This is a genomic window from Promicromonospora sp. NPDC023805, from assembly GCF_040639635.1.
Classification (GTDB): Bacteria; Actinomycetota; Actinomycetes; order Actinomycetales; family Cellulomonadaceae; genus Promicromonospora.
The window spans coordinates 1-115343 of sequence record NZ_JBFAAH010000003.1 but is presented as its reverse complement, the minus strand read 5'-3'; the positions used below and the strand labels follow the sequence as shown (position 1 = coordinate 115343).

Annotated in this window: 100 protein-coding genes (1 of these 100 running past the window's edge); 53 read left to right on the top strand and 47 right to left on the bottom strand. The window is 70.6% G+C overall.

All coding sequences use genetic code 11. The annotated features are described in order from the left end of the window. The 6 genes from AB0F70_RS05380 to AB0F70_RS05355 form a co-directional block, all read left to right on the top strand. Positions 1-575, top strand: the end of a protein-coding gene (locus AB0F70_RS05380) for an FAD-dependent oxidoreductase (RefSeq protein ID WP_357444294.1). Its footprint begins 829 nt before the window's first position; 575 of the gene's 1404 nt are visible here — the last part of the coding sequence; the start codon falls outside the window, past its left edge; its stop codon occupies positions 573-575. Positions 576-648: 73 nt separating this feature from the next. Next, positions 649-1719: a hydroxymethylbilane synthase gene (gene hemC, locus AB0F70_RS05375; RefSeq protein WP_357444291.1), complete on the top strand. Its 1071-nt coding sequence runs from the start codon at positions 649-651 to the stop codon at positions 1717-1719. Continuing rightward, positions 1716-2636: a uroporphyrinogen-III synthase gene (locus AB0F70_RS05370; RefSeq protein ID WP_357444288.1), complete on the top strand. Its 921-nt coding sequence runs from the start codon at positions 1716-1718 to the stop codon at positions 2634-2636. Before hemC ends, AB0F70_RS05370 begins: the two co-directional genes overlap by 4 nt. Positions 2637-2694: 58 nt before the next feature. Further along, positions 2695-3693 (top strand): porphobilinogen synthase, encoded by a 999-nt coding sequence (gene hemB, locus AB0F70_RS05365; RefSeq protein ID WP_357444285.1) that lies wholly within the window; start codon positions 2695-2697, stop codon positions 3691-3693. 23 nt (positions 3694-3716) lie between these two features. Next, positions 3717-5060, top strand: coding sequence for a glutamate-1-semialdehyde 2,1-aminomutase (gene hemL / locus AB0F70_RS05360; RefSeq protein ID WP_357444729.1), 1344 nt, complete (start codon positions 3717-3719; stop codon positions 5058-5060). Between the two features lie 115 nt (positions 5061-5175). After that, entirely contained in the window at positions 5176-5490 is a 315-nt protein-coding gene (locus tag AB0F70_RS05355; protein ID WP_357444282.1) for a hypothetical protein, read from the top strand. Between the two features lie 132 nt (positions 5491-5622). Here the strand turns inward: AB0F70_RS05355 and AB0F70_RS05350 are convergent, their stop codons facing one another. Genes AB0F70_RS05350 through AB0F70_RS05340 form a run of 3 tightly spaced genes read right to left on the bottom strand, consistent with a single transcriptional unit; the run spans position 5623 to position 6658 of the window. Further along, on the bottom strand, positions 5623-5970 hold the full coding sequence (locus AB0F70_RS05350) for a DUF6507 family protein (RefSeq protein WP_357444279.1): 348 nt from the start codon (positions 5968-5970) through the stop codon (positions 5623-5625). A gap of 4 nt (positions 5971-5974) precedes the next feature. After that, the gene (locus AB0F70_RS05345; RefSeq protein WP_357444276.1) at positions 5975-6274 is read right to left on the bottom strand and encodes a pore-forming ESAT-6 family protein; all 300 of its coding nucleotides are present in this window, start codon (positions 6272-6274) and stop codon (positions 5975-5977) included. 48 nt (positions 6275-6322) lie between these two features. Further along, a complete protein-coding gene (locus AB0F70_RS05340; RefSeq protein ID WP_357444273.1) occupies positions 6323-6658 on the bottom strand; it encodes a hypothetical protein in 336 nt (111 codons plus the stop codon). A gap of 299 nt (positions 6659-6957) precedes the next feature. On the opposite strand from AB0F70_RS05340, the gene AB0F70_RS05335 reads away from it, so the two are divergent. The 16 genes from AB0F70_RS05335 (at position 6958) to AB0F70_RS05260 (ending at position 24967) form a co-directional block, all read left to right on the top strand. After that, positions 6958-8070 carry a DUF6177 family protein gene (locus AB0F70_RS05335; protein ID WP_357444270.1) on the top strand — a complete coding sequence of 371 codons (1113 nt, stop codon included), beginning with the start codon at positions 6958-6960 and terminating at the stop codon, positions 8068-8070. Between the two features lie 18 nt (positions 8071-8088). Then, positions 8089-10857, top strand: a complete 2769-nt coding sequence (locus AB0F70_RS05330; RefSeq protein WP_357444267.1) for a hypothetical protein — start codon at positions 8089-8091, stop codon at positions 10855-10857. Then, the gene (locus AB0F70_RS05325; protein WP_357444264.1) at positions 10857-11453 is read left to right on the top strand and encodes a hypothetical protein; all 597 of its coding nucleotides are present in this window, start codon (positions 10857-10859) and stop codon (positions 11451-11453) included. Before AB0F70_RS05330 ends, AB0F70_RS05325 begins: the two co-directional genes overlap by 1 nt. Positions 11454-11470: 17 nt before the next feature. After that, on the top strand, positions 11471-12232 hold the full coding sequence (locus AB0F70_RS05320) for a hypothetical protein (protein WP_357444261.1): 762 nt from the start codon (positions 11471-11473) through the stop codon (positions 12230-12232). Positions 12233-12363: 131 nt separating this feature from the next. Next, positions 12364-12918, top strand: coding sequence for a YrhB domain-containing protein (locus tag AB0F70_RS05315; RefSeq protein WP_357444258.1), 555 nt, complete (start codon positions 12364-12366; stop codon positions 12916-12918). 18 nt (positions 12919-12936) lie between these two features. Next, positions 12937-13326, top strand: a complete 390-nt coding sequence (locus tag AB0F70_RS05310) for a hypothetical protein (protein WP_357444255.1) — start codon at positions 12937-12939, stop codon at positions 13324-13326. Between the two features lie 136 nt (positions 13327-13462). Then, on the top strand, positions 13463-14074 hold the full coding sequence (locus AB0F70_RS05305) for a hypothetical protein (RefSeq protein WP_357444252.1): 612 nt from the start codon (positions 13463-13465) through the stop codon (positions 14072-14074). Next, positions 14074-14289 (top strand): hypothetical protein, encoded by a 216-nt coding sequence (locus AB0F70_RS05300; RefSeq protein WP_357444249.1) that lies wholly within the window; start codon positions 14074-14076, stop codon positions 14287-14289. Before AB0F70_RS05305 ends, AB0F70_RS05300 begins: the two co-directional genes overlap by 1 nt. Then, a complete protein-coding gene (locus tag AB0F70_RS05295) occupies positions 14286-15644 on the top strand; it encodes an EsaB/YukD family protein (RefSeq protein WP_357444246.1) in 1359 nt (452 codons plus the stop codon). The genes AB0F70_RS05300 and AB0F70_RS05295 overlap by 4 nt, the downstream gene beginning before the upstream one ends. Then, a complete protein-coding gene (locus AB0F70_RS05290) occupies positions 15644-16441 on the top strand; it encodes a hypothetical protein (RefSeq protein ID WP_357444243.1) in 798 nt (265 codons plus the stop codon). Before AB0F70_RS05295 ends, AB0F70_RS05290 begins: the two co-directional genes overlap by 1 nt. Further along, on the top strand, positions 16438-20523 hold the full coding sequence (eccCa, locus tag AB0F70_RS05285) for a type VII secretion protein EccCa (protein ID WP_357444240.1): 4086 nt from the start codon (positions 16438-16440) through the stop codon (positions 20521-20523). The genes AB0F70_RS05290 and eccCa overlap by 4 nt, the downstream gene beginning before the upstream one ends. Further along, a complete protein-coding gene (locus AB0F70_RS05280) occupies positions 20513-21157 on the top strand; it encodes a hypothetical protein (RefSeq protein WP_357444237.1) in 645 nt (214 codons plus the stop codon). Before eccCa ends, AB0F70_RS05280 begins: the two co-directional genes overlap by 11 nt. Then, positions 21154-21675, top strand: a complete 522-nt coding sequence (locus tag AB0F70_RS05275; RefSeq protein ID WP_357444234.1) for a hypothetical protein — start codon at positions 21154-21156, stop codon at positions 21673-21675. The genes AB0F70_RS05280 and AB0F70_RS05275 overlap by 4 nt, the downstream gene beginning before the upstream one ends. 7 nt (positions 21676-21682) lie before the next feature. Then, positions 21683-22063, top strand: a complete 381-nt coding sequence (locus AB0F70_RS05270) for a metal-sensitive transcriptional regulator (protein WP_357444231.1) — start codon at positions 21683-21685, stop codon at positions 22061-22063. Between the two features lie 47 nt (positions 22064-22110). Further along, positions 22111-22419 (top strand): cation transporter, encoded by a 309-nt coding sequence (locus AB0F70_RS05265; protein ID WP_116673181.1) that lies wholly within the window; start codon positions 22111-22113, stop codon positions 22417-22419. A 133-nt stretch (positions 22420-22552) separates the two neighbouring features. Next, entirely contained in the window at positions 22553-24967 is a 2415-nt protein-coding gene (locus AB0F70_RS05260) for a heavy metal translocating P-type ATPase (protein ID WP_357444227.1), read from the top strand. Between the two features lie 13 nt (positions 24968-24980). Here the strand turns inward: AB0F70_RS05260 and AB0F70_RS05255 are convergent, their stop codons facing one another. Genes AB0F70_RS05255 through AB0F70_RS05240 form a run of 4 tightly spaced genes read right to left on the bottom strand, consistent with a single transcriptional unit; the run spans position 24981 to position 27622 of the window. Then, complete coding sequence (locus AB0F70_RS05255) at positions 24981-25772, bottom strand: ABC transporter permease (RefSeq protein ID WP_357444224.1); 792 nt, start codon at positions 25770-25772, stop codon at positions 24981-24983. Continuing rightward, on the bottom strand, positions 25769-26632 hold the full coding sequence (locus AB0F70_RS05250) for an ABC transporter ATP-binding protein (protein WP_357444221.1): 864 nt from the start codon (positions 26630-26632) through the stop codon (positions 25769-25771). The genes AB0F70_RS05255 and AB0F70_RS05250 overlap by 4 nt, the downstream gene beginning before the upstream one ends. Continuing rightward, positions 26629-26940, bottom strand: coding sequence for a transcriptional regulator (locus tag AB0F70_RS05245; RefSeq protein WP_357444218.1), 312 nt, complete (start codon positions 26938-26940; stop codon positions 26629-26631). The genes AB0F70_RS05250 and AB0F70_RS05245 overlap by 4 nt, the downstream gene beginning before the upstream one ends. After that, entirely contained in the window at positions 26924-27622 is a 699-nt protein-coding gene (locus tag AB0F70_RS05240; RefSeq protein WP_357444216.1) for a hypothetical protein, read from the bottom strand. The genes AB0F70_RS05245 and AB0F70_RS05240 overlap by 17 nt, the downstream gene beginning before the upstream one ends. 150 nt (positions 27623-27772) lie before the next feature. Between AB0F70_RS05240 and AB0F70_RS05235 the strand changes: the two genes are divergently transcribed. From AB0F70_RS05235 to AB0F70_RS05225, 3 genes are all read left to right on the top strand, one after another. After that, a complete protein-coding gene (locus tag AB0F70_RS05235; RefSeq protein ID WP_357444214.1) occupies positions 27773-29278 on the top strand; it encodes a peptidase S10 in 1506 nt (501 codons plus the stop codon). A 71-nt stretch (positions 29279-29349) separates the two neighbouring features. After that, the gene (locus AB0F70_RS05230; protein WP_357444212.1) at positions 29350-30129 is read left to right on the top strand and encodes a CPBP family intramembrane glutamic endopeptidase; all 780 of its coding nucleotides are present in this window, start codon (positions 29350-29352) and stop codon (positions 30127-30129) included. A 117-nt stretch (positions 30130-30246) separates the two neighbouring features. Next, positions 30247-32781: a lysylphosphatidylglycerol synthase transmembrane domain-containing protein gene (locus AB0F70_RS05225; RefSeq protein WP_357444210.1), complete on the top strand. Its 2535-nt coding sequence runs from the start codon at positions 30247-30249 to the stop codon at positions 32779-32781. A gap of 112 nt (positions 32782-32893) precedes the next feature. Here AB0F70_RS05225 and AB0F70_RS05220 read toward each other — a convergent pair whose 3' ends face one another. Further along, complete coding sequence (locus AB0F70_RS05220) at positions 32894-33175, bottom strand: HU family DNA-binding protein (protein WP_116673175.1); 282 nt, start codon at positions 33173-33175, stop codon at positions 32894-32896. Between the two features lie 274 nt (positions 33176-33449). On the opposite strand from AB0F70_RS05220, the gene AB0F70_RS05215 reads away from it, so the two are divergent. Continuing rightward, the gene (locus tag AB0F70_RS05215) at positions 33450-34925 is read left to right on the top strand and encodes an MFS transporter (protein ID WP_357444207.1); all 1476 of its coding nucleotides are present in this window, start codon (positions 33450-33452) and stop codon (positions 34923-34925) included. Between the two features lie 171 nt (positions 34926-35096). Next, on the top strand, positions 35097-37202 hold the full coding sequence (locus tag AB0F70_RS05210; protein WP_357444205.1) for a glycosyl hydrolase family 28-related protein: 2106 nt from the start codon (positions 35097-35099) through the stop codon (positions 37200-37202). A gap of 66 nt (positions 37203-37268) precedes the next feature. Here AB0F70_RS05210 and AB0F70_RS05205 read toward each other — a convergent pair whose 3' ends face one another. From AB0F70_RS05205 to AB0F70_RS05195, 3 genes are all read right to left on the bottom strand, one after another. Next, positions 37269-37997 (bottom strand): copper resistance CopC family protein, encoded by a 729-nt coding sequence (locus AB0F70_RS05205; RefSeq protein WP_357444203.1) that lies wholly within the window; start codon positions 37995-37997, stop codon positions 37269-37271. A gap of 91 nt (positions 37998-38088) precedes the next feature. Then, entirely contained in the window at positions 38089-40161 is a 2073-nt protein-coding gene (locus AB0F70_RS05200; RefSeq protein WP_357444201.1) for an NAD(+) synthase, read from the bottom strand. Positions 40162-40170: 9 nt separating this feature from the next. Further along, positions 40171-41256, bottom strand: coding sequence for a hypothetical protein (locus AB0F70_RS05195; protein ID WP_357444199.1), 1086 nt, complete (start codon positions 41254-41256; stop codon positions 40171-40173). A gap of 155 nt (positions 41257-41411) precedes the next feature. Here AB0F70_RS05195 and AB0F70_RS05190 point away from each other — a divergent pair, with 155 nt between their 5' ends. Then, positions 41412-41867 carry a group II truncated hemoglobin gene (locus AB0F70_RS05190; protein ID WP_357444197.1) on the top strand — a complete coding sequence of 152 codons (456 nt, stop codon included), beginning with the start codon at positions 41412-41414 and terminating at the stop codon, positions 41865-41867. A 10-nt stretch (positions 41868-41877) separates the two neighbouring features. On the opposite strand, the gene AB0F70_RS05185 is transcribed toward AB0F70_RS05190, so the two are convergent. From AB0F70_RS05185 to AB0F70_RS05175, 3 genes are read right to left on the bottom strand one after another with little or no spacing between them, the layout of a single operon-like run. Further along, positions 41878-42048, bottom strand: coding sequence for a hypothetical protein (locus AB0F70_RS05185; protein WP_357444195.1), 171 nt, complete (start codon positions 42046-42048; stop codon positions 41878-41880). A 35-nt stretch (positions 42049-42083) separates the two neighbouring features. Beyond that, positions 42084-42401 carry a helix-turn-helix transcriptional regulator gene (locus tag AB0F70_RS05180; protein WP_357444193.1) on the bottom strand — a complete coding sequence of 106 codons (318 nt, stop codon included), beginning with the start codon at positions 42399-42401 and terminating at the stop codon, positions 42084-42086. Continuing rightward, a complete protein-coding gene (locus AB0F70_RS05175) occupies positions 42398-42754 on the bottom strand; it encodes a type II toxin-antitoxin system RelE/ParE family toxin (protein WP_357444191.1) in 357 nt (118 codons plus the stop codon). The genes AB0F70_RS05180 and AB0F70_RS05175 overlap by 4 nt, the downstream gene beginning before the upstream one ends. Positions 42755-42872: 118 nt before the next feature. Between AB0F70_RS05175 and AB0F70_RS05170 the strand changes: the two genes are divergently transcribed. The 6 genes from AB0F70_RS05170 (at position 42873) to AB0F70_RS05145 (ending at position 47881) form a co-directional block, all read left to right on the top strand. Continuing rightward, positions 42873-43169, top strand: a complete 297-nt coding sequence (locus AB0F70_RS05170; RefSeq protein WP_357444189.1) for a DUF4287 domain-containing protein — start codon at positions 42873-42875, stop codon at positions 43167-43169. A 134-nt stretch (positions 43170-43303) separates the two neighbouring features. Continuing rightward, the gene (locus AB0F70_RS05165; protein ID WP_357444187.1) at positions 43304-44539 is read left to right on the top strand and encodes an amidohydrolase; all 1236 of its coding nucleotides are present in this window, start codon (positions 43304-43306) and stop codon (positions 44537-44539) included. An 88-nt stretch (positions 44540-44627) separates the two neighbouring features. Beyond that, a complete protein-coding gene (locus AB0F70_RS05160; protein WP_357444185.1) occupies positions 44628-46010 on the top strand; it encodes a histidine kinase in 1383 nt (460 codons plus the stop codon). Next, the gene (locus AB0F70_RS05155) at positions 46007-46678 is read left to right on the top strand and encodes a response regulator transcription factor (RefSeq protein ID WP_357444183.1); all 672 of its coding nucleotides are present in this window, start codon (positions 46007-46009) and stop codon (positions 46676-46678) included. The genes AB0F70_RS05160 and AB0F70_RS05155 overlap by 4 nt, the downstream gene beginning before the upstream one ends. Positions 46679-46807: 129 nt before the next feature. Beyond that, the gene (locus AB0F70_RS05150; protein ID WP_357444181.1) at positions 46808-47203 is read left to right on the top strand and encodes a hypothetical protein; all 396 of its coding nucleotides are present in this window, start codon (positions 46808-46810) and stop codon (positions 47201-47203) included. Positions 47204-47413: 210 nt separating this feature from the next. After that, on the top strand, positions 47414-47881 hold the full coding sequence (locus AB0F70_RS05145; protein ID WP_357444179.1) for a hypothetical protein: 468 nt from the start codon (positions 47414-47416) through the stop codon (positions 47879-47881). Positions 47882-47953: 72 nt separating this feature from the next. Here the strand turns inward: AB0F70_RS05145 and AB0F70_RS05140 are convergent, their stop codons facing one another. Together AB0F70_RS05140 and AB0F70_RS05135 are read right to left on the bottom strand one after the other, a co-directional pair. Then, positions 47954-49963, bottom strand: coding sequence for a penicillin-binding transpeptidase domain-containing protein (locus AB0F70_RS05140; RefSeq protein WP_357444177.1), 2010 nt, complete (start codon positions 49961-49963; stop codon positions 47954-47956). Positions 49964-50263: 300 nt separating this feature from the next. Further along, the gene (locus tag AB0F70_RS05135) at positions 50264-50881 is read right to left on the bottom strand and encodes a hypothetical protein (RefSeq protein WP_357444175.1); all 618 of its coding nucleotides are present in this window, start codon (positions 50879-50881) and stop codon (positions 50264-50266) included. Between the two features lie 406 nt (positions 50882-51287). Between AB0F70_RS05135 and AB0F70_RS05130 the strand changes: the two genes are divergently transcribed. From AB0F70_RS05130 to AB0F70_RS05100, 7 genes are all read left to right on the top strand, one after another. Then, positions 51288-51506 (top strand): hypothetical protein, encoded by a 219-nt coding sequence (locus AB0F70_RS05130; RefSeq protein ID WP_357444174.1) that lies wholly within the window; start codon positions 51288-51290, stop codon positions 51504-51506. A 65-nt stretch (positions 51507-51571) separates the two neighbouring features. Beyond that, a complete protein-coding gene (locus AB0F70_RS05125; RefSeq protein WP_357444172.1) occupies positions 51572-54601 on the top strand; it encodes an AAA family ATPase in 3030 nt (1009 codons plus the stop codon). Positions 54602-54691: 90 nt separating this feature from the next. Beyond that, positions 54692-56887 carry a SpoIIE family protein phosphatase gene (locus tag AB0F70_RS05120; protein ID WP_357444170.1) on the top strand — a complete coding sequence of 732 codons (2196 nt, stop codon included), beginning with the start codon at positions 54692-54694 and terminating at the stop codon, positions 56885-56887. A 100-nt stretch (positions 56888-56987) separates the two neighbouring features. Next, entirely contained in the window at positions 56988-58010 is a 1023-nt protein-coding gene (locus tag AB0F70_RS05115; RefSeq protein ID WP_357444168.1) for a sigma-70 family RNA polymerase sigma factor, read from the top strand. Between the two features lie 24 nt (positions 58011-58034). Next, complete coding sequence (locus tag AB0F70_RS05110; protein WP_357444166.1) at positions 58035-58496, top strand: universal stress protein; 462 nt, start codon at positions 58035-58037, stop codon at positions 58494-58496. A gap of 50 nt (positions 58497-58546) precedes the next feature. Continuing rightward, entirely contained in the window at positions 58547-59014 is a 468-nt protein-coding gene (locus tag AB0F70_RS05105; protein ID WP_357444164.1) for a CrcB family protein, read from the top strand. Positions 59015-59019: 5 nt separating this feature from the next. After that, positions 59020-59427: a CrcB family protein gene (locus tag AB0F70_RS05100; protein ID WP_357444162.1), complete on the top strand. Its 408-nt coding sequence runs from the start codon at positions 59020-59022 to the stop codon at positions 59425-59427. A 57-nt stretch (positions 59428-59484) separates the two neighbouring features. Here the strand turns inward: AB0F70_RS05100 and AB0F70_RS05095 are convergent, their stop codons facing one another. Beyond that, complete coding sequence (locus AB0F70_RS05095) at positions 59485-59883, bottom strand: hypothetical protein (protein WP_357444160.1); 399 nt, start codon at positions 59881-59883, stop codon at positions 59485-59487. Positions 59884-60021: 138 nt separating this feature from the next. Between AB0F70_RS05095 and AB0F70_RS05090 the strand changes: the two genes are divergently transcribed. Then, positions 60022-60954: a 5'-3' exonuclease gene (locus tag AB0F70_RS05090; protein WP_357444158.1), complete on the top strand. Its 933-nt coding sequence runs from the start codon at positions 60022-60024 to the stop codon at positions 60952-60954. Between the two features lie 6 nt (positions 60955-60960). On the opposite strand, the gene AB0F70_RS05085 is transcribed toward AB0F70_RS05090, so the two are convergent. After that, positions 60961-61701, bottom strand: a complete 741-nt coding sequence (locus AB0F70_RS05085) for a CbiX/SirB N-terminal domain-containing protein (RefSeq protein ID WP_357444156.1) — start codon at positions 61699-61701, stop codon at positions 60961-60963. Positions 61702-61892: 191 nt separating this feature from the next. Continuing rightward, positions 61893-64619 carry a phosphoenolpyruvate carboxylase gene (locus tag AB0F70_RS05080; RefSeq protein WP_357444154.1) on the bottom strand — a complete coding sequence of 909 codons (2727 nt, stop codon included), beginning with the start codon at positions 64617-64619 and terminating at the stop codon, positions 61893-61895. Positions 64620-64675: 56 nt separating this feature from the next. Between AB0F70_RS05080 and AB0F70_RS05075 the strand changes: the two genes are divergently transcribed. From AB0F70_RS05075 to AB0F70_RS05055, 5 genes are all read left to right on the top strand, one after another. Beyond that, positions 64676-65554, top strand: a complete 879-nt coding sequence (locus AB0F70_RS05075; protein WP_357444152.1) for a DNA/RNA non-specific endonuclease — start codon at positions 64676-64678, stop codon at positions 65552-65554. 332 nt (positions 65555-65886) lie between these two features. Next, positions 65887-67695 (top strand): alpha-galactosidase, encoded by a 1809-nt coding sequence (locus AB0F70_RS05070; RefSeq protein ID WP_357444150.1) that lies wholly within the window; start codon positions 65887-65889, stop codon positions 67693-67695. Then, on the top strand, positions 67692-68975 hold the full coding sequence (locus tag AB0F70_RS05065) for a hypothetical protein (RefSeq protein ID WP_357444148.1): 1284 nt from the start codon (positions 67692-67694) through the stop codon (positions 68973-68975). Before AB0F70_RS05070 ends, AB0F70_RS05065 begins: the two co-directional genes overlap by 4 nt. Beyond that, positions 68966-69955: an arginine deiminase family protein gene (locus tag AB0F70_RS05060; RefSeq protein WP_357444146.1), complete on the top strand. Its 990-nt coding sequence runs from the start codon at positions 68966-68968 to the stop codon at positions 69953-69955. Before AB0F70_RS05065 ends, AB0F70_RS05060 begins: the two co-directional genes overlap by 10 nt. After that, positions 69952-70908: a glycosyltransferase gene (locus tag AB0F70_RS05055; protein ID WP_357444144.1), complete on the top strand. Its 957-nt coding sequence runs from the start codon at positions 69952-69954 to the stop codon at positions 70906-70908. Before AB0F70_RS05060 ends, AB0F70_RS05055 begins: the two co-directional genes overlap by 4 nt. 63 nt (positions 70909-70971) lie before the next feature. Here AB0F70_RS05055 and AB0F70_RS05050 read toward each other — a convergent pair whose 3' ends face one another. The 10 genes from AB0F70_RS05050 to AB0F70_RS05005 form a co-directional block, all read right to left on the bottom strand. Then, a complete protein-coding gene (locus AB0F70_RS05050; RefSeq protein ID WP_357444142.1) occupies positions 70972-72258 on the bottom strand; it encodes an MFS transporter in 1287 nt (428 codons plus the stop codon). A gap of 417 nt (positions 72259-72675) precedes the next feature. Further along, entirely contained in the window at positions 72676-73539 is an 864-nt protein-coding gene (locus tag AB0F70_RS05045; protein WP_357444140.1) for an NAD(P)-dependent oxidoreductase, read from the bottom strand. Positions 73540-73608: 69 nt separating this feature from the next. Next, positions 73609-74394: a deoxyribonuclease IV gene (locus tag AB0F70_RS05040; protein ID WP_357444138.1), complete on the bottom strand. Its 786-nt coding sequence runs from the start codon at positions 74392-74394 to the stop codon at positions 73609-73611. Positions 74395-74440: 46 nt separating this feature from the next. Beyond that, positions 74441-76117: a PQQ-binding-like beta-propeller repeat protein gene (locus tag AB0F70_RS05035; RefSeq protein ID WP_357444136.1), complete on the bottom strand. Its 1677-nt coding sequence runs from the start codon at positions 76115-76117 to the stop codon at positions 74441-74443. A gap of 58 nt (positions 76118-76175) precedes the next feature. Beyond that, positions 76176-77852: a PQQ-binding-like beta-propeller repeat protein gene (locus tag AB0F70_RS05030; RefSeq protein ID WP_357444134.1), complete on the bottom strand. Its 1677-nt coding sequence runs from the start codon at positions 77850-77852 to the stop codon at positions 76176-76178. Between the two features lie 41 nt (positions 77853-77893). Next, positions 77894-79588: a PQQ-binding-like beta-propeller repeat protein gene (locus AB0F70_RS05025; RefSeq protein ID WP_357444132.1), complete on the bottom strand. Its 1695-nt coding sequence runs from the start codon at positions 79586-79588 to the stop codon at positions 77894-77896. 52 nt (positions 79589-79640) lie between these two features. Further along, entirely contained in the window at positions 79641-81245 is a 1605-nt protein-coding gene (locus AB0F70_RS05020) for a PQQ-binding-like beta-propeller repeat protein (RefSeq protein WP_357444130.1), read from the bottom strand. 49 nt (positions 81246-81294) lie between these two features. Further along, positions 81295-83064, bottom strand: coding sequence for a PQQ-binding-like beta-propeller repeat protein (locus AB0F70_RS05015; protein ID WP_357444128.1), 1770 nt, complete (start codon positions 83062-83064; stop codon positions 81295-81297). Continuing rightward, positions 83061-84260 carry an ABC transporter permease gene (locus tag AB0F70_RS05010; RefSeq protein WP_357444126.1) on the bottom strand — a complete coding sequence of 400 codons (1200 nt, stop codon included), beginning with the start codon at positions 84258-84260 and terminating at the stop codon, positions 83061-83063. Before AB0F70_RS05010 ends, AB0F70_RS05015 begins: the two co-directional genes overlap by 4 nt. Before the next feature lie 41 nt (positions 84261-84301). Beyond that, positions 84302-85201 carry an ATP-binding cassette domain-containing protein gene (locus AB0F70_RS05005; RefSeq protein WP_357444124.1) on the bottom strand — a complete coding sequence of 300 codons (900 nt, stop codon included), beginning with the start codon at positions 85199-85201 and terminating at the stop codon, positions 84302-84304. A 403-nt stretch (positions 85202-85604) separates the two neighbouring features. Here AB0F70_RS05005 and AB0F70_RS05000 point away from each other — a divergent pair, with 403 nt between their 5' ends. After that, positions 85605-86318, top strand: coding sequence for a hypothetical protein (locus AB0F70_RS05000; protein WP_357444122.1), 714 nt, complete (start codon positions 85605-85607; stop codon positions 86316-86318). Positions 86319-86523: 205 nt separating this feature from the next. Here the strand turns inward: AB0F70_RS05000 and AB0F70_RS04995 are convergent, their stop codons facing one another. From AB0F70_RS04995 to AB0F70_RS04985, 3 genes are all read right to left on the bottom strand, one after another. After that, positions 86524-87222: a response regulator transcription factor gene (locus tag AB0F70_RS04995; RefSeq protein ID WP_357444120.1), complete on the bottom strand. Its 699-nt coding sequence runs from the start codon at positions 87220-87222 to the stop codon at positions 86524-86526. After that, complete coding sequence (locus AB0F70_RS04990) at positions 87219-88781, bottom strand: histidine kinase (protein ID WP_357444118.1); 1563 nt, start codon at positions 88779-88781, stop codon at positions 87219-87221. The genes AB0F70_RS04995 and AB0F70_RS04990 overlap by 4 nt, the downstream gene beginning before the upstream one ends. A gap of 135 nt (positions 88782-88916) precedes the next feature. Continuing rightward, positions 88917-90089 (bottom strand): right-handed parallel beta-helix repeat-containing protein, encoded by a 1173-nt coding sequence (locus tag AB0F70_RS04985; RefSeq protein ID WP_357444116.1) that lies wholly within the window; start codon positions 90087-90089, stop codon positions 88917-88919. 264 nt (positions 90090-90353) lie between these two features. Between AB0F70_RS04985 and AB0F70_RS04980 the strand changes: the two genes are divergently transcribed. Next, on the top strand, positions 90354-91169 hold the full coding sequence (locus AB0F70_RS04980; protein WP_357444114.1) for a hydrolase: 816 nt from the start codon (positions 90354-90356) through the stop codon (positions 91167-91169). A gap of 69 nt (positions 91170-91238) precedes the next feature. Here AB0F70_RS04980 and AB0F70_RS04975 read toward each other — a convergent pair whose 3' ends face one another. Further along, entirely contained in the window at positions 91239-91478 is a 240-nt protein-coding gene (locus tag AB0F70_RS04975) for a YbdD/YjiX family protein (RefSeq protein WP_357444112.1), read from the bottom strand. Next, positions 91475-93736 carry a carbon starvation CstA family protein gene (locus AB0F70_RS04970; protein WP_357444110.1) on the bottom strand — a complete coding sequence of 754 codons (2262 nt, stop codon included), beginning with the start codon at positions 93734-93736 and terminating at the stop codon, positions 91475-91477. Before AB0F70_RS04970 ends, AB0F70_RS04975 begins: the two co-directional genes overlap by 4 nt. Before the next feature lie 148 nt (positions 93737-93884). On the opposite strand from AB0F70_RS04970, the gene AB0F70_RS04965 reads away from it, so the two are divergent. Continuing rightward, the gene (locus AB0F70_RS04965; protein WP_357444108.1) at positions 93885-94703 is read left to right on the top strand and encodes a CPBP family intramembrane glutamic endopeptidase; all 819 of its coding nucleotides are present in this window, start codon (positions 93885-93887) and stop codon (positions 94701-94703) included. 15 nt (positions 94704-94718) lie between these two features. Here the strand turns inward: AB0F70_RS04965 and AB0F70_RS04960 are convergent, their stop codons facing one another. The 3 genes from AB0F70_RS04960 to AB0F70_RS04950 form a co-directional block, all read right to left on the bottom strand. Further along, the gene (locus tag AB0F70_RS04960) at positions 94719-95498 is read right to left on the bottom strand and encodes a DUF305 domain-containing protein (RefSeq protein ID WP_357444106.1); all 780 of its coding nucleotides are present in this window, start codon (positions 95496-95498) and stop codon (positions 94719-94721) included. 193 nt (positions 95499-95691) lie between these two features. After that, a complete protein-coding gene (locus AB0F70_RS04955) occupies positions 95692-97002 on the bottom strand; it encodes a hypothetical protein (protein ID WP_357444104.1) in 1311 nt (436 codons plus the stop codon). A gap of 314 nt (positions 97003-97316) precedes the next feature. Further along, complete coding sequence (locus AB0F70_RS04950) at positions 97317-98777, bottom strand: hypothetical protein (RefSeq protein WP_357444102.1); 1461 nt, start codon at positions 98775-98777, stop codon at positions 97317-97319. A 185-nt stretch (positions 98778-98962) separates the two neighbouring features. Here AB0F70_RS04950 and AB0F70_RS04945 point away from each other — a divergent pair, with 185 nt between their 5' ends. Next, positions 98963-99679: a DUF305 domain-containing protein gene (locus AB0F70_RS04945; RefSeq protein ID WP_357444726.1), complete on the top strand. Its 717-nt coding sequence runs from the start codon at positions 98963-98965 to the stop codon at positions 99677-99679. Positions 99680-99752: 73 nt separating this feature from the next. Here AB0F70_RS04945 and AB0F70_RS04940 read toward each other — a convergent pair whose 3' ends face one another. The 10 genes from AB0F70_RS04940 to AB0F70_RS04895 form a co-directional block, all read right to left on the bottom strand. Beyond that, a complete protein-coding gene (locus AB0F70_RS04940) occupies positions 99753-102086 on the bottom strand; it encodes a hypothetical protein (protein WP_357444100.1) in 2334 nt (777 codons plus the stop codon). A 335-nt stretch (positions 102087-102421) separates the two neighbouring features. Beyond that, on the bottom strand, positions 102422-103288 hold the full coding sequence (locus AB0F70_RS04935; RefSeq protein WP_357444098.1) for a carbohydrate ABC transporter permease: 867 nt from the start codon (positions 103286-103288) through the stop codon (positions 102422-102424). Further along, positions 103285-104181 carry a sugar ABC transporter permease gene (locus tag AB0F70_RS04930; protein WP_357444096.1) on the bottom strand — a complete coding sequence of 299 codons (897 nt, stop codon included), beginning with the start codon at positions 104179-104181 and terminating at the stop codon, positions 103285-103287. The genes AB0F70_RS04935 and AB0F70_RS04930 overlap by 4 nt, the downstream gene beginning before the upstream one ends. A 15-nt stretch (positions 104182-104196) precedes the next feature. Next, entirely contained in the window at positions 104197-105600 is a 1404-nt protein-coding gene (locus AB0F70_RS04925) for an extracellular solute-binding protein (RefSeq protein WP_357444094.1), read from the bottom strand. Between the two features lie 202 nt (positions 105601-105802). Continuing rightward, the gene (gene rplI / locus AB0F70_RS04920; RefSeq protein ID WP_357444092.1) at positions 105803-106252 is read right to left on the bottom strand and encodes a 50S ribosomal protein L9; all 450 of its coding nucleotides are present in this window, start codon (positions 106250-106252) and stop codon (positions 105803-105805) included. 17 nt (positions 106253-106269) lie between these two features. Next, complete coding sequence (gene rpsR, locus AB0F70_RS04915) at positions 106270-106506, bottom strand: 30S ribosomal protein S18 (RefSeq protein WP_116673133.1); 237 nt, start codon at positions 106504-106506, stop codon at positions 106270-106272. Positions 106507-106674: 168 nt separating this feature from the next. Beyond that, on the bottom strand, positions 106675-107220 hold the full coding sequence (locus tag AB0F70_RS04910; RefSeq protein ID WP_357444090.1) for a single-stranded DNA-binding protein: 546 nt from the start codon (positions 107218-107220) through the stop codon (positions 106675-106677). Positions 107221-107330: 110 nt separating this feature from the next. Further along, on the bottom strand, positions 107331-107621 hold the full coding sequence (gene rpsF / locus AB0F70_RS04905; RefSeq protein WP_207775488.1) for a 30S ribosomal protein S6: 291 nt from the start codon (positions 107619-107621) through the stop codon (positions 107331-107333). Positions 107622-107833: 212 nt separating this feature from the next. Beyond that, on the bottom strand, positions 107834-110266 hold the full coding sequence (locus tag AB0F70_RS04900; protein ID WP_357444088.1) for a transglycosylase domain-containing protein: 2433 nt from the start codon (positions 110264-110266) through the stop codon (positions 107834-107836). A 330-nt stretch (positions 110267-110596) separates the two neighbouring features. Then, on the bottom strand, positions 110597-113026 hold the full coding sequence (locus AB0F70_RS04895; RefSeq protein WP_357444086.1) for a transglycosylase domain-containing protein: 2430 nt from the start codon (positions 113024-113026) through the stop codon (positions 110597-110599). A 460-nt stretch (positions 113027-113486) separates the two neighbouring features. Between AB0F70_RS04895 and AB0F70_RS04890 the strand changes: the two genes are divergently transcribed. Both AB0F70_RS04890 and AB0F70_RS04885 read left to right on the top strand, forming a co-directional pair. Continuing rightward, entirely contained in the window at positions 113487-114134 is a 648-nt protein-coding gene (locus tag AB0F70_RS04890) for a PadR family transcriptional regulator (protein ID WP_357444084.1), read from the top strand. Continuing rightward, positions 114131-115222 carry an inositol-3-phosphate synthase gene (locus AB0F70_RS04885; RefSeq protein WP_357444082.1) on the top strand — a complete coding sequence of 364 codons (1092 nt, stop codon included), beginning with the start codon at positions 114131-114133 and terminating at the stop codon, positions 115220-115222. The genes AB0F70_RS04890 and AB0F70_RS04885 overlap by 4 nt, the downstream gene beginning before the upstream one ends. The last annotated feature ends 121 nt before the right edge of the window (positions 115223-115343 follow it).

The following is a 115343-nucleotide window of genomic DNA, read 5'->3' as shown; positions in this document are numbered from 1 at the left end:
CGGACGGCGGGCTCGCCCTGCCGCCCGCACCCGAGCGCGGCGCCGACATCCGGCTGGTCACGCTCCTCCTGGAGGCGCCGGAGCTGGACGCTGCCCCGCGCGGTTCCGGGATGCTCGTCGCCCCCGGCATTGCTCCGGGCGCCGTCCGGGCCAAGGCGCTGACCCACGCGACGGCGAAGTGGCCATGGCTGGCCCGGCGGGTGCGCGACGCCGTCGGGCCGGGCCGGCACGTGGTGCGGCTCAGCTACGGCCGCATGGGCGAGCCGACGCCGGAGACCACCGCCGAGGAGGCCGCCCGCGACGCGTCGGCGCTGCTCGGCGTGGACCTGACCGGTCGGGTGCGGGACAGCCTGCACCAGCGCTGGGACGGGTCGCTGCCCCCGCCGACGCCCGCCTACCGGACCGCGATCAAGGAGTTCGAGCAGGCAGTGCTGGCCGAACCCGGCATCGACGCCACGGGCGGCTGGATCGCGGGCACGGGTCTCGCGGCGATCGTCGGGCATGCGCGGCGCACCGCCGAGCGGCTCGGCCAGCCCGAACGGCGCGGGACAGCGCGTTCTGACAGAACGTTCTGACAGTCCGCCAGCAAGGCTGTGAGATAGGCCGCCGGGTTTCCTCCAGGCGGGGGTTCGGGTGGAGACTGGGATAGTGACCCCGACCCCCCTCGCCGTCAGCACCCCAGGAAGCGTCCCGGGAGACGCCGCGCCGATCCGTCTCGGTACGCGCGCGAGCGCCCTCGCCACCACCCAGAGCGGCCTGGTGGCCAAGCGCCTGGAAGAGCTGACCGGCCGGCGGGTCGAGCTGGTGCACATCCGGACCGAGGGCGACGTGAAGACCGGCAGCCTGGCCAGCCTCGGCGGCACCGGAGTCTTCGTGACGGCCCTGCGGGAGGCTCTGCTCGACGGCCGCTGCGACGTCGCCGTCCACTCCCTCAAGGACCTGCCGACCACGCCCGCGCCCGACCTCACCTACGTGACGCCCGAGCGTGCCGACCCGCGCGACGCCCTGTGCGCCCGCGACGGCCTCACGCTCGCGACGCTCCCGCACGGTGGACGCGTGGGCACCGGCTCACCCCGGCGTGCCGCGCAGATCCGCGCCGCCCGGCCCGACCTCGAGGTCGTCGACATCCGCGGCAACGTCGGTACCCGGCTCAACCGAGCGCTCGGCCCCGACGCCGACCTCGACGCCGTCGTCCTTGCCTACGCGGGCCTGGCCCGGCTGGGCCGCACAGAGACGATCAGCGAGGTGCTCGACGTCGACGTCGTGTCGCCGGCACCCGGCCAGGGCGCGCTCGCCGTCGAGGTGCGCACGGCCGACCTCGTTTCCCCGTCCGACGAGGCCCGTCCCGTAGCCGACTCCTCGACCGGCTCGGGGCACACCCTCGCCGAGGCGATCCACCTGCTCGACCACCGCCCGACCCGCCTCGCCGTCCTCGCCGAGCGTTCGGTGCTGGCGCGGCTGGAGGCCGGCTGCGCCGCGCCCGTCGGGGCCTACGCCACGGTGGCCGGCACGGTGCTCCGGCTGCGGTCCGTGGTCGCTGCCGTGGACGGCACCGAGCAGATGTCCCGCAGCGGGGAGACGCAGCTCTCCCAGGACGTCGCCCCCGAGGACCTCGACGCCGCCGCCCGCGCGCTGGGCATCTCCGTGGCCGAGCACCTGCTGGCCGACGGCGCGGAGCGGCTCGCACCGCTGAGCGCGACCGTCCCGGAGAAGGCGTGACCGAGGCGGTCTTCCCCACCGAGCCGGCTGACTCCGCCGGACGGCCCGTGGTGCTGGTCGCGCGCGCGTCGGAGCGGGCCGCCGGGCTGCTCACGCTACTGCGCGAACGAGGGCTCGACGTGGTGGCGGCGCCCGTGATCGAGCGGGCACCGGTCGAGGACCTGGCGGAGCTCGACGCCGCCCGCGAGCGTCTCGCGCGGGGCGCGTACGACTGGGTGGCGGTCACGAGCGTGAACGCGGTGGACGCGCTGCTCGGGCCCGCGGTGGACGGCGCTGAGGCGGCGGGGGGCGACACCACGTCGGCGGGGTCCGTTGCGGAGAGTAGACAACGTCTACTCAGAGCAACACACTCCGCAGTCACTAGCTCTCCCCCGGACGACACGCCGTCCGCGGCCGGCCGGACCTCTGCCGGCCCCGTCCGGTGGGCCGCCGTCGGGCCGGCCACGCGGCAGGCGCTGACCGCCCACGGGCTGGTCGTCGACCTGGTTCCCGAGGTCGCGACCGGCGCCGGGCTCGCCGCCGTGTTCCCCGCCGCGCTCGCCGGGGACGCCGGGAACGCGGCCCACGCCGGCGGCCAGGAGCCCCGCGTGCTGCTCCCGCTCGGGAACCTCGCCTCCGACACGCTGCGCGCCGGGCTCCAGGCCAAGGGCTGGGCCGTCGACGTCGTGACGGTTTACCGGACGGTCACGCGCGAGCTCCCCCCGGAGCTCCGCCGGCCGTACGACGTCGTCGTGGTCGCCTCGGGCTCGGCCGCCCGCCAGGTCGCGGCCCAGCTGGGCCCGCAGCGCGTGGTCGCGATCGGTGAGCCGTCGGCCGGCACGGCACGAGTCGTCGGGCACACGGTGCTCGCGACCGCCGCCGAGCCCACGGACGAGGCGCTGGCCGACGCCGTGGCCGAGGCACTTGTCAGCACCTGATGCACACGGCCGGCCCCATCGTCATCCGCCTCATCGTCAGAACAGAGAGAAGGACACCTTGAGCTCCACCGGGATCGTGTACCGACCGCGCCGCCTGCGTGCCACACCCGGCATGCGCCGCCTGGTCGCGGAGACTCGGCTGCACCCGGCCGACCTGGTGCTGCCGCTCTTCGTCAAGGAGGGGCTGACCGAGCCCGCGCCGCTGACAAGCATGCCCGGGCAGGTGCAGCACACGGAGGAGTCCCTGGTGGACGCGGTGCGGGCCGCACGGGACGCGGGGCTCGGCGGCGTCATGCTGTTCGGCATCCCGACGGTCAAGGACGCCACCGGCTCTCAGGCCGACGCCGAGGACGGGATCCTGCAGCGGGCGCTGCGGGCGTCGCGCAAGGTGCTGGACGAGGTTCCGGCGGGTGCGGCTACCCCCGTCCTCATGGCAGACACCTGCCTGGACGAGTTCACCGACCACGGCCACTGCGGCGTCCTGACGTCCACAGGGTCTGTGGACAATGACACGACGCTCGCCCGCTACGCCTCGATGGCGGTGGCGCAGGCGAGGGCGGGCGCGGACGTCATCTCGCCGTCGGGCATGATGGACGGCCAGGTCGCGACGATCCGCGACGCCCTGGACGACGCCGACCTCGTCGACACGAGCATCCTGGCCTACAGCGCCAAGTACGCGAGCGCCTACTACGGCCCGTTCCGCGAGGCCGTGGACTCGGAGCTCAAGGGCGACCGCAAGACGTACCAGATGGACTTCGCGAACGCCCGCGAGGGGCTGCGCGAGGCCGACCTGGACCTCGCCGAGGGCGCGGACATCGTCATGGTGAAGCCTGCCGGGTCGTACCTGGACGTGCTGCGCGCCGTCGCCGACCGGAGCGACGTGCCGGTGGCGGCGTACCAGGTGTCGGGCGAGTACGCGATGATCGAGGCGGCCGGCGCGAACGGCTGGATCGACCGGGACCGGGCGGTCATGGAGTCGGTGACGAGCATCAAGCGAGCGGGCGCGGACGTGATCCTCACGTACTGGGCCCTGGAGATTGCGGAGTGGATCAAGTGAGCGAAGCGATCGAGACCCAGTCCTTGCGTCGGGCGCCCGAGGCGAACCACGCGGCGTTCCTGCGTGCGCAGGGCGCGATCCCGGGTGGTGTGAACTCGCCCGTGCGCGCCTACGGCAGCGTGGGCGGCGACCCGCGGTTCCTCGCGTCGGCCAGCGGCCCGTACGTCACGGACGTCGCGGGGCGCGAGTACGTGGACCTGGTCTGCTCGTGGGGTCCGGCGCTGCTGGGGCACGCGCACCCCGAGGTCGTCGCCGCGGTGCAGGACGCCGCCGCGCGCGGCCTGTCGTTCGGTGCGCCCACGGTCGCGGAGGTGGACCTCGCGGAGGAGGTCCGACGGCGGGTACCGCCGGCCGAGCGCGTCCGCCTCGTCTCCACGGGTACGGAGGCGACGATGACGGCGATCCGTCTCGCGCGCGGGTTCACGGGCCGGCCGCTGGTCGTCAAGTTCGCCGGCTGCTACCACGGGCACATGGACGCACTGCTGGCCGAGGCCGGGTCGGGCGTCGCGACGCTCGCGCTGCCGGGTTCGGCGGGCGTCACCGAGGCGACCGCTGCCGAGACGCTGGTGCTGCCCTACAACGACCTCGCTGCCGTCGAGGCGGCGTTCGCGCAGCGCGGCTCGGAGATCGCCGCCGTCATCACCGAGGCGTCGCCCGCGAACATGGGCGTGGTGCCGCCCGCCGAGGGGTTCAACGAGGGCCTACGGCGGATCACGTCCAAGCACGGCGCGCTGTTCATCATGGACGAGGTGCTCACGGGGTTCCGCGTGGGTCCGTCCGGCTGGTGGGGGCTCGAGAACGAGGCGATCCGTGCCGCCGGGGGCGAGGGCTACACGCCCGACCTGTTCACGTTCGGCAAGGTGGTCGGTGGCGGCATGCCGGTGGCCGCGCTGGGCGGGCCGGCGTCGATCATGGACCACCTGGCGCCCCTCGGGCCCGTCTACCAGGCGGGCACGCTGTCGGGTAACCCCGTGGCGGTCGCCTCTGGTCTGACGACCCTGCGGCTGGCCGACGACGCCGTGTACGCCCACGTGAACGAGGTGTCGCGGGTGCTGTCGGACGCCGTCGGTGCGGCCCTGTCCGCCGCGGGCGTTGAGCACCGCGTGCAGCGTGCGGGCTCCCTGTTCTCGGTGTTCTTCGGCCCGCTGGCCGCGGCGTCGGGCGTGCGCGACTACGCGCAGGCCCAGGCTGCCGAGACGTACCGGTACACGCCGTTCTTCCACTCGATGCTGGCGTCCGGGGTCAACCTGCCGCCGTCGGTCTTCGAGGCCTGGTTCGTCTCCGCCGCGCACGACGACGCCGCGGTGTCGCGCATCCTCGATGCCCTGCCGGCGGCCGCCCGCGCGGCGGCTGCGGCGGCTGCCTGACCCTGGTCTCGGGTTCCGCACTGGGCCGGCTGTCCGTGGGGAGGTCTACCCACTGACCGCTATGCCAGGTTCTGTCACAATCTGCGAGCCCTGTGCACCGTGCGCAGGGCTCGAGATGAGGGAACGAAACATGGTCTTCTTCGGCTGGGGCAGCAAGAGCAAGACTGCGCCGCTCGACGCGGGGCGAGCCCTGGTGCTGCGCTACTCGTACTTCCACCTGTTCTGGCTGCTGCGGTTCTCGTGGGGGCTGAAGTACAGCCTGGCGACAGCCACTGAGGCCGGGTGGGCGACGCGGCCGCTCTCGGACGAGGAGGCCATGCAGCTCGACGCACCCAACAAGCTCACGCTGAACCTCTGGTGGCGGTACAGCTTCCTGCTGTTCGCGGCGATTGCCGTTGTCTTCATCGTCATCGGCAACCTGACGCGCTGATCGTCACGTCGCGGCGGGTGCCGTCGCCGGGCAGATGAACGACTCCACCGGGACGTTCTCGTCGAGGCGGCGCACGTCGTGCTCGGCGAGAACCTCGGTGGCGTGCAGCCCGCTCGCCACCATCCGCGCGACTCACCCCTTGGTCGTGCCCGAGAACCCACCCGACGTCGTCGCCCGCGACGCAAGACTCGTCTGCGTCTGGGCCATCTCGTCATCAGCGCGGTCATAGCTGGCGACCGCCTGCACGGCGCCCGTCATACCGGCCTCGATCCGCGTACCGATGGACCTCAATGTCTCGACTCGCCCGTTGAAGAACGTCCCGAGCGCCTCGGCGATGATCGGGCTCTCGCCCGCGCCGGTCACCGCCTTGGTCACATGCCCCTCGAGTCCGCCGAGGGTGGTGGACAACGACTGCGCACGGTCCTGGACCGTGCGCAGCGTCGCCTCCACGCCCTCCGGCGAGACCCGATAACCGGTCACCTGATCAGCCGATCGAGTCGACCGCGGCCCGGGCACGCGTCATCGCATCCTGGGCAGTCGCGTCGTTCTGCTCCAGAGAACCGCGCAGCGTGCGGATGATGCCCCGGACCTCGCCCGCGACGGTGTTCCATCGCACTTCCTTGGCCCGGTAGTCCTCGGAGACACCCGAGGCCTCGTAGTCGGCCATCGCGGCCTTGACGTCCGCGTCGCGCTGATCGATCAGCGCCTCCAGGCGGGATGCGACCCGCTCGAAGTTCTCCTGCGTCTCGGTCGAAGCGCCCAGCTCGTAGTCCCGGCGATCCATTGCATTAGCCATGATTCTTGGCCCCCTGGTCTCTGTGCTGTCTGCCGGTTACTTGCCGGCGCCGAAGCGCGCGGCGTCGAACGAGGCAGAAGCCTGCTTCGCCCGGGTCTCGTCGGCCATCGTGGTGTCGCCCTCGCTGAACGACCGGTCCATGCCCGAGACACCGGTCAGGACCGCGTTGAGCGCCTGGTTCAGCTCGAGGGAGATCTCCTCCGTCCGGCCCTTGAAGGCGTCGAACGCGGCGCGACCCGCGCCGTTGAACTTGCCCTCCAGCGGCTCCGCGGCCGCGCCCAGCTCCCGCACCAGTGACCCCAGATCCTCTGAGGACGCGCCGGTCTTCTTCGTCAAGGTCGAGAGCACTTCCGACCCCATCGCGAACTTCATAGCGAGCTCCCCCACGTCGGAACGCCTCTCCGCCGACTCAGTTGAGCGGGCGAAATCTCTCATAAAAGTACAAGACCCCCAGGTCTGCGTCCACGAAACCGCGAGGCGATCGCCCCGACGCCGCTACCGATGGTCCGGACAGTCGAGCGCCTGAACCCAGAGAGCCCGGGCTGAGAGCCTCGTCCGATATTTCGTCCGGCTTGAGCGTATGGGAAGTTTCATCCACATATGCGTGCTTTCGTGCCAGAATCGTGCCTCCAGCACGGGCCAGTACGTCGTGAATCCAGGAGATGCCCCGCTTGCCCACCGAGCCAGACTCCGCACTGCACCCCCTGATCGACGGTTGGGACGTCGAGGCCGACCTGTTCCTGACCCAGAGCCGTGCCGTCGTGGCCGGGCTCACCGAAGCCCGTTCGGACCTGCTCCGGTCGATCGGCGGATCGCGTCTGGTACTCGGCACCGACGAGCGCTCCTACCTGACCCGCCCCATGCGCGACGCGCTGGTCGGCACGGGCGGCATATGGATGGTCGACCAGGGTGACGGCACCTTTCGTGACGGCGTCACCGGCAGGCAGTTCTCCCGTCTCCAGGATGCCGTGGACGCCCCGTCCGACCCACCAACACTTGAGAGCATGTCGCCCGTCTTCCTCGGCGGGACGCCCGACGGCATCGACGAGCAGGTCGCCGCCGATCTCACGGCGCGGCGCAGCGGGCCGGTCGCGGGGACGGTCCAGCTGTCGCTGTCCGTGCGGCACAAGGCGCGGCCGACCACAACCCTCGGCCGCGCGGCCGAGCTCGCGATCGAACATCTGGCCGGCGCCCCGCCGTTGTCGTGGGGCACGCACGAGCCCGCGCTCGCCGCATGGGACCGCACGGTGCTCACCCGGTACGTTCGTAAGCGGGCACCGCAGCCGGTGCGCCTGGTCGTGGTGGGCGACGGCGTGATCGGAACGATACTGGTGCGCCGCACGCGGGACGGTCTGGAGGAGATCACCACCCTCGACGTCGTCACCGGCAGGCCCGGCAGCGACGCAGCGCGCAACGTCACCGAGAGGGTGCCAGGCCTGTTCGACACGCTCGGCAACGAGCTGCTCCCGCTGTTCTGCCTGGCCACCACTCGCATCGGCCGCGGTGACCTGCGGGTCCCGCCCGAGCTCGAGGCTCCGCCCGCACCGCTTCAGATGCTGCTCGGGGCCCCGGGGATACGCCAGCTCAGGGTCGATGTCGACGCGGCAGTCCGGGAGCACGGCGCCGTCCGCCTCGGAGCCCGGCGGCTCCCGGTTCTCCGCTTCACCCTCGGCACGTTCGACCACGCCGACTGGAACACGGCCACCCGGATCGTGCGCTGGCTCGGAGCAGAAGAGCTCCTGGCCGATCTGCACGGCACGGCATCCAGCGACCCTGCACCATGACCAAGAGGGCGGGCGAGAATGCCGGCGATTGATCCCGAGCTGATCCCTGGCGCGAACCTGGATCCGGACGCGGTGGACGATGCCGCGCGCAGCCTCCGGGCGGATGCGCTGGCGGTCCGGGACGCAGGTGTCGACGTAGTCGGTGCGTGGTACGGGTTGCGGGCTGACTATCAGGCGCCGGAGGCTGATCGGCTCCTGTCCGCGATGGACCCGGTGCGGTCCGAGACTTCCTCGCTCGGCGATGACCTGGAGCAGGTCGCCACGGCGCTGGGCCGGTTCGCCCAGGACCTGCGAGCGATCAAGTCGGCGTTCGACGTCGTGCGTGCTGATGCGTGGGCGTTCCACGCGCTGATCGCTACCAATCCGGAGTGGGAGTTCGACCCGGAGCTGGTAGCGCAGAACACGACGCTGCTCGGGCGGGTCAACAGCGTTCAGGTGCAGCTGTGGGACGCCGAACGGGAGTGCGCCAACGCGATCCGCGCGATCGACTGCCTGGCCCCCTGGAACGCAGGCGTCAGCGACGGCCCTGCCGACCCGAATGCGTTCGGGCTGACCGAGATCCCCACCGAGACGGCGATGCCATGGGGCGCACCGGTGGAGCAGAAGGAGCACTGTCCCGCTTCAGCGGTCACATCGGTGAGGTCGGCTGTGTGGGACGGGTTCGCCAAGGACGTCGTCGGCGAGGGTTTCTTGGGCCTGGGCGGCCTCATCGGCCTGGACGAGCACGGGTTCAGCGCCGAGACGTTCACCGCCACGTGGGGCGGGATGGGCGCGTTGATCGGCCGCGACCCGGCCTCCGGCCAATGGTCTTGGGGAACGGCCGGCGACGCGTGGCTGGAGACGGGCAAGTCGCTCGTGGCGTGGGACATGTGGGAGGAGGACCCTGCGCGTGCGTTCGGCACGGCGGCGGGCAACATCCTGCTGACGGTGGCAACCCTGGGCACCGGGGCCGCGATCAAGGGTGTGGCGACCGCCGGCCGGACCGGGCAGGTCTTGTCGGCCACGATGCAGGGCGCCCGGATCCTGGGTAACGCGATGGACCCGATAGCGGTCCTGCGCGGCGGCACGTCGCTGGTGTCCACGACCCGTGCCGCGGGTGTGACGGCAGGTCTGAGCGCGGGGTTGCGTTCCCTGTCGCAGATCGAGGTGCCGGCCGTCACCCAGCTCTCGAACGTGCCCGAGCCCGCGGCAATGAGGGGCAACGACATCCCGGCCCGGATGGAGACGCCGTCGGTCGAGAAGTACACGACCGACAACGGTCACCTGAGCTCGGTGGACCATGCCCGCGAGCCGGTGACGGTCGGCGCGGCGCAGGGCGCGTACGGACCAGAGGGCTCTTTCGGCACCGGCGGGGACACGGCGATCGACGGCGGGAGCGGCCAGCCGTACGGAGGGTGGCCGGACGGGGATGTGTCCGGCGGCCACGTGCCGGACGGCGGTAGGGCGGACGGCGGTATGCCCGACGGCGATGCACCGGACGGCGATGCACCAGGCGGTGACCGTCCGGACGAAGGAGCCGACTGGGACGGTGGCGACCGGGACGCAGACGACCCGGACCCCGCCGACCCCGGTAACGAGCCGGCGACGGGGAGCCCTGATCATGACGAGTCCGGGTCCGGCAGCGACGGAGGGGACCGTTCCGGGCTCGGCGACGACCCGATCGCATGGGAGAACCCGGACGAGGGCGTGTCCCTCACCGAGAGTCAGAAGGCGGCCGCGGACGAGTACCTGGCCACGAGCAGGCAGATCGAGCCGCGGATCACGCAAGACATGCAGGACCTCGCCGCCGAGCATCCTGGCGCCCGGCTCGAGGGCCTCGACTACCGGCTCAAGAGCGAGGACTCGTTCTACCGCAAGCTTGCGACGGCGATCGACGAGGAGCAGCCATTCGCGAGCGTTGACGACTTGCTCACGAACATGAAGGACTCGGTTCGCTACACATTCCTGATCGAGCCGGGCGACTACGCCCGTTCGACGCAGGCCATTATCGACGATCTCAGCGAGCGCGGATACGACCCCTCTGGGACGCTCAAGAACAGTTGGAACCAACCCGGGTATCAGGGCATCAACAGCAACTGGGTAGACCAGTCCGGACGAATTATCGAGGTCCAGTTCCACACGCCCGACAGCTTCGACGCGAAGATGTCGACCCACTCCGTGTACGAGGAGATCCGGGCGCCAGGAACCGACCCGGCGCGCGTCGTCGAACTCGAACGTCAACAGGACGAGATCTTCGACGCAGTGCCTCGCCCGGAGGACGCCTCCGCAATCCACTGGCCAGACGCAGACGGACAGGGTCCGCTCTCGGAACCAGGTGACCCAGAAGGCATGGGTACCGTCAGTGAGGATCCTGCCGCGGTTCGCGGACCAGATCCCACTTCAAACGGAGGCCCAAGTCCGGCACCCGGCGATGTCACTATCACAGCCCAGGAACCGAGCGCCTCCGAGGTCGCTGGCGCGGAGCACATGGCATCGTTGGGCCACAGCGTCGAGTTGCGCGATCCGGTCGGGACTCGCGCCGAGGGGTACACAAGTGACCTCACGGTCGACGGAGTGCGGTGGGACGTCTACTCGCCGACGAACACCAACGCGAGGTCGATCCTGTCCCGCATCGCGAGCAAGTACAGTCAGGTCCACGGCGGCGGCGTGGTTGTAGACCTTTCGGGGACCGGGTTGGTCCCCGACGACTTCGGCGACGCTCTGGCACGGGTGAACGGCTTGATTCGCAGTTGGGGCAAGGAGCCGCCGATCAGCGGGATCGAGTTCTACGGAAGTGGGGACGGGTAGTGGCGAAGCTTCTGTGCAGGTGCGGCACCATCCTGCGCGACGACGACCCGGACGAGAGTTACGTGATGAACTCGTGGCGGCAGTTCGACGCGGTCGACGAGGAAGTCGAGAGCACTGACAACCCGGACGTCACGGCGTCGTCGCTTCTGTTCGGGACAGGTGTCCCAGTCCGCAGTTGCCCGGTTTGCGGGCGACTGTGGGTCTTCTGGGGCAAGGATGGCTTCGCCACTGAGTATGTCCCACAAGCGCAGGACAAGCCCCACGCCGACGTCAGAGCACCTGAAAAGACTGAGGAGGAGTTCGTGACCAGGTTCTTCCGGTCATATGGATTCCGGCCAGACGGAACCCGGTTCGACGGCGGGCTCTACAGGCGCGAGTCTGAAGACGACACGACACGAGACGCTGTATTCAAGAGCGATCGAAAGTGGCATTTCACCCGCACGATCGAGATGTCGCTGAAGGGATACAACGACACAGACTTGCGAGAGATCTCGGAAGCGGACGCGGCGCACCTTCTCGAGGAAATATTCGGAGATGCCTCGTTGGTCAACGACCCGACGACAATCGACGTCAAGGACGACCCCGCAGCGAAGTGAATACTGGTGAGCGCCACATGCCCGACCATGCACCAGCGAAGCCGCTGGTTCGCCAGGGGCAGCTGATCCAAGAGATTGCACGAGATACTGCGCTCGAAGCGTCGGGTGGAGGCGACTGGGATTCTCTGCTGCTCACAGTGCGAAGCCTTGCCCCGTATCGAGAGACCGAGCTTCGGATCGCTCGTCCCTCCGGCGAGGATCGATCTCTACTTCCTCCACGCGCTACGAGCAAGCTCGTCAAGGAACTTAGGGATGTCATGCACCGGCCGGGTATCGGTACCTGGTTCTCGATGGAATTGACCGTGACGCGACAGGATGGCCGATGGAAAGTTGATGTCTCGTTCAACTACGACGAGATGCCCGCGTGGAGCGACTTTCCGGCGTCGATCATGTTCGTCCAGGACCTGCGCAGGTATCCGCGGGACGAGGGGCACACTCCAGGTTGGCTTCGCGAGCAGGTCGAGCGAGCACAAGTCGAGTACCCGGAGGATTCGGCGAAGGTGGCGACGAAATTCTTCCGCTCGTACAGCATCCGCCCTGACGGCACGACGCTGGACCGCGCGCTCTATCGGCGCGAGCGTGAGGACGATGTAACAGGGGACGCGGTCTTCCAGCGTGACGGGAAGTGGCATTCCACGAGCGACATCTCGATGTCCTTGAAGGGATACATTGATATCGACCTTCGGGAAATCTCGGAGGCGGAAGGCGCGCAGCTTCTCCAGGAAACATTCGGTGACGCCTCACTGGTCCACGCTCCGACAGTGAACGAAACGGGCTGACGCATGCACCAATCGACAGCAAGAAGTTGCACGGGGGGCGCCGTGTCACAGCCGTTCTTTCTTGAGTCCGAACCCTAGTGGTAATTGTGATCACGGAGGAACAAGCCCGGCGGGTCGCCGAGCGAGCACTCATGGAGCTCGAAGCCAAGTCGGGAAAGCGGATGGCGATCTTCGACGGCGAGTTTAGCGTCCCAGGCATCGTCGATCACGACGATGTGTGGATCGTGAACTGGAACACGGCAGAGTACCTGCAGTCCGGAAACGTGTTCGACCAGTTCCTGGCCGGCCCCATTGCCGTCCCGAAGAACGGTGATGAATTTGTCGTTCTTGGAACCGCCGGTACAACCGATGAGGAACTTGATCGCTGGCGAGCGCAACAGTCACGACCTACCGCCAAGTTCTACTTCTCCTATTATGTGCGCCCCGACGGAACCCGCCTCGACACAGGTCTCTTCCGACGTGAGCGCGAGGACGACATGACAGGGGACGCAGTGTTCAAGAGTGACGGAAGATGGCATTTTACGATCACGATTGAGAGGTCGCTGAAGGGGTTCAGTGACACAGACCTGCGAGAGGTCTCGGAGGCCGAAGCTCGTCAACTCCTCGAGGAAAAATTCGGCGCACCGGGTTCCGAGCTTTACGCCCCGATGGTCGTCGATGGCGGTCACCGGCCGCCGCCCACATGAACGAACAAGGGAGCACGTATGCCCCGTGAGATCACCATGCTGATGCCACGCATGGTCACCGAGGACGACCTGATGGACAGTCTGCAAGGCGTCGACCCCGCGCTGCGCGTCCGCTGGACCGTCGACGGCGCGATCATCCAGGTCGTCGACGGCGACCAACAGGTCGCTCTGTCCATGGAGCAGCAGTCCGCCCTCGGATCACCGCACGAGATCTGGCGCCTACTCCCCGGACATCACGTGGCCAGGTCTGTGGCCGACCCTGAGCATCGGGTCTCCCCGGACGCCCAGCCCGTGTGGATCCAGGCGTACGCGCCCTGGGACGAAGCCGGGGCGACCGGCGTGCGGGTGTGCCAAGCGCTGACAGACCTGATCGGCGGTACCTGCGTGCCGCAGGACGGCCGTCGATGAGCACCACCCGACCTGAGCCCCAGCCACCCCGGTGAGAGATTCGTCCAGAAAATTCGCCCGACGTGCCAGAATCTTCCAAGCCAAGACATACCCGGCACATCGGAACCACAGCCGGAACCAGGGGGAAGGCGCCACCGTGACAGGACATGCCGCAATCGGCTCGTGCGGCGCCTGCGGTGCGGTGCTCGCGCCGGGTGCGCCGCGGTGCGACAGGTGCGAGGCCCCGGCCGTCGACTCCCGACCGGTCACGTCCACGCTGCTGGCGAGCCTCGCCCCGGCGAAGAGCAGCGACCGGACGCTGGCCGCCGCCCTCGACGTCGGACTCGTCGTCCTGGCGGCCGTGCCCGTCCTGCTGGGTGCCGTCGGCGTCTGGCCGCCCGCCCTCGCCGTCCCGTTCGGCCTCGTCCTCGTCGCGGGCGTCGCCGTGCTCCTGGTGCGGGCCTTCCGGCAGACCGGCGGGACGCCCGGCGCTCTGCTGACCCGGACCCGTTACGTGGACGGGCTCGTCGGCACACCACCCGGACCGGGCCGCTGGCCGGGCGCCGGGGTCGTGTCGGTCCGCCTCGCGCAGCGCCGTCCGACGCCGCCGGCACCCGTCGCGACGTCGACTCTCCTCGCGACGTCGACGCCCGCCCCGGCAACCCCGGCGACCCCGGCATCACCCCAGCAGGTTCAACAGACCCCGCAAGCCCAGCCGGCCGAACCTGGGCAACACGCCGCAGATCCCGCTCAGAGAGGTGGCCACTGATGGCGCGTGATCCGGACCGGCAGCTGCTCGAATCCGTCGAGACCCGTCGCGCACGCCTCATCTCCGCCTTTCTGCACGGGGAGCTCGCCGGGCGGCGGAACGTCTCCGACAACGTCAAGCGGTTGATCGGCAGCATCGTGCTCGCCGCCGTGGCGTGCGCCGGCTGTGCCGGGTACTCGTTCGTGCAGCACAACCTCGGAGGACTGGGCCAGTGAGCCGCTTCACCCGCGTCACGGTGGTGGGCTCCGCCCGCCGCGGCGACATAGTGCTGCCGTCCGACGAGGAGCTCGCAGTACTGCTCCCGCAGATCCTCGACCTGGTCGCAGAGCCGCCCGGACAGGGAGCGGTCACCCTGGTGCGGCACACCGGCGACCAGCTCGACGTCTCCCGTGACCTCGACGCCCTCGGCCTGCCGGACGGCGAGATCCTCCGGATCGTCCATACCCAGGACGCACCGCCGCCCGCCGAGATCGCCGACGTCACCGAGGCGGCGACCGACGTGCTCGCCGACCTGCCCGGACAGTGGGACGAGCGTGCTCGCCGTGCCACCGGGGCCGTCGGCGTCGGCCTGATCGCCGGCGCGGCCGGGATCGTCCCCGCGTACGACGCCGGGCCGGACAGCGCCGCCGCAGGGCTGCTCGGCATCATCATTCTGGTGCTCCTGGTCCTCAGCGCCTCCGCCCCGCGCGCCCGCAGCCGCCGCGAGCGCGGCGCCTGGCTCCGGCTGGCGGCCGGCTCAGCGGCGGCGGGCCTTGGCCCGGCGCTCGGCCTCGCGGTCGCCGCGCTCCCGCCCGTGGCGGACCTGGTCGGTCCCGTCCCGGACAGGGCGGCGCTCCAGCTCGCCGGGATCGTCACGTTCGCCGTCGCCTGCTGTGCGCTGTGGGCCGCAGGCGTCTCCCACCGCAGCCGGGGGATGCTCGCCGGCGCGGGAACCGGCATCGGCCTGGTCCTCCTGGCCTCGGTCCCGGTCGGGTTCGACCTCGGGTCCGACCGGGCCGCGGCCGTCGTCGCAGCGGTCGCCGCGGTCCTCCTGGGGGTGCTGCCCGCCGTCGCGCTGAACACGTCGGGCGTGCACCGCCTGGACGACGCCACGCTCGAGGGCGACACCCCTGACCGGCAGGTGGTTGTCCCCTCGCTGGAGGAGGCCTACCGTGCCCTGACCTGGACGACCGTCGCCACCGGGATCGCACTCGCCTTCGCCGCGGCAGTCCTGCTCTCCACCCCGACGGGCTGGTCGCGGCTGCTCGGCATCGCCGTGCTCCTCGTCGCGGCCCTCCGCGTGCGTCCGCTACCGCTCACCGCCCAGGTCGCCTCCCTGTGGGGCGCGGTGGCGGCCTCGACGGTCATCGGCACCCTCGCCGCTCTGGGTGGGCGGCCCACGCTCACCGCCGTCGTCCTCGGTGCCCTGGCCCTGCTCGTGACGTTCATGGTGTCTCGCACGCCGAACGCGCAGCAACGTGCGCGCTGGCGCCGGGCCGGGGACGTGCTGGAGCTGTTCGCGATGCTCGTCGTGGTGCCGGCGGTGCTCGGCGTGTTCGATGTCTACGAGCTGCTGCTCAGGGTCTTCTGATGGAGACAGGCACCGCTGACACGATCCGCGCCGTCCTGCGCGGAGCCGGCCGGTTCGCCCAGGACGCCGCCGCCTGGGACACCGCCGTGCGCGCGCCGGTGGGCACCAGCCGGCGCATCACGTTCCTGGCAGCAGACGGCGGCACGGGGACCACCACTCTCGCCTCTGCGGTCGCCCTGACCTTCGCGCGGCGGCGCACCGGGCCCGTCCTGGCACTCGACGCGGCCGGCGGGCCGTCCGCCCTGCGTACGCGCCTGGGGCTCGACGATGCCCCGGCGCTCGACGACGTCGCCTACGGCACCCCCGTCCGGTCCCTCGCCGACGCCCACGCGGCGACACGAGAGGCCCGGCCCGGTCTGCATCTCGCCGGCGCGTCCGGCTGGCCGCCCCACCTCTCGGTCTGGACCGATGCGGCGGCGGCTCTGGGGCGGTTCTTCGAGGTGGTCGTGACCGATGCCGGACGGCGCACCCCCGACGACGCCGCTCGGCTCGCCGCCGAGTCGCACGTGACCGCCGTCGTCGCCCGGACCGACGCCGGGGCGTTCGCCGCCGGACGGACCCTGGCCGACAGCCTCCGGGGCGCGCTTCCCCATGCCCCGGTGGTGCTCGTACTGGTGGGGGTGGCCCCCGGCGAACCGCCTTTCGTGCACACCGCGCGGCCCGGGTCCCTGATGGTGCCGCACGACCTCGCCGCGGCACGGTCGCTCGGCACGCCCCTGCCGCAGCTCGACGCACAGACCCGCGCCGCCGTCGCGAAGACGGCCGCGCACCTGCTCACCGAGGCGAGGTCTGCATGACACAACGGATCGTGCACCGCCCCGCCCGTACCGTGCGCCCGCTCGCGCCGCCGCCGGAGCGCACCCTGGCCACACCACCCGCCGTCGGCAGCGGCAACGTCGCCGGGCTGCCCCTGCAGGCGCTGCTGCCGCTGGTCGGCGCGGTGTCGTCGATGACGATGATGCTGGTGTTGCGCAACAACCCGGTGATGGTGCTGGTCGCGCTCGTCGTGCTGGTCGTGGCCCTGGTCGGCGGGCTGGGCACGGCGCTCAGCCAGCGCGGCAACGCCACCCGTACCCGACACGACCAGCGCGAGCGCTACCTGGACCATCTGGAGACGCTGCGCGCCGACCTGCGCACCGCAGAGCACGCGGCCCGCGCCGAGGCGCACACGGTGCACCCGGCCCCGGCAGCGCTGCTCGACGTCGTCCGCGACCCGGCCCGACTGTGGGAACGGCGGCGCTGGGACCCGGACTTCCTGGAGGTACGCGTGGGTGTCGGCGACGTGCCGCGTCCCGGTCTCACCATGCCGCTCACCGACAGCCCGGCCGAGCCGCCGGACCCCATGCTGCTGGCCGAGGCGCGGAGCGTCGTGGACCGCCACTCGCGTCTGCGCCACGTCCCCGTGGTGGTCCCGCTCGACAGCGTCGGCGACGTCGCGGTCGTGGGCACGCGCGCGGAGACCCTCGACGTCGTGCACGCGATGCTCGCTCAGGTCGCTGCCCTGCACGCCCCCGACGACGTGCGCGTCGCCCTGGTCGCCCCGCCGGACCGGCTGGCCGACTGGCGCGGGGTTGACCTGCTGCCCCACGTCGTGGACGACACGACCTTCGACGGGCCTGCCGCCGTGCGACGCATCGCGCCCGACCTGATCGGCCTGCGCCGTCTGCTGGCCGCGGACCTGGAGGGCCGCGCCGCCCGCGCCGCGGAGGCGCACCGCCGGTCGGGGCCCGGGGCTGCCGATCGTGGTCCGCGGCTGATCGTCGTCGTCGACGGGTGGGGCGAGACCGCCCAGCCCTTCGGCACCCCCGACGTCGCGCTGGGCCTCGCGGACCTCGGCGTCACCGTGATCCATCTCGTGTCCAACCGGCTGCACGAACCCTCGGAGACCGCGCTGCGCATCACGGCGCGCGCGGCAGGCTCGCCGAGCAGGTCGGACGGCGGCGTGGAGCTCGTCGTCGACGACCTGCGGTACGGCCTGGCCGCCCAGGCGCCGCCCACGGTCCGCGCGGCTCCGGACGCCCCGAGCGCCGCGGTGCTACGGGGGATCGCACACGCCCTCGCCCCGGTGCGGCTCAGCGTGTCGTCCGCCGACGGCTCCCCGTCCGCCGAACGCGCTGCGCGCACGGACGAGCTGCTCGGCGTCGACGACGTCACGCACCTGGACGTCCCCGCGCTGTGGGGGTCGCGGTCGCCGCGGGACTTCCTGCGCGTGCCGATCGGCATGGACGACGACGGCGCGCCCGTACTCCTGGACCTCAAGGAGTCCGCCCAGCTCGGCATGGGGCCGCACGGCCTGTGCGTCGGCGCCACGGGTTCCGGCAAGAGCGAGCTGCTGCGCACGCTCGTCGCCTCGCTCGCGGCATCCCACCCGCCCGAGGATCTGGCGATGATCCTCGTGGACTACAAGGGCGGCGCCGCGTTCGCGCCGTTCGAGGGCCTGCCCCATGTGGCCGGGATCCTGGACAACCTGGCCGACGACGCCGGGCTGACCGAGCGGGCCCGCGCGAGCTTCTCCGGCGAGGTGCTGCGCCGCCAGCAGGTGCTGCGCGACGCCGGTTCGCCGTCGATCACCCACTACCGCGAGCTGCGGCGCCAGCGCCCCGACCTGGAACCGCTGCCGCACCTGCTGCTGGTCATCGACGAGTTCGGTGAGCTGCTCACGGCGGAGCCGGAGTTCGTGGACCTGCTGCTCATGATCGGCCGGATCGGGCGGTCGATCGGCGTGCACCTGCTGCTGTCGAGCCAACGGATCGAGGCCGGGCGGCTGCGTGGCCTGGAGACGTACCTGTCGTACCGCATCGGGCTGCGGACCTTCTCGGAGGCGGAGTCGTCGATGGTGCTGGACACCCCCGACGCGTTCCACCTGCCGGCGGTGCCGGGGTTCGGGTACCTCAAGGTCGACACGAGCGTGTACCGGAGGTTCCGCGCGGGCTACGTGTCCGGGCCGGTCGAGGCGGCCGGCTCGGCGCCGGAGCCGGACGACCAGCTGCGCCGTCCGCTGCTGCTGGGGCAGTACAACGACATCCGACGGGCCAACGGGATCGCTGCTGCCGGATCGGGTATCGGCGAGCCGGAGCTGGCCCGGCCGTCGGTCGAGAGGCCGATGGTCGACGTCATCGTGGCGCAGCTCGCGGCCGCCGGCACACGAGCGCGGCCGGTGTGGCTCGCACCGTTGCCCGCCCAGGTCACTCTCGGCGACGTGCTGGGACGGACGCGCGTACCGACGTCGGACGAGCTGGGGAGCGGCGCGGTGCGCGGCCGCCCGTTGGCCGTGCCCGTCGGGCTGCTGGACGATCCGGCCCGCCAGCGGCAGGGGACGTGGGAGCTTGACCTGACCCGGGCGGGCGGGCACGTCGTCGCGCTCGGCGCACCGCAGTCCGGTCGCACGACGTTCCTGTGGTCGGTCGCCGTGGGCCTCGCTCTCACGCACACCCCGCAGCAGGTAGCGGTCTACGGGATGGACCTCGCCGGCGGCGGGCTGGCCCGCATCGAGGGGTTCCCGCACGTGGGCGGGGTCGCCACCCGGTCCCGACGGGACCAGCTGCGGCGGCTCCTCGAGGAGCTGCTCGGCATGCTGGCCGCCCGCGAACGGGCATTCGCCCGGTACGGGATCGACTCGCTGGCGATGCTGCGTGCGCGGCACGCCGCGGGCGGGATCCCGGAGCTGCCCGCGGCCGACGTCGTGCTCCTGGTGGACGGCGTGGGGCTGCTGCGTCAGGACTTCGAGGAGCTGGAGGACGGGTTCGGCGAGCTCCTGCAGCGCGGCGGCGGGTTCGGCATGCACGTGGTCGTGGCGACGGGACGCTGGAACGACCTGAGGTCCGCGCAGCAGAACCTGATCGGCACCAAGGTGGAGCTGCGGCTCAACGACCCGGCGGACTCGACGATCGCGCGCAAGCTCAACGGCACGATCCGGGCCGCGCAGGCGGGCCGGGTGCTGACCGACGACAAGCTGTTCGCGCAGGTGGCGCTCCCGCTGCTGGGGGCGCCCGGCGGGTCGGACGAGGCGGACACACAGGTGGGCGACGGCGTGGAGGCGTTGGCCCGGCTCTCCGCGGAGGCGTGGGCGGGCCCGGCCGCGCCGCCCATCCGGATGCTGCCCGACGACCTGTCGGCCGACGATCTGCCGGACCCGCTGGACGAGCCCGACCGGCTGCCCTTCGGCCTGCGTCAGGACACCATGCAGCCGGCGCTGCTGGACCTCGAGAACAGGGACCAGCACCTGCTCGTGCTGGGCGACTCGGGCAGCGGCCGCTCGACCCTCCTGCGCACCCTGGTCACGGCCCTGACCGACCGGCACACCTCGGACGAGCTCACGCTGGCGCTGTACGACATGCGGGGGTCCGTGGCCGACGTCGTCCCGGACGACGAGTACATCGGCGGGCTCGCGACCAACCCCGTCAAGGCTCTCGAGCTGTCGGCGACCGTGGCCGTCGAGCTGGAGAAGCGGACGCAGTCGCTCGGCAGCGCGCCGCGCGGCACGGGAGTCGAAGGCCCCCGCATAGTGGTGGTCGTGGACGACGAGGACATCCTCTCCTCGGGCGGCACCGATCCCCTGCGGCCCCTGCTCCGGTACCTGCCCGCAGCGCGTGACCTGCGCCTGCACGTGATCATCGCCCGCCCGGTCGCTGGCGCGTCCCGCGCGCTGTACGACCCGGTGCTGCAGGCTCTGCGGGACATCGGGGCCAGCGGGTTCGTCATGTCCGGTGAGCGGTCCGAGGGGCAGCTGTTCCCGGGCGTCCGCGCCGAGCACCTCCCGCCGGGCCGGGGTGTGTGGGCCCGCCGTGGCGAACGTCCCGTGCTGGTCCAGGTGGGGCGTCCGTGGCACGCCACAGCGCCGCCCGCCACCGCGGCAGATGGGAGCAACCGTGCCTCGTGAGATGACGGCCCGGCCGAACGACCTCGCCGCGCAGCAGTGGCTCGCCGCCGACCTGGGTCCGCGTACCGCGCGCATCGTTGTCGCGGGCGTCGCGGGCGGTGTGGGTGCCACCACGCTCGCCGCCCTCGTCGCCCGGGTCGTCGCACGAGCGCGGCCGGGTCGCGTCGCCCTGATCGACCACACCGGTGGCACGCTGGCCGAGCGCGCAGGCAACCCGCCGGACGCTTGGGCGTGGGCAGCACCCAGCACGGCCCAGGTCTCGGTCGAGTGCGTCAGGGCCACCGCGTTGCTGCCGGGCGAGACGCCCACCCGCGCGCCGGGCGCCGTGCCTCTGGTGGTGGCACCGTGGCACCCGGAGGGTCTGCACCTCGCGCAGCGGGCGGCCGCCGGGCTGCCCGGCGCCCTCCTGGTCGGGATCGACACGGCCTGGCTGTACCGCAGGGCTCACCGGGTCCCGGACGATCTGGGGCTGCCGTACGACGCCGCGCTCACCGCGCCGGGTGCCGTGCGCGACGACCTCCTCGGCGCCCCGGTCCGTGACGCCGTGCTCGCCGTCGCCGTCGAGGCGCTCGCACGGGCATACTCCGCCGGTGTGGGGCAGCAGGCAGATCCAGCACGAGCCCGCAGATCGTGATCCCACACATCGTGAACCCGCCGATGGTTCGCCAGGGGCAGCTGGTTCAAGAGATTGCACGAGACACTGCGCTCGAAGCGTCGGGTGGAGGCGACTGGGATTCTCTGCTGCTCACAGTGCGAAGCCTTGCCCCCTACGACGAAATCCAGCTTGGGATCACTCGACCGTCAGGTGAGGATCGATCTCTTCTTCCTCCACGCGACACGAGCAAACTCATCGATGAACTTCGGGATGTCCTGTACCGGCCGGGTACGGGCACCTGGTTCTCGATGGAATTGACCGTGACGCGGCAGGAAGGCCGAGGGAAAGTTGATGTCTCGTTCAACTACGACGAGATGCCCGCGTGGAGCGACTTTCCCGCGTCGATCATGTTCGTCCAAGACCTGCGCAAGTATCCGCGAGACGACGAGAACACGCCAGGGTGGCTTCGTGAGCAGGTCGAGCGTGCACGAGTCGAGTACCCGGAGGAGTCGCCCACAGCCTGGGCACTTGACTCACTACCCCCTCGGGGTATCTGATGGAGGGATGACCGAGGCGACGGAGACCACCGAGGCGGCAGTGGTCGCCGTCGGGCAGCACGATCATCACGACCCGGACCACGGCTCAGCCGGTTCGCACGACGAGCCGCACGGCTACGCGTCCGACAAGCCCGCGTACCTCAAGCGGATGCGTCGTATCGAGGGGCAGGTGCGCGGCATCGCGCGCATGATCGACGAGGACGCGTACTGCATCGACGTGCTCACCCAGGTGAGCGCCGTGACGAAAGCCCTGCAGGCGGTGAGCCTCGCTCTGGTCGAGGATCACCTGGGGCACTGCGTGGTGGACGCGGCCAAGACGTCCGACGACGAAGGTGCCGCCAAGGTCAAGGAAGCCGCCGAGGCGATCGCTCGCCTCGTGCGCATGTGAGTACCAACCAGCCGCGTGCCGATCAGCCCGCCATCCGAGGAGACGATATGACCACCGTGACCAAGCTTGCCGTGACCGGTATGACCTGCGGGCACTGCGTGTCCGCCGTGACCAACGAGCTCAAGGGCGTCCCGGACGTCCAGGACGTCAGCGTCGAGCTGCACGCCGGCGACACCTCGCTGGTGCGCGTGATCTCCAAGCTGCCCCTTGCCGAGGCACCGCTGCGGGACGCAGTCGACGAGGCGGGCTACGACGTGACCGACGTCGAGGTGCTCGAGAACGCGGTAGCCGCCGAGTCGGCGGCGCAGGCCCCGGCCCGCCAGGCGAACCGGTCGCTGCCGATCATCTCGTCCTGACCGTTCCGAAGTTCGGCCGACCGGCCGTCACCCCCTTTCGAGGTCAATGCTTCTCCGCACTGAACCGATTCAAAGCGGAGCGACGTAGGCCTCGAAGACGACCGCGTCCGACACCCCCACTCCCAGGAGAACCGTGACTGTCGCTGAAGCGCCGCATCTCGTCGGCGAGGTCGAGCTCGCCGTGTCCGGGATGACCTGCGCCTCGTGCGTGGCCCGGGTCGAGCGCAAGCTCAACCGGCTCGACGGGGTCGCCGCCACCGTGAACCTGCCCCTGGAGTCGGCGCACGTCGTGCTATCGGAGGCGGTCACCGACCAGGACCTGGTCGACGCCGTCGAATCGGCGGGGTACGGCGCGCAGGTGACACGGCGGCGGGCCGCGAACGGGTCGAGCACGTCCAAGGACACAAGGGCCGACGGCGAGCCGAGCGCGACCACCGCGGTCAGCGCCGAGTACCGCGGCGACGACCTGCTCCGCCGGCTGCGCGTCTCGGCGGCGCTGACAGTCCCGGTGCTGCTGCTCTCGATGGTGCCGGCGCTGGCGTTCCCGGGCAGCGAGTGGGCGGTCGCCGCCCTGGCGCTGCCCGTGGTCGCGTGGGGCGCCTGGCCGTTCCACACGGCCGCCGTGCGAGCCGCCCGGCACGCGAGCTCGACCATGGACACGCTCGTGTCCATCGGCGTGCTCGCGGCGACCCTGTGGTCGCTGTGGGTACTGGTCGCTGAGACGCTCCGGCCCGCGGGCGAAAGTTCGGGCCCCGGCCTGTACTTCGAGGTCGGCGCGGTGGTCACCACGTTCCTCCTGGCCGGGCGGTACGCCGAGCACCGGTCGCGGCGCCGCGCCGGGGACGCCCTGCGCGCCCTGCTGAGCCTGGGCGCCAAGGACGCGGAGCGCATCACGCTCGGCCCGGACGGCACACCCCTGCGCCTCGCGGACGGCGGCTGGCGCACCGCTGCCGTGCCCGTCGCCGCCCTGCAGGTCGGGGACGTGTTCGCGGTCCGCCCCGGCGGAACCGTGGCCACGGACGGGACGGTGGTGGAGGGCACCTCAGCCCTCGACACCTCCCTGGTCACCGGCGAACCGGTGCCTGTCGACGTGACGCCAGGCGACGACGTCGTCGGCGGAACGGTGAGCACCTCGGGACACCTGCTCGTGCGCGCGACCCGCGTGGGCGAGGACACGATGCTGGCCCGCATCGGGCGGCTCGTGGCCCAGGCGCAGACGGGCAAGGCCCCTGTGGCGCGGCTCGCGGACCGCATCTCCGCGGTGTTCGTGCCGGTGGTGCTCGTGCTGGCGGTGCTGACGCTGGCCGGCTGGCTGGCCATGACCGGCGACGTCGAGGCGGCGTTCACCGCGGCCGTCGCGGTGCTGATCATCGCGTGCCCCTGCGCCCTCGGGCTGGCCACGCCGACGGCGATCCTGGTCGGCACCGGCCGCGGTGCCCAGCTCGGCGTGCTGATCCGCGGGCCGGAGATCCTGGAGAGCACGCGTCGCGTGGATACGGTGGTGCTCGACAAGACCGGCACCGTCACCGAGGGCCGCATGCGCGTGGTCGACGTGTGGGGCGCCGGACGGCCCACAGCGGTCGAGCCCCCTGACTTCCCGGTGGTCGAGCCTGCCGAGACCGACGCGAACCACCTCACCGACGCCCCGGACGTGCTGCGCTACGCGGCTGCCGTCGAGTCCCTGAGCGAGCACCCCATCGCGCGGGCGATCACCGCAGCGGGACGCGCCGCCGGCGAGCCGGACACCGAGACGCCGCTCGAGGTCACGGGCTTCATCGCCCACGCGGGCGGCGGTGTCGAGGGCCTCGTCCGGCGGGCGCACTCCGGCCTGGCCCTCGGCGGGGCGCTGAACACCCGCCGTGTCCTGGTGGGCCGCCCCGCCTGGCTCGTCGAGCAGGGGGCGGCCGTCCCGGAGGAGGTGCGTACCGCCGTCCGGCAGCAGGAGGAGGCGGGGGCCACCGCGGTGGCCGTGGCCTGGAACGGGGCCGCCCGCGGCGTGATCGCGCTGCGCGACCCGGCCAAGCCGACGTCGGCGCAGGCGGTGGCCGAGCTCCGCGAGCTGGGTCTGCGACCGTACCTGCTGACCGGCGACTCGGAGGGCGCCGCCCTCGTCGCGGCGCGGGCCGTCGGCATCCCGCACGCGGACGTCATAGCCCGCGTGCTGCCGGCCGACAAGGCCACGGTGGTGGCCCGGCTGCAGGCCGAGGGCCACACGGTGGCGATGGTGGGCGACGGCGTGAACGACGCCGCCGCGCTCGCCACGGCCGACCTCGGTCTCGCGATGGGCACCGGTACGGACGTCGCGATCGAGGCGAGCGACATCACGCTGGTCCGCGGCGACCTGCGGGCCGCCGCGAGCGCCGTACGCCTGTCCCGGAAGACTCTGCGGGTCATCAAGCAGAACCTGTTCTGGGCGTTCGCGTACAACGTCGCGGCGATCCCGCTGGCGGCGGCGGGCCTGCTCAGCCCGATGATCGCGGGCGGAGCGATGGCGGCGAGCTCGGTGCTGGTGGTGCTGAACTCCCTGCGCCTGCGCCGCGCGGAGTAGGTCGATCGCCGGCTCAGCGGAAGCGGCGTCCCTCGTCGTTGCGGTACGCGACGATCGCCAGCACGATGAACAGCAGCGTCCACCCGGCCAGGACGGGGAGCGCCAGGGCGTAGGCCTCCGCCCCTGTGGTGGCCTGCACCAGCAGGTCACGGCCGGCCCGGGTCGGCGTGGCCATCGAGATCGCGTCGAGCCAGCCGGGGAACATCTGCGGCGGCAGGAAAAGCCCGCCCGCGAAGGCCAGCGGGAACAGGATGATCTGCACGACGGGCAGGGCCGCCTTGGCCGAGAGCGCGTACCCGATCGCCATGCCCAGCAGCACGAACGGCACGGACGCGGCGAGGATGGTCCCGATCCCCCCGAGCAGCTGCCCCGGTGTCACGGTGGCCTCCGTGAACAGCCAGCCGATGATGATCAGCGGCAGCACGCCGAACAGCGAGAAGATCCCGCCGTTCAGCACGCGCGCCACCATCTGTGGACCGGGCCCGGCCGGTAGCGACCGCAGGAACGGGTAGAACGGCAGCTGCCGGTCCTCGGCCACCCCGAGGCCGTAGGTGAACAGGCTCGCCGAGCAGACCGCGAACAGCGCAAGGCTGGCGACGGCGGTCGTCGCGAACAGGGGGTTGCCCGCGACCGCCGTCTGCGGCACGACGAAGAAGAACATGGACAGCGACGGGAACAGCACGTTCCCGAGCACCGCGATGGGGATCCGGACGGTCTCCAGGAACTGGTACTTCAGGTGCAGCCAGGACAGCTTCAGGAAGGGCTGGGTCCGGGCCTGGGTCAGGTTCTGCGTGGTCGCGCTCATCGCACTGCTCCTTCCGTGCTCTCGTGGTTGACCAGCTGGCCGAACGCTTCCTCCAGGGAGGCCCCGCGGATCTCCAGGTCGCGGAACTCGACGCCGGAGGCGACCAGGTCCCGCACGAAGGCGTCCGAGTCGGGGACGAGGTGCTCCTGCCGCGTGCCCGTGGCGTCGGTGAGCTGCACCCTGCGGGCGCCCACGCGGCTGAGGACGGTCTCGAGGGAGTCGTCGGCGAGCACCTTGCCGTGGTCGATGACGACCACGCGTTCTGCGAGCGCCTGCACCTCCTCCAGGTAGTGGGAGGTGAGCAGTACCGTGCCGCCCTTGGCGTGGTACTCCCGGATGGCGTCCCACAGCGCGGCACGGCCGGAGACGTCGAGCCCGGTGGTGGGCTCGTCGAGCAGCACGACGCTCGGCCGGCCCACCAGGGACATGGCGACGGCGAGCCGCCGCTTCTGCCCGCCGGACAACGAACCGGTCTGGCGTTTGCCCAGGTCGGCGAGCCCGAACTGCTCCAGCAGCTCGTCCGTCGGCACGGGGTCGGGGTAGTGGCCGCCGACGAAGTCGACGACCTCGCGCACCCGCAGCGTCGCGGGCAGGCCCGTCTCCTGCGGGGTCAGGCCGAGCACCGTGCGTGCCCGGGCGTCGCGCGGGTCGCGGCCGGCCAGGCGCACCACGCCGGCGTCGGGCCGCCGCTGGCCGCTGACCAGCGAGAGCAGCGTGGACTTGCCCGCCCCGTTGGGGCCGAGCATGCCCACCAGCTCGCCGTGCCCCACCTCCAGCGTCACATCGTCGAGGGCGACGACGTCGCCGAAGCGCCGGGTCACCCCACTGACCTCTACGGCGCTGACAGTTACCGCACTCATCCCTGTGCTCCCTTCAGAAGGTCCATCAGCGCCGCCTGGTAGTCCGCGAACGCGGTGCGGCCGGTCGGGGTGAGGGCGAGGTAGGTCGCAGGTGTCCTGCCCTCGTGGGTCTTGGTGACGTGTACGTATCCGGCGTCCTCCAGCTTGCGCAGGTGGGTCGACAGGTTTCCGGCGGTCATGTCGAGCAGCTTCCGCAGCTTCGGGAAGGCCAGCTCGTCGCCGGGGCCGAGGGCCGCGAGCGAGGCGACCACGCGCAGGCGGGCGGGGGCGTGGATGACGGGGTCGAGCTCCTCAGGCACGTCGCCCACCGCCCTCCGTCCGCTCTCCGGTCCCGGATGATCGACGCCGCGCGCGGATCACCTGCTCCACCGCGACCATGACCAGGAACCCGCCGCCGCCCGCGACGGCCATCACGAAGTACGTGTCCGGCATCCCGGCGAACGCGGCGAGCACCGCCGTGACCAGCATCCAGCCGCCGATGGCGTACATCCGGACCTCCTCGAAGAGCATGCCGCCGGCGAGGTACAGGAGGCCGACGATCACGCACGCGAAACCGTTCGCGGCGATCGCCTGGACCTCGGTCGATGCACCCGCGTCACCCATGGCGCCGATCAGGACGCCGAAGGCCATGAACGCGAGGAACCAGGTCCAGCCGTACATCGCGCCGACCCGGGCGCTCGCACCGCGTGTGCCGGACGTCCGGGTGACGCTGTGCACGACGGTGAGCCCCGTCGCGCCGACGATGCACCCGGCGAGCACCCAGCCGGCCCAGACGGCGGGCACGCCCGTATCGCGGGCCGTGGACCACATGGCCAGGTAGCCGATCAGCCACGCGAGCCCCCAGGCAGCGAACAGCACGCGGCCGTCGGGCTCGGTTGCGTCCCGGGCCGCCTCCTGCTGCTGCTGGATCATCCGCAGCATCTCGGCGGGGTCGAGGCCCGCCGCTTCTCCCTGGCCCTCAGGTCTGTCCGACGTCGGGTCGCTCGCCATGGTTATCGCCTTTCCTTCCAAACTGGTTTGTCCTGCAAACCAGTTTGTCAGCTGTTGGCAACGAGGCGCAAGGGGTTTAGCGCGAGCCAGCCGATCAGGCGGAGGCAAATGCGTGTGAGGGCACGCTGATCCGAGCGGTAGGTTCCCCACGTGACCGACGAGAAGAGCACCAGCACCGACAAGCCAGAGGCGACCACGACGGCGTCCACCGGGACCCCACCCAAGAAGCCCGAACCCACCGACGACCTCGTCACCACGCGGCACACCCTGCACACCCCGCAGGGCGACCTCGCCTACAGCGCGACGACCGGCCGGGTAGTGCTGCGCCAGGAGGTCCACAAGGACGAGAAGTACGACGGCCGCAAGCCCAAGGCCGAGGTCTCGATCACGTACTACACGCTTGACGACGCCGACGTGACGCGCCGCCCGGTGACGTTCGCGTTCAACGGCGGCCCCGGCTCGTCGTCGGTCTGGCTGCACCTGGGGCTGCTCGGCCCGCGCCGGGTCGACTCGGGCGACGTCGGCAACCTGACCCCGCCGCCGTACGGGCTGGTCGACAACCTGGAGACCCTGCTGCACGTCTCCGACCTCGTGTTCATCGACCCGGTCTCCACGGGCTACTCGCGCGCGACAGAGGGCGAGCAGGCCAAGCCGTTCCACGGGTTCACGGGCGACCTCGAGTCGGTCGGCGAGATCATCCGCCTGTGGACGAGCCGCAACGACCGGTGGATGAGCCCCAAGTTCCTGATCGGCGAGTCGTACGGCGGCACCCGCGGGGCGGCGCTGGCCGAGTACCTGCAGCAGCGCTTCGGGATGTTCTTCAACGGCGTCATGCTGGTGGCTCCGGCGCTGAACATGGAGGCGCTGTTCGACGGCGAGCACTCCAACCTGCCGCACCCGCTGTTCCTGCCGCTCTACGCCGCGACGGCGCAGTACCACGGCCTGCTCGGCGACCGCGCGCTCGACGACGTCGTCGCCGAGGCGCGGGACTGGGCGGAGACGTACGCCTCGGTCCTGGCCCGCGGGGCGCGTGTGCCCGACGACGAGCGCGCGGCCGCCGTCACGAAGATCGCCTCCCTGACCGGGCTCAGCGAGGACTACGTGGACCGCGCCAACCTGCGGCTCGAGCACACCCGCGTCTACGCGGAGCTGCTGCGCTCGCGCCGCCTGATCACGGGCCGCCTCGACACCCGGTTCACCGGGCCGGCCGACCACTACATCCACGAGCAGATGCCGTACGACCCGTTCATGTCCGCGACGTCCGGGCCCTACACGGCGGCGCTGCACCACTACCTGCGTGGCGAGCTCGAGTACGAGAACGACGCGATCTACGAGGTGCTGTCCCGCCAGGTGCACCCCTGGTCGTACAAGGAGTTCGAGGGTCAGGCCGTCGACGTCGCCGACAAGCTCGCGACGGCGATGATCATCAACCCGCACCTCCAGGTGCACATCGCCATGGGCCGGTACGACGGCGGTGTCCCGGTCGAGGCCATCGAGTACAGCCTCGACCAGATGGCGATCCCGGCGTCCTACCGCGACCGCATCGAGACCCGGGTGTACCCGGCGGGCCACATGATGTACATCCACCCGGAGTCCCGGGTGGCGCAGGCAGCGGACCTCGCGGACTTCGTCAGGCGCGCCTCGAACCGGGCCTGAGCGGATCCGACGGCGACCGCCGCTGGGCGTGGGCACGGCCCGCGCCCAGCGGCGACTGCTATAAACGGGCCGTGTCCTCCAACCGTCGTGTCGCCGCCGAGGTGTGGATAGTGCTCGGGCTCAGCCTGGGCCAGTCGGCGGTCTACGCACTCGTCAACATCGCGGCCCGCATCACCGCCGATACGCCGCTCGGCGAGCAGACCGCCACGCTCAACGCGAGCCAGTCCGAACGCCCGTACCTCGACCTCGTCTACCAGCTGCTGAGCATCGGGTTCGCGCTGGTCCCGGTGGCGCTGGCGCTGTACCTGCTCAGCGGGCCGGGCCGCAGCGCGGTCCGCAGCCTCGGCCTCGACCGGTCCCGTCCGGGCCGCGACCTCGGCTGGGGCGTCGCCCTGGCCGCGGCGATAGGCATCCCGGGGCTCGCGTTCTACGTCCTCGGGCGTGCGCTCGGCATCACCGTCGAGGTGCAGGCCAGCGCCCTGGACACCCACTGGTGGACCGTCCCGGTGCTGCTGCTCAGCGCGTTCCAGAACGGGCTGCTCGAGGAGGTGATCGCCGTCGGCTACCTCTACGAGCGCACGCGGGAGCTCGGCTGGAACCGGATGAAGTTCATCGTGGCCAGCTCGCTCCTGCGCGGGTCGTACCACCTGTACCAGGGCATCGGACCGTTCATCGGGAACGTGGTGATGGGCGTCGTCTTCTCGTGGTTCTACACGTCGCCGAGGTTCCAGCCCGACGGACGACGCCGCGTGATCCCGCTGGTCGTCGCCCATGCGCTGCTCGACGTCGTGGCGTTCGTCGGCTACGCCCTCGTGCCCGCGGAGTGGCGTGAGGCCATGGGGATCCGCTGATCCCGAGCGGGGCAGTACGAGGGACTTCACTGCCCTGACCTGGCATTCTCCGGCAAGAATGGGTGTCGCCACCGCTCCTCCGGTCATGTGCGGCCCAAGGCCCTTAGAATCCGAGACATGTCCAACTCGAGCGCCGGCCGCGTTGGCGCCGGTGCCGATCTGTCCGACGCTCCGCGCACCGCGCCGGCCGGGTCTGACCTGGTCGACGTCGTCGACACGCCTGAAGAGCGTGTCCGGCACCCGCGCGCGCTGGTCTGGATGATCGGGTGCGCAGTGGGCGTCGCGGGCGTCCTGATCCTCTCGGTGGTCGCGCACGGCACCACGGAGGGCGTCACCGAGGACGTCCGGAGCTTCAACGACCTGCTGGCCGACATCCTGTTCGTCCCGGTAGCGGTGCTGCAGGGTCTGGTCAGCATGTTCGCCCCGGTCGCCGTGCTGATCGAGCTGGCGGTCCGCCGACTGGGCAGGCAGATCATCGAGTCGATTGCCGGCGCCGCCCTCGGCCTGGTGCTCGGTGTCCTCACTACCGTCCTGCTCCACCAGCTCGGCTCGGACGAGCTCGTGCGCGGTATGTCGGTATGGGAGAGCGGCACCGGCTACGTGCTGGCCATCCCGGAGTACGCGGTCGCCCTGACGGCGATGCTCACGGTCGCAGGGCCCGCCACGCGACGTCGGACCGTCCGCATCTCATGGAACCTCCTGTTCGCGGCCCTGCTGATCGTGCTGATCACGGGCCAGGTCTCGCTGCCGGGGGTGCTCGTCGCGCTGCTGCTCGGCCGGCTCGCCGGGTCTTCGGTGCAGTACATGTCGGGCACGCGCAGCGAGCGCGCGTACGGACCCGACCTCGTGACCGCCGTGCGCCGCGCCGGCTTCGTGCCGACGTCACTGGCCCGGGTGCAGGCGCAGCCCGTACAGACCGGCGACGAGGCCGCCGGGGCCGGCACGCCCGACGCCACGCCCGACGACCCGGTAGCGCTCGCCCTGAGTCGCGGGGACGGCAACCGCGTGTACGCCCTCTACTGCGACGACGGCGTACGCCGCGACGTGGTGGTGCTCGACGGCGACCGCCAGGTCGTCGGGCTCATCACGCGCCTGTGGCGGGCCCTGCGCCTGCGCGGCATCGAGGGCCGGGCCGCCATCTCGCTCAAGGCCGTCGCCGAGCGCACCGCCCTCCTGTCCTACGCGGCGACCGCCGCCGGTGTCCGCACCCCCCGGCTCCTGGGGATCGGCGAGTTCGGCGACTCGATAGCGCTCGTCCTCGAGCATGCCTCCCCGGCGCTGTCGCTCCGCGACCTGCCCGACGACGACGTGGACGACGACGTCATCGCCGAGGCCTGGGAGCAGCTCGGCCGGGCCCACGCGGCGGGCCTCACGCACCGCGCGCTGACACAGGACGTGCTGCTCACGCACCGCGACGCCGACGGCGACCCGCACGTGTGGATCACCGGCTGGGAGCAGGGCGACATCGCGTCGCCGCCGCTCTCACGACGCCTCGACCTCGTGCAGATGCTCGCGCTCATCGGGCTGCGGGTGGGCCCCCGGCGCGCCGTCGCGTCGGCGGTGCGCGCGTTGCCCGACGCCGACATCGCCGCCATCGGGCCGCTGATCCAGTCGATAGCCCTGCCGCGGACCACCCGCGAGGAGGTGCGGCGGGCAAAGGGCCTCCTGGGCGAGCTGCGCGGCGCCCTGGTGGAGCGCCTGCCCGAGGCGAGCGTCCAGCCGCAGCGCATCTCCCGGTTCAGCGCGCGCACCGTGCTCACCACGACGCTGATGATCATCGCGGTCGCCGTGATCGTGACCACCATCAACTTCAACGAGATCGCGCAGGCCGTGCGCGGAGCCAACCCGTGGTGGATCGCCGTGGCGTTCGCGCTCGCCGTCCTCACCTGGTTCGGCGCGGGCCTCACGCTCGTCGCGTTCTCACCGGTCCGCGTGCCGATCGGGCGAGCCACGTGCACTGCCGCGGCAGGCTCGTTCGTCGCTCTGGCGGCCCCGGCGGGCATCGGCCCGGCGGCGCTGAACCTGCGCCTGCTGACGCAGCGCGGGGTGTCGATGTCGATGGCAGTGGCCACTGTCGCGCTGGTCCAGGTATCGCAGTTCGTCGTCACCGTGCTGCTGCTCGTCGCCCTGTCGATCTTCACCGGGTCCGGCGCCCTCGTGGAGCTGCCGTCGCCCGCTGTGCTGATCACCCTGGCGGGCATAGCGGTGGTAGTCGTCGCGACGCTGCTGGTGCCGCCGGTACGGCGGTGGGGCATGGGGTACATCGGGCCGAGGCTGCGGCAGGTGTGGCCCCGCCTGGCCCAGATGCTGAGCCACCCCGGCCGGCTGGCGCTCGGTGTGGCGGGGAACCTGATCATGACGCTGGGCTACATCATCGCCCTGTGGTGCTGCCTCGCGGCGTTCGGGCAGTCGCTCTCGCTGGTCGACATCGCCCTGGTCAACCTCGTGGGCAACGCACTCGGCGCGCTCATCCCGACCCCAGGCGGCCTGGGTGGTGTCGAGGGCGCCCTGACGGCCGGTCTGACGGCCGCCGGCGTGCCGGCCACCATCGCGTTCTCCGCGACCATCCTGTACCGCCTGTGCACCTACTGGGGCCGCGTGCCGATGGGCTGGGTGGCGATGAAGTACCTGGAGCGCAAGGGCGACCTCTGAGCGTGAGGGCGGCCGGCTGTACCCGGACATACGAAGGCTCGGACATACGAAGGCCCGACCCCCGTACTGGGAGCCGGGCCTTCGCCTCGCTATAAAAATCAGCGGCGAAGCGTCACTTCGCGACGGCCTTCTTCAGCAGCGAGCCGGCGCTGATCTTGACACCGAAGTTCGCCGGGATCTGGATCTCCTCGCCGGTGCGCGGGTTACGACCCGTGCGGGCGGCACGCTCGACGCGCTCGGCCGAGAGGAAGCCAGTCACCTTGACGGCCTCGCCCTTGGCGAGCGACTCGATCAGCACCTCCTGGAAGGCGTTGAGCGCGGCCTCGGCCTCGGTCTTGTTGATCTCGGCCTTGCTGGCGATGGCCGAGACGAGCTCGGACTTGTTGAGCGACATGCGGTTCCCTTCTTCGGTCACGTCGTGCGGCGGTACCCGCCCGACGACGAGGCCCCATACTGCCAGCAGATCGGCAGGAATTCGCGGAGAACGGGTACTTCCACGGCGAGTCGTGGGTAACTTTCTGCTCTCAGAGGACGCGAACCTGTGTACGAGCCTGTGGACGACGACGGTGAAGGGCCTCCTGGAGCAGTGTCACCCCGCACTATCCGATGACTTCCGCAACCCATAGGCGTCTACCGTTCCAGTAGTCCCGCGCCAATGAGAGGAAATCGTGGAGAAACCGCCGTACGAGCTCCCAGCCACCGCCGAAGGCGTCGTGGACACCTCCCAGGACGCCTCCGACGACGTCTCCGAGGACACCGCGAAGTCCGCTGCTCCGGCCCCCGCGGAGGCCCCGCACGCGCGCCGCAACCTGGTCGTGCTCGTGTTCAGCAACCTGCTGGCGGGCGTCGGGGTCGCGTCCGGTGCCGCCGTCGGCGCGCTGCTCGCGGAGAGTCTCGGCGGCACCTCCATGGCCGGCCTCGCGCAGGCCGTCGGTGTGCTCGCCGCGGCAGTCGCGTCGATCCCGCTCGCGACGTTCGCCCAGGTGCGCGGACGCCGCTGGGCGCTGTCGCTCGGCTACGCCATCTCCACGGTGGGTGCGCTGCTCATCGTCACGGCGGCCGTCGTGGGGCAGCTCGTCGTGCTGCTGGTGGGCCTCACGCTCTACGGCGTCGCCAACGCGACCAACCTGCAGTCCCGGTACGCGGCGGCGGACAACGTGGGTTCGGGTACCCGCGCCCGGACGATGTCGGTGGTCCTGTGGTCCACCACCGTCGGCTCCGTCGTGGGGCCCAACCTCGCGGCCCCCGGCGCGGTGGTCGGCGGCGGGTTCGGCGTGCCCGCTCTCGGCGGCCCGTACCTCTTCTCGATAGTCGCGTACCTGCTGGCCGGGCTCGTGCTCGCGGCCCTGTACCGGGACCCGGTGTCGAGCGCGGCGGTGGGCAGCGCGGTCACGGCCGCCACCACCGCCGTCGGGCGGCTCGGCAAGCGGGCCGACGACACCGCAAGCGCCCAGCCCAGGCGGACCGGGGCCCTCGCCGCCCTGCGGTGGGCCTGGGCGCACCCCCGGGCGCGGTTCGCCGTGGTGACCACCGCCGTCGCGCACGGCGTGATGATCATGGTGATGGTGATGACGCCGGTGCACATGCAGCACGGCGGGATGTCGCTGCAGCTCGTGGGCATAGTGATCAGCCTGCACGTGCTGGGGATGTTCGCGTTCAGCCCGGTGTTCGGGTGGCTGTCCGACCGTTTCGGCCCCCTGCGGGTCGCGGTCGGCGGGCTCGTGCTGCAAGGCGCGGCGGTGGTCCTCGGCTTCATGGCCGCGACGATGGTGCCCGACGGCGATGCGAGCCCCGGCGCGCATGCAGGCGCGCACGCAGGGCACAGCGCCGCCGGGCCGGCTCTCGACACCGAGGTGCTCACGGCGGTGGCCCTCGTGCTGCTCGGGCTCGGCTGGTCGGCGTGCGTCATCGCGTCGTCGGCGGTGCTGGCGTCCGTGGCGGAGCCGCACGTCAAGCTGCCGCTGCAGGGTGCGACGGATGCGTTGATGAACTACTTCGGCGCGGGCGCCGCCGCCCTGGCCGGCCCGCTCCTCGCGTGGGGCGGGTTCCAGGCGGTGAACACGGCGGGCGCCATCCTGCTCCTGCCCGCCGTGGTGACGGTGATCCTGGCGGTGCGGCACCGCGACAGCTCGCCGTCGACGTAACAATTTGCGCCATAGTTGCAAGAAACCGATGCTTCGCTGAAGAATTTTGATAGAAGTGGTTGCCCGGGGTCGTTCCCAGTCCTACGCTCGGCATGCGGCAGCGCAGCCGCCCGGCCCTCGGCCGGCGCCAGCCAGTCGGCCCTGGGCCGGCCCTACAGAGTCGAGTCGACGATGACACGCCTTGCTCCCCCACCTCGTCCCGCCCGGCCCCGACGGCCCCTCGACGTGCGGCTGGCCGCGGGCGTGGTGGCCGGCGTCCTCCTCGCGACCGCTGCCACGACGACGGCGTCCGCCACGGCGCAGCCCGACCCCGCGGACGGCCCGGTCGTCACCCGCGCCGGGCTCGACCCCGCGCTCGTCGCCGGCCGCGGGGCGGACGTGCCGTTCCTCGAGCAGGAGGCGGAGCAGGCCGTCACCACCGGCACCGTGCTCGCCCCGAGCCGCGACGCCTACACGCTCGCGGCGGAGGCGTCGGGGCGTTCGGCCGTACAGCTCACCGAGGGCGAGTACGTCGACTTCACGCTCCCCGCCGACGCGGACGCGATCACTGTGCGCTACTCGATCCCCGACGCACCGGAGGGTGGCGGGATCACGTCGCCGCTCGACGTGCGGGTGCTGCGGGCCCACCGCGGCCACCTCGTCCCCGCGGGACCGGCCCGCGCGCTGCGGCTGACCTCCGAGTATTCCTGGCTGTACAACGCGTACCCGTTCAGCAACGATCCGCAGGCCGACCTCGCGCAGCCCGACTGGTGGTACCCGGAGTGCGCCTGCGTACCCGGCACCGCGACGCCCGACTGGCTCGTCAAGCCGTTCCGGCCCAGCCACTTCTACGACGAGCAGCGCCTCCTGCTCGGCAAGACCTACCGGGCGGGCGATGTGGTGCGCCTGTCCGTCCCCCGTGGCGCCAGGGCGGACCGCACGACCATCGACCTGCTCGACTCCGAGCTCGTCGGACGGCCTGAGGCCAGACCGCGCGGCGCGGTGAGCGTGCTGCGGTTCGGCGCGGACCCGACCGGCCGCCGGGACTCCGGTGCCGCGTTCCAGCGCGCCGTCGACTGGGGGTCGGCCCACGACCGCACCCTGTGGATCCCGGCGGGCACCTTCCAGGTCAACCGGCACGTCGTGGTCGACGACGTGACCGTCGAGGGCGCGGGGAGCTGGCACTCGATAGTCCGCGGCCACGAGGTCGAGCTGGCCGAGCAGGCGCCCGACGGTTCGGTGCACACCGGCGTCGGCTTCTACGGGAAGTACGCCGAGTACGGCGGCTCTGCCGACGTGCACCTGTCCGGCTTCACGATCGTCGGGGACGTCCGCGAGCGCATCGACACCGATCAGGTCAACGGCGTCGGCGGGGCGATGAGCGACTCCACGATCTCGGACCTGTACATCCACCGCACCAAGGTGGGCCTGTGGTTCGACGGACCGATGTCGAACACGCACGTCTCCGACGTCGTCGTCACCGACCAGATCGGGGACGGCGTGAACTTCCACCGCGGCGTGACCGGCTCGTCCGTGACGAACAGCTTCTTCCGCAACACGGGCGACGACGCGCTGGCCATGTGGGCGCAGGCCGACCAGAACAGCGGCAACACGTTCGCCCGCAACACCGTCCAGACGCCGGTGCTCGCGAACGGCATCGCGATCTACGGGGGCCGCGACATCACCGTCGAGGGCAACCTCGTCGCCGACCCGGTGCGGGAGGGTTCCGGGCTGCATGCCGGTGCGCGCTTCGGCGCGGAGCCGTTCGAGGGCACGCTCACGTTCCGCGACAACACGACAGTGCGGGCGGGCGGCCTTGACCTGAACTGGCGGATCGGCCTCGGATCGCTCTGGTTCTACGCGCTGGACCGCAGCATCGACGCGGACATCACCGTCACCGGCGACCACTACCTCGACAGCACGTACAACGCGATCATGCTCGTCACGGAGTTCGGCGTGAAGGACGCCCACCGGATCGAGGGCGTGCAGGTCCGCGACGTCCGGGTCGACGGCGCGGGGACGTCGGTGGTCAGCGCCCGGACGGCGGGGTCGGCCTCGTTCGAGAACGTCGACGCGCGCAACGTCGGCTGGGCGGGGGTCAACAACTGCGGGGCGTTCAACTGGGACTTCGAGAACGGCTCGGAGTTCACGCTGGCCGACCTGGGCGGGAACGACGGGCAGACCATCACACCCTGGGGCGACGGACCCGCGAACTGGCTGACCCGGTACCTGCCGAACATCATCAGCTGCAACGACACCCCGACCGTCGTGGCGCCGCCGGCCCCGTCGCCCTGGTGACCGCTTCCCACATGTCAGAACCTCAGGTCACGTGCGTGACCTGAGGTTCTGACATGTGGGAAGCGGTCAGACGCGGGGCTTGCCGTCCGGGTTCGCGTTCGGCCTCTCGCCGTCCGGGCCCTCGGGGTCGTGCTCGTGAGCCTGACGCAGGCGGTCGTTCTCGAGGATCTTGCGCCGCATCATCACGACCAGGCCCAGCACGACGAGAACCGCCGCGACGATCCCGCCGGTGACGGCCAGCCCGCTGGTGCCCGCACCGTTGCCGGCACCGGCCAGCTCTGACGGCGCGCTCGGCTGCGCGGCGTCGGTGGGCTCGGCCTCCTGCGTGGACGGCTCGGCCTCTTCGGTGGCCTCGTCGCTCGGGGTCGCCGTGGGCTCGGCCGCGGCCTTCACCGTGTAGCTGAGCTCGCCGTCGATCGGGTGGCCGTCGGAGGAGACGACGTGCCATGCGACGTCGTACCGGCCGGCGGGCAGGTCGTCGGCGAGCTGGGCGGTCACCACCTTGTCGTCGACCTGGATGTCCTGGCCCTTCGCCGTGACACCGTCCGGACCGACCAGGGCGACCTCGATACCCGTGTCGAGCGGCGCCGCGCTGAACGTGAGCGAGATGCTCGCCGGATGCTCGTCGAGCGTCGCGCCGTCCTTGGGGTCGGACGACAGGAGCTGGTCGTGAGCGCTCGCCGGACCAGCCACCAGCAGGAGGGCCACGAAGGTGAGGACGGCCGCGAACACGGTGATCACGCGGACGAGGCGACGGCTACCGGGCCGAGCCAGGGCAACGGAGACAGCAGGCATACGAGGCACCCTACCCGCCGAGGATGTGGGCGTGATCGTTGCGGCGAGAAGTCCGCTTCGGGCGCAACGATCACGCTCACAGCACAGAGATTCAGGCCTCTGGGATGTTCTTCTCCAGCTCTGCCAGCCAGGCCGTGGGGGCCGCGTCCGAGGGCATCCGCCAGTCGCCGCGGGGCGACATGGTGCCGCCCGGGGACACCTTCGGGCCGTTCGGCAGGGCCGACCGCTTGAACTGCGAGGCGAAGAACCTGCGCACGAACACGTCGAGCCAGCGCCGGATCGTCGCGAGGTCGTAAGCGGTGCGCCGCGCGACGGGGAAGCCGGGCGGCCAGTCGCCGTCGTCCACCGCGTGCCAGGCGTGCCAGGCCAGGAACGCGATCTTCGACGGGCGGTAGCCGTAGCGCAGCACGTGGAAGAGCGTGAAGTCCTGGAGGGCGTACGGGCCGACAGTCGCCTCGGTGGACTGCGGCGTCTCGCCCTCCTCGGTGGGGATCAGCTCTGGGGTGATCTCCTGCTCCAGGATCTCCGTCAGGACGGCGTTGACCGGGCTGTCCGCGTCCGGCGCGAACTGGCCGCTGTCGACGGTCCAGCGGATGAGGTGCTGGATCAGCGTCTTCGGCACGCCCGCGTTCACGCCGTAGTGCGACATCTGGTCGCCCACGCCGTACGTGCACCAGCCGAGTGCCAGCTCGGAGAGGTCGCCCGTGCCGAGCACTATGCCGCCGCGGTGGTTCGCGAGCCGGAACAGGTAGTCGTAGCGCAGGCCCGCCTGGACGTTCTCGAAGGTCACGTCGTACTGCTTGACGCCGTCCGAGTACGGGTGGTCAAGGTCCCGCAGCATCTGCTCGGCGGCGGGCCGGATGTCGAGCTCCTGGAACGTCACGCCGAGCGCCTCGGAGAGCCGGATCGCCCGGTCCTTGGTCTCCTTGCCCGTGGCGAAGCCCGGCATCGTGAACGCGTGGATGTCGGTACGCGGCCTGCCGAGCCGGTCCATCGCCTTGGCAGCGACGATCAGCGCGTGCGTGGAGTCGAGCCCGCCGCTGACGCCGATCACGATCTTCGGCTGCCCGATGGCACGCATGCGCTGCTCGAGCCCGGTGACCTGGATGTTGTAGGCCTCGTAGCAGTCCTGGGCCAGGCGGTCGGCGTCGTCGGGCACGAAGGGGAAGCGGTCGACCTTGCGCCGCAGGCCGATGTCGCCCTGCGGGGGCTGGACGCTGAACGAGATCTCCCGGAACCCTCCGTCGTCGCCGGTCAAGCCGGCCGGGACCATCCCCAGCCCGCGCCGGTTGTCGTCGAACGTGCCCTGCCGGAGCCGTTCCTGGCGCAGGCGGTCCAGGTCGACGTCGACCACGGTGGCGCGGGCGCCGTCGGGAAACCGCTCGGTCTCGCCGAGCAGGTCCCCTGCCTCGTAGACCATGGTCTGGCCGTCCCACGACAGGTCGGTGCTGGACTCGCCCTGGCCGGCGGCCGTGTAGACGTAGGCGGCGCTGCAGCGATAGCTCCCGCTGCGGACGACCAGCCGGCGGTCCTCGGCGCGCGCCACGGTGACAGGGCTCGCCGACAGGTTCAGCAGCACCGTCGCGCCCGCGAGCGCCGCCAGCGCGCTCGGCGGCACGGGCACCCACATGTCCTCGCAGACCTCGACGTGGACGGCGAGGCCGCGCACGTCGTCGGCCCGGAAGATCAGGTCGGCGCCGATCGGCACCTCCTCACCGAGGAGGGTGAGGGTGCCGCGGTGCTCGTCGCCGGACGCGAACTGCCGCTTCTCGTAGAACTCGCGGTAGTTCGGCAGGTAGGACTTGGGCGCGACACCGAGGATCCGGCCCCTGTGCACGACGACGGCGGTGTTCAGCAGGCGGCTGCCGACCAGCAGCGGCGCGCCGACGACGAGCATCGTGCTCAGCTCGAGGCTGGCCTGCCGGATGCCGGCGAGCGCGTCGAGCACCGACTCGAGGAGGACGTCCTGCATGAACAGGTCGTCTATCGCGTAGCCGCTCAGGCAGAGTTCGGGGAACACCGCTACCGCTACGCCGTCGTCGTTCAGCTGTCGTGCCTGGTCCAGGACCATCGCGGCGTTCGCAGCGGGGTCGGCGACGGCGACCGGGATGGTGCAGGCCGCCACCCGGGCGAACCCGTGGGCATAGGCGTTGTAGAAGTCCACGGTTCGAGTCTATGGACGAGGGCTGGGCATGCCTCCCAGGATCAGGCCGGGCGGAAGCTGGCCCAGGCGTTCTCGCTCGCGTTCGCCCCAGCGCCTGGCGGCAAGCGAAGCTAGTAAGCCGCCAACGACGAGCGTGCCAAGAGCGAGAGTCGCGATGGACACGATCAGAGGTGCAGGATCGGCGGCACGTGCGATGTCGGCCTCAGCGATGGCCAGGTCCAGGTTGTCAGGGTCGTATTTGACAGCGAAGTCGTCGTACGGCGCGGGGGGAGCAACGCCGTAGTGCCACCCTGCCCCAGGAGAGTCTCTGAGCGGCTGCCCCGGTGCGACCAGCTCGACAAGCCGGCCACGCTGCTTTGAGTCGGGGTCGATCCAGGCGAGAACCCGGTCGGCGCGCGGAACTCCCTGGTCGTCCGTGACGTGGAACGAGAGGGCGTGCGCCTGCGTCCCCTCGCCGTGCTCTTCGAGGTACTGGGCTGTCAGTACCTCGCGCCCAGCCGTGAGGTACAGGAGTATTCCCAGGCCGGTGACGACCAGGCCCGCCGCCAGGACCAGGTCCGAGCGCCAGCCTCGTATGGCTCGCTTGGCCGGTCCGGACTCAACTCCCGCTCTGAACGCTTCGCGTCGCCTGTGCTCCTCTGGCGCATGCCGAATGAACGGGCGGACCAAAGACAAGGTCCAGATGATCAGAGCTCCCGCAACGATGGACGGCACGAGGTGGTTGCCCTCGGCGCGGCCATAGACGTCGACGATGTCCATGACACGGGAGCCGACCGGCTCGTCCCGGTCGTACAGGACGGTGAACTCGGTGTCGTACGGCCACGGCGCCGGGACCCACTCGTTGGCGGGCAGCCCATCCGCCCGCACGTTGATTTCGGGGAGCTCCACCGTCCGAGGCCCAGCGGTGAAGGCCACCTCGGCACGGAGCTTGTCGTCGCACCCGCGACAGGTCCGGTGGTACGCCTCGGCGTTGCTTGCACTTGCCAGTCGACCGTTGAGCCACAGTTCGTGGGCCAGGTTGTACCTGGCCTGCTCGTCGATTGCGATGAAGGCGAAGACGAAACTCAAGGACGCACCGAGGGCGAACGCCAGCATGATGAGCTGGCCGGACCACGTCCACCAGCGCGTCCTTCTCCTCCCGTCGCTCACGCGAGAACCCTGGCAGGGTGCGCGTCAGGCACACAATGCGCGGGCGGGTGAACTCCGGCGCCTTCGATGCACGCACGGCTCTGGTGGATAGGCTGCCGCATATGGAGCCCCAGCCCACGCTGTACGACGCGCTGGGCGGAATGCCCGCCCTCCGCCGGCTCAGCGATGCGTTCTACGAGCGCGTGCTCGCCGACGAGCTGCTCGCGCCGGTGTTCGCGAACTTCAGCCCGCGCCACGTCGAGCACGTGGCCGTTTGGCTGGCGGAGGTGTTCGGCGGCCCGACGGCGTTCACGACGACGCTCGGCGGCCACCAGTCCCTGCTGCATAGCCACCTCGGTCTGGGGATCCGCGACGAGCACCGGCAGCGCTGGCTCGAGCTGATGTCGGCGGCGGTCGACGACACCTTCCCGGACTTGCCGGACTTGCAGGGCCCGCTCATGTCCTACTTCGAGTGGGGCACCGCCATCGCGCAGGAGGTCTCCCAGGACCCGGTGGGCACCAGCCTTGGCGACCCGGGCCCGACACCGCGCTGGGGCCAGGAGGGCCTGCAGACTTGAGGTAGTGACTTCAGCCTTCGACGATGGCGTCCTGGTCCGAACGGAAAGCAGCCAGCGAGACGTCAGGAGCCGCCTCGGACATACCGGCGAACTCAGCGCGCGTGACGAAACGCGAGTGTCCCATTGGCTGTGGCTCATCGATCGGAAGGCTGTGGAAGCCGGCCTCGGGCTGATCACTCATCAAGGCGCTCCGATTGTGCAAGTAGTGCGTTTACCTCAGGCGATGCCTGCGATGTCGCCGTCGTCGAAGACGATCGCCTGCTGGAGCTCGCCGCCCAGAGCCCTCGCGTAGCGGACAAGTACCTCCTGGCCGGAGATCTTGCCCTTCTCGATCTGCGACACCCGTCCCTTGGTGACGCCCATCCGATCAGCGACCTCCTGCTGTGTCATGCGCCGCTTCTTGCGCAGTTCAGCGAGCCGGTATCCAGTCACCTCCGCCAGAAGCTCCTGCTTGCCGTGCTCGAAGGCCTCCTCGCCGCCAGCCTTCTCGACGAGATCGCCCCGGATCTCTGTCCACCGTACGTAACCAGTCACGATGCACCTTCCCCTTCTTCTTCAGCGCGTCGGCTCAAGTACTTCTGATACCGCTCTTCGGCCAGCGGGATCGCCTCGACGTACCACTCTCTCCACCGTCCGGACTTGTCGCCGGCGACCAAGAAGATCGCCGACCGCCACGGATCGAAGACGAAGAGCAGCCGTGCATCACCTGGTCGAAGTTCCTTGAGGTTGGCAAGCGAGGAGTGCTGGATGGTGTCGACCAACGGCCGCCCCAATCGCGGCCCACGTTCCGCCAAGACATCGATCGCCTGAGCGACTCGGTCGCGCGCAGTCTCTCCATTCCTCGTCCGCCATGCCGCGAGTTTAGTTATCGGTATACATGCTCGCACGGCGAACGGACACCTGTCACGCTCTCTCGCCCACCGATGAGTCCCGACTGCCAGCGGCGTCTGCCCTGTCAGATCGCGGCGCCGACCGGCGCCGCACCCCACGCGAAGGGACCACCCGATGTCATTCCAGGCCTACCTCGACGCCGTCGAGACCAAGACCGGGCACACGCCCCGCGAGCTCATCAGGCTCGCCGAGGAGCGCGGGTTCGACTCGTCCACCAAGGCGACCCCGATCCTCGAGTGGCTCAAGGAGGACTACGACCTGGGCCGCGGGCACGGCATGGCGATCGTCCACGTCATCACCAAGGGGCCGCGGATCAGCACGAAGCATGTGGGCACCTCGGGCTCGCACAGCGACGAGTCCGACACGCTCTGGCTCGACGGGAAGGCGACCAACCCGGCGTCGCTGGGTTGAGCAGACCGAGGGCGTCGACCCCAACACGATGCACGCGACACGCCGAAGATGGCGTGCACGGTGTTGGGATCGCCTCTCGGTTCCACAGCCTGGGCGTGTCCCGGCACGTCATTACTCCGGGTAATGATGTACCCATGACAACCCGCTCCAGCATCGCCATCGTCAACGCCCACGTCGTGCCCGTCGCCTCCGAGCCCATCGAGAACGGCACGGTTCTCATCGAGGACGGCGTCATCACCGCCGTCGGACCGGACGTGGCAGTACCCGAGGGCACCCGGACGATCGACGCCCAGGGCAGGTGGCTGCTGCCCGGGTTCGTCGAGGGGCACGGCCACATCGGCATCCACGAGGAGGGCGAGGGCTGGGCCGGCAACGACACCAACGAGATGACGGACCCGAACGGGTCCGCGTTCCGTGCGCTCGACGCCATCCAGGTGGACGAGGACGGCTTCCGGGACGCGCTCGCCGGCGGCGTGACGACCGCGGTCATCAAGCCGGGTTCGGGCAACCCGATCGGCGGGCAGACCGTCGCGATCAAGACCTGGGGCGGCCGCACCGTGGACGAGCAGGTGATCAGCGACTCCGTGTCGGTCAAGAGCGCGCTCGGCGAGAACCCGAAGCGCGTGTACGGGGACAAGAAGCAGCTCCCGTCCACCCGCCTGGGCGTCGCCAACGTGATCCGCGCGGCCTTCGTCGACGCGCAGAACTACGTCGCCAAGCGGGACGCCGCCGCGGCCGAGGGCAAGCCGTTCGATCGGGACCTGGGCAAGGAGACGCTGGCGCGCGTGCTCGCGGGCGAGCTCGTCTGGGACCAGCACACGCACCGCGCCGACGACATCGCGACGGCGATCCGGCTCTCCGAGGAGTTCGGCTACCGGCTCGTCATCAACCACGGGACGGAGGGCCACCTCATCGCCGATGTTCTCGCCGAGAAGGACATCCCGGTCATCTACGGCCCGATGTTCGTCTCCCGCTCCAAGGTCGAGGTGCGGCAGCGCGCGAACCGCAACATCGCGGTGATGGCGGCGGCCGGCGTGCGCGTCGCGATCACCACCGACCACCCGGTGATCCCGATCAACTTCCTGGTGCACCAGGCGTCGTTCGCGGCGCGCGACGGGCTGCCCCGCGAGACCGCCCTGGCGGCGATCACGACCAACCCAGCACAGTTCCTCGGCCTGGACGAGCGGGTGGGCGCCATCAAGGAGGGGCTCGACGGCGACGTCGTGCTGTGGTCGGGCGACCCGCTCGACACCGACTCCCGCGCCGAGCACGTCTTCATCACCGGCACCGAGGTCTACAGCTGGGACCCGGAGGCCGACGGCGGGCGCGGGGCAGGCCGCGTGGTCGAGCGCTCGGCGCGCTTCGCCTGAGCCGGGCCGCCCTCCCGGCACCGGGGTACGACACGCACCGGTACCGCGGTCGGACGCGTCGGGGCCCGCCCGGGCGTAGCGTGCGAGCATGCTGGGCACCACCCGTCCCACGAGCGACACCCTCCCGGACCCGCACGCCCCCGGACCGTTCGACCGCGCGCGACCACGCGTGTTCGTCGCGGTCGCCGTGGCGTTCGCCGCCAACCTGGGTTCGCTCGGCGCCGCGCGCGGCCAGGCCTGGGCGTCGGAACCCGGCCTCGTCGGGTTCCTCCTGCTGCTGGTCGCGCCGGCGGCGCTGCTGTTCCTGCTGCCCCGGCGCCCCGCGCTGGCCGCCGTGCTGTCGGTCGCGGCGACCGTCACGTTCCTGCTGCTCGGCTACCCGTGGGGGCCTGTCTTCCTCGGGCCGGTCGCCGTGCTCGCGGGCGTCATGCTCAGCGGTGACGTGCGCAGGGCCCGCCTGATCGCGTGGTCGGGCGCCGCGCTGCTCGCCGGGGGCGTGAGCGCCGTCGCCGCGCTCATCGCACCGCGCGTCGAACAAGTCCTGGCCGACGAGCCCCCGCCTCCGCGCGGGGAGTGGGGGCCCGGCTACGGCGGCCACGGCTGGAACGCCGACGACGGCGGCTGGTTCCTGAGCCCGGCGTCGCTCATCGCGGCGGCCGCATGGCTGGCCGTCGTGCTGCTCGTCGCGAGCGGCGCGCGGGACCGGATCACGCGGCGGGTGGCGGCGCGAGCGGCGGCCCGGGCCACCGCCGCGGAGCGGGAGCGCACCGCCGTCGCCTCGGAGCGGCTCCGGATCGCGCGGGAGCTGCACGACGTCCTCGCCCACTCCCTGTCGGCCATCAACGTCCAGGCCGGGGTGGGCCTGCACCTGCTCGAGAAGAATCCAGGGCAGGCCAGGGAGGCGTTGTCCAACATCCGGGACACCAGCAAGGACGCCCTCGCGGAGGTCCGCACGGTGCTGGGCATAGTCCGTGAGGGCGCCTCACCCCCCGCCCAGGGCACGCTGCACGACGGCGCCGCCCCGCTCGCCCCCACCTGGGACCTCACCGGTCTGCACGCCCTGGCCGACCAGGCAAGGGCCGAGGGTCTCGGCGTCACCGTCGAGCTCGCCGACGACGTGCGCGGCCTGCCCGACCACGTCGTCGGCGTCGTGCACCGCGTGGTGCAGGAGTCGCTGACCAACGTACGCAGGCACGCGCCCTCGGCCCGTCGGGTGACCCTGCGGGTCACCAGGCACGACGGCGTCGAGGTAGTCGTGGCCGACGACGGCGTCCCCGCGGCGGGGCCGGCCGAGCCCGGCTACGGGCTCCTCGGGATGCGCGAACGGGTGGAGGGCGCCGGCGGGACGCTCACCGCCGGACCCCGTGGGGACGGCACCGGGTGGGAGGTCCGTGCCAGGCTCCCGGTACCGCAGGGCGCGCCTGCCTCGACCCCGCCGTCAGACGAACCCGAGACCGGAGACACCGCATGATCGACGTCCTGCTCGCCGACGACCAGGCACTGGTGCGCGGCGGGTTCCGCGCGCTCATCGACTCCGAGGACGACATGCGCGTCGTCGCGCAGGCGGCCACCGGCGACGCCGCGGTGGCGCTCACCCTCGAGCACCTGCCCCACGTGGTGCTCATGGACATCCGGATGCCGGGCCTGGACGGGCTGGAGGCGACGCGGCGGATCATCGCCGAGCCACGGGCGGCCGGTGTGCACGTCGTCGTCGTGACGACGTTCGAGCTCGACGAGTACGTCACGGAGGCCATCCGCGCCGGCGCATCGGGATTCCTCGTCAAGGACACCGAGCCGGCCGAGCTGGTGCGGGCGGTGCGGGTGGCGGCGTCGGGCAACGCGCTCCTGTCGCCGACGGTGACGCGGCGGCTGCTGGCCAAGGTCGCGGAGGCGACCCGCAACGTCCGGCCGGTGCCCGCGCTCGGGGAGCTCACGCCGCGCGAGCGCGAGGTGCTCGTCGAGGTGGCCGGCGGGCTGGCGAACGACGAGATCGCCGGCAAGCTGTACCTCTCCGAGTCGACAGTGAAGACGCACGTCTCCCGGGTGCTCATGAAGACCCGCTCGCGCGACCGCGCGCAGCTCGTGGTCCTCGCGTACGAGGCGGGCCTGGTGCGCCCCGGGTGGGCCGGGGCGGGCTGAGCGACCGGGCCTACCCGGCACCACAGGGGTAGACGAGCAGGTACGGGGGGCTGACGACCCCGGCGTCGGACGGCGGCAGCCTGGTGCTGTGGCCGGAACGACCGGCCGAACCGAATGCTGGAGGTCGACATGCTCACCGCGACCACGGAGGTCCTCGCCAACGGGCCGCACGACGGCTGGGGCGGACCCGGCCCGTTCTTCTTCATCTTCCCGCTGCTCTGGTTCCTGCTGTTCGCGACGGTGGTCTTCCTGATCGCCCGGCGCGCACGGCGCGGCCCGCGCGGCGCCTGGGGCGGTCCGTGGGCGGCGCACGCCGCGGCCGGCGCCGACCCGGTGACGCTGCTGGGTACCCGCTTCGCTCGCGGGGAGATCGACGAGGCCGAGTACCGCTCTCGGCTCACCGTGCTCCGCTCGGCGGAGCCGTACCCGACGGCTCCGCCGAGCGCGGGCCCGAACGCCGGACCGACGGCTCCCGACGCGCCTCCCACGCCGCACGATCAGCCGCCTGCCGACGACAACCGCTGACGAACCGCCCCGCGCGACCCTCGGCGCCCAGGCCACTCCGGTGACCTGGGCGTCGGGTGCGTGCCGTGCCGGTCCGCGCGAGGCCTGGTGCCGGAACCCCCCTCGTCACGACGGCAACGATTGACCTTCTGTTGCGGCGGTGCCGCTAGACTCGCGGGCGAGTGCGACCGAACGCACTTTTCTGACCCGATGACGTGAGGGAAGTAGATCGTGAGCACCAGCAAGAACTGGGCGACGGCCGCACTGGTCTCCTGTGCACTACTGCTGTCCGGCTGTGCGGCCCTCGAGAGCATGGCCAGCGACTTCGCGCCCTCTGGCGAAGAGGTGACGCAGATCGTGCCGTCGCCCGTCGCCAAGGCCCCGATCAGCACGGGCGAGTACGACCTCGTCGAGTCGTGCAACGCGTTCTTCAAGACCCGGCTCGTCACCGACGTCACCGCCGCCAAACCAGCCGTCCAGGCGCCGCTCAACGAGGAGCTCACGGGCGCCTTCAGCACCATCAGCAAGACCATCGGCCTGCTGATCGGCAAGGCGGACGCGGTGAGCATCGAGCACCTCGAGGCGGTCCGCGCACCGTTCGACCAGGCGCTCGACGGCTCGATCGCCCGGCCAAAGGCCGTCGATGCAGCGATCAAGAACTACGAGACCGCATGCACCGAAGGCGGCTTCAAGGGCTGACCCGAGCGGCCCGGTGGTCGAGCTCGTCGGTCTCGACAAGCTCGACCACCGGGGACGCGCGGGGACCGCGGGTCAGCTGCCCGTGAGGAACTTGTGCATCACCGGGCCGGCTGTCGTCGAACCCAGCTCGCCCTCCTCGATGAACACGACGGCGGCCAGGTCGTTCGTGATGGCGAGCATCCAGACGTGGGCCTTGCTGCCGTCACCGAACTGAGCGGTTCCCGTCTTCGCGCCGACGATCCCTGGCACGTCCCGCAGCCTTGTCGCGGAGCCTTCCTGCACCACGCCGCCCATCAGGCCGCGCAGGGTGGCCGCCTCCTGCGTGGTCAGATCGCCCGCCGGCGTCTTCTCCGCGGCCTTACCGTCGGACGGCTGCACCAGCCACGGCGACACGGTGTGGCCCGCGGAGACGCTCGCCGCGACGGTCGCCATCGCGAGCGGCGTGCCCAGCACCTTGCCCTGGCCGATCATCGACGCGGCATGCTCCGTGGCCGCCGCCTCCGCCGGGACGTCGCCCATCGCGGCCCCGGCGCCGAAGGCCTTGGCCTCGACGCCCAGGCCGAGCGCCGCCGCGGCGTCGTGCAGCTGCTGCTGCGAGATCTTCTGGTGCTGCGAGATGAAGGCCGTGTTGCACGAGTTGGCGAACACCGTCCGGAACGGCACCGCGTCTCCCGTCGCGGACGCGGGGTAGCCGGGGACGTTCTGGAACGTACGGCCCTCGACGTCGATGCTCTCCGTGCAGGGCAGCGGGCTGTCCGGCGTGATCCCTGAACGAAGCATCGCGAGGGACGTCGCGATCTTGAACGTGGAACCCGGCGGGTACTGACCCAGCGTGGCCGTGCTGTACCCCTCGGAACCGGGGCCCGACGCCGCCGCGAGCACCTCACCGGTCGACGGCTTGATCGCGACGATGGCACTCGCCAGGTCGTCGAAGCCGGCCAGTGCCGCCTCGGCCCGGACCTGGGTAGCGGGGTCGAGCGTGATCGTCAGCGGCTCGCCGTCCTTCTTGTCGATGGTGAACGCCTCGCGGCCCTCACCGCCTTCACCGCCCTCGGCCGGCTCGGCAGGCTCGATGGTCACCGCCAGGCCGGGCACACCGCGCAGCTGTTCGTCGTGGGCGGCCTGCAGACCGGACAGGCCGACCATGTCGCCAGGCTTGATGGCGCCCTTCGACTCCTCGACGATCTCCGCGGTGGCCTCGCCGACGGAACCGAGGAGCGGCCGCGCGAAGTCGCGCTCCCGCGCGAGCGACAGCTCGTCGGGGATCCCGACCACGCCGGGGATCGCCATGGCGCCCTCGAAGTCGTACTCCGAGTCGTTGTCACGGATCGTGATGACCTCGACGAACGCCTTGGCCCCCGCAGCGGCGACCTGCGCGGCGATGCCGTCGGTGGTCTCCTGGTCGAACTTCAGGACCCTTCCGAGCTGCTCGGCGGCCGTCTCCCAACCCGGACGGGTCTTGTCGATGCCCACGCGGTGCACGGGCGTCATACCGACGATCGTCTCGCCCTTCGTCGTGACGATCTCACCGCGCGCCGGTTCGGTGCGCTCGACGGCGAGCCGCTCGCCCGCCTCGAGACCCGGCGCCAGCACGCCGGTGTTCCAGCCGGCCTCCCACTCCCCGGCCTCGCCGTCTGTCGCACCCGGGTAGGTCAGCTGCGCGACGGTCTCGTACTCCCAGGCCTCCTCCGTCGCGACGGGCCAGGACCAGGCGAGCGTCGCGGTGGCGGTAGCGGTGCCGTCGTCGCCCTCCTCGATCGGCGTGACGCTCTTGACCTTCACGGTCCCGGCGTTCTCGCCGACGGTGGCCAGGAGCTGCTCGAACACCTGGGCGTACTGCTCGTCCGGCGCGGCCGACGTCTCCATGGCGAGCGGGACGCCCGCGGGCTTGCCCTCCTGGAGCGCCGCCGCGAGCTGCTCGGCGGCCGGCTCGGGGTCGGGGATCGGCGGATCACGGAAGAGGAACCAGAGGCCGACCCCTATTGCCAGGAGCAGGACGACGACGCCGCCGATGATCAGCGCCAGCCGACCCTTGCGGCGAGGAGCCGGTGCGACGGGCGGCTGGCCGCCGGTCGGCGGCACCTGTGCGTACCCACCTGGAGGGGGCGGAACCTCTGCATACCCACCTGGCGGAGGCGGGACCGGCGCATGACCGTCCGCAGGCAGGTGGGGTGAAGAATATCCGCTCATGCCCAGGAGCCTAAGGGCCGGGCCATGAACCGCACGTGTTATCTCTTGGGAGGAATCGGGCGGGCTTGGGTGAAGGAAATGGGCGGGGCCGCCGAACCCCCTGGATCTGCGGCCCCACCCATCGACGTCACGCGTCGCCGATAGAGAGGTACGGGCTCGCGGCTTGTGACCGCGGCGACAGAGCCCGACAGGTCAGGCGGTCGGTGCCGACTTCACCACCGGACCCCATGCCAGCGGGTCGAGCGTGCGGGCGTCGTCGTCCGTGTTCCCGGCCCAGCGGCGCGCATCGGCGATCGTCGCCTCGAGCAGGCCACGCAGCCGCGCGTCGACGTCGGGCACGAACGCCTCCGAGATGCCCTGCACCGCGGTGGAGACCACGCTCGGTGCGGCGTCCCGCACGAACCGCTTGGGTCGCACGCTGGTGCCCGCGCAGAAGCGCTCGGCCCAGGCCGCGGTCTTCGGTACGGCCGCGAGCGCGTCCTTGCTCTCCGGCGCCAAGGTGCCGGGGGGCCGGTCGTCCAGGACGTCGAGCATGCGCTCGGAGCCGAGGATCGCCACGGCCAGCGTCTGCTGCCGGTCGGCCGGCGAGACAGGTAGCGCCGTCTGCGCGGCGCGCAGCGCGATGCGCACGTCCCAGCGCGGGTCGGTGCTGGTCAGGCCGATGACCGACGGGATGAGCGGCGCGAGCTGCGGACGCGAGTGGTCCGCCGTCAGGTCGTTCACCGCACGGGCAAGCATCGCGATCAGCGGATGCGTGCAGGCGGGGTGATCGCTCCACTTCTCGCCTGCGAGGAAGGATGCGAGCTCCATGAAGCACGCGCCCTTCTTTGGGTTGCGGTGCTTTCCACGGCCGAGCATGGGCAAGATGTCGTACGTTCCAGCTTCGGTTCCGGTCACGATTCCACCCCCGAATTGGGTTCGCTGCTTGCTCCAGTGTGCGTCTGGTGTGACGTAGATCGCAATAGTGAGCCCGTGAACAGCCGGAATCTCGCCCGCCACCGGGGCCGGGCGGGCTTCCCGCGCGGCACCTCAGACCACCTCAGGGGTACCTCAGAGGCACCTCAGGGGTACCTCAGAGGCACCTCAGAGGACCGTCTGAGGTATGCCGCGCGCCAGGACTGCCCGACCGTCCGATCCGCGGGGTCCGACCTCAGGACGAGTGTCTTCCTCATCAGCCGGACGGGCACACGGCCCGCCGGGGACATCCGGAGGAATCATGTCGCTGTGGGGACCCGCCATGGAAGCGGAGATCGAGTACCGGCAGGCCGAGGTCAGGAAGGCCTGGGGCCACCAGGGGAAGAGCGGTGCGGACGGCGCCGACCGGGCCGAGCGCCGGTCGGAGCGCCGGGTGCGGGCCGGCCGCGCCGAGCAGATCAGGGAGGGCATCGCGGGTATGCGCCCGGCGGCGACCACCCGTCGCGGCCTGTTCGCGTGATCACGGTGGGAGCCGGGACGCAAAAGGCTGGGGGGAGTGTCGGTGAGCGGTGGCACGATGTGCAGGTGCGACGCTCCACGACGATCCCCCTGGTCTCCCGGCAGGAGCAGGTTTCCTCCCTCCTGCTGGCGGTGGGGCGCGCCTCGGCGGGCCGTCCCGGCTTCGTGCTCGCGGGCGGTGACGCCGGCGTGGGCAAGACCCGTCTGATCACGCACGTCGCGCAGGCGGCGGAGCAGGCGGGGGCGAGCGCCGTGGTGGTCCACTGCGTGGACCTGGGCCAGGTGGGCATCCCGTACCTGCCGTTCACCGAGGCGCTGACCCAGCTGCAGGCCGGTGCCGCAGGGCCTGAGGCCGCGGCGCGGGTCACGGAGCTGGTGGCCGAGCGGCCGGCGCTGTGGCGCCTCCTGGAGCCCGGCGGGACCGGGGACGCCGACCACGACGAGCGGCTCCAGCTCTTCGAGGGCATCGGGCGCAGCCTTGCCCTCTCCGGCGTGCCCGAGCGTCCGCTCGTGCTGGTGATCGAGGACGCGCACTGGGCGGACGCGTCGACGCGCGACGTGCTGCGGTTCCTCGCGGCCCGCGCCCGCTCCGAGAACGTACTGATAGTGGTGACCTACCGGACGGACGACGTCGACAGGCGTCATCCGCTGCGCCCGCTGCTCGCCGAGCTGTCTCGGCTGGAGCACGTAGAGCGGATGGACCTGCAGCCCTTCAACGAGGACGAGCTGCGCGAGTTCACCACTGCCCTGGCCGGCCGGCCGCTGGCGCCCGCGGGTTTCGCCGAGGTGCTGGAGCGGTCGGAGGGCAATGCATTCTTCGCGGAAGAGCTCCTGGACGCCGGACCGGACTCGGCGAGCCTGCCCTGGACTCTCACCGAGGTACTTCGCACCCGGCTCGAACGGCTGGACCCCGAGGTGCAGCAGGTGCTGCGCATCGCGTCGGTCGCCGGACGCCGCGTGCGGGAGGAGCTGCTCCGGGCCGCCGCCGCGCGCTGGGGGGCGCCGGACATCGACGCCGCGCTGCGCGAGGCAGTGACCCAGCAGGTCCTCGTGGTGTGCGACGCGTGCCTGGAGTTCCGGCACGCGCTGCTGGCCGAGGCTCTGTACGCCGACCTGCTCCCGGGCGAACGCTCGGCGGTGCACCGTGCCTACCTCGCGGTGATCGAGCAGGACGGGCCGGACGGCATGCCGATCGGCAGCGCGGCCGAACGCGCCCACCACGCCTTCGAGGGACACGACCTGCCCGCTGCCCTGAGCGCGTCGCGTGACGCCGCCCTGCGCGCCCGCCGGCTGCTCGCACCCGAGGAAGAGCTCAAGCACTGGGAGCAGGTGCTGGCGCTGTGGGAGTCGGTGCCGGACGCCGAGGAACGGATCGGCGAGGACCGGGTCTCCGTCGCCCTGTCGGCGGGGGAGGCGGCCGCACGAGCGGGCGACCCGATGCGCGCGGTCAAGCTGACCAGGCGCGCGGCCGAAGGCGTCGACGACCCCGTGCGGCGCGCCGGCCTGCAGCACGTGCTCGCGCACCGCAATCTCGACCTGCCCACCTGGGACGAGACACCGGGCCAGGTCGAAGCGGCGATCGCGGACCTGCGGGCCGCCCTGGAGATCCTGCCGAAGCGCAGCCCGGAGCGGATCTGGACCAACGCCCTGCTCGCTCGGATCGCGATGATCGTCGACCAGGACGACGACGCCCGCGTGCACGCCGCCTGCGCCATCGAGGAGGCGCGTGCCACGGGCCAGCCCGGAGCGCTCGCCGCCGCGCTCTCCACGCTCGCCGTGCTCGACGTCGCCGACCCCGACCGGGCGGCGGCGCTGCTCGACGAGGCGCGTTCGGCAGCCGTCGAGGCAGGGGACGTGCTCACCGAGATGCGCACCCTCTACAACGCCACGGCCAACCGCTTCTACGCGGGTGAGCTGGACACCGCGGAGCAGCGGGTGCAGCACGCGCTCGCCCGGGCCGAGGAGCTCGGCCTCGCCTGGAGCACGCCCACCGTCAACCTGCGGATCCTGCAGGAGGTCATGCTCTACTTCCGCGGCGACCTGACGGCCCGCGCCGCCGACGGCGTCCCCGCCACGTCCAAGCACATCATGGACGCGGGCCGGATGTACGCGGCGGTGGCCCGGGGCGACGGCGACGTGCTCGCCCGTGGCGAGGCCCTGCTGGACCACTGGCAGAACGACGGCCAGATCGCCCTGCTCGGTGGTGGCAGCATGGTCGACGCCCTGACGTGGGCGGGCCGGTACGACGACGCGGCGGCCCTGGCCGTACGGATCACCGACCACCTCGGTGAGGTGTGGACGGAGGTGTTCCTCGGCCGGATCTGGCTGTCCGCGCTGGCGATCGCCGCCCTGGCCGACGCGGCCGAGGCCGACCGTTCGGCGGGGCGCGTCGGCGCCCCGGGATCTGCCGCCGCGACCGCCGTGGAGTCCCGGGCTGCCGCTCGGATCGAGAGCGGTGACTCGCTTCTCGCCATCGCACGGGAGACCGCCCAGCGCGGCCGCCCCCGCGGCGGCGTGCTCGGTCCCGAGGGCAGGGCCTGGCTGCAGCGCGCGACAGCGGAGAACGCCCGCCTGCACGCCGTGGTGGGGCACGCCCAGGGACCGGCGGGCGACGAGAGCGACGGATCGGCGTCGGACAGGCTGTGGCGGGAGGCCGCCGACGCGTGGCAGGAGACGGTGAACGCCTTCGACTTCGGTTACCGCTACGAGGTGGCGCGGTCGCGCTACCGCTGGGCCGAGGCACTGCTGGGGACCGGCGAACGAGAGGCCGCGGAGGTAGAGGCGGCCGAGGCTCTCTCGGAGGCGGAGGACATGGGGGCGAAACCCCTGGCGGAAGCCGTCCGCGCGCTGGCCAGGCGGGCGCGGCTCGACCTGCCGGGCGTACGTCGTGCCACCGCGTCGACCCTGACGGACCGCGAGGAAGAGGTGCTCGGCCTGGTCGCGCAGGGCCTCTCGAACCGGCAGATCGGCGAACGACTCTTCATCTCCACCAAGACGGTGAGCGTGCACGTGTCCAACCTGCTGGCCAAGCTCGGCGCCTCAGGACGGGCAGAAGCAGTGAGCCTCGCGCACCAGCGCGGCCTGCTCGAAGTATGACCCGAACGCGGCAGGCTACCTGCCCGGCGCAAAAGGGACACATCCGGTACATCTGTCGCGCACGAGCCCTTCTCTCGCAATACTGAGCAGATGCCGACGGACCTCCAGGCGTTGCGGGACCTTGAGCACGTCGGTCTCGGTGCTCCCACTGCTGATGAGGCCTTTGACCGATTTGCTCGCCTGGTCCGGCGCCACCTGAAGGTGCCGGCGGCCGTCGTGTACTTCGTGGTCCCTCAGGGGCAGGTGCTGGCGGGTTCCTCGGGGATGCCGGAGCCCATGCAGTCGAACCGCATGCTGCAGTACCCAGGGACGCTCACGAACGTGATCGCGACGCGCGGCGAGCCGGTCGTCTCGTCGGACGCCCGCCTCGACCCGCTCCTGCGCGACAACTACCTCGTCCGCGAGATGGGCCTGGTCGCCGTCGCCGGCTACCCGGTGTTCGACCTGCGCGGCCGCGCCGTCGGCGCGCTGTGCGCGGTGGCCGACGAGCCCCGCGAGTGGTCGGAGGACGACCGCGCCTCCCTCGCCGACCTCGCCGCTGCCTGCACCGCTGAGCTGCGGCTGCGGGCCGAGCGGGAACGCGCGCGCCGGATCCAGCAGACGGCGGTCCGCGCCAACCGGCGTAGCCGGTTCCTGCTCTCGCTGAGCGAGGCGTTCGCGAACGCCAACACCATGGACCAGGTCGAGGAGGTGATCGTCGAGGTCAGCACCGCCGGTATCGGCGCGCGGTACTGCGCGTTCGCCCTGATGGACGCCGACGGGCGGGGGATCACCTATCGCTCGCTCGTCCACGCCGAGCCGCAGTTCCCGCAGCGGCTGCGGCAGGCGAAGCTGGACGACCAGCGGCCGCTGGCCGAGGCCGCCCGGACCGGCCGTCCGCTGCTCTTCCGGTCGGGTGACGAGCTCTTCTCTTCCTTCCCGGACCTCAAGGACCTCTGCGACCCGGACATCGGCGCCCGCGCTTTCCTCCCGGTGGTGACGGCCGGCGCCGTGGTCGCCGTCATAGGGCTGGCGTGGGACCGCGACCGCGGGCCGGACAAGGACTCGTACGCCCTCCAGACCGGCCTCGCGCACTACACGGGTCACGCGCTCGAGCGCGCACGGCTCCTGGAAGAACGTCGCGAGTCCGCGAAGACGCTGCAGCGGGCGATGCTCAGCCGGCTGCCCGAGGTACCGCACCTCGACATGGCGGCCACCTACTCCCCCGCCACGCGCTCCGACCAGATAGGCGGCGACTGGTACGACGCCGTAGCGGTGGACGACGACGCGACCATGTTCATGATCGGCGACGTGACGGGCCACGACATGCGCGCCGCGGCCAAGATGGGCCAGCTCAGGTCCCTGCTGCGCGCGTTCGCGTGGAGCCACGACGAGTCGCCGTCGGCCCTGTTGTCCCTGCTCGACAAGGCCAACTCGGGCCTGGGGCTGCTCGCCAGCGGGACCGCGGTGGTCGCCCGCCTGGAGCGGGCCGGCTCGGCCTATCAGCTCACGTGGTCGACCGCCGGCCATCCGCCGCCCCTCGTGCTCAGGGATGACGGGACGGTGGAGCGCCTCTCGGTGCTGCCTGACATGATGCTCGGCGTACGGCCGACGGCGAAACGCACCGACCACGTCACGACGCTGCACCCCGGTGACACGCTCCTGCTCTACACGGACGGCCTCGCCGAGCAGCGCGGCACCACGCCGGACCAGTGGCTGAACCGCCTGCAGAAGACGCTCGGCGTGCTGGGCGACACGGCCACCGCCGCACTGCCCGTCACCCTCGTGCGCCGCCTCGCCTCGGACGACCAGCGGGACGACGTCGCAGTGCTCGCCGTCCGCGTGCGGGCGGCGGCCCCGTCGGGACCGCCGTCGCTGGGGCGTCCCGCCACCGCGGAGCGCAAGCTCGCCCCCTCCCTGAGCGACGTCGGCCCGGCCCGCATCTGGGTCGACGACGTGCTGGAGAGCTGCGCCGTGCCGATGGCGCTGCGCCGGACGGTGATGCTGCTGACGTCCGAGGTGCTGACCAACGCCGTCGACCACGGGCAGGCACCGTTCACCGCCACCGTCGAGGTGGACATGGAGCGCCTGCGCGTAGGGGTGCGGGACTCGTCGACCGCGCAGCCCGAGCTCCGCGACCCGACCGTCACCGACTTCGGCGGGCGCGGCGTGCAGTTCCTCGAGCGGCTCGCGTCCCGCTGGGGTGTGGACCGGCACGGCGAGCCGGCCGACGGACAGCGTCAGGTCGGCCGGCGGGGGAGTCGGCGGACCGGCAAGACCGTCTGGTTCGAGCTCGACCTGCGCTGACGCTCGACCTGCGCTGACACCCGGGTGAACTTCGGCCGGAGGCTTCGGCCAGGATCGAATCCACCGGAGCGTGTCAGTGGTGCCGCGTACCGTGTGATCCATGGCACAGACAGCTTCACATCCTAGGCAAAGCACCGGTGAGGACCTGGCTGCGGACGAGTTCTCCGCACAGCTGGAGGTCTACCGCCGCGAGCTCACCGGGTACTGCTATCGGCTGCTGGGCGGCGCGTTCGACGCCGACGACGCCGTGCAGGAGACCCTCCTGCGCGCGTGGCGGTCCTACGAGCGGTTCGAGGGCCGTTCCTCGCTGCGCACCTGGTTGTACCGGATCGCCACGAACGTCTGCTTCGACCAGCTGGGTTCGAGCCGGGCCAAGCGCGAACGACCCATGGGCCTCGGCGCCGCGGTCGACCCGGTCGAGGAGAGCCTCGCGAACGTACTGCCCGAGTACGCATGGGTCGAACCCGTCCCGACGGAGCACGTGCTCCCCGGCGCGGGTGACCCCGCGGACACGACCATCGCGCGCGAGTCGGTGCGTCTGGCGTTCGTCGCCGCGCTGCAGCACCTGCCGGCCAAGCAGCGCGCGGTACTCATCCTGCGCGAGGTGCTGCGCTGGCCCGCGACCGAGGTCGCCACACTGCTCGACACGTCGGTGGCGTCCGTGAACAGCGCGCTGCAGCGGGCGCGTGCGACGCTCGCCGACAAGGCGCCGGACAGGTCGGGGACCTCGGAGGCGTCCACACCGCCGTCGGCGGGCGAGTCCGAGCTGCTGGAGCGGTACGTCGCGGCGTTCGAGCGGTACGACATGCAGGCGCTGGCCAACCTGCTGCGCGAGGACGCGGTAATGAACATGCCGCCGTACGCGATGTGGCTCGAGGGCATCGAGAACATCCAGGCGTGGATGCTCGGTCCGGGCGGCGGGTGCGAGGGCTCCCGCTGCGTGCCGATCCACGTCAACGGCACCCCGGGGTTCGCCCAGTACCGGCAAGACCCAAAAGGAGGCCACTTCGCGTGGGGCATCGTGGTGCTGGAGAACGACGGTGAGCACATCACCGGCATCACCACCTTCATCGATACGGAGAAGTGGTTTCCCCGATTCGGCCTGCCGAGCCACCTCGACTAGCCATTTGGCCATACCCTCACAAGGGTGACTGTGCGATCCGTGGTGGTCGGCGTTGACCACAAGAATCCGGACCTGGCTCGGCGGGCAGCGTCGCTCGTCCAGTCCCTGGGTGGAAGCCTCATCGAGCTCGTATGTGTGTGGGTCGACGAGACAGCTGTCTCGGACTCGCGGGGATTCACCGTATCGGTGGATCCGGACATCGCCGTGCCCTCGGACGCGTACGGGGCCGACGTCCTGGCGGGCCTGAACAGGGCGATGGCCGACGTCGGCCTGCCGTGGAGCGCCCTGCGCGGCGCCGGTGACCCGGCCGCCGAGCTGGGGCGAGTGGCCGACCAGGTGGAGGCGGCGATGATCGTCGTCGGCGCGCGGCGCTCCGGCCTGCGTGGCTGGACCACCAACATCGTGGGCGGGACGGTCGCCGGCCGGCTCATCCACAACCAGCCGCGACCCGTGGTGGTTCTCCCGGGGGCGGCGCCGACATCGTGAGCGATAGGTTCTTCCACAACCTGTCGAACGTTCACGAAGGAGCACACCGGGTGGCCCGAGCGCCGCATCGCGACTGGCGGTACGTCGGTCTCGTCGCGCTCGGCGGAGCCGCCGGTTCGGTTGCCCGGCACCTGCTGACCATCTGGTCGGGAGTTCTCCTGCTGCCGCTGACCCTCCTGTTCCCCGGCGCGGCCCATACGATCCTTTTCTTCCCGGTCGGGACGCTCGTGGTCAACGTGGTCGGCGCGCTCGCCCTGGGATACCTCCTGGAGGCCCTCGCCCGCCGCGGCCGCGAGACCGTGCGGCGGCGCAAGATCCGCATCGGGATCGGGACCGGCGTGCTCGGTGGGTTCACCACGTACTCCGCCCTGGCGCTGCAGACGCAGCAGCTGCTCGACAACGGGCTCGGCTGGCTCGCGCTGCTCTACGTGGTGCTCACGCTTGCGGGCGGAACCGCTGCGTGCCTGGGCGGGATCGCGATCGCGGCACGCGCCGACCGACGACGAGAGCGCAGGTGACGTAGATGTTGGAGCTGCTCGTGCTGGCCGCCGGCGGGGGCCTGGGCGCCGCCGCCCGGTTCATGGTCGACGGCGAGATCCGAGCCCGCCACAACGGCGGGTTCCCGTGGGGGACGTTCGTGGTGAACGTGACGGGCTCGTTCCTCATCGGCGTGTTCTCGACGCTGTTCTTCCCGCTCGTCCACCTCGGGGTGCCGAGCAGTACCGCCCACCTGGTGCAGCTCGCGCTCGTCACCGGCCTGTGCGGCGGGTACACCACGTTCTCCACGACCACCGTGGAGTCCGTACGCCTCGCCCAGTCCGGCCGGCTGCGACTCGCGCTGGCGAACTCTCTGGGCACGCTGACGGTCACCGTCACGGCGGCCGGGCTGGGCGTATGGCTGGCCATGGCGGTGAGCGGGCCGTACGCCTGACCCGGGTCCGGGACGCCGCTCAGGTCACCGTCGGTGGTGCGCTCCGTGCGGCCGCGTTTACACCGGCACCTCGCCGCGGTTCACCGCGCCGAGGAAGAGCTCGGCCAGCAGCGTCCACTCCTTGAGCGGCCGGTCGCCCACGAAGCGTGCCGCTTCCTCAGGCGTCCGGTTCACCAGCGCGATGTCGACGACGAACTGGCCGCCGCCCTCTCGCCAGACGACAGCGGCGTTCGTCCGTCGGCTCGATCCGCTGATCCCTGCCCGGAGCTCGTTCTCCGGCTTCTGCGCCCGCTCGATCAACGGGTAGTCGCTGGTGTGTTCCCAGCTCGACCACGCGAAGCTCAGCGCACGCTCGAGATCCGCCTTGGCGGACGTGACTCGCGTCTCGCCGATAGCTGCCATGCCAAGGCCGAGTCCCTCGATCACCTCGGTCACCTGCTGTTCTTTGCTTGCCATGTTCGGACACTACGGGCACACCAGACCGGAACCGGCCTTCGACCGCCATTTCACCCAAATTGTTCCCGTACTGCGCCCTACGGGGCCCACAGCGCGCTTAACGTACGCGTGTCGGTGTGCCGTGGCAGGCTTCGCTGCATGAGCCTGATGCTCCTTGACACCGCCTCGCTGTACTTCCGTGCCTTCTTCGGCGTGCCCGACTCGCTGCGGGCACCGAGCGGTGCGCCCGTGAACGCCGTCCGTGGCCTGCTCGACACCATCGCCTGGCTCGCCACGACGCACGGTCCCGACCGCATGGTCGCGTGCTGGGACGACGACTGGCGTCCCGCGTTCCGCGTGGAGGCGATCCCGAGCTACAAGGCGCACCGCGTGGCGCAGGAGGTGCCCGGCACCACCGGCATCGAGGAGGTGCCCGAGGTGCTGCTCGCCCAGGTCCCGATCATCGTGGAGGTGCTTGCCGCGCTCGGTATCGCGCGCGTCGGTGTGCCCGGCTACGAGGCCGACGACGTGATCGGCACCCTGACGGCCCGCGCCGTCGAGCAGAACTCCGGCCCGGTCGACATCGTCACCGGTGACCGCGACCTGTTCCAGCTGGTCGACGACGCCGCGGGGGTGCGCGTGCTCTACCCGGCGCGCGGCATCCGCGACCCCGACGTGGTGAACGAGAAGCGGCTGGCCGAGCGGTACGGCGTCGCGTCCGGGCAGGCCTATGCGGACATGGCGACGCTCCGGGGCGACCCGAGCGACGGCCTGCCCGGCGTTCCGGGAGTCGGCGAGAAGACGGCGGCCAAGCTGCTCGCCCAATACGGCGACCTGGCGGGGATCCTCGCTGCCCGTGACGCCGGCGACAAGGGCCTGACCACTACGCAGCGCCGTCGCCTGCAGGAGGCCGACGCCTACCTGCAGGTCGCGCCCGTCGTCGTCCAGGTCGCGCGGGACGCGCCGCTGCCGGCGTTCGATCCGGCGGTGCCCAAGGCGCCCGCCGACGCCGACGCACTGGCGGCGCTGACCGCCAAGTGGGGCCTGCAGTCCAGCGTGGGGCGGGTGCGCACCGCATTCGGCTGGGCCTGAGGTACGTCAGGGGCTGACAGCGGCGGCGTAGCGCTCCAGCACGACCTGGACCAGGCGCGGGTCGGCCTTCTCCGCCCCGGCCGGACCGGCGACCGGGTCTGTCACGACGTCGGCGCCGGCCTCCAGCACGCGGTCCAGGAAGTATCCGGGCGCCAGCAGGTAGGAAACGACGATCACGCGCGCCGTGGGCTCACCGCCTGCCCGGGCGGCTGCCACGGCGGCGGGCACGCGTGGTTCCGCCCCGGCGCCGTACGACGGCGTCACAGGCCGCCCGAGTCGCTGGGCGAGCGCGCTGGTGACCTCCTCGACGGCGGTCGCCGCGGCCGCCACCGAGGATCCGGCGGCCGCGAGCACCACCGCGTCGTCCGGTCGGAACGGGCCGTGCGCCGCCTCGGCGGCGGCGTACCGGTCCGCCAGGATGTCGACAAGCAGCGGGTGAGGCCCCATCGGTTCCGCGGCGACCGCAACGCCCGCGCCTGAGGCGTTGACAGCGGCGACGGCCTGCGCGATGTCGTGCCGCACGTGATACCCGGTCGACAGCAGCAGCGGCACGACCACGGCGGAACCCGCGTCCCGCACCGCTCCCGCCAGCACCTCGTCGACCTCGGGCTGCTGGACATCCACGAACGCCTCGCGCACGTCGAGCTCGGGCCGTGCGGCGCGCACGCCGTCGAGCAACGCGCGCACCGCCGCCTGACCCGCCGGATCATCCGTCCCGTGGGACGTCCCGACCAGTACCGCACTCATCGTCTCTCTCCCATCGGTCCACCGGATGTTCCCCACAAGGTGCCCGCGAGGTCGGTCAACTGCACTGCTGCATCTTCAGCTTCGGTCGCTTGCACCGAGATCGGTCGTTTGATGGACCGATCTCGAGGCAACCGACCGAACTCACTGGCCGTTGACGTGCAACGGACCGAACTCAGCGGCGACGCGCGCCGTCACCCCGTGTTCTGCAGGCCCGCCGAGACACCGTTCACGGTCAGCAGCAGCAGGTGTTGCAGCCGTCCCGCGTACTCGCCGTCGACAGCGGAGCCGCCGTCGGACCCGGTACGCAGGCCGCGCAACGCGCGGACCTGCAGCAACGAGAGGGCATCGACGTACGGCGACCGCAGCTGCACGGCGCGGCCGAGCACCCGCTTCGAGGCCAGCGGCCACTCGTTCCCGCTGATCTTCAGCACCCACTCGCGCGTGAGGCGGAGCTCGTCGAGCACCATCGCGGCAAGGTCGTCGCGCGAACCCAGCGCGAGGTACTGCGCGGCGATCCGCTCGTCGGTCTTGGCGAGCGACATCTCGACGTTGTCGAGCAGGGTCGCGAACAGCGGCCACTCGGTGCGCGCCGACTTCAGCAGCTCGACGTCGCCGACCGCGGCGAGCGCGGTGCCCAGCCCGTACCAGCCGGCCAGGTTGATGCGGGCCTGCGACCAGGAGAAGACCCAGGGGATCGCACGCAGGTCGTCGAGCGAGTTGACGGAGAGGCCGCGCTTGGCGGGACGCGAACCGATCGGCAGCAGCCCCACCTCCTCCAGCGGCGTGACCTGTGCGAACCACTTCGGGAACCCGTCGGCCTTCACGAGCTCGTGGAACCGCTCGCGGGAGGTCGCGTCGAGCGCCTTGGCGAGCGGGGCGAACTTCGCGGCAGCGTTCTCGTTGACCGCCTCTACCGACGGTGCGGACGCCAGCAGAGTCGCCGCGGCCACCTGCTCGATGTGCCGGGAGGCGATGACGGGGTCGCCGTACCGGGCGAGGATGACCTCGCCCTGCTCGGTCAGCTTGAACCGGCCGTCCACCGAGTGCGGCGGCTGCGCCAGCACCGCGCGGTTGGCGGGGCCGCCACCGCGGCCGAGCGCACCGCCGCGGCCGTGGAACAGCGTGAGCTTGAGGTCGTTGTTGCGGGCCCACTCGGCGATCCGCGACTGGGCGTCGTGCAGCGCGAGCGTCGCGGCCACGGGACCGACGTCCTTGGACGAGTCCGAGTAGCCGAGCATGACCTCGACGCGCCGGCCGTTCTCGGTCAGCCGCTTCTGCACCGCGGGCAGCGTCAGCATCGAGTCCAGGATCGGCACCGAGTTCTGCAGGTCGGCGAAGGTCTCGAACAGCGGGATCGCGTCGATCACCGGTCCGGCCTCCGGATCGTCCGCGAAGGCGTACGAGGCCAGCTCGTAGACGGCGGCGAGGTGCTCCGGCGCCTGCGTGAACGACACGATGTAGCGGCGTGCGGCGCGCTCGCCGAACCGGCGCTGGATGGCGCCGAGCGCACGGTAGGTGTCGAGCACCTCGCGGGTCTTGTCGCTCAGCGCACCGTTGATCCCCAGCTCGCGGATCTCGGCGAGGGCCGCCGCGTGCACCTGCGAGTGCTGCCGCACCTCGAGCTCCGCCAGGTGGAACCCGAAGGTCTGCACCTGCCAGACCAGGCGCTGCAGGTCGCCGTACGCGGCGCGGGCCGCGCCGGCCGCCACCAGCGAGTCCTGCACGATGATCAGGTCCGCCTCGAACTGCTCGGCGTTCGCGTATGCGAGGTCGGCGTCGCGGGTCCGGGTCGCGGAGATCCGCTCCGCGAGCGCCAGCATCACCGCACGGTGGGGCTCGTTCGGCGAGGCGTCCTGGGCCCGCCGGGCGACCTCCTCGGACATCTGGCGGATCCGCTGCCAGAGCGCGTTGAGGTCCGACGACGGGGTGGTGCCCTCGGCGTCGAGCGTCAGCTTGCGTCCGGTCTCCACGGCCAGGCGCTCCAGCGCTGCCAGCGCGTGGTCCGCGGCGAGCGCCGCGGCCTGCCGGGTGATCTCCGCGGTGACGTTGGGGTTGCCGTCGCGGTCGCCGCCGATCCAGGTCCCGAGCTTCACGAACGGCTTCGCGACGGGGGTGGAGCGACCTGCTTCGTCCGCCAGGAGCCAGTCGTCGAGCCGCCGGTACACGTCGCCGAAGACGTCCACGAGGACGGCGTCGAACACGCCCATCACGGTCTTGACCTCGTCGATCACCGAGGGCTTGCTCATCCGCACGGGTGCGGTGCGCCACATGGTGTCGATCTCGCCGAGCATGCGCCGCTCGTTCTCGGCGAGCGTCACGCCGCCGGGGCGGCGGGTGTCCCGCTCGGCCAGGAGGTCCGCGAGGCGGCGGATGGTGCCGCTGATCGCCCGACGGCGCGCCTCGGTCGGGTGCGCCGTGAGCACGGGCCGGAACTCGAGCTCGCCGAGCCTGCGCAGCGCCTCGTCCCGCCCCACCTCTTCGGTGAGCCGGGCGAACGCCGCGGGGATGGTGTCCTCGAGGACCGCCGGACCCGTGGTGGTCTCGGCCTCGCGGGAGCGCAGCACGCGGACGCGGTGGTACTCCTCGGCGAGGTTCGCGAGGTGGAAGTAGCAGGTGAACGCGCGAGCCACCTGTTCGGCGCGCTCGACCGAGAACGACGCGACCAGGTCCGCCGCCTCGTCCAGCGCGTGTGGCGACGGGTCGCCGTAGGCGCGGATGGTCAGCTCGCGGAGACGTTCGACGTCGTCCAGCAGATCCTGGCCCCCGTCCTCGCGGAGGATCCTGCCGAGAAGTCCGCCGAGGAGACGTACATCCTCGCGCAGCGGGTCGGGTACCTCGTGCCGGGCGTTGCCGCGAACGGTCTGAGTTGATTCACTCACGGGTGAGAGCCTAGGACCAGATTGCCATTGCCCGTTCATCGTGTCCGATTGTTGGTCTGGCCATGACCTGCCCGACTCTGGTTGGCTGTCTGTCTGTGACCGGTTATGACGCAGAGTTCCTCGGTTTCACCGTCCCGCTTCCGGTCTCACCCGTCGAGGTACGCGTCCTGCACTACACCCACTTCTCGGTGCTGCTCGATCCGCTGCGGCGGCTCGCCGCGGCCACCGCCTGCATGGTCGACGGCGCGACGCTGCTGGCCCTGCGCCGCAGCGGCCGGTGGCGGCTGGATCACCGGGTGGCTTCAGGGGAGCAGTCGGGCAGCGAGCTGTACTCGGGCAACCCGCTCGACCGCGGCCATCTGGTCCGCCGTCTCGACCCCGTGTGGGGAGACGCCGAGACCGCCGCCCGGGCCAACCACGACACGTTCACGTACACGAACGCCGCGCCGCAGGTGAACAGGTTCAACCAGTCGAAGGAGCTGTGGAACGGGCTCGAGGACCACGTGCTCGAGTACGCCGCTGCCCATGACCACCGCCTGGCGGTGCAGACCGGGCCGGTCTTCGCCGCCGACGACCCGCTCTACCGCGGCGTCCGGATCCCGCGCCTGTTCTGGAAGGTGGTGGCGTGGGTGGGGCCGGGCGACGCGCTGCGGGCAACGGGCTTTGTGCTGGACCAGACGCCACAGCTCGACGACGCGCGCCTGCACGACATCACGGCCCAGGCGCTGGCCCGGGACGACATCCCGCCGCTGGGCCCGTTCCGGACCTACCAGGTGCCGGTGGCCGACGTCGCGGCGCTCACCCGGCTGGGTCTCGGCCCGCTCCCGGAGGCGGACGTTCTCGCGGAACCGCCCCGGACGCCGTCGGGCACCCGGCCGACGGACATCACCATCCACCGCCTCCCGCGCGCCCGCGCCTGGTCCGAGATCCGGACGAGCGACCAGATCGCCCTGCCACTCCACCCGCCGAGGTAGAACTCTGGCGAGATAGAACTGCAGCGAAGTAGTCCTGGCGCATCGCGCTCCGGGACTACTTCGCTGCGTGACTACCTCGCCAGATGACCATGTCGGCGAAACAGGTCAGACCCAAATTCGTGAGTAGTGCGGACTCTTGTGTTTGCGACGGACCTCGCAGGTAGGACACGGGCCTGCGACTTGTCCCATTCTGATCGAAAAGCGAAAGCTCTTCCGTCCCGTATGTCCGGATGTTAACGTTCACAGCGCCACAAGGGACACAGGAGGGCAAAGTGATCGCACACGATCAGTCTCTGGACATCCATGTCCAGCTGAAGTCAGGGCGTACAGTCATGTCCGGCTCGATTCCGCTCGGCGACATGGCCACCATCGACATGGACAGCGTCCGGATCCGTGTCGGCAGCGAGCACCCGTACGCGGTATCGGTCGAGGCACCGCCGGGTGACTCGATCACCGCCACGACCTACACGCTCCGCAGCCCGATGCGGAACTTCACGGGCGTGATCCCGCCGGACAGCGGCCGCTGGTTCATGAACCTCGCCGCCGCCACCAGCTTCTGGAAGTTCGGACGGGACCTCCGATCCCGGGTCCAGGACGTCAAGGTCCCGCTGTACCTGTTCCTGGGCGCCAACCGGCACGTCGAGATCGCGATGGGCGTCGTCGGCGACCTCACCGAGACAGACTGCCGCCTGATCGAGCCGGAGTCGAACCGCGCTCTGAACATCCACACCGGTGGCGTCCAGGTCGCCTTCACGCGCTACCACAGCAGCGGGGCGGAGGACGGCGTGCAGGCCGTTACCGAGCACATGTACGCCCGGCTCCGGGCATCGGGCGACGACGGCGAGACCTGGCTCGACGTCATGCGAGACTTCTCCGAGCAGACCCGTGCCCGGTTCGGACGGCCGGACGTCGTCGTCCCGGCAGCGGTGGAGCCCTACTGGTGCAGCTGGACGGACTGGGACAGCGCCGACGTCGACGAGGAGCTGGTCCTGCAGAACGTCGCGGCAGGAGTCGCTCTCGGTGTGCGCAACTTCATCCTCGACGACGGCTGGTTCGGTCCGGGTCTGGACTCCTCGTACGGCGTGCCGTTGAACATCGGCGACTGGTCGCCAGACCCGGGCCGATTCCCCGACCTTCCTCGCCTGATCACGTCGGTCGGCGAGCTGGGCGGCCGGCTGATCATCTGGTGCGCCCCGCACGCAGTCGGGCCAGCGTCCGACGCGTTCCGGAAGCAGGCAGCGCTGCTCATGGCCGACGCCGACGGACGCCACCTGCGGAGCGAGACGCAGTTCTTCTCCCTGTGCCTCCGGTCGGAGGAGGCCCGGGAGGTGATGGTGGACGTCTGCGTCCGGCTCGCCCAGACCGGGTTCCACGGAGCCAAGTACGACCTGTTCAACTGGCTCCCAGAGGAGGCGTGCGAGAGCCCCGACCACGCGCACGACCTCCGCTCACCGATCGCCGGCCTGCGCGACTTCCTGCGGCGCGCCGACGATGCGGTCCGTGCGTTCGCGCCCGACTACGTCGTCGAGCTGAAGCAGAACTACGGCACGGCGCTCCTGGCGCCCTACGGGACCTCGATGCGCGCGGGCGACGCCCCGTACGACCTGACGACCAACCTGCAGCGCACCCTGCACGTCCAGGGCTACACCGGCCTCGCCATGAACGACTACCAGAGCTTCTCGCCGACGGACGGGCCCGAGTCGAAGGCGGTGATCGTCGGCCAGATGATGGCGGCGGGGATCCCTGCTTATGGAACGGACCTGGCGCACCTCGACGACGCGTCCCGTGCGGTGCTCACCTTCTACCACGACCTGTACCACCGTAATCTGGCGGGGTTCGCCCGGTACCGAGTTCCCGAGGACGCAACCTGTACGACCCTACGGGTGCCGTCGGCCAACGAGGACATCGTCTTCCTTCTCGAGAACGCGCACCGCTGCACCGTCCGTCGCCGGACAACGGTCGTCAACGCTCGCTACGACGAGCACGTCACCCTTGAGACGTACGGCAGCACCGTGGCCGTGCGGGTCTTCGACTGCACTGGGCAGGAGTCGTCGTCGCTACGGCTCTCGCCCGGCATACACCCGGTCCGAGTCCCCGTGGGCGGCATGCTCCACGTGGATGAGGACGGGTCCGACGCATGACGGTCGACCTGCTCGGCCGGGACACCGACGTGCGAACGAGGCTCTCCTCGATCCGCGAGCGACCCTCGTCGGTACGGGCCGACGCCGTCGAACGAGTCGTGCTGGTCGTGGCCTCCTCGCGTGGGGGTAGCAGCTACGTCCACGCCGTCCTGTCGTCCTCGCCGTCCGCCGCGTCGATCGGGGGCGAGCACACCGGTCTCTACCGACTGCATGGTGTCGAGCGTGGTGCCGACGGCTCGGACCGGATCGAGAGCGACTCGGTCCGGGATGACCAAGTGGAGGACGTCGCCGCGGAGATCGCCGATCTGCTCCGGGTCGGCCCGGGTGGCACTGCGCTGCACCCCGAGGTCTACGCGCGGGCGGCGGCGGTCCGGCTGGTGCTGCAGTGGCCATGGGTGCCGTTCGCGGCGGACGACGTCCGTGACGCCTCCTTCCGGGTACATGCCGCGGCGGCGGGAGCAGGGCTGTCCGACAGCGACCTGTTCGTCCGGTTGCTCGCCGAACTCGAGGCGACCTATCCAGATCTGCGGCGCGACGCCTACGACGGCCTTCGCGACGCAGGTCCGGGTCCAGCGTCCGACGGTCCCCACCCGCCCCCCGGACCGGCGATCGTCGAGGAGCCTCCGTTCGTCGTGCCCTTGCGCCGGCGCCGGCCCTCACTCGCCGAGCTCCGTCGCAGCGTCGTCGTGCTGAAGGCCTCCGTGGACGCCTACCGGCTCCCTCTAGTCCGTCGGTTGTTTCCACGGGCCGAGATCGCCGTCGTCCACCTGACGCGTAACCCGGCGGCGAGTGTCAACGGACTGATCGACGGATGGCTCGATCGGGGCTTCTTCTCGTACGACGTCTCGGCGGAGACGACGCTGGACATCGCCGGCTACAGCGAGCGGGCCGCGTTCGCCAGGGCATGGTGGAACTTCGACGTGCCGCCGACGTGGCGATCGGTGGCGGACCGGCCGCTCGCCGAGGTCTGCGCGAACCAGTGGTCACAGGCGCACCGATGGGTCCTCAAGGAGGTAGACGCCGTCGCGGACCGCCTACTGAGGGTGCGGTTCGAGAACCTGACCGGCCCAGGTGCAGACCAGGAATGGGATCGGGTGTTCCGGTTCGCCGGACTGGCTCGAGCCGACCGCAGCCGGATCCCCGTGGTGATGGCGACCGCGTCGCCCCGGGCCGGACGGTGGAGAGGGCGCGAGGCGCTGATCCGGCCCGCGATCGCCCAGGCGCCGGTCCACGAGATCGTCCAGGAGCTCGGCTACACGAAGGAGGAAGGATGGGTCTGAGAGGCTCGTCGGCATATCACGGCCCGGGGTGGCAGCCCCGGCAGGGAACGCTGGTCGACGACGTGCGTGCGGGCGCGCACTGGCGGTCCTACGCCGTCGACGCGGACTGGGCACCGCTGCGGGCGGTGGCCCTGCACAGCCCGAGCGCGGAGCGCCTGGACCAGGCGCCACCCGACGTCCTGCAGCACCTCGACCGGGTAGATGCCGCGGCGCTCGAGATGGAGATCGATGTCCTGGCCGCCGTATACCGCGGTCTGGGCATCGAGGTCCACATGATCCCGCCGCTGCGGGTTTCCTCGCTCGGACGCTCTCTCGCGGGGGCGAACGCCATGTACGCCCGGGACCTGTTCTGGATGACGCCGGGTGGTGCCGTCCTCTCGCGAATGGCCAGCGTCGTTCGCGCCGGTGAGGAGGCTCAGGCCTTCGCGCTGCTCGCCTCCATCGGTGTGCCAGTCGTGCGCTCCGTCTCGGGCACAGGGACCTTCGAGGGCGCCGACGCGCTGTCGCTCCGTCCCGACCTGGTAGCCATCGGCTACGGGCGCCGGACCAACCCGCAGGGACTGGCACAGGCAGCCGCGATCGCTGAGGAGCAGGGACGGCACGTCATCACCGTCGCCGTGCCGGACGGCGTCCAGCACCTGCTGGGCGTCGTCCAAGTCCTCGACGAAGACCTTCTGGCCGTCAGGACCGAGCTGGTGCGTCCGGAGGATGTCGCCGCTCTCCGCAACGAGGGCTTCGACCTCCTCTCCGTGGCCGAGAGCGAGGAGGTCCGCGAGAGGCTCGGCTTCAACTTCGTCGTCGTCGGACCGCGGACGGTGGTCATGATCGCGGGATCCCCGGGGCTCGAACAACTGCTCACGCAGCACGGCGTCGAGGTCGCGGCGTCTATCGCCGTACCCCAGCTCCTCCGTGGGGCCGGCGGGATCGCCTGCGCCACCGCCGTACTCAGCCGTGACCGGGTCGGTGGTGAATTCCGATGAAGCTGCTCAGCGTGGTCGTCCCGATCTATGACGTGGAGCACTACCTCGACGCCTGCCTGGCGTCGCTCCACCGGCAGACGTACCCCGAAGTTGAGGTCGTCCTTGTCGACGACGGGTCGACCGATGCCAGCTCCGCCATTGCCGAGCGGTGGGCGTCGGAGTGCGGCTGGAAACTGGTCGTGCAGGAGAACCTCGGCCTGAGCGCCGCGAGGAACGCAGGCGTCGATCACGCCTCGGGCGACCTCCTCGCCTTCTGCGACGCCGACGACGTCGTCGTCGAGACCGCCTACGAGATGCTGTGCGCGTCCCTCGAGCAGAGCGGGTCCGACGTCGCTTCGGGCGCGGTCATGCGGCTGGACTCGAACGGCACGCGGGAGCACCCCCGGTACAGCGACCTGTTCCGGGCAACGCGACTGCGGACGCACATCCGTCAGGACCACTCGATCGTGCTGGACCGGATGATCTGGAACAAGGTCTTCGTCCGGCGGTTCTGGGACGCGAACGGCCTCGCATTCTCGCTGCCGCAGTACGAGGACGCGCCGGTGACGATCAAGGCACACCTTGCGGCGCGGTCCGTCGATGTCATCGACGACGTCGTCTACCTTTGGCGCATCCGCGAGGCGGGCCAGAGATCGATCACCCAGAAGTTGTACGAGCCGAAGAACATCCTGGCCAGGATGCACATGGTGCTCGGCACGTGGGACCTCCTGGCACCCGAATCGCCCGAACTCCGGGACGCCTATCTACGGGACATGTGCGCTGGAGACGTCCGGATCGCGTGCGAGGCGCTCGTCGCTACCGGCGACCCGGTCATGCCTGCGATCGACGTCGCCCGGGACTTCCTCCTCGCGGCAGGCGATGCGGCGATCTCCCGGCTGGAACCCGACCTGCGAGCACGCGCCGAAGCCGTGCTGGCGATCGACGTCGGTCGGCTCATCGCGTCGGTCGGCTGAGAGACCGGTCGCTACGATGGTCGGCGCTCGCCCAGGGCGAGGACGGGCGCCGTCCAGGTTCCGTCACTTTTGCACGTCGGCACTGGCGCCGGCCGGGTCATCAACGCCGGCCGCCAGTGCGCGGCTGCCGAGCCACCAGACGACGGCGTAGGCCAGCACGATCGCTGCAAGAATCCTTGTGAGGACCGCTTCGTCCACAAACAGCACTGCCGCCGCCACCCCGAGCTGACTCACCGCGATTGCGAGCATCGCCAGCATGTTGTCGATCGCGAAGGTCCGGCCCTGGATCTCGTCGGGGACGATCGCCCCCAGACCGTAGCCCGAGAGCGTGGCGTTCATGCTCCCGCCGACGTGCGCGAGAACGACGAAGCCGATCGCCAGCGGCAATGAGCCGACGAGCGTGAACGCGAGATATCCGAGCCCGTACAGCGCGATCGCCGCCGCGATCGAGCGCCGCAGGTTCCCGGCTGTCGTCATCAGCCGCTGAGCGACGAGCGGGCCGAGCAGCGCCCCCACGCCCCGGGCGGCGAAGAGCAGGCTCGCGCCCACCGAGTCCACGTGGAGGACCAGCGCGGCGACCGCCGGGAACAGCGCGATCGCACCGTTCCCGAGATGGCTGCCGGGCTTGGAAAACATGAGGGTGAGGACCCGTTGGTCCGCACGCCCGAGCTCTGCGACCTGTCGCAGGTCCCGCCGGAGGTTCAGCCGCTCGGCACGTGAGCTCGGCACACCGGGTCGCGTCAGCTTGTCGCGCGGGATCCGGGCAAGCAGGACCGCGGACAGCACGAACGTCAGAGAGTTGATCACGAAGCAGACAGCCGGGCTCGTGACCGCCGCCGCGATCCCGCCGAAGGTCGCACCAAGCGTGAGCATCACTCCCCACAGTGAGGCGATGCCTGCGTTGGCGGTGAGCAGCTCCTGCGGGGCGACGAGCCGCGGGACCGTGGCGCTGACCGTCGGCGAGAAGAACGCCTTCGACGCCGCCAGCGCCGCGTACGTGACGATCGAGATCCACGCGGTCGCGCTCGTCTGCACCAGGAGCAGCAGGAGGACCGCGGCGGCCGAGCCGATCTGGCAGCACAGCAGCACTTTCCGCCGGTCGATCCGGTCGACCAGGGACCCGGCGAGCGGTGACATCGCAGCGATGACCAGGGTCTCGGCGCCCATGAGCAATGCACCGAGCGCACCGTGGCCCGTGATCTGGTGCAGGAGCGTGATCAGCGGAACCATCGCGAACCAGTCACCGCCTTGGCTCACGACCTGGGAGATATACACCCTGCGGTAGTCCGCGTTCCGGCGCAGGAGCGTCGCGATGGAGACAGAGCGCCCGCCGACGTCGGTCGTGGTCACGAGCGCCACCTACGTCGATGCCGAGGCTCGTGATCTGCTGTCATGCGCGCACCAGCAACACGACCACAGCCACTCCCTCATGTTCAGATGGCACCCCTATAGCGGCCGCGCGGCCAGACCGAAACGCATCAGGCGGACAAAAGGTAAGAAGGTGCCGGCCACCGGATTCTCTCCGAACGACCGGCCGTCGAAAAAGTGCCGGGAGCCGGGCGTTCTGTCGAGATCTCAACTTCCCTTTCCTCACACATTGTCGCGAAAGGAGCCTGTTGACGTAAACATCGCGCCGGACGTGGAGCCTATCGCGTGGCTCGGGCGAGCACCAGGGTGCACTTCAACGCGGGACCTGGGCCGGGCCGCCGCCTCGGCCACGGGCCGCCGCGCGCCGTAGGATCTCGTTCTTCTGCTCCAGCACTCGGGTCAGACCTCGTCCTGCCAGCGGTGCTCCGGCGCGTAGCCCAGCACCCGGCGGGCCTTGTCGATGCTCAGGAGCGTCTCCCGGCCCTGGAGCGGGCGCTTGTGCGGCACGTCCGGGAACACCTCGGCCACCAGGTCGGCCGACTCCCGCTCCATCACCGTGTCCTCGTTGGCGATCACGAACGCCTCGAACCCCGTGAAGCCCGCCTCCAACGCGAGGCGCACCGCCTGCGCACCGTCGCGACCGTCGATGTAGCCCCACAGGTTCCAGCGTCGGGCAGCGGCGTCGTCCTGCCAGCTTGGGAACCGGGCGTAGTCCTCGGGACGCATCACGTTCGAGAACCGCAGCGCGGCTACCTTCAGCGCGGGGTCCCAGCGCGTGAAGTGCTTGGCCATCTCCTCCTCGAGCGCCTTGCCGAGCGAGTAGGTGGACTGCGGCAGCACGTCGTACTCCTCGTCCACCGGGAGGTACGGCGGCGGCACGTCGAACGGGAGGCCGAGCACGGTCTCGGACGACGCCGTCACCACGTTCCGGATGCCGACGACCTGGGCGGCGCGCAGCACGTTGTACGTGCTGGGCACGTTGTTGCGGAACGTCGCGGCATTGGTCGCCAGGCCCGGCGCGGGGATCGCGGACAGATGCACGACGGCGTCGGCAGCCCGCCCTTCGTCCACGCCGGACAGGAGCTCGATCACCTGGCCGAGGTCCGTCAGGTCCGCGACCGTGAAGTCGCCCAGGCTGCCGGACGGGGGCGCCACCCGGTCGGTCGAGACCACGTCATACCCCGAGTCCGCCAGGTGCTCGACGACGAACTGGCCGAGCTTTCCGCTCGCGCCGGTGACCACTACCCGCTGCGTCGTTGCCATGCGTCCGATCCTGCCAGGTGGTCTCGCCAAGCTCGACCCGCGGGGGCGAGCTCGAGCAGCAGGGAGCGGTCAGCCCAGGCGCTCGCGCAGCCAGGCGATGTCCGGCGCCATGTCGCCCTTGGTCTCGCAGATGACCGGGGCGCCCGCCGCCGCGACCACCCCGACCAGGAGCTCCTCGGGGATCAGCCCCTTGCCGAAGTTGATGTGCCGGTCCGCACCGGACCCCGCGACGTCGCGCGAGTCGTTGGCGTGCACCAGGTCGATGCGGCCGGTGATCGCGCGGATCTGCTCGACGGCCGTCGCGAGGTCGAACCCACCGGCCCAGGCGTGACAGGTGTCGAGGGTGAACCCGACGTTGTCCCCGCCGTTCGCCGTGGTCACGGCCGCCCACAGCTCCTCGATCCGCTCCAGCCGGCGGGCCATGGAGTAGTCGCCGCCCGCCGTGTTCTCGATGAGCACCGGGACGTCGGTCTCCAGGGCGTCGATCGCCTTGCGCCAGTTGTCGAAGCCCTTGGCCGGCTCGTCGTTCGCGGTGACGTGCCCGCCGTGCACTACGACGCCCTTGGCGCCGATCGCGGAGGCTCCGTCCATGATCTGCTGCAGCAGCTTGCGGCTCGGGATCCGGATCCGGTTGTTCGTGGACGCCACGTTGATCACGTACGGCGCGTGCACGTACAGGTCCACGCCGGCCGCGGCGGCGTCGGCCCGGAGCGCCTCCGCATCACCTTCGTACGGGAGGTCCGGGACCTTCCACGCCTGCGGGTCGCTGAGGAACACCTGCACCGTGTCCGCGCCAAGCGTCCTCGCCGCACCGATCGCGTCGGTCAGGTCCACGTGCGCGCCGATCTTCACCATGGCCCCACCATAGGACGGCTCACCGACACGGCGTCGGCCGACGCCGTCAGCCCAGTCCGCGCACGCCCCCCTGCGTCACCGCGAGCAGACGGCCGCCGACCGCGACCAGGGGCGCGCCCTGAGTCGGGCCGAGAACGTCCGCGATGGGCACGTCCCAGGCGAGCTCGCCCGACACCGTGTCGAGCGACACGAGATCGAAGGTGCCTGCCTCGTCGTGCAGGAGCAGGAGCGCATGGCGGCCGTCGGTGAAAGCCTGGAACAGGAACCGGACGTCGGAGGACTCGCCGTCGGCTCCCTTCGCGATGTCCAGGACCCACCGCCGGTCCCCGGTCGCGACGTCCAGCCCGCGTACCTCACCGCCCGAGGCCACGACGACCGCCGTCTCACCCACCTCGGCGGCGAACTGGAAGGTGTCTGATTCCCGGGCGTCCCAGCGGGGCGTCCCGTCCGGCTCGTAGGCGTGCACGCCCGGCGCGTCCTCGTCCCAGCCGATCAGCAGGCCCGCTCCGTCGACCACTGCCGCCTCGACCGCATAGCCGGCGACCGTCCCGAGAACCTCGCCGTCAGCCGAGTAGACGACGGTGTCCGTCGTCGAGTCGGAGCCCGGCGCGAGGTAGCCACCCGTGCTGAGGCCCACGATGCCGCTGGCTCCGGATGGCGCCGCTCCATGGAGCAGCTCTCCGTCCGACGTGACGGAGGCGTTGGCGCCGCAGCCGCTGAGGGCGACGAGATCGCCGCTGATATGCGCGCCGAACGCGTCGGGCTGCAGCGGGTCGTCGCTCACGGCGTCGGAGACCTCGCCCCATGCGCCGCCGCCCTGCCACGGGTTGCAGTTCGCGGCGAGGGTCGCCACGAACGGCGCGGTGACGCTCCAGCGCTCCGCACCGGTGACGGCGTCCTCGGCGCGTAGCCTGATGTCCCGGCCGGACTCGACGGTCCCCGTGCAGTCGCCGGTCGGCGAGCAGACGGCGTCACCCAGGTCCACCGCTGAGGTGTCACCGACCCGTCGCGCCCGCAGCACCGTGCCGTCCGGCCCGGGCCTCGCGGACCCGTACCGGCGCGTGTCCGCGGCATCGAGGGTGCGCGGCTCGGACGCCACCCCGTCCGGCCCGACCACCATGACCTCGCGTTCCTCGGGCGCACCCTGGAGGCACACCACGGACGCGGTGGTGACGTCCGTCCCGCCTGGGTACCCGGTAGGCCCGCAGTCCGGGCGGTCGCCGAGCGGGATCGACCATGCCTCGCCGCCCGTCGCCGGATCCAGCGCGAGCAGCTCGTCGTCCACCACGAACACCAGCAGGTCGCCGAGCGCGGCCACCTCGACGCTGCCCCAGTACTCGCCGACCCCGCTGGTGGCGACCGCGCCCTCCCATGCCCACCGCTCGACGAGCGGGGACGACAGGTCCGCCACACCGCCGCGCACCGAACGAATCCGGTCCAGCTGTTCGGCGGCACGCACTCCGTCCAGGGCAAAACCCGTCCCCAGCACTACCGCGAGCACCGCGGCGACCGGCGCGAGCGGGCGCAGCCACCGGGTCGCACGGCCAGGCACCACGGGGTCGTCGCCGCTCGCGCCGTCGCGCACCTCCGAGGCGTCGTCAGGACCGCCGTCGGGAAGCGACCGGTCGGGACGCGGGGGAGCGTCGAGCGCATCATCGTCACCCGCATCGTCGTCGATGAGGTCGAAGACGAACGCGTCACCACCTGCCGGATCGCGTCCCATGCGGCTGAGCGTATGCGGAGCGGCCCGCCGATTCACCGGAAGTACCGTTGCGCACCGCTCAGCCGAGCCCGCGGACGCCGTCCGGCATGACCTCCAGGAGGTTGCCGTCGATCGCCAGCAGCCCGCTGCCGCCGATCTGGCCGGCTCCGTCGAGGACGGCTTCCTCGCCGTACTGCTCCCAGGCCACCTCGCCCGAGACCGCGTCGAGCGATACCAGCCCCGCGCTGCCGTACCCGTTCTCGACGACCAGCAGCACGTACTGCCCGTCGGTGAAGCCACGGGCCACGTAGAGCTCCGCCCCGTGTTCGCCGGGGGCCGTGTCCTTCCACGCCCACCGTTCCTCGCCGGACGCGAGGTCCAGCCCGCGCACCGTCCCGCCGCCGGTCAGGATCACCGCCGTCCCGGCGACCTGCGCGAGGAAGCCCTGGGCATCGGTGGTCACCCCGGCGTCCCAGCGGCGGGTACCGTCCGCCCCGTAGGCCGCGGCCCGGGCTCCCGGCTCCCCGACGCCGAGGAGCAGGTCGGGCTCGGACCCGTCCACGGCACCCGCCTCCGTGGCGTACCCGTCGATCTCGCCGACGGCGGTGCCGGCGGAGTCGTAGAGGACGGTCCGCACCTCCTCGCCAAAGGTGTAGCTGGTGTACCCGCCGTTGCGGAGGCTCTCCACGCTGCCGGTCCCGGGCTCGATCTCGGTACCGAGCATGACGCCGTCCGAGGTGATGACGGCCTCGATGCCGCACCCGTACAGCTGCACCAGCCTGTCGCTGATCCGGGCGCCGAACCCGCCGGGATCGAGCATGTCGTTCAGGTCCACGGCGGTGCCAGACCCGTCCCACGAGGTGCCGTACCAGTTGGCGCACTGGTCGGCGGGCGTGGGCCGGAACGGGATCGTCACGCGCCAGCGCTCCTCGCCCGTGACGGCGTCCTCGGCCCGGACCGTGAGGTCCTGACCTGCCCGCACCGTGCCTGTGCACTCCCCCAGCTCGGTGCACCTGCCGTCGCCGCGGCCGGACGTCGGCGCACGGCCGGTCCGCTCGGCGCGCACCACCGTGCCGTCCGGCCCGGGCCGGGGCTCCCCGAACCGGCGGGTGTCCGCAGCGGAGAGGACGCGGGGCGCCGAGACCGCACCGTCCGGTCCGACGACCGTCACCGCCCGGTCCGCATCCGGGCCGGCCAGGCACACGAGGGCCGACGTCGTGACCTGTCCCCAGCCCACCGAGCCGGTCGGCCCGCAGTCGGGGTCGGTGCCGAGCGGGACGGCCCAGGCCTCGGCGCCCGTCGCAGCGGAGAGCGCGACCAGCTCGCCACCCGACTCGAACGCGAGCACGTCACCGAGGACCGCCACCTCCACCCCCAGCCCCTCCTCGACCGCCCTTCGCGGGCCGACGTCGCCCTCCCAGGCCCACGTCTCGGTGAGCGGTGCGGACACGTCGACCACACCCCCGTGGACCTCACGCATCCGCTCCGTCCGTGCGGCGTCCCGTACGCCGTCCATCCCGAGACCCGTGCCGAGCACTATCGCCAGGACCGCGGCGACCGACGCGGCGCCGCGGAGACTCCGGCCCGGGCCGGCCGGGGGCTCACCGGGTGCGGCTCCCTCCGCTTCCGGGTCGTCCCCGTCCGGGTCGTCCCCGGCAGCCGCAACCTGCGGTACGAGAGGGCCTGCGGGGTCGGCCGCACCGTCGTCGACCAGGTCGAAGACGTACGCACCACCCTGCTCCGGATCGCGTGCCATGCGGTCGAGCGTATGCCGGTCGGGTCGCTCCCACCCAAGTCTCATCCCAGGCCACGCACGCCGCGTGGGGTGACCTCCAGCAGGTTGCCGTCCACCGCTATCAGGTCACCGACCACGCCCTGCTCGACGGTGTCGCCGTCCGCCAGGTCGAACGTGGTGATCGGCCCACCACCCGCCCGGTCCCAGAGCACCGCACCGGAGGCCGCGTCGAGCGCCACCAGGCCCTGCGTCCCGCCGCCCGCCTCGCGCTCGGTCAGCAGGAGCACGGACTCGCCGTCGGTGAAGGCCTGGACCACGTGGACGCTCCCGAAATACCCGCCGTCGTCCGCCGACACCGGGGCCGAGCCGTCCCAGACCCACCGCTCCGCGCCCGTGGCGAGATCCAGCCCGCGCACGGTTCCTGCCCCGGACGTGACGACCGCCGTGTCACCCACCTGGGCGAGGAACTCCTGGCCACCCGACTGCAGGACGATGTCCCAGCGGGGTGTCCCGTCCGGTTCGTAGGCCCGCAGCCGGCGCGCGGGCTCGTCGACCGCGAGCAGCGTCACCGGCCCTACCTCGTCGGTGGCCGCCGGGCTGAGCGGATAGCCGGTGACCTCGCCGACCACGTCGCCGTCGGCCGCGTACAGGCTGGCGCGGGCGACACCCTCGAAGCTCACCCCCGCATACCTGGTGGTACCCAGCATGACGACGCCGCCCCTGCCCGGTTCGATCTCCGTGCCGAGCACCACCCCGTCCGACGTGACGGAGGCCTCGATGCCGCACCCGTTCAGGTGGACGAGGCCCGCGGTGACCTGGGCGCCGAAGGTGTCCGGGGTGAGCTGCCCGCTGAGCACCAGCCGGGTGTCAGAGCCGCCCCAGGACCCGCTGAACGTGCGCGCGCACTGCACGGCGTCCGCCGCCCGGAACGGGACGGTCACCGTCCAGCGCGCGACGCCGGTCGCCGCGTCCTCGGCACGGAGCAGCAGGTCCCGGCCCGCCTGGACGCTCCCGGAGCATTCGCCGGCGGCCGTGCACGCGGCGTCGCCGAGGTCTATCACCGAGCGCGGTCCCACCCGCTTCGCGCGCAGCACCGTGCCGTCCGGCCCGACGTGGGGCAGGCCGTACCGGCGGGTGTCGGCGGCGTCGAGGACACGCGGGGCCGCCGTCGCGCCGCCCGGCCCCACGGCGACCACCTCGCGCTCGGCGCCGTTCCCGGTCCCCTGCAGACACACCAGCGCAGCCGACGCCGGATCGGTCCAGGCCGGCGAGACCATCGGACCGCAGTCCGCGTTCCCGCGGAGCCGCACGGTCCAGGCTTCCCGACCCGTGGCCGGGTCCAGCGCGACCAGCCCGTCGTCGGACCTGAACGCCAGCAGATCGCCGAGCACCACGACGTCGGCGGTGGACCTCTCGCCGGAACCCACCGTGCCGTCCCACACCCACGTCTCCTCCAGGGGTGCCGACAGGTCGGCGACGCCCCCTGGGATGTCGCGCATCCGCTCGATCCGCGCGTGGTCGCGGATGCCTTCGACGGCGAGCCCGGTCCCGAGCACTATCGCCAGGACGGCCGCGGTCTGCGCGGTGGCGCGCCGTTTGCGCCCCGGGCTGCCCGACGCCGAAGGGTCGGCCGCCGCGAGCCCGGCATCGGGCGTCCCGCCTGATCCGGCAGGGCCCGTCGGCACGTCGCCAGCGGCCGCGTCGTCGTCGACCAGGTCGAAGACGAACGCATCACCCTCGTCCGGGTCGCGCGCCATGCGGCCGAGCGTAGTGCCGGGCGCCGCACGGACCAGCCGGGTCAGGCGGAGATCACCCGAGGCCGCGCACGCCCTCCGGGGTGAGCTCCACGAGGTGCCCGCCGACAGCGATCGCCGGGCCGGTCATCGGCATGTGCCAGAGCTGCTTGCCGGTGTCCAGGTCGAGCGTGACGAGCAGCCCATCGGAGGAACCGTCCCGCGACAGGTACTCGAGGGCCACCGTCTCGCCATCGGTCAGGGTCCGGAACGGGATCATCTCGGTCAGGTCGTCGTTGCTCCAGCTCCAGAGCTCCGCGCCGGTGATCCGCTCCAGGCCCACCACCCGGTTCCCGCGGTTCACCACCACCACGTCCCGCCCCGCGAGCAGCACGCTCTGCCCGTAGCGCTCCGACCAGGCCACTGACCCGTCCTCGCGCACCGCCTCGAACCCCCACGCCTCGGTGGTCGTCTTGACGAACCACAGGTCGGCGGGCGCGTCGGGCGACGTCGCTTCGGTCCGCATCGAGCCGTCCAGGGTCTGCAGGGTCTTGCCGGTCCCGTCGACGACCGTCGTGCCCAGCCACTCTGCCTCCACCGCGAAGCGGCCGGGACCGATCTCGGTGACCCACGCCGGTGCGGTCAGGCCTCCGCCGCCCGCCAGATCGAGCCGTACTCCCGACGCGGACAACGTCGCCGACACGCCGCACCCGTCGACGACCACCGTCTCGGCCCCCGCACTGACGGTCACCACGTCCCCCTTGCAGTTCATCGAGTTCATCGGGTCGAACTCGACGATGCTCGTCCAGCGTTCCGCGCCGGTCCCGGCGTCCTCCGCGGTCAGACGCACATCCCGGCCGGGGGCCAGGTACCCGGACGAGCAGGTGCCCGACACGTCGCACTCCACCTCCCCTGCCGGATCGCCGGTCCGGACCGCTCGCACCGCCGTCCCATCCGGGCCCGGGAACACGTGCTCGCCCTCGGCAAGCTCCGCGGACCGCGTAGTGGTGCTTCCGTCCGGGGCGATGGCCAGCACCTCACGCGCGTCGGCCCCACCCTGCACGCAGACCAGCACCTCGGTCGACGTCGACGCGTCGTTGCCGGTGGGTCCGCAGGTGGGGCGCTCGCCCAGCGGGACCCGCCAGGCCACCCCGCCCGATGCGGGATCGATGGCCACCACCTCCTCGAAACCCGGCGGGACGGGCCCGCCGGGCCCCGGCGCGGGGTCCACCCAGTAGCTCTGCGCATTGGTCGGGGGCACCACGAGCAGCCCGTCCATGATCACCAGCTGCTGGTCCATGGGCATGCCCTCGTCCTGTTCGACCGGTGTGTCGAACCGCACCGCCCAGGTCTGGGGCGGCGGGTCCGCGAGGGACTCCACACCCACCGGCGAGGTGCGCATCAGCTCCGCACGCCGGTGGTCCCGCACCAGGTCGACCGCCGTGACCGTCACGACGCCGATCGCGACCGCCGCGGCGGTGAGCACCCAGGTCCGGCGCGACAACCGCGAGAGCCTGACCAGCAGCCCGGGACGGGGCTCGGCGGGGACGTGCGGTCCCCCGCCGACCACTCCCGCAGCACGGTCCGCAGCACCGTTCGCGTCGTCGTACGCGTCACCGTCCGACCCGTTCTCCTCGACCAGGTCGAAGACTACGGACTCCTGCTTGGCGGGCCGTGGCATGGCGGGAGCCTACCCGCGTGACCTGCGAGATCAGCTACCCCGTACGTGATCAGCCGAGACCCACCACACCATGCTGCGTGACCTGCGCCAGATGACCGTCGACGCTGATGAGCTGCGTGTACGGGGTCTCCTGCTCGAGCTCCCAGCGCACCGATCCGTCCCGGAGGTCCAGGGCGAGCAGCCGCAGCCCGGAGGCCTCGCCGCTCGGGTCCGCGCTCACCGGGAGCAGCAGGGTGTCGCCGTCCGTGTAGGCCCCGAAGATCGACGACTCCGCAGCCCAGGCCATGTCGTCGAACGAGAGCGTCTCAGGGGCGAGGGTCCAGCGGTCTGCGCCCGTGCCGAGGTCGATGGCACGGACCACCCCCTGCTCGTCCAGGACGACGGCGGTACCGGACACCTCAGCCAGCAGCGTCGTGGCCCTGAGCTGCGGCGCGGACCAGAGCAGCGCCCCGGCATCGTCGTCGGACGTGGACCTGGCCTGCGTGCGCACGCCTACCCGCTCCAGCACGAGTCCCGGATCGCGCCCGTCGGTGGCCCATGGCACGAGGACGTGACCGTCGAGGTTGACGGCGGCTCCGTCCGCCAGGTGCACCACGTCGTTGGCCATCGCGGCGTCGGTGGCCGCCGTATCCGGACCGACCCAGGCGCCGCCAGGCAGGGACAGGAACGAAGCCGTGTCCACGCCGTCGGCGGGCGGGTCCTCCGTGTCCTTCGGGTCGTCGAGCCGGGTGCCGTCGAGCCGGAAGGCCCCCGAGACACCGCAGCCCTGGACCTCCAGCACGTCGCCGTGCAGGTCCCAGCCCAGCGCGCCGGCGACGTCGAGAACCGGCGCGCCGGCCTCGTCATAGGTGATGCAGCTGTCGGGCCGCGGAGACCCGAACGTCAGGGTGTCGCTCCACCGCTCCGTACCCGTCGCGGCGTCCTCGACACCGACCGTCAGATCCGGTCCGACGAAGGCCTTCGGAAGGTGGGGAGCGCCCAGCTTGTCGACCACCACTGGACGCCGCTCCGTCTTGCCGCCCGCGATCTCGAAGTGGAGGAGACCACCGCCGGCGACGGGGACGACGTCGGCCCCGGGGTCGAGCTCCCGGCTCCGCGTGGCGCCGTCCGCCTCGATGACCGTGACGCTCTGCTCGCGTTCGTCGCCCTCACCGGAGGACGTGACGCAGACGAGCGGGTCTGCCGGCTCCTGGGTCGACGGCTCGCCGATGCCGAGGAGCGCCGACGGACCGCAGCTCAGGTCCTCCTCGAGGTCGACGGTCCACAGCACCTCGCCCGACGCCGGGTCCACACCCTGGACCTTCGCGTCACCGGCGATCGCGAGCACCCCCGGCATCTCGACAAGCGTCGAGCCGATCGGGTTCTGGAGGTCTATCGACCACTGCTCGGTGGGCTTCACCTCCAGGTCACGCACCCCCGCCGGGGTCGCGAGGAGCGCCTGCTCACGCAGCCGCGCGTCCACCAGCACCCCGGCCGCCACAGCCAGCACGACGACGGACACCACGCCTCCGACCAGCAGCACCTTGCCGCGCCGGGTGGTGGGCAGCCGCCATCGGACGGCCGACCCACCACGCCGCACGTTCCGCCCGACGGCGGCCCGGGCGCTCGCGAGCGCGAGCGCCGCCCGACCGGGCTCGCGAGGAGCCGGCTCGTCGGCTTCGGCGTCCGGCTCCTGCGCGGCGGAGTCGTCGCCGTCCGGGGCCTCGCTGTCCGGGCCGTCGGAGGCACGGGGGACCTCGTCGATGAGCTCGAAGGTCTGGACCTTCGACGGATCGGGGGTCCCGTTCCCGGTGTCGTCCTGCTGAGTGCGTTCGGTCACGCCCCGAGGGTAGTGCCCCGGTCCGCTGTCATGGCCGCCTTCCAGCTGACCCGGCCACCCGTCTGCATGAGCGCCCCGCGGTAGGCGCGCTCGCTGAGGAGCACCGCGCCGAGCGTGGTCAGCAGGAGGACGAGGAGCGAGACGAGCGGCTCCCACCAGAGCGCGTCGCCGTTGAGCACCCGCACCGGCATCGACACGATGGACGCAGGCGGGATGTAGGACAGGACGCGCTCCAGCATGCCGTCGGCCGAGAAGGTCACCACGTACACGCCAAGGATCAGCATCATCAGCGGGCTGGTCGTGTACTGGAGGTCCTCGGTGCGCGACGCGAGCGAGCCCGCCACCGCGTACAGGGCGGCCACGGCGACGAACCCGACGGTGAAGAAGACGACGAACCAGATCATCGTGGCCGACATCGCGGGCAGGATCGCCGAGAGATCGGTGAACGAGGCGCCGATGAGCCCCACTCCGGCGAGCAGGAGGTTCTGCGCCAGCGCGATCACCGAGCTGCCGATGATCTTGCCCGCGAGCAGCTGCCGCAGCGGCACGGCGGTGGCGATGATCTCGACCAGCCGGGACTGCTTCTCCTCGATCACGCTGCCCGCGATCATCGAGCCCGACCCGACGGCCCCCATGAAGAACAGGAACGCGAGCACGAACCCGGCCACGAACACGATCTGCGGGTCCACCGGGTTGCCGTCGAGGCGTTCCGTCTCGATGTCGCTGCCGGCCGTGAGCGCATCGACGGTGGTCCCGGCGGCGTCCGCCCGGCCGGCCATCACCTGGTCGCGCACCGTGGACCCGACCAGCGCGGCCAGGTCGCTGTCGGGCTCCCGCCACCCGGAGAGGGTCCAGCCGCCGGCCTCGCCGTCGCCGGAGCTGAGCCAGGCGTCGGCGGTCTCGTCCTCGAGCGCCGCCTCCGCCGCTGCGGCGGAGTCCACGCGCACCACGTTCAGCTCGATGTCCTGGTCGTCCGAGGCCGCGGTCCCGGTGGCGGACTCCAGCGCGGTCGCCGCGGGCTCGTCCCCCGCGACCACCGCGACGTCGAACGACTCGGTGCGGCCGTCCATGTAGGACGTGAAGCCGATCAGCCCGCCGATCATGACGACGTTGACCACCAGGCCGATCAGGAACCCCTTGTTGAGCGCCCGCACCACTACCTCGCGGGTCGCCACCAGCATCCATGCGTTCTTCATGCCATCTCCTCTGCCGCGTGAGTCTGCGGCTCCGCTCCGGCTCACGCGGTCACCTCACGGTAGATCTGGGCCAGAGTCGGCCGCACTGGGGAGAACTCCTGGACGGCGCCCCGCTCCAGGGCCGCGGACAGGAGGCGCGTGGCCGCGGCGGCGTCGTCCACCTCGACCAGCGCGGACGCGCCGTCCACATCCACTGCCAGGACGCCCGGCACGCCGCGGACGAAGCCCGCGTCGCCCGACAGGACCAGCCGGTGCCTCGTCACGCCCTGGGCGCGCAGGCCGTCGGGTGTGCCGTCCGCGAGGAGCCTGCCCCCGCCCAGGATGACGAGCCGCTCGCAGAGGCGCTCGACGAGGTCGAGCTGGTGCGAGCTGAACAGCACGGGCACCCCGCGCCGCGTGTGCTCCCGCAGCAGGTCGACCATTGCGTCGACCGCCGCGGGGTCGAGGCCGCTGAACGGCTCGTCCAGGACGAGCGCCTTGGGCTGTCCCATGATCGCCGCGACGATCTGCACGCGCTGCTGGTTGCCGAGCGACAGCTTCTCCACGTGCTCCTTCGCGCGGTCCGCCAGCCCCAGCCGGTCGAGGTGCTCCAACACCTCCCGGCGCGCGACCGGAGCCGCGATGCCCCGCAGACGCGCCAGGTAGACGAGCTGGTCCAGCACGGGCTGCTTCGGGTAGAGGCCGCGTTCCTCCGGCATGTACCCGAACTCGCGGCGGTCGTGCCGCGTGACCGGCTCGTCGCCGAACCGCACCTCACCGCTCGTGATCGCGAGCACTCCCATGATCATCCGCATGGTCGTCGTCTTGCCCGCGCCGTTGGCCCCCACGAACCCCGTGAGCAGGCCCGACCTCGCCGTGAAGCTGACGCCGTCCACCGCTCGCCGGGGCGCGCCGCCCGACACGAACACGCGGGTCAGGTCCCGCACCTCCAGATCGCTCATGGCAGTCACGCTATGGCCGCGACGTGGGAGGGGGATCCACCGCAAGGCGGAACCCCCTCCGCCTCCCGGCGGGTGCCGCCCGCTGACGTGGTCGGCAAAGCGGCAGAAGATCGGCATTTCGAGTTGCCGAGCTTGTGACATTCGGCTGACCGCGGTCTGTGCACCTGCATCCACATACCCATTGACCTGGTATTACACGTACCAGTTGCCGATGGCGTTCTGCCACGTATTGTCCCATCCGGAGCGTTACGAGAACGAGAGTGGCGCTGAATGGTTCGTCAGCCCGTCCACGGAGGAATGAGCATTCCACTCCGGAGGATGTTTTTGCGGTCCGGTACAGAGGGAACGGACCGTCACGACAGAGGGCACAACGCAGTATCTGAACCCGCAGGGGGAGCTGAGCGTGCGCAAGCGTTTGATCGTCACAGGGACAACCGCAGCCTTCGTGCTGACGGCGGGAATCATGGGTGCCGTAGCCGTGCAGCCGCCAGGACCGGACCAGGACCGGGACACGACGGCCGCACCTGCTGTGCCCGATGCGCTGCAGGGCCTGCCGCCGATGATGGTGAAGCGCGAGGCCATGTCCAGCCAGGGGGAGAACGGCACGGTCGACGTGCGTACGCGCACCGGGCAGAACCGGTTCACGTACACGCCGCCGGCCGCGTCGACGTACGTTCCCCGGCACATGGCCGATTCGCCGCCTGACCAGCCGAACAGCGGCTTCACGATGGCGCCGCTGCCCGGGATCGACCTCGGCAACGGTTCTCGGCCGACACCCCCCAGCAACCCCTCGCGCCCACCGACGACGAAGCCGCCGACGCAGTCGCCGACCCCCACGCCGACGCCGACACCTACGCCGACCCCCACGCCGGAGCCCACGCCGACGCCGACTCCCACCCCGGAGCCGACCCCGACGCCGACGCCGACTCCCACGCCGGAGCCGACCGACCCGCCGACGCAGGAGCCCACGGACCCGCCGACGCAGGAGCCGACCGAGCCGCCGACGGAGCCGACTCCGGAGCCGACCGTCGAGCCTTCGCCGGAGCCCTCGACCGATCCTTCTCCGGACCCGTCGACCGAGCCTTCACCTGAGCCTTCCACGGAACCGACCGAATAGTCCGGTTTTCTGAAGTCTCACCGGTGTATCACAACGCAGAGAAGCGAAGCCCTTTCCCCAGGGCCTCGCTTCTCTGACCCCTTTCCCATGCTGCCAGGAAAGGGATATATATCCGATTCACTCAAAGCGGATGTCGGCGGTCGGTGACATCGGCGTAGGTGTCGGCGGTCGATGACATATGGGCGACGGCAGCGACCATTCCCGCTCAGACCAGGCCCACGCGGTGGGCCAGGACGACCGCCTGCACCCGGTCCCGCACATGCAGCTTGGAGAGCACGTTCGAGACGTGCGTCTTCACCGTCGCCTCGCCGAGGTACAGGGTCGAGGCGATCTCCGCGTTCGAGAGCCCGGTACCCACCAGCTCCAGGACCTCGCGCTCGCGCGGTGTCAGGAGAGCGAGGCCGGCCGGGGCCGCCATCTGCTGCCTCGCGGTGTGGGTACCGACGGGCTCGACCAGCGATCTCCGCTCGGACGGCGGCTGCCGCTCCCCCGCGACCATCTGCTCGATCACCCGTCGCGTGATCTGCGGCGCGAGCAGCGCATGACCGGCCGCCACCGTCCGCACGGCCTCGACCAGGTGCTCCGCGTCGGAGTTCTTGAGCAGGAACCCGGAGGCCCCCGCCGCCAGCCCGTCGAAGACGTACTCGTCGTGGTCGAACGTCGTCAGGACCAGCACCTTCGCGAGGTCCTCCGCCACGATCCGACGTGTGGCCTCGATACCGTCCATGACAGGCATCTGGACGTCCATCAGCACGATGTCGGGCCGCAGGGCGCGGGCCAGCTCGATCGCCGCGGCGCCGTCGCCCGCCTCGCCGACCACCTCGAAGTCGTCCTCCACCGAGAGGATGAGCGAGAAGCCGGAACGGACCAGCGCCTGGTCGTCGACCAGCAGCACGCGCGTCATCCGACGACCTCCGTCCGGGCCACGGACAAGGCTTCGGCCGGAGCCGCCGTCTGCCGCGCGGAGGCCGTGGGAGGTACCGGAACCACGCCCGGACCCGGCGCGGGCAGCGGCAGCCGCACCCGGACGCGGTACCCGCCCGTCGCGCGTGGCCCGATCTCGACCATCCCCTGGTGCGTGGCGACCCGCTCCCGGATGCCCAGCAGCCCCAGGCCGGAGCCGGACGTCCCGTGGCGCGGACGGCCGTCGTCCAGCACCTCCACCTCGGCGAAGCCGTGCTCGAACCGCTGCCCCGCCTGCGTCTCCGGGCGGCGGACCACGCGCAGCGTGACCGTCGCGGACCGGGCGGTCGAATGCTTCCGCACGTTCGCCATCGCCTCCTGGGCGGTTCGGTAGAGGCTGAGTCCCATCGGGTCCGGCACGTCAGCTGCGGCGCCCGCGGGCTCCTCGACCTGGCGGAACGTGGTGTCCAGGCCGTCGTGGTCGGCGGCGGTCAGGGCCGGGAGGTCGGCAAGGCCCGGTTCGGGCGCCCGGGAACCTGCGCCGTCCGGCCCGGACGACGAGCCCGTGCCACCGGCGTCCGGCACCGAACGGAGCGTGCCGACCAGGTTCCGCATCTGCGCGACGCCCTCGCGGGACTCACGCTCGATGGTGAGGAGCGCTTCCGCCGCACGGGCCGGGTCGCGGTTCAGGACCCGCCGGGCGGCGGCCGCCTGGATGCCGATCACCGACACGTGGTGCGCGACGACGTCGTGCAGCTCGCGCGCGATCCGCACCCGCTCGGCGACTATCGCCTGGTCGGTGAGGGCCACCGCCTGCTTCTCGATGGTGACCGCCTGGTCGGTGAGCTGCCGCCGACGCAACGCCGCGTTCCACCGCATCTGCCCCGCCACCACCGCGCCGCCGAAGAACGCGATGTTGATGATGAACTGGTAGGCGCTGTTCGCGAGGTACGGGTCGATCAGGCCGGGCCAGTCCGCGCGGGTCGGGAACTCCTCGAGGAGCGTCTCGATGCCCTGCTGCAACGCGAACATCCAGATCAGCCACGTGAACATCACCAGGACGCACGCGCTGACGACAACGAGCATCGCCCGCCGGTCCCGCGCCCAGGCGACCGCCGTGAACAGCGCGACGAAGTACATGACCTGCATCGGCATGAGCACGGTGATCGCAGGGATCGTGAGGCCGATCCCGAGGAAGGACCCGTACACGAGCACGAGCGACACCAGCGGGTAGCGGCGGCGCCACGCCAGCGGCATGGTGCTGACCACCCCGAGAAGGTAGACGAGCCACAGGGGCTCCGTCACCTCCTCGAAGATGCCCATGCTGCGGCCCAGCTCGATCGAGACCGCCGCGAGCACGGCGAACCCCGCACCCAGCAGCAGGTCCCTGCGATACGCGTCACGGCCGGCGGGAACCCGCTCCCAGTCGGAGTCGACGCCGAACCAGTCGAGCGCGCGACCGGCGACGCCCTCGGCGGAACGGGACGTCGCGGCGCGCGACAGGTCGGGCTGCCGGGCGCCGGGCGGCGGGACGTCGGGCGGGGATGGAGCATCGGACATGCCCCCAGCCTAGGAAATGCGAGCCCCGACCGCTTCCACCTGAAGGCGGAGACGACAAGACGAGAACGGGGTTGTGTTCCGTCCGGGCCCTCACCGGAACACAACCCCGTTCTCGTCCCACCGCCCCGGGCGGGGTCAGCAGATGTTGCGGGAGCCGTTCCCGGTGAGGCTCCAGGTCGTGTTCTCGCCGCACGGCGACTCCCGCACCGAGGTGTTGTCGACGCGGAGCGTGATGTGGATGTTCCGGTTGTTGGGGAACTCCGTACGCGCGGCGAGCCGCACCTCGCCGCCTCCGTTGACGGTCCCGCCGGCGATGGTGATGTCCGAGCAGTTCTCGATGAGTATCGAGTTGTTGCCGTTGCTCGCGAGGTCTACCGAGTTGATCCGCGCTCCCCGCGAGTTCGACACGCAGAACACGCCACGGCCGCCGCCGCGCGACTTCACGCGGTTCACCGTGATGTTCGGCCCGTTGGCGTTGGCCATGCGGAAGGTGGCGTAGCCGGTCCCCGTGGCCACGTTGTCGCCGTCGACAGTCCCGATGGTGGCGTTGCTCGTGCCCTGGATCAGCAGCCCCGACTCGCCGACGTTGCGCGCGGTGACGGTGCCGATCGTGAGGCCGTTGATGTGCCAGGTCTCGATCGCGTGCCCCGGCACGCCGGAGGCGTAGACCGAGTCCATGCGCACGTTCGTGCTGCCGGGCAGGTCACGCTCGAAGCGGATGCCGATGCCCCGGGTCGTCCGCATGTCGATCTGGCCGAGGTGCAGACCGTGCACGTCGGCGAAGCGCAGGGCGAAGTACGGTGCCCCGGTGATCTTCAGGTAGGGGATGGACACGTCCTCGACCCCTACCGCCTGGATCGCGCCCCGTCCCGCGACGTAACCGGTATCGAGCGTGCCGCAGACCTCGAACGACGTGTGGCTCGGGAGGTCGATGGCGTTGTTGCCGATCCAGGCGCTGGCCATGACCGACACCTTCTCCTGGCTGGTGCGGCCCGGTGTGAGCGCGCTGATGCCCCGCCTGATTGCGTCGACGTAGCTCGAACCCTGGTAGACCGTCCGGCCGCGATACGCAGTCGTGAACCCGGACGACTGGCTTCCGGTGACGAGCGCATCGGCGCCGTCGCCGCAGGCGGCAGCGGGTGCCGCGACCGCCGTCGTGCCGCTGGCCGCCGTGCGGGCCGCGGTACCGGCCGCCGTTCCGGTGGGTGCGGCCGCGACCCCGGGCGCGGCGAGCAGGGAGACGACTACTGACAGTGCTGCGACTCCTGCGGCGAGAAGCCGCGGGCGGCGCCGTGACGTTGGTGCCATGGTCACTCCTCCTTGAGAACGGCGGCCTACAACGTTGTAAGCCCACGTGGTCACGAGCGTATGGATTTCACCCCGCCCGCGCCAGACCCGGGAGAAATCTGAAACGATTCACATTTCGACACACCGGTACGCCACGCCGGACGAGCGACCGAAAGTCTTCGCGACCGACAAGGATTTGCTGGACACGACCACTGCGCGGGCGCATCGTGACGGAGCAGCGCCGCCGCAGCGATGCGGCACCGGCCCGACGAAGGAGACCTGACGATGGCGTTCTGGATCTGCCGCACGTGCGGCGTGGAGCACGAGTCCCGGCCCGAGGTGTGTGCCGTCTGCGCGGACGAACGCCAGTGGGTGCCCGCCGACGGGCAGCACTGGACCACGCTGGAGGAGCTCGCGGCGGAGGGGCAGAGCATCGCCGTCGAGGAGCTCGAGCCCGACCTGTTCGGCCTCACCACCGTGCCCGACGTCGGTATCGGGCCCACCGCGAAGATCGTCCGGACGGCTCGGGGGAACCTCCTGTTCGACGTCCCGGGCTATGTGGACGACGCGGCGGTCGCCGCGGTCCGGGGCCTGGGCGGGCTGGCGTACATCGTGGCGAGCCATCCGCACATGTACGGGGTGCAGGTCGAGTGGAGCCGCCGGCTCGACGGCGTCCCGATCCTGGTCAGCGAGGCCGACGCCGGCTGGCTCGCCCGGTCCGACGACGCCGTCGAGCTGTGGAAGGGCGACCGGGAGATCCTGCCCGGTGTGACCCTGAGCCAGCCGGGCGGGCACTTCCCGGGTTCCTCGGTGGCGCACTGGTCGGCGGGTGCGTCAGGGAAGGGCGTGCTGCTGAGCGGCGACACGATCTTCGCCAACCCGGACCGGACGTCGGTCTCCTTCATGCGCAGCTACCCGAACCGGCTCCCGCTGTCGGGGCCCGTGGTCCAGCGGGTCGCGCACCACGTGGGGCGGTTCGAGTTCGACAGGCTCTACAACAACTTCCGGGGTGTCATCCCCGTCGACGCGCGCGAGATCGTGCTGCGTTCCGCCGACCGCCACGCGGCCTGGACCCGAGGCGACTTCGACCACCTGACCTAGGCCCCGCTGGTCGACCCCCGCTGGTCGAGCTTGTCGGGACAAGATCGACCAGCGGAGGCCGGCGACGCGTCAGCAGCAGCGCGCGCCCGGATTGGCATCCTGCTCCGCGTACCGATCGCGCCAGTACTCCCGCGCGGTCGGCACGGCGGCGTCCGGGTGCACACGACGCAGGTGTGCGACGTACCGCGGGTAGTCGCTCTCGCCCAGCACCCCGGTGACGTACCAGGCCAGTGCGCGCCAGCCCCGGCGGACGACGGCGAGCACGCCGCCGCCGTCCGCCGTCCGACCCGCTACCGGGTGCGAGCTCACGCGTGCGTCCCCGTCCGGAGCTTGTCCGGGTTCTCCTCGTAGTAGGCGGTCCACTGGGCTGCCACCTCCCGTTCGGCGTCGGTGGGCACGAGGCTGGACGGCGCGAACATCGCCGACTGCGAGTCCGGCTCCTCGCTGGTCGGCAGGCCGCCGGCCCGGATCGCCTTGACGCACACCCACAGCGCCACCAGCGCGACGGTCAGCACGAGCAGCGCGAAGACTATGGACAGCGTGCCCTGCAGGAACGTGTTGCGGATGACGGCGTCCATCGCAGCCGTGTCGGCGGCGGTCCCGAACGACGTCTCGCCCGCCTCCCGCGCCTCGCGGAACGCGTTGTGGTTCGCCCAGAACCCGAGGCTCGGCTCGGGCGAGAAGATCTTCTGGTACGACGCCGTCATGGTCACCGCGAGGTCCCACACCAGCGGGACGGCGGGGATCCACGCCCACTTGAGATAGCCCTTCTTGACCACCACCACCGTGACCAGGGCGAGGGCCATGGCGGCGAGCAGCTGGTTCGCGATGCCGAACAGCGGGAACAGCGAGTTGATGCCGCCCAGCGGGTCGGTCACGCCCATGAGCAGGATCGCGCCCCACAGGCCGCACACCACTATCGAGCAGATCCACGCGCCCACCCGCCAGGACGGGTCACGGAACTTGCGCAGCGGGCCGCCGAGGTTACCGAGCGTGTCGGACAGCATGAAGCGGGCGACGCGCGTACCGGCGTCGACGGTGGTGAGGATGAAGAGCGCCTCGAACATGATCGCGAAGTGGTACCAGAACGCCTGCATGCCGGCGCCGCCCAGGAACGAGCCGAGAATCTGGGACATGCCGAACGCGAGCGTCGGCGCACCGCCGGTGCGGGAGACTATCGACTCCTCGCCGACGGCGTCGGCGGCGCCCTGGATGTCGGCGGCCGTTGCGGGCGTCCCGCCCAGACCGAGGCCGTTCACGTAGTCCGCCGCGGTTGCCGGATCCCCACCCGTGAGCGAACCGGGAGCGTTCATCGTGAAGTACAGGTGCTGGTCGATGGAGATGGCGGTGACCAGGGCCATGATCGCCACGAACGACTCGGTGAGCATGCCGCCGTAGCCGATGAGCCGGAGCTGGCTCTCCTTCTCGACCAGCTTCGGGCTCGTGCCGGACGAGATCAGGGCGTGGAACCCGGACAGCGCACCGCACGCGATGGTGATGAACAGGAACGGGAACAGCGATCCGGCGAATGCGGGCCCGTTGCCCTCTATCGCGAAGCTCGACACGGCGGGGGCCTGCACAGCGGGCTGCGCGATGAGCACGCCGATGGCGAGCAGCACGATGGTGCCCACCTTCATGAACGTGGACAGGTAGTCACGCGGCGCGAGCAGCAGCCACACCGGCAGCACGGACGCGAGGAACCCGTAGCCCACGATGAGCCAGGCCACCGTCACCGGTTCGAGCGTGAACATCTCGGCGCCCCAGGTGGTATCGGCCACCCAGCCGCCCGCCACGATCGCGAGGACCAGCAGCACCACGCCGATCACCGAGACCTCGGACACCCGGCCCGGGCGGATGAACCTCAGGTAGACGCCCATGAAGAGGGCGATCGGGATGGTCATGCCGACGGAGAACACACCCCACGGCGACTCGGCCAGGGCGTTGACCACGACGAGGGCGAGGACGGCCAGGATGATGATCATGATGACGAACACGCCGATCAGGCCGGCGGCGCCGCCGACGCGGCCCATCTCGTCGCGGATCATCTGGCCGAGCGAGCGGCCGCGGCGTCGCGTGGACAGCCATAGGACGAGGTAGTCCTGGACGCAGCCCGCCAGGACCGCGCCGATGATGATCCAGAGCGTGCCGGGCAGGTAGCCCATCTGCGCGGCGAGCACCGGGCCGACCAGCGGGCCAGCACCGGCGATCGCGGCGAAGTGGTGGCCGAACAGCACGCGACGGTCCGTGGGTGCGAAGTCCCTGCCGTTCTCGTGCTCCTCGGCGGGGGTGGCGCGGTCGTCCCGCGGGCGCACGACCTTGTACTCGATCAGCCGCGCGTAGAAGCGGTACGCGACCACGTACGTGCCGACGGCGGCGACGACGAAGTAGGCGCCGTTGACCGCTTCGCCGCGCACGAACGCGACGAGGGCCCACGCGACCGCCGCGACCAGCCCGATCACCGCGAAGATCAGCTTCTTGCCGGGAGTCATCGGTCTGCGGTCGATGACCGCGACCGGGGGGAGGTCCGGATTGTTCCGAACCAGCTCAACGTGCTCGGGTGAGCGCACGACGGCCTCCTTGCCGGGGTGGCCGGCCCGTCTGGGGGCCGGAACCTGGATGAAATCGTTACTACGCACTGACTCTAGTTGTCCCGGAACGCGAAGAACCAGGCCGGACGTCGACAACGCACCCCGTTCGTGTGGGAGCCTCGTCCCCGTGACCCTCACCCTGCCCGCCTCGCTGGTCGCCCCGGCGCGCCTCACCGCCGCCTTCCTCGTCTCGGCGTCGGCGATCCTGCTCTTCGCCATCCACATCCGGCCGATCGCTTACCTGCCGCTGGTGCTGGGTATAGCGCTGGGCCTGTGGGCCGACCGCGCGCTGGGCCGCGACCTGGCGCTGATCGGCGTGGGCATGGGGATCATCTCGATGATCTCGCTGCAGGCGGACCTGTCCGACGCCGGGATGCTGCGCTTCACCCTGGCCCTCGGCGGGTCGGTGCTCGTGCCGTGGGCGCTGTCCCGGTTCGTGCTGAAGCAGGACACCATCCAGTTCCCCGTGCTGACCGGGCGCCGCTGGACCCGCGGGCAGTGGGTCTACCTGGCCGCCGTCGTGGCGCTCGGGTACGTGCTGCTGCCGTTCTACTTCCTCGGCTCCGGCGCCTACCTGAACTGGCCGGACCTCGAAGGGACCAGCGACATCTGGCGGCTCTTCGTCGGCGTGAACGCCGTCGGCATCTGGGACGAGCTGTTCTTCATCTGCGTGGTGTTCGCCCTGCTCTGCAAGCACTTCCCGATGTGGCAGGCCAACCTGCTGCAGTCGATGATCTTCGTGTCGTTCCTGTGGGAGCTCGGCTACCGCGAGTGGGGCCCGCTGCTCACCGTGCCGTTCGCGCTGGTCCAGGGCTGGATCTTCGCGAAGTTCAAGTCGCTCAGCTACGTCGTGGCGGTGCACCTGCTGTTCGACGCCGTCGTGTTCGCCGTCCTGGTGCACGGCCACCACCCGGAGCTGTTCGACATCTTCGTCACCGCGCCCTGACCCGTTCCGGCTCGGCTACGAGCCGGAACCGTCGTTGGAGCCTGGGCCGCCGATGCCCGCGAGCGCGTCGCGGACGTCCTCCACCTCGACGCGGATCGCGTCGGCCTCGGCCTGAGCCAGCGCCTTCGCCTCGGCGTCCTCGCCCTCGGTGATCTCCTTGTCGGCCGGCTGCAGCCCGCCGTAGTGGTGCTCGACGAGCGCGGCCAGCAGCGCGATGTCGAAATCCTGCGCGTGGAGCGCGGCGATCCCGTTCACCTGCTCGTCGGTGAGCATGCCGTGGCTCCCGCCCTCGTGCGAGTGTGCGGTGGCGCCGGCCCGGGGCCCGCTGCCGTCGTCGGGCAGCTCGGTATCCAGGCCGTCCGCGGCGAGCGCGAGCGCCTCCCGGCCGGCCACCGGCACCGGGATGTCCCGCGCCTCGAGCCATGCGGCGAGGTCCTCGACCCGGCCCGCCGAGGCCTCGCCCACCTCGACCGCGAGGGCGAGCACCTCGTCGTCGGTGGACCGGCCGGGGGCGAGCGCCGTCAGCTGCACCGCCTGCGCGTTGTGCTCGATCGCGACGGCGGCGTAGGTGGCGTCCGCGTCCGAGTAGCCTGCGGCTTTCTGCTTGGCCGGGACCAGCACGCCCAGCCAGAGCAGCAGGGCCAGCACGACGGCGAGCCCGCCGGCGAGCACCGCGCCCATGAGCCGGAGGCGGCGGCGCAGCCCGTACTCCGGCGTCGGCACCGGCGTCCGCGCATCAGGCACGCTGCCCGACGGCGGGGTGGTCTCCTCGGTCGTCGAGTCCTGGGGCGTCATGTCCGGGAGGTTCCCATACAAAGCCCCGGTCGCGCCATCACGGAAAACCCTCAGACGAAAACCCGAGCCCCTTCGTCGAGCCCACCTGCCGAGGTAGACCTGCGGCGAGGTAGTCACCCAGCGCGAACCGGGTGACTACCTCGCCGCATGTCTACCTCGACGGACGACTACCTCGACGGGGTGGGGTCAGGGGTCAGTAGCCGTACGACTCCTGCATCTGCGGGTTCAGGCTGTACTGCTTGACCCGCTCGGCACGACGGTCGATCGAGTCGTCGATGTCGAACGTGTCGAACCCGATGCCGAGGTCGTTCGAGTAGGCGTACCCGTTGTAGTAGTACGTCGACCAGGTGCCGCCGCTGCTCACACCCTCACCACGGTCGAACCACGCGAGCTCGCGCGGGTTGTCCGAGTCGGTGAAGTCGAAGACGGAGACGCCGCCCTGGTACCAGGACTGGACCATGATGTCCTTGCCCTTGACCGGGATCAGCGAGCCGTTGTGCGCGACACAGTTCTCCGCGGCCGTGTTGATCCGCGGGATCTTGTAGTACGACGCGAACTCCAGCTCCTTCTTGCCGTACCAGGAACGCTTGATGTCGTAGATGCCGTTGGCACCCAGCTCCGGCGCGTACTCGTCGGTGCAGGTCGCGAGACCGCCGCCGCCGAGCTCGTCGGTGAAGACCACCTTGGTGGCGTCGTTGTTGAACGTGGCCGAGTGCCAGAACGCGAAGTTCTCGGTGTCCCGCACCTGGCTGATCACGCGGGGACGCTCACGGTCCTTGATGTCCATCAGGATGCCGTCACCCATGCACGCGCCGGCGGCCAGGTCGTACTTGGCGTAGGTGGTGATGTCGTGGCAGCCGCTCGTCGTCGAGGCCCTGCGGGTGGGGTCACCCTCGTAGCCGCCGTCCGGGAACAGGTTCGGCGTGGCGACCAGCTTGGCCGCCGTCGGGTGCTTCACCGGGATCTTCACGATCGAGACGAAGTCGTGCGGCGGCTGGCAGTCCGGGTACGTCGCGTTCGGCGAGTAGGACGACACGTACGCGTAGAGGTCGCGGCCGCTCTTCGACGGGGCGAGCGAGTGCGTGTGCGAGCCGCACTCCGTCTCGATCGACTTGATGTACTCCGGGGCGAGCGGGTTCGAGATGTCCCAGATCTTGATGCCTTCCCAGGCCGCCTTCTCGGTGGCGGGGAGCGACGTCGACGCGCACGAGTCGTCGCTGCGCGACGAGTCGGTCGACAGCACCAGCAGGTTCTTGTAGACAGAGATGTCGTTCTGCGAGCCCGGGCAGTACACCTGGACGACCTGCTCGGGGTTCTGCTTGTCCGTCAGGTCGTAGACGGTGAAGCCGTCGTAGTTGCCGGCGAACGCGTACTTGCCCTGGAATGCGATGTCCGAACCCGTACCTTGCAGCGCACCGTTCTTGGGCTGGTTGCTGAGGTGGGTCATGTTCGAGGACTGCGTCTCGCCCGGCGGCACGTCCGGCTCTGCGGCGGACGCAGCCACGGGCCCTGCCAGTGCCACCGTCGCCGCAGCGAAGAACGCTGTCAGGGCGACGCCAGTGGCACCCCGGACGCGAGATCGGGTAAAGGTTGGACGACGCACGGGCGTCACACCTCCTAGATCGGTTGAGGCAGTGTGGCTCACAGGTACCTCTCAGTACCAGGATTATTGGCGATTTTTTACACAGTGGTGACAATTGCCCCAAGCGACGCAAGACTGCCCGACGGCAGACGGGGCACCTTCCGTACGGAAAGCAGCCCGCCGCCGTCGGGCAGCCTGGTGCGCCGGAGCCGGCGTGGTTCTTCTGTGCGGACGCGTCAGCGGCCGAACGACTCCTGCATCTGCGGGTTCAGGGACCGGAGCCGCACCTTCTCGGCCTGCCGGTCGATCGAGTCGGCGATCTCGAAGGTGTCGAAGCCGATGTCGAGGTCGTTCGAGTAGGCGTAGCCGTTGTAGTAGTACGTGGACCACGTACCGCCGCCGCTCACACCCTCGCCGCGGTCGAACCAGGCGAGCTCCCGCGGGTTGCGGGAGTCCGTGAAGTCGAACACCGAGACGCCGCCCTGGTACCAGGACTGGATCATCACGTCCTTGCCCGGCACCGGGATCAGCGAACCGTTGTGCGCCACGCAGTTCTCGTTCTCCGTGTTGATGCGCGGGATCTTGTAGTACGACCTGAAGACGAGGTCCTTCTTGCCGTACGGCTTGCGCTTGATGTCGTAGATACCGTTGGCGCCCAGCTCCGGCGCGTACTCGTCGGTGCAGGTCGCGAGGCCGCCGCCGCCGAGCTCGTCCGTGAACACGACCTTGGTGGCGTCGTTGTTGAACGTAGCCGAGTGCCAGAACGCGAAGTTCTCGGTGTCCCGGACCCGGTCGATCACCCGGGGGCGCTCACGGTCCGAGATGTCCATCAGGATGCCGTCGCCCATGCACGCACCGGCCGCCAGGTCGTACTTGGCGTAGGTGGTGATGTCGTGGCAACCGCTCGTCTCCGAGGCCCAACCGTCCGGGTCACCCTTGTAGCCGCCGCCCGGGAACAGGTTCGGCGTCGAGACGATGCGGGCCGACTCCGGCGAGCGCAGCGGGACCTTCACGATCGAGATCTTGTCGTGGGGCGGCTGGCAGTCCGGAAACTCCTTGGCCGGGAAGTACGAGGAGACGTACACGTACAGGTCCCGCTTGTTCTGGGACGGGGCCAAGGAGTGCGTGTGCGAGCCGCAGGAGGTCTCGACGGACTGGACGTACTTCGGCTTCCGGGGGTTGGAGATGTCCCAGACCTTGATGCCTTCCCAGGCCGCCTTCTTGGTCTCGGAGAGCGGCTTCGACTTGCACGAGTCGTTGCTGCGCGACGCGTCCGTGGACAGGATCAGGATGTTCTCGTGGACGGAGATGTCGTTCTGGCCGCCCGGGCAGCGGACCTGGACCACCTGCTCGGGGTTCTCCGGGTCGGACAGGTCGTAGACGGTGAAGCCGTCGTAGTTGCCGGCGAACGCGTACTTGCCCTGGAACGCGAGGTCCGAGCCCGTGTTCCGCAGCGCGCCGTTCGGGCGCTGGTTGCTCAGGTGCGTGATCTTCGAGGACTCGGTCTCGCCCGGCGGTACGTCCGGGTCTGCCGAGGACGTCGAGGTCGTGCCGGCGACGGACTCCTCCGCCGTACCGTCGCCGGGCGAGGCCAGGCTCGGTGCCGCGACAGCGAGCATCGTCGCCGCGAGAGCCGCCGCGAGGGCGGCAGCAGCGGCGCCCCGGACATGCGATCGGGTAAGGATTGGACGACGCAAGAGCGTCACACCTCCTAGGTCGGTATAGGCAGTTTGACCCACAGCGTTCTCCCAGCACCACGAAACTAGGGCCCTCTTTTTACACAGCCGAGACAAATTGCCTGGCAGGATCGTCGCGTGCCGACAACTGTCGGAGTCCGGAGACCCGGTCGCGACAGCACGTACGAGAGGATCGCCCCGTGGAGATGCTGACAGGTACCGCACGACGTTCGCGCTTCCGCGCGGTCGCTTCCGGCCTCGCCGTGCTGATGCCGCTCACCCTCGGCCTGGCCGGTTGCACCGGGCCGGCCGACGAGCCGGAACCGGTGTCGACGCCCAGCTCCGTAGTGCTGCAGCCGGGGAAGCCCGGCGAGAAGAACGAGACGATCGCCCCCGAGGACTACGAGGGGGCGCCCGCCCAGGCACAGTTCTCGAAGGGCGACGCCGACTTCCTGAGCGACATGATCGTGCACCACACGCAGGCGATCGAGATGTCCGTGCTGGTCCCCGAGCGGAGCGACTCGGAGCAGCTGCAGAAGTTCGCCGCCCGGATCGACGTCGTGCAGGACAGCGAGATCGACCTCATGTCCGACTGGCTGGAGGAGAACGAGTACACGGTGCCGCTCACCGCGGAGGCGGGCGACGGCTCCGGCCCTCGGACCTCCGGGCACGGGCACGACACCGACGACATGCCCGGGATGCTGACCGACGCCGAGATGGCGGCGCTCGAGAAGGCGTCAGGGACCGAGTTCGACAGGCTGTTCCTCGAGGGCATGATCAAGCATCACGAAGGTGCGCTCACCATGTGCGAGGAGGTCGCCGGGTCGGGTAGCGAGGAGCGGGTCCTCGAGCTGGCGACCAACATCGCGGCCGACCAGATGGCGGAGATCGACCGGATGGCGAACATGCTCGCCGAGCTGTGAACATCACCTGACACGAGATCGCCGGGACGGAGCGGTTGGCTCTGTCCCGGCGATCCGTGGTGATCGGTGCTGATCAGGCGCGGCGGCGGTTCAGCAGGATCAGGCCGGCCATAGCGACCAGAGCGGCGAGCGCGGCGACGACGATGGCGCCGATGCCGATGCCGGCTGCCGGGAAGCCGCCCACGCTGGTGCGCAGGAGGCCGGTGCCGTCGGAGACCTGCTCCGTGCCGGATGCCACCTCGGTGGTGCCGTCCACCAGCTTGGCGGAGCCGTCCGCGAGCTGCTGGGTGCCGTCGGCCAGGGTTACTGCGCCGCCTGCCAGCTTCTGGGTGCCGTCGTCCAGGGCACCCGTGCCGTCGACGAGCGTGCGGGTGCCCTTTCGAGCTTCCTCGAGCCCGTCACGGACCTTGACCGACCCGTCGGCCAGGCGCTGCGACTTGCCGACCTTCGGGACCACGCGGTCGCGTACCTCGATGATGCCGTCGACAAGCTTGCCGGAGCCGGTGTGCAGCCGGCCGACGCCGGAGACGAGCGCCCCGGAGCCGGTGTGCAGCTGGCCGACACCCGAGACCAGACCCGGCGTCTTCGACGCCAGGTCGGCGTTGCCGCCGGCCACCTGTGTCGCACCCGCGAGCAGCGTGGGCAGGCCTCCCTTGAGCTGACCAGTACCCACCGCGAGGTCGGCGTTGCCGTCGGCGACCTGCCGGGCACCGGAGAGCAGTGCCGGAAGACCACCCTTGAGCTGGCCGGTGCCGGCCGCGAGGCCTGCGTTACCGGCAGCCACCTGCGAAGCGCCCGCGACCAGGGTCGGAGTCTTCTGGGCAAGCTCGGCGTTGCCACCGGCGACCCGACCTGAACCCGCGACCAAGGTCGTGCTGCCCTCGTATGCCGAACCAACGCCGGCCACGTACTTCTCCACGCCCGGCACAAGCTGCCCGAACCCGGCGTAGAGGGAAGCGCTGCCGTCCTTGACCTGCTCCGCGCCGCCGGCCACGTCGTTCGCACCGGCCGAGAGCTGTCCGATCCCCGCGGCCACCTGGTTCACCCCGGTGGAGACCTTCGCGGTGCCGCCGGCCACGTTGGCCGCACCGGCGGAAACATTGGCGGCGCCGGCCGAGAGCGTGCCCAGCGAGGAACCGAGGCCGGAGGCCCCGTTCTGCGCCTGAGCCGCCCCATCCTTGACCTGGCCGGCACCCGCGGCGAGATTGCCCGCCGAGTCGGCGAGCGCCCGGAGCTGCCCCTTGAGCGTCGCGTCGTCAGTGGCGTCGGCGAGCTGGTTCAGCTGCGCCGAAAGGGCCTGGTTGCCCCCCTGCACGTTCTGCGCCCCGTTGACCAGACCTCCGATGCCGGCGGCCAGCTGGTTCGCGCCGTTCTTCGCGGCACCGACACCGCCGGACACGGCCGCGGCACCGTCGGCGACCTGGTTGGCACCGGCCGCCGCAGCGCCGGCCCCGGAAACAAGGGCAGGGGTGCCTGCGTCGAGCTGCTGAGCGCCTCCGGCGACCTTGTCAGCTCCGGCGTCCAGTGCTGCTGCGCCAGAGGCCAGGTTGCCCGCACCGCCCTGGAGCGCGGAGACACCGCCCAGGATGGTGCTGTTGTTCGCGGCCAGCTGCGACAGCCCGGTGTTCAGCGTCTGGCTGCCGACGAAGACCTGCGAGGAACCGTCGGCGAGCTGACCGGCGGCTGAGTCGACCAGGCCGGCCCCCGCCGCCACGCCCTGCGATCCGGACGCCAGCAGGCGCGCGCCCGCATCGAGCGGAGTCACGCCGTCGCTCACCTTCGCGACGCCGTCCCGCACATCTCCGGAACCAGAAGCGAGAAGGCGCGCACCCGCATCGAGCGGGCTGACACCCTCGTTGACCTTCGCAACACCTGCTGCGACCAGGAGGGATCCACCGGCGAGCCGTTCGGCACCGTCCGCCAGCTCGGGTGCCGCAGCATTCAGCTGCCCGAGGCCGTCGTTCAGCTTCGTCGAACCACCGCTCAGCTGACCGAGGCCGTTGTTCAGCTTCGTCGAGCCTGCGGTCAGCAGCAGCGACGCATCAGCCAGGTCGGACACGTCCTCCGCCGTCTCGGCGGTGCCGTCGGCGATCTTCTTGGATCCGTTGTGCAGCTTGATCACACCCGCGCGAAGCTCGGCGGCACCGGCGTCGAGCTGACCAGCCCCGTCGGCGAGCTTCTCGACGCCCGGAACTACGTCGTCCTGTACGGCCGTGTTGAGGTCCGCGGCGCCGGCACCGAGATCGCCGACGCCGGCGACCAGGTCCGCCTGCACGCCGTCGTTCAGGTCGCCTGCGCCGTCGGCCAGGCGACCTGCGCCGTCAGCGACCCCGCCATGGAACATGAGCATGAAGGCCGTGACCACTATGGTGCCGGCGAGCAGCACGGCCACGCCGAGCGCCGTCATGATCGTTGGACCTGGCCCGGATCGTGGTGTTCGGGATGCGTGCAACTGCGTCATCGGTTCGCCTCTCGCTCCGCGGGCACCGTCGCCCCGCGAAAAACTTGTCCAACCGGCGCCACCGCCGGGCTCGCCGCCGTTGGCGAGCACGAAGCCCGTCATCTCGGGCGTCTGGGCTGAACGTACCGGCGGTCGGGGCTCTGGGGAACGCTTCTATTGATCACAACTCAGTAAAGCGGGGAAAGATCACCCGCCGACGCCGACCTGCGAAACTCATCAACCTGGCCCCGCGGTCGGACGTGGCTGCGCCCCCGCGTACGCGTCCGCAGCCGGCTCCTGCGCTACCCCTTGTCCGCGCCCGCGGTCAGCCCTTCGGTGAGGGCACGCTCGGCCACCCCGTACAGGAGCACGATCGGCACCGTGAGGAGCACGCTGCCGGCCATGAGGACCGTCTTCGACACCTCCTGCCCGTCGGCGAGCCGCGTCAGTCCGAGCGACACCGTCCACAGGTCCTGCTTCGCGGACAGGAACAGCAGCGCGAACAGGAACTCGTTCCACGCGATCATGAACGAGTACAGCGCCGTCGACATGATCGTGGGCATCGCCAGCGGCACGGTGATGCGCGTCAGGATCTGGAGGCGCGAGGCGCCGTCGATCACCGCCGCCTCGTCTATCGACTCAGGGATGCCGGAGAGGTAGTTGCGCAGCATGTGCACGGAGACCGGGACGGTCAGCGCGACGTACGCGATCACCAGGCCCACCAGGGACGACCCCAGCCCGAGCACCTGGAACCCGACGAACACCGGCACCGCGATGATGATCGTCGGGAACAGGTAGACGGCAAGGAACAGCCACGAGACCTGCGAGCGCCCCGCGAACCGCAGGCGCGTCAGGGCGTACGACGCCGGGACCACGAGCACGACGGTCAGCGCGGAGGCCCCGACCGCGACGATCGCGGAATTGCGCATGAACCGGGCGAACCCGTACCCGCCGTCCTCCTCCGAGGCCAGGACCTCCCGATAGGTCTCGGTGGTGATCCGGTCGAGCGCCGGCAGCACACGCAACGGGTCCCGCAGCAGGTCGTCGATGCGCACGAAGCTCAGCGAGAGCATGTAGACGAACGGCACCACGGTGGCCACGACGAGTCCCACGATCACTACCACCCGCAGCACCCGCAGCACGTTGGTCTGGACTGTCACCGCGCTCATCGCGCCTCCCTCTGCCTGGCCGTCAGGCGTAGGTAGATCGCCAGCGCGACGCCGAGGAACACGGCCATCACGGCGGCGGTCGCGCTCGCGCCTCCGATGTCGCTCGACCCGGTGAGCTGCTCGAACACCCGCACGGACGCCACCTGGGTGCCCGCCGCGCCGCCGGTGAGCAGGTAGACGTCGTCGAACTCGTTGAACGCCATGACCATGCGGAACAGCACCAGCAAGGCGACGGTGGGCAGCAGCTGGGGCAGGACCACGAACCAGAACTTCTGCAGCGGTGTGGCGCCGTCGACCACTGCGGCCTCCTCGATCTCGCGACTGAGGCCGGTCAGTGCCGCGCCGAGGAACATGAACGCGAACGGGAAGTACCGCCAGATGTCGTAGACGATGACCGTGAGGAGCGCGGTGGGCGCGGACGAGAGGAAGTTGACCGGGTGCTCCCAGCCGAGCACCTGGGTGCCGAACGCGTTCACCACGCCGTACTGCGGGTTCAGCGCCACCTGCCACACGAACGTGGTGGCCACGACCGGCGCGACGTAGGGGAGGAGCATCACCGCACGCAGCGGCGCCCGGAAACGGAACCGGTCCCGGAACGCGAGCGCGGCCACCAGACCCACGGTGATCGACCCGGCGGTGGTCGCGACCGAGTACTCGACTGTGGTGAGCAGTGCCTGCCAGAAAGCCGGGGCCGTGAGGACGTCGACATAGTTGTCGAGCGTGAGCTCGTTGAACAGACCGTTGCGGGCCACGTCCACGTAGCGCGCGTCCTGGAAGGACAGCACCACCGTCCACACGATGGGGACGACGATGATCGCGGCCACCACCAGGACAACGGGCACGACGAGCGCGATCCCGTCCCGGTTCTCGGAGCCCCGCAGCTTCGACGCCATCCCGAGACCCGCGTCCTAGTCGCGGGACGCTATGTCGGCCACGGCGTCCTGCATGGTCGTCTGCGCCTCTGCCGCGTCCGTGGTGCCCGAACCGAGGTCGGCCGCTGCCTTGGCGAGCGGCAGCTCGCTCGTGATCGGGCCGAGGATCGCGCCCTGGCCCTGCGGCAGCGCCCAGCGGTCAGCGGACTCGGGGGCCGCGGCCAGCGTGTCGGTCACCTCGGCCGGCCAGACGTCGGAGAACGTCTTCTTGGCGTCGACGCCGATCTCCAGCTCGGACCACGCGTCCGTGTACTCGGTGGGGTTGTCCGCCGTGCCGGTCCGCACGGGCACCTTGCCCTCCGGCGCCATGGACAGCCAGTCCACGTACGCGTCGGACATCATGTACTCGACGAAGTCAGCGGTCTCGGGGTCAGCGCCGTCGGTGATGCCCCACGACACGAGCTCCACATACCCGGCGGCCTCGCCACCCGCTGACGGACCCTCGACCACGGGAACCACTCCGGTGTTCTCGGCCAGCCAGCCCGGGTCGCCGCCGCACTCGTCGCACGACGGCGTGAACTCCTCCCGCAGCCCGGCCATCTCGTCCAGCAGGAACGACGACCACACAGCCATCGCCGCCTGCCCGGCGAAGTAGGTGGATCGGGTGGACTCGACACCCTGCGTGCCGTCGGGCGAAAGGTCGCCGGCGAGGTCCGCGTAGAGCTCTATCGTCTCGGTGCACTCCGGGCTGTCGAGGGTCGCCGTGCCTGCGTCGTCGATGAGCTCGCAGCCGTTGCCCTGCGCCAGGAACTCCAGCGTCTGCTGCGTGAACGGGTCGGCCGCGTCGGTGGCCAGCGTGATGCCGTGCCGACCGTCCGTCGTGAGCTCCTCGGCCGCCGCCCGCAGGTCGTCGTAAGTGGTGGGCGGCTCCAGGCCGGCCTCCTCGAAGAGGTCGGTGCGGTAGTAGACCAGCATCGGCCAGGCGTCCGAGGGCACGGCGAGCAGCTCGTCGCCGTCGCTGGTGAGCTCGAGGGCCGACGACGTGAACGTGTCCTCGCCGAGCGCCTCGACCACGTCGGCGGCGGCGTCCCGGTCGAGGTAGCCGTCCCGGTCGAAGGCGCGGACCAGCCCGGGGCTGATCGCGTTGACGACGTCCGGCATGTCGTCGCCGGACAGCGCCGCGGCGGACAGGAGCTGCGACACCTGGTCCTCCTCGACCGGCACCAGATCCGTCTCGATGCCCGACTCCTCGGACCAGGCAGCCATCGCCTCCTCCTGGATGGCCAGGCGTTCAGGCTGGGTCTCGACGGTCCAGACGCTGACCACCCCGTCGGACTCGGGGCCGCCGCTACCACAGGCGGTGAGCGTGAGGGCCATGGTGGCGGCCGTGGTGGCTGCGATCGTCAGGCGGACCGCAGCCGCCCGGTTCTGCCGGAACATGGCATCTCTCCTCGTCATCGAGTGAGTGGATCTGGCACCCAGGTTTAACCCATTGGCAAGAGATGTTCAAGGAATTGCCGAAAAGTGTCGCTCGATGCCGGGCCGGTGCCACGCATGCGGAAGGCCCCGGCTCCCCACATGGGGAACCGGGGCCCTTCACGATCACGCGATCACGCGGTCAGACGATCAACCAAGCGTCAGCTCAGTCGGCGACGACCTTCACGCCGATCTTGGCCGACACCTCAGGGTGCAGGCGGATCGACACCGTGTAGTCACCGGTCGTCTTGATGGACTGACCGATCTCGATCTTGCGCTTGTCGACGGACGGGCCGCCGGCAGCGGAGACCGCACCGGCGATGTCCGCCGTGGTCACCGCACCGAACAGACGGCCACCAGGGCCGGCGTTCGCCGCGACGACGACAGGCTTCGCGGACAGCGAGTCGGCCAGGGCCTTCGCCTCGTCCAGCGATGCGATCTCGCGGCTCTTGCGAGCCTTACGGATCGCGTTGATGTCGGACTCGGCGCCCTTGGTCCAGGGCGTCGCCAGCGAACGCGGGATGAGGAAGTTACGGGCGTACCCGTCCTTCACCTCAACCACGTCGCCGGGCTCACCCAGGCCGGTCACCTCGTGGGTCAGGATCAGCTTTGCCATTGTTCTCGATCCCTTCCTCAGCGAGCCGTTGACGTGTACGGCAGCAGGGCCATCTCGCGGGCGTTCTTCACGGCCTTCGCGATCTGACGCTGCTCCTGCACGGAGACACCAGTGACACGACGAGCACGGATCTTCCCGCGGTCAGAGATGAACTTGCGCAGGAGCGCCGTGTCCTTGTAGTCGATGTTGTGGATCTTCGCCGACTTGAGCGGGTTGATCTTCTTCTTGGGCTTGCGCACCACAGGCTTTGCCATGGTGTTGCTCCTTTGTCAGGTGCTGCTCACTCGACCTGGCGGGCCGTGCGAGCAAAAAGAATGAACGTGGGGATGTCGATCAGATCTATCGCTGATGCTCTGTCGGGCTCCGCTTCGGGCGAGTGCCTCGTACCTCGGCCCTCACCCTGCGCTGCGCCCTCTGTCGCATCAGAACGGCGGGTCGTCCGAGAACGAACCACCGGACGACGCCGGGCCTGCCGTGGCCCACGGGTCGTCATTGCTCTGACCGCCACCGGAAGAACTGAATCCTCCACCGGAGCCGCCGCCCTGCTGGGCACCGCCACCGTTGAAGTTACCGCCGCCACCGAAGCCGCCGCCACCACCGGACCGCTGGGCCCGGGTGACCTTGGCCGTGGCGTAGCGCAGGGACGGACCGATCTCGTCCACCTGCAGCTCGACAACGGTTCGCTTCTCGCCCTCACGGGTGTCGTAGGAACGCTGGACCAGGCGACCCTGCGCGATGACGCGCGTGCCCTTGGTCAGCGACTCCGCGACGCTCTCCGCGGCCTCGCGCCAGATCGAGCAGCGCATGAACAGGGTTTCCCCGTCCTTCCACTCGTTGCTCTGGCGGTCGAAGGTTCGCGGGGTCGACGCCACCGTGAAGTTGGCGACCGCAGCACCTGAAGGGGTGAAGCGCAGCTCAGGGTCCCCGGTGAGGTTCCCGATCACTGTGATGACAGTTTCACCAGCCATGCCAATTCCTCGATTCAGTCGACGTTCCGTACGCGGTATCCGGGTTCGCGGTGAATGCAACCACGAGACACTGACACTCGCGCGGGCGAAGAGGGGTCAGTTCGGACGACTCACTTGTCGCCGGTGCGCAGGATCTTGGTCCGGAGCACGACCTCGTTGAGGCCGAGCTGACGGTCCAGCTCCTTGGCGGTGGCAGACGTCGCGGTGAAGTCGACCACGGCGTAGATGCCCTCGGACTTCTTCTGAATCTCGAAGGCCAGACGGCGGCGCCCCCAGATGTCCACCTTGTCGACGGAGCCACCCTCGGTCGTGATGACCGACAGGTACTTGTCGAGCGACGGGGCAACGGTGCGCTCCTCGACCTCCGGGTCAAGGATCACCATCATTTCGTACTGACGCATGTGTATACCCACCTCCTCTGGTCTCAGCGGTCACGGTCGTTCCGTGACAGGAGGGTTCACAGCAAGGGCCAAGACTACCCGCCATACGGACGACGGCGGAATCGAACGGCCGAGAGTCCCCTCACACACGAGATCTCGGCGACCTTGCGACGGCCGAGGGGCCGCCTCCAGCAGGAGACAGCCCCTCGGTCACGGGTCCGGAAGGACGAGCGCTAGCCGCCGCCTCCGCCGTTACCGTTCCCGTTCCCGTTCCCGTTCCCTTCGCCCGTCGGCTCGCCGGTCGGGAAGCCGATGTCGTCCGGTCCGGACGAGACGATCACCTGCACCGGGCTGTTGGCGGGCACCTCGGTGCCTTCGTTCGGGTTGACCTGCATGACCACGCCCTGTTCGACGTCGTCGGACGCCTGGTACTGGATGACAGGCTGGAGCCCCGCGTTCCGGAGCTGGTTCCTGGCGTTGTTCTCGTCACCGCCGACCAGACCGCCCGGCACCGTCGTCATCTCCTCACGGGGTCCGGTCGAGACCTCGACCCGGATCTCCGTGCCACGGTCGACCTCCTGGCCCTCGTGCTGCACCGATACCACCATCCGGACGGGCTGATCGCTCTCGACCTCCACCAGCACGGGGGTGAGGCCGAGCTCGGACAGCACCGCAGCGACGCCGTCGTACTGCTGCCCGACGAGCCCGATCGGGACCTGCACCTTGTCGTCCGGGGTGGGCGTCGGCGACGGCGAGGGCGTCGGTGTGGGTGAGGGGGACGGGAGCGGCGGCACGTACTCCGGGAAGGGCACCACCTCCATGCCCACCGTCACCTTCTTCATGTACTCGGTCCACGCCCAGACGGGCCAGGTACCACCGGTCAGGCTGCCGTCCGCCCACTCGCCGAACGGCGTGATCGGCGCCTGGCCCCCGTCGTTCGGCTTCGACTGGTAGAGGCCGACGACCGTCGAGACCTGCGGGATGTAGCCGGCGAACCATGCGGACATGTTGCTGTTGGTGGAACCGGTCTTGCCGGCGACCGGGCGCGACTCGCCGTCGGGACCGCGGAGCTCCTGCGCCGGCGTGCCCGACCCCTTCTCGACCACCTGCTGCAGCGCGTAGGTGGCCTTGGTCATCACCTGAGGGTCGATGGCCGACTTCGGCGTGTCACTCCACGTATGGCGGGTCTGCTCGCCGTTCTTCACGGAGGTGACGATGTGCGGCGTCGTCCGGGTGCCCATCGCGGCGAACGTCGCGTAGGCGCCCGCAAGGTCCACGGCGCGCACCGGCGCGGTGCCGAGCACGTTGGACAGCGTGGCGTTCGTATCCTCCTTGGGAATCCCCGCCCTGATCGCGACGTCCTGCGTCTTCTGCGGTGTGATCTCCAGATTGAGCTGCGCGTAGACGGTGTTCACCGAGTTCGCCGTCGCCTCGATCAGGTCGATGTCGCCGAACGACTCACCACCGGGCTCGGTGCCGAAGTTGGTGAGCTCCTCCTCAGGCCCGCCCGGCGTATCGGTCCAGCCGTCGATCTGCATCGGACTGTTTCCGGAGTAGAGCTCGTTGAGCTCGTGGTCCTCTTCGAGTGCGCCGATCAGGGTGAACGGCTTGAACGTGGAGCCGGCCTGCGCCTTGCCGTCGGTGGCGGCGTTGTACTGCTTCACCGCGTAGTCCGCACCGCCGTACAGGGCGCGGATGGCGCCGTCCTTGGGGTCGACCGACACGATCGAGACGCCGAGCTCCTTCGAAGCGGCGCCCTCGCCCTTGTACGGAATGGTGTTCGCGGTCTCGACCGCGGCCTTCTGCCACTTCGGGTTGATGGTGGTGTAGATCTCATAGCCGCTCTTCATGAGCTCTTCTTCGGTGATGTTCGCCCCGTCAGGGTCGGCCAGCTCCTTACGGACCTCTTCGAGCAGATAGCCCACCTGTCCGGCGCGGGACACCGGCTTGTACTCGATCGGCTCGGGGAACGTGGCCGACTTCCACTCCTCCTGGGTGATGACGCCCTGTTCCGCCATGTTCCGCAGGACACGGTCCCACTTCTCCTCGGCGATGGCGCGCGACCCCTCGCCGAAGCGCGGGTCCCAGTACGACGGCGACGGGATGATCCCCACCAGCATCGCGGTCTCCGAGACGGTCAGCTTCGCCGCCGGCTTGTTGAAGTACGCCTTCGCCGCGGCCTCGAACCCGTAGGCGCCGCGGCCGAGATAGATGCTGTTGACGTAGCCCTCGAGGATCTCGTTCTTCGACTTCTCCTGGTCCACCTTGAGCGCCAGGATGATCTCGCGGAACTTGTCCGCGTAGGAGGACTGGCCCGGCACGAAATAGGTGTTCTCGACATACTGCTGCGTCAGCGTCGACGCGCCCTGCCGGGTACCGCCGGTCACGTTGCTGACGAATGCACGGACCATGCCCGCGGGGTCGATCCCCATGTGGTTCTTGAAGTTCTGGTCCTCCGACGCCAGCACTGCCGCAGGTATGTGCGGTGGCAGCTCGTCGAGGGTCCGGATAGTGCGGTCCACCGCCGCGAACGTGCCCATCACCTGCTTGTTCACGTAGTAGACCGTGGTGGTCTCCGAACCGATCTCCTCGTTCTCGGCAGGGACCGGCCAGCCGATCCATCCGGCCACGAAGACGCCCACCACTAGCGACATACCGGTCAGCATGGTGCCGACGACAACTCGCCACGACGGGACCCAGGCGCGGATCCCCGTGCGGTACGGCCGCGGGTAGTTCCAGACACTCCGCCGCCGTCGGGGAGTTTGCGGCCAGATCGGAGAAGGACTCCTGTTCGCCACGTCTTCCTCGTTCCTCGTATCGGTCCAGTGATCGCACCGGGCCGAGGAAACGATAGAGGATCGATGTTCGCGGCAAGTAGTACAAACGCGGTTTCTCTGTGTACGCACCGTGTTCAAGCGGCGGTATCAACTGCATTTCACCCGGCCCGACGACGGGCTCGGCCGACGCCGGCCGAGCCCGTCCCCGCAGGTCATGACCTACCCGAAGATCCCGCCGTCGGACGGATCACCGGACGGATCACCGCCGCCCTCCTCGGGCCCGGTCGAGACGACGAGCGTCACCTCACTGCCCAGCGGCACCTCCGACCCCTCGCCGGGGTCGACCGAGATCACCCGGCCCTCCGGCACCGTGTCGGACGCCTGCTCCTGGATGACCGGCGTCAGCTCGGCGGCCTCCAGCTGCCCCTCTGCCGAGCCCTGATCCTGGTTCACCAGGCCCCAGGGCACCGTGGTGGTCTCCTCCTCGAAGGCGGACCCGTTCGAGACCTGGACCTGGATGGTCGTGCCGACCTCGACCTCCTGGCCCGCCTGGGCCACCTCGAGCACGGTGCCTGACTCCTGGTCGCTGTCCACCTCCACCTGCGCGGGCACGAGGTTCAGACCGGCGAGCGCCGAGGCGGCGTTGGGGTACTGCTGGCCGACGAGGTTGTCGGGTACGACGACCATCTCTACCTCCGGCTCCTCCGACTGGCTCGGCGAGGGAGAGGACGACGGCGACGGCGACGGCTCCGGAGCAGGCGGCTCGTACTCCGGGAACTGCTCGATCTCCATGCCCGCGGTCGCCTCGTTCATGTAGGCGGTCCATGCCTTGGCGGGCCAGGAGCCACCGGTCATCCACTCGTAGCCGCCGAACGGCTGGACCTGCTCGTAGGCGTTCTTGTCCGTGTCGTACTGGTACAGGCCGACCACCGTGGTGAGCTGCGGCACGAAGCCGGCGAACCACGCCGACTCGGTCGCCTGCGACGAGCCCGTCTTGCCCGCCGCCGGGCGCTGGGTCACGCCGTCGGGGCCTACGAGGTTCTGCGCTTCCGCGCCGGACCCCTCCTCGACCACCTTCTCCAGCGCGTAGGTCGTGGCGGCCATCACGTCCGGCTCGAACACCTTCTGGCGAGTGGTGTCACCCTCGTCCACTGTGGTCTCTCCGCGCGTCACCTTGGTCACCAGGTGTGGCGTGGTGCGGTAACCCTGCGCGGCGATCGTCGAGTAGGCGTGCGCGAGGTCGACGTTGGTCACGTAGTCCGTGCCGAGCACGTTCGCCAGGTTGTTCCTGATGACGCAGCAGTCGTTCGTCTCGTCGTTGTCGTCCGGTCGTGGGATGCCCAGGTCGTAGGCGGCCTGAGCCGTCTTGTCCGGCCCGATCTCCTTGTTGAGCTGGCCGTACACCACGTTGACCGACTGCGCCGTCGCGTCCGCGAGGTCGATCCACCCGTACGACTTGTTGTCGAAGTTGCTCAGCGGGACGTCTGGGCCGTCGGGGTCGAGCTTCCAGCCCTCGATGGTCATGCCGTCCGTGCTGTCGTACTTCTCGGTGAGCGGGATGCCCTCGCGCAGCGCCCCGATCAGCGTGAACGGCTTGAAGGTCGACGCGCCCTGTGCTCGGAAGGTCGCGGCGTTCGTCGGGTACTCCGAGTAGTTCGGCCCGCCGTACATCGCCTTGATCTCACCGGTCTGCGGGTCGATCGACGTCAGTGACGCCCGGGTGAACTTACCGGCGTCCTCCGGCAGCTCCATCGTCTTGTAAGCGGCGGCCTGCATCTTGCGGTCGATCGACGTGTGGATCTCGTAGCCAGCCTTCGTCAGCTGGTCCTCGGAGATGCCGGCGGCCCCTGGACCTGTCTGGGCAAGCTCCCTCGCCACCTGCTCCAGCAGGTACGCGGTCCGGCTGTCTCCGGAACCCTGCTTGTACTCCTGGAGCTTCGGGAACTGTGCGCTGGTCCGCTCCTCCTTGGTGATGTAGCCGTTCTCCAGCATCAGGTTCAGGGTGCGGGTCCAACGGATCTCAGCCTGCTTCTGGGCGACCTCACCCTGACGGGGATCCCAGTAGGTCGGGTTCGGGACGATGCCCGCGAGGAAGGCCGCCTCGGAGGCCGTGATCTCCGTGGCCGGGTGCCCGAAGTACGCCTTGGACGCCGCCTCGACGCCATAGGCGCCTCGGCCCAGGTAGATCGTGTTGAGGTACCCCTCGAGGATCTGGTCCTTCGTCTTGTCCCGGTCCACCTTGAGCGCCAGCACCAGCTCGCGGAGCTTGTCGGCGTAGGTCGACTGGCCTGCCTCGTAATAGGTGTTCTCGACGTACTGCTGTGTCAGCGTGGAGGCACCCTGCCGCGCACCGCCCGTGAAGTTGTTGACCGCCGCGCGGACGATGCCCAGCGGGTCGATGCCCAGGTGGCTCTCGAACTTCGAGTCCTCCGAGGAGATCACCGCCTGCCCGATGTACGGCGGCAGCTCGGACAGCGGAACGATCGTGCGGTCCTGGGCCGCGAACTTACCGATGGGCGTGCCGTCGGAGTAGTACACGGTGGTCGTCTGCGACCCGACGTCCGGGTTCTCCTCCGGCACCTCCCACCCGAACCATCCGGCCACGAGGACGCCGGCCACGAGCGACGTGCCCGTCAGGAAGGTGCCCATGACGACCCGCCACGACGGGACCCATGCACGGAGCCCGGTGCGATAGGGGCGGGGATAGTTCCAGATTCCCTGCCGCCGTCGGGGAGTGTGCGGCCAGATCGGAGGGGGACTCCAGTTGGACACGTCAGCCTCTTCCTCGGTTCGACTTGCGCCCGTCGCCTGCGGTCGACACTTGCCACGGCGGACAAACCGAAACCATAGGGGATCACCCGCCTGCCCTAATAGCCCGAAACTGCTCCCGGGCCCGCACGCGGACACTTCCCCCAGGGTCAGCCCAGTCCGTCTGCCCCTGCTTCACATTTCATCCACCAACTAACTGGGCGGTGCGGCACCGGAGCGGCGGATTGCGCACCGCGATCCGCGTGCATATTCTCTCGATGTATCGACTCGATACATCGAGTCGTAGACCGGGAAATGGATCCGACCGGAAGACCGGGTCGAGCTCGGGAAGGAGGCCGCCGTGCGCAGTCGGTCCGACGTGCTGGAGACCGCGGTCCTCGGCCTGCTCAACGAGTCCCCACTGCACGGGTACGAGCTCCGCAAGCGCCTGAATCTTGTGCTCGGCTCGTTCCGCGCCTTCTCCTACGGCACGCTCTACCCGGCCCTCAAGACCCTGGTCACGCGTGGTCTGATCGCGACGACGGAGACCGAACCGCCGCTGGTCCCACCACGCAGGACCAAGCCGGTGATACCCGGCCGCACCGCCAAGCCCAAACCCCTCGGCCGACGCCGGGTCGTCTACGAGCTGACCGCCGAGGGCAAGGAGCACCTCCAGACCGTTCTGGCCACCGCCGGCCCCGCGGCCTGGGAGGACGACAACTTCGACGTCCGGTTCGCGCTCTTCGCGCAGACCGACGCCGAGACCCGCCTCCGGGTTCTCGAAGGTCGGCGCACCCGGCTGACCGAACGACTGGAGGCATACCGCCAGGCCGCGGCGCACCCGCGTTCACGGCTCGACGAATACGCACTCGAGCTCCAGCGGTTCGGGCTCGAGAAGGTCGAGCGTGAAGTGCACTGGCTCGACAGCCTCATCTCCACGGAACGGGGTCGTGCTGCGGCGCAGCCCCGCCCATCGCAGCAAGACCAAACGAAGAAGGAGCGAGGATGACCTCCATCCGCGTGGGCATCGTCGGCGTAGGAAACTGCGCCTCGTCCCTGGTCCAGGGCGTGCACTACTACCGTGACGCCGACCCGGCGAGTACCGTCCCGGGCCTCATGCACGTGCAGTTCGGCGACTACCACGTGTCGGACCTCGAGTTCGTCGCGGCGTTCGACGTCGACGCGAAGAAGGTCGGCTTCGACCTGGCCGAGGCCATCAGCGCGTCGGAGAACAACACCATCAAGATCGCCGACGTGCCGCCCACCGGCGTGACGGTCCAGCGCGGCCCGACCCTCGACGGCCTCGGCGACTACTACCGCGCCACGATCGACGAGTCCACGAAGGACGCCGTCGACGTCGTGGCCACGCTGCGCGAGACCCGGGTCGACGTGCTGGTGTGCTACCTGCCGGTGGGCTCGGAGGAGGCCGCCAAGTTCTACGCGCAGTGCGCGATCGACGCCGGCGTCGCCTTCGTGAACGCCCTCCCCGTGTTCATCGCCTCCGATCCCGCGTGGGCCAAGAAGTTCGAGGACGCGGGCGTGCCGATCGTCGGCGACGACATCAAGTCCCAGGTCGGCGCGACGATCACGCACCGCGTGCTGGCCAAGCTGTTCGAGGACCGCGGCGTCGTCCTTGACCGCACCTACCAGCTGAACGTCGGCGGCAACATGGACTTCAAGAACATGCTGCAGCGCGACCGTCTGGAGTCGAAGAAGCTCTCCAAGACGCAGGCCGTGACGTCCAACCTGACGGGCGCCCTCGCCGGCAAGAAGGAGGACCGCAACGTACACATCGGTCCGTCGGACTACGTGGCGTGGCTCGACGACCGCAAGTGGGCGTACGTGCGCCTCGAGGGCCGCGCGTTCGGCGAGGTGCCGCTCAGCCTGGAGTACAAGCTCGAGGTCTGGGACTCCCCGAACTCGGCGGGCATCATCATCGACGCGGTGCGCGCGGCGAAGATCGCGCAGGACCGCGGCGTCGGCGGCCCGATCCTGTCCGCGGCCACCTACTTCATGAAGTCCCCGCCGGTACAGATGGAGGACACCGCTGGCCGCGCCCAGCTGGAGGCCTTCATCCGCGGCGACATAGAGCGCTGACCGAGGTAGAGCGGTCCGCGAAGTAGAGCGCCTGTCCGAGTCTCCCTGAGTAGCTCAAGGAGACGGCACCTCGACCCGGCGGGTGAGCTGCTCGGCGGGGATGGTCGAGTTGGCGTTGTAC

What these genes read in the sequence shown, in the direction of transcription:
- AB0F70_RS05155 (WP_357444183.1), top strand. Translation starts at nt 46,007, where the DNA reads ATGATCGACGTCCTGCTCGCCGACGACCAGGCACTGGTGCGCGGCGGG.
- AB0F70_RS05005 (WP_357444124.1), bottom strand. Translation starts at nt 85,201, where the DNA reads ATGAGCGATCTGGAGGTGCGGGACCTGACCCGCGTGTTCGTGTCGGGC.
- AB0F70_RS05220 (WP_116673175.1), bottom strand. Translation starts at nt 33,175, where the DNA reads ATGTCGCTCAACAAGTCCGAGCTCGTCTCGGCCATCGCCAGCAAGGCC.
- AB0F70_RS05265 (WP_116673181.1), top strand. Translation starts at nt 22,111, where the DNA reads ATGACCACCGTGACCAAGCTTGCCGTGACCGGTATGACCTGCGGGCAC.
- AB0F70_RS05045 (WP_357444140.1), bottom strand. Translation starts at nt 73,539, where the DNA reads ATGGCAACGACGCAGCGGGTAGTGGTCACCGGCGCGAGCGGAAAGCTC.
- AB0F70_RS05250 (WP_357444221.1), bottom strand. Translation starts at nt 26,632, where the DNA reads ATGAGTGCGGTAACTGTCAGCGCCGTAGAGGTCAGTGGGGTGACCCGG.
- AB0F70_RS05205 (WP_357444203.1), bottom strand. Translation starts at nt 37,997, where the DNA reads ATGCCTGCTGTCTCCGTTGCCCTGGCTCGGCCCGGTAGCCGTCGCCTC.
- AB0F70_RS05040 (WP_357444138.1), bottom strand. Translation starts at nt 74,394, where the DNA reads ATGGTGAAGATCGGCGCGCACGTGGACCTGACCGACGCGATCGGTGCG.
- AB0F70_RS05195 (WP_357444199.1), bottom strand. Translation starts at nt 41,256, where the DNA reads ATGCTGGCGTTCGCCCTCGGTGCGTCCTTGAGTTTCGTCTTCGCCTTC.
- eccCa (WP_357444240.1), top strand. Translation starts at nt 16,438, where the DNA reads ATGACACAACGGATCGTGCACCGCCCCGCCCGTACCGTGCGCCCGCTC.
- AB0F70_RS05255 (WP_357444224.1), bottom strand. Translation starts at nt 25,772, where the DNA reads ATGAGCGCGACCACGCAGAACCTGACCCAGGCCCGGACCCAGCCCTTC.
- AB0F70_RS04940 (WP_357444100.1), bottom strand. Translation starts at nt 102,086, where the DNA reads ATGACGGCGCTCGGCGTGGCCGTGCTGCTCGCCGGCACCATAGTGGTC.
- AB0F70_RS05210 (WP_357444205.1), top strand. Translation starts at nt 35,097, where the DNA reads ATGACACGCCTTGCTCCCCCACCTCGTCCCGCCCGGCCCCGACGGCCC.
- AB0F70_RS05010 (WP_357444126.1), bottom strand. Translation starts at nt 84,260, where the DNA reads ATGAAGAACGCATGGATGCTGGTGGCGACCCGCGAGGTAGTGGTGCGG.
- AB0F70_RS04910 (WP_357444090.1), bottom strand. Translation starts at nt 107,220, where the DNA reads ATGGCTGGTGAAACTGTCATCACAGTGATCGGGAACCTCACCGGGGAC.
- AB0F70_RS04930 (WP_357444096.1), bottom strand. Translation starts at nt 104,181, where the DNA reads ATGGCGTCGAAGCTGCGGGGCTCCGAGAACCGGGACGGGATCGCGCTC.
- AB0F70_RS05330 (WP_357444267.1), top strand. Translation starts at nt 8,089, where the DNA reads ATGCCGGCGATTGATCCCGAGCTGATCCCTGGCGCGAACCTGGATCCG.
- rpsR (WP_116673133.1), bottom strand. Translation starts at nt 106,506, where the DNA reads ATGGCAAAGCCTGTGGTGCGCAAGCCCAAGAAGAAGATCAACCCGCTC.
- AB0F70_RS04995 (WP_357444120.1), bottom strand. Translation starts at nt 87,222, where the DNA reads ATGACGCGCGTGCTGCTGGTCGACGACCAGGCGCTGGTCCGTTCCGGC.
- AB0F70_RS05340 (WP_357444273.1), bottom strand. Translation starts at nt 6,658, where the DNA reads ATGAAGTTCGCGATGGGGTCGGAAGTGCTCTCGACCTTGACGAAGAAG.
- AB0F70_RS05345 (WP_357444276.1), bottom strand. Translation starts at nt 6,274, where the DNA reads ATGGATCGCCGGGACTACGAGCTGGGCGCTTCGACCGAGACGCAGGAG.
- AB0F70_RS05315 (WP_357444258.1), top strand. Translation starts at nt 12,364, where the DNA reads ATGGAGCTCGAAGCCAAGTCGGGAAAGCGGATGGCGATCTTCGACGGC.
- AB0F70_RS05025 (WP_357444132.1), bottom strand. Translation starts at nt 79,588, where the DNA reads ATGGCGCGCGACCCGGACGAGGGTGATGCGTTCGTCTTCGACCTGGTC.
- AB0F70_RS05090 (WP_357444158.1), top strand. Translation starts at nt 60,022, where the DNA reads ATGAGCCTGATGCTCCTTGACACCGCCTCGCTGTACTTCCGTGCCTTC.
- AB0F70_RS05080 (WP_357444154.1), bottom strand. Translation starts at nt 64,619, where the DNA reads ATGAACGGGCAATGGCAATCTGGTCCTAGGCTCTCACCCGTGAGTGAA.
- AB0F70_RS04885 (WP_357444082.1), top strand. Translation starts at nt 114,131, where the DNA reads ATGACCTCCATCCGCGTGGGCATCGTCGGCGTAGGAAACTGCGCCTCG.
- AB0F70_RS05030 (WP_357444134.1), bottom strand. Translation starts at nt 77,852, where the DNA reads ATGGCACGCGATCCGGAGCAGGGTGGTGCGTACGTCTTCGACCTGGTC.
- AB0F70_RS04895 (WP_357444086.1), bottom strand. Translation starts at nt 113,026, where the DNA reads ATGGGCACCTTCCTGACGGGCACGTCGCTCGTGGCCGGCGTCCTCGTG.
- AB0F70_RS05115 (WP_357444168.1), top strand. Translation starts at nt 56,988, where the DNA reads ATGGCACAGACAGCTTCACATCCTAGGCAAAGCACCGGTGAGGACCTG.
- AB0F70_RS05290 (WP_357444243.1), top strand. Translation starts at nt 15,644, where the DNA reads ATGGAGACAGGCACCGCTGACACGATCCGCGCCGTCCTGCGCGGAGCC.
- AB0F70_RS05150 (WP_357444181.1), top strand. Translation starts at nt 46,808, where the DNA reads ATGCTCACCGCGACCACGGAGGTCCTCGCCAACGGGCCGCACGACGGC.
- AB0F70_RS05120 (WP_357444170.1), top strand. Translation starts at nt 54,692, where the DNA reads ATGCCGACGGACCTCCAGGCGTTGCGGGACCTTGAGCACGTCGGTCTC.
- rpsF (WP_207775488.1), bottom strand. Translation starts at nt 107,621, where the DNA reads ATGCGTCAGTACGAAATGATGGTGATCCTTGACCCGGAGGTCGAGGAG.
- AB0F70_RS04935 (WP_357444098.1), bottom strand. Translation starts at nt 103,288, where the DNA reads ATGAGCGCGGTGACAGTCCAGACCAACGTGCTGCGGGTGCTGCGGGTG.
- AB0F70_RS05055 (WP_357444144.1), top strand. Translation starts at nt 69,952, where the DNA reads ATGAAGCTGCTCAGCGTGGTCGTCCCGATCTATGACGTGGAGCACTAC.
- AB0F70_RS05085 (WP_357444156.1), bottom strand. Translation starts at nt 61,701, where the DNA reads ATGAGTGCGGTACTGGTCGGGACGTCCCACGGGACGGATGATCCGGCG.
- AB0F70_RS05165 (WP_357444187.1), top strand. Translation starts at nt 43,304, where the DNA reads ATGACAACCCGCTCCAGCATCGCCATCGTCAACGCCCACGTCGTGCCC.
- rplI (WP_357444092.1), bottom strand. Translation starts at nt 106,252, where the DNA reads ATGGCAAAGCTGATCCTGACCCACGAGGTGACCGGCCTGGGTGAGCCC.
- AB0F70_RS05270 (WP_357444231.1), top strand. Translation starts at nt 21,683, where the DNA reads ATGACCGAGGCGACGGAGACCACCGAGGCGGCAGTGGTCGCCGTCGGG.
- AB0F70_RS05065 (WP_357444148.1), top strand. Translation starts at nt 67,692, where the DNA reads ATGACGGTCGACCTGCTCGGCCGGGACACCGACGTGCGAACGAGGCTC.
- AB0F70_RS05310 (WP_357444255.1), top strand. Translation starts at nt 12,937, where the DNA reads ATGCCCCGTGAGATCACCATGCTGATGCCACGCATGGTCACCGAGGAC.
- AB0F70_RS05135 (WP_357444175.1), bottom strand. Translation starts at nt 50,881, where the DNA reads ATGGAGCTCGCATCCTTCCTCGCAGGCGAGAAGTGGAGCGATCACCCC.
- AB0F70_RS04985 (WP_357444116.1), bottom strand. Translation starts at nt 90,089, where the DNA reads ATGGCACCAACGTCACGGCGCCGCCCGCGGCTTCTCGCCGCAGGAGTC.
- AB0F70_RS04990 (WP_357444118.1), bottom strand. Translation starts at nt 88,781, where the DNA reads ATGTCCGATGCTCCATCCCCGCCCGACGTCCCGCCGCCCGGCGCCCGG.
- AB0F70_RS04925 (WP_357444094.1), bottom strand. Translation starts at nt 105,600, where the DNA reads ATGTTCCGGCAGAACCGGGCGGCTGCGGTCCGCCTGACGATCGCAGCC.
- AB0F70_RS04945 (WP_357444726.1), top strand. Translation starts at nt 98,963, where the DNA reads ATGCTGACAGGTACCGCACGACGTTCGCGCTTCCGCGCGGTCGCTTCC.
- AB0F70_RS05100 (WP_357444162.1), top strand. Translation starts at nt 59,020, where the DNA reads ATGTTGGAGCTGCTCGTGCTGGCCGCCGGCGGGGGCCTGGGCGCCGCC.
- AB0F70_RS04900 (WP_357444088.1), bottom strand. Translation starts at nt 110,266, where the DNA reads ATGCTGACCGGTATGTCGCTAGTGGTGGGCGTCTTCGTGGCCGGATGG.
- AB0F70_RS05240 (WP_357444216.1), bottom strand. Translation starts at nt 27,622, where the DNA reads ATGGCGAGCGACCCGACGTCGGACAGACCTGAGGGCCAGGGAGAAGCG.
- AB0F70_RS05130 (WP_357444174.1), top strand. Translation starts at nt 51,288, where the DNA reads ATGTCGCTGTGGGGACCCGCCATGGAAGCGGAGATCGAGTACCGGCAG.
- AB0F70_RS05355 (WP_357444282.1), top strand. Translation starts at nt 5,176, where the DNA reads ATGAGGGAACGAAACATGGTCTTCTTCGGCTGGGGCAGCAAGAGCAAG.
- AB0F70_RS05225 (WP_357444210.1), top strand. Translation starts at nt 30,247, where the DNA reads ATGTCCAACTCGAGCGCCGGCCGCGTTGGCGCCGGTGCCGATCTGTCC.
- AB0F70_RS05170 (WP_357444189.1), top strand. Translation starts at nt 42,873, where the DNA reads ATGTCATTCCAGGCCTACCTCGACGCCGTCGAGACCAAGACCGGGCAC.
- AB0F70_RS05095 (WP_357444160.1), bottom strand. Translation starts at nt 59,883, where the DNA reads ATGGCAAGCAAAGAACAGCAGGTGACCGAGGTGATCGAGGGACTCGGC.
- AB0F70_RS05060 (WP_357444146.1), top strand. Translation starts at nt 68,966, where the DNA reads ATGGGTCTGAGAGGCTCGTCGGCATATCACGGCCCGGGGTGGCAGCCC.
- AB0F70_RS04960 (WP_357444106.1), bottom strand. Translation starts at nt 95,498, where the DNA reads ATGACGCCCCAGGACTCGACGACCGAGGAGACCACCCCGCCGTCGGGC.
- AB0F70_RS04980 (WP_357444114.1), top strand. Translation starts at nt 90,354, where the DNA reads ATGGCGTTCTGGATCTGCCGCACGTGCGGCGTGGAGCACGAGTCCCGG.
- AB0F70_RS05160 (WP_357444185.1), top strand. Translation starts at nt 44,628, where the DNA reads ATGCTGGGCACCACCCGTCCCACGAGCGACACCCTCCCGGACCCGCAC.
- AB0F70_RS05190 (WP_357444197.1), top strand. Translation starts at nt 41,412, where the DNA reads ATGGAGCCCCAGCCCACGCTGTACGACGCGCTGGGCGGAATGCCCGCC.
- AB0F70_RS05020 (WP_357444130.1), bottom strand. Translation starts at nt 81,245, where the DNA reads ATGCCACGGCCCGCCAAGCAGGAGTCCGTAGTCTTCGACCTGGTCGAG.
- AB0F70_RS05070 (WP_357444150.1), top strand. Translation starts at nt 65,887, where the DNA reads ATGTCCGGCTCGATTCCGCTCGGCGACATGGCCACCATCGACATGGAC.
- AB0F70_RS05035 (WP_357444136.1), bottom strand. Translation starts at nt 76,117, where the DNA reads ATGGGACGCGATCCGGCAGGTGGTGACGCGTTCGTCTTCGACCTCATC.
- AB0F70_RS05185 (WP_357444195.1), bottom strand. Translation starts at nt 42,048, where the DNA reads ATGAGTGATCAGCCCGAGGCCGGCTTCCACAGCCTTCCGATCGATGAG.
- AB0F70_RS05320 (WP_357444261.1), top strand. Translation starts at nt 11,471, where the DNA reads ATGCCCGACCATGCACCAGCGAAGCCGCTGGTTCGCCAGGGGCAGCTG.
- AB0F70_RS05300 (WP_357444249.1), top strand. Translation starts at nt 14,074, where the DNA reads ATGGCGCGTGATCCGGACCGGCAGCTGCTCGAATCCGTCGAGACCCGT.